Consider the following 115,343-nt stretch of genomic DNA (forward strand, 5'->3'; position numbering starts at 1 on the left):
ATATGAACGGCGGCGTGAACGGCGTCATGCTGACGTGGCAGGAATGCGAGACCGAATACAACGCGGTCAAGACGGTCGAGTGTTATCAGCGCCTGCTCGAAAAGGACGGCCAGCAGATTGTCGTGTTCGACACTCTGGGTACGCCCGGCGCCTACGCGGTCATCAACCGCATGGCCGAAGACGAGGTGGTTCTCGCCCAGTACGGATATGGACGGACCGACGCCGCCGACGGCCGCGTGTGGCCCTGGGTCTTCAATGCCGCCAGCCACTACTGGTCGCAAATCGCGGTGAAGATGAAGTTCATGGCCGAACAGGAAGGCGGTATCGACCAAATGAACGGAAAGAAAATCGTTCATCTTCATATTGATTCCGCCTACGGGCGCGAGCCTCTGCCCGCGATGAGAAAGATCGCCAACGACTGGGGCGTCGAATTGGTGGAGATTTCGATTCCGCCGCCCGGTCTGGAGCAGCAGTCTCAGTGGCTGCAGATCCGCAAGGAAAGGCCTGACTGGGTTACCTTCTGGGGCGCCGGTTCGGGCATGAACTCGACCGCGATGACGAATGCCGCGCGTGTCGGTTTCCCCCGCGACCGCATGATCTACGTAACCTTCGGCGCTGCCGAGGAAGACATGTACCCGGCCGGCGACTCAGCCAAGGGCACCTATGCGATGGCCAATGCATTGCCGGGTGATCATTTCCCGCTGGTGAAACGGATCAAGGAACAGGTCTACGGTGCCGGCAAGGGCAATCTCGCTGAGGAAAGCCGCGTCGGATCCGTGTACTGGAACCGGGGCCTTGGTGCCGCTGTCATGTGGATCGAGGCAATGAGAATCGCGCAGGAGAAGCACAACAAGGTCGGCAAGGCCGTCACGGGTGCCGAATTCAGGGACGGTTACGAAGCGCTGAACATGACCGAGGCGCGCCTTGAGGAAATCGGGATCAAGGGCATGGTCGCACCGTTCTCCATCTCGTGTCAAAACCACGAGGGCGCCGGCAAGTTCGCGATGATGCAATGGGATGGGCAAAAGTTCGTCCAGGTCACGGATTGGGATGCCCCGCTGGATCCCAGTTTCATCCGCCAACTGGTGGAGGATTCCGCGGCCAAGTTCGCCAGAGAGAACAACATCACGCCCAAACAGTGCTGATCACAAACGGCAGCTAGACCAGATGGGGGGATCGAAAGCGGTGAAGGCAACCGAATCGATTTCGATCCCCTCTTTAGCCGTTGTTGGTCAGTTCGATGCTGACCGACTGTGCAGACCCGAGAAGGTGGGGTGGTAGCAATTCGATGAGTGAGATTTCAGATAACATATTGGAGATCGATACGATCGAGGTGGTGTACGACAACGTGATCGCCGCACTGCATGATGTATCGCTAACCGTACCGCGAAGGAAAATTGTCGCGCTGCTCGGCGGCAACGGCGCCGGCAAGAGCACGACCCTTAAGTCCGTGTCCACGATGCTGGCGGCGGAACGGGGCAAGGTAACCCGGGGCACGATTACCTACGACGGAACCCCGGTGAAGAACCAAGGCCCCGCCGAAATGGTCGGGCTTGGCATGGTCCAGGTGCTCGAAGGCAGGCGCTGCTTCGGACACTTGACAGTCGAAGAGAACATCATCGCCGGCGCCTATTCGAGAAAGTTGTCCAAGGCTGAAATAAGAAACGAACTCGACAAAGTCTACGGCTACTTCAAGCGACTCAAAGAGAGGCGGAAAAGCCAGGCGGGTTTCACCTCAGGCGGCGAACAGCAAATGATCGCGGTCGCCAGAGCGATGATGGCCAAACCGAAAATGCTGCTGCTCGACGAGCCCTCAATGGGCCTCGCTCCCCAACTGGTGGCCGAGATCTTCAACATCGTCCGAGAGCTGAACGAAAAGGAAGGCGTGAGCATCTTGCTCGCCGAGCAGAACACCAACGTGGCGCTGCGGAACGCCGACTACGGTTACATCGTAGAAACCGGCCACGTGATGCTTCACGGGACTGCCGACAGCCTCTTGAACGATGAAAAGGTGAAAGAGCTGTACCTCGGCATTTCAAAGGAAGGCCGGAAGAACTTCCGCGACGTGCTCAGGGCAGAGAGTTCGTGACCGACAGGCAGGGTTTTGACAGGGCCGAACTACCGCCGCGGGCCAATCAGAGGACAGACATGCAAGAGACCAGAAGCTTCCCCATAGGCGCCCCGATTTTGGAGTTGAGCAACATTTCGCTGAGTTTCGGCGGCGTCAGGGCCATCACCGATACGTCTTTCAAGGTCCTGGCGCACGAGATCCGCGCCATCATCGGCCCCAACGGCGCTGGCAAGAGCTCGATGCTGAACTGCATCAACGGGATCTACAAGCCACAGGAAGGCACCGTCGCCTTCAAGGGAGAAGTGCTGGCGAAGATCAATCCCAATTCCATCGCGCGAAAAGGTATTTCGAGAACGTTCCAGAACCTGGCGCTGTTCAAGAGAATGTCGGTTCTCGACAACATTTTGGTGGGCCGAAGGCTGCACATGAACGCCAACGTACTCGAGGTCGCTCTTCAGCTTCCGAGGGCGAGGCGCGAGGAAAAGGAAAATCGCGTGAAGAGCGAAGAAATCGTCGAGTTCTTGGAGATCGAGGACATCCGGGATACGCCCGTCGGCAAGCTGCCGTACGGGTTGCAAAAGAAGGTGGAGCTGGGCCGCGCTCTCGCTACGGAGGCCGAGGTGCTTCTGCTCGACGAGCCAATGGCAGGCATGAACGTCGAGGAAAAGCGGGAGATGTGCCGCTTCATTCTAAAGGTCAACGACGAGCTCGGCACCACGATGGTTCTTATCGAACACGATATGGGCGTGGTGATGGATATCTCCGACAGCGTGGTCGTGCTCGATTACGGCAAAGTCATCGCCGACGGCCCACCCGAAGAAGTCAGATCCAATCAAGATGTCATCGACGCGTATCTGGGAGTGGCCCATGATTGAAGTCCTGTTCTTTATCGAAGTTGTGGTCGGTGGACTTCTGGCCGGGACTATGTACTCGCTGGTCGCGCTGGGATTCGTGCTGATCTATAAGGCGTCCTCGACGTTCAACTTCGCGCAGGGCGCGATGGTGTTTTTCGCCGTGCTCGCGTTCGTCGGCCTGATGGAACTCGGCCTCTCATTTCCGCTGGGCTTCATCGCCACTGTCTTCCTGATGTTCGTGGTCGGATTTTGCACAGAGCGCTTGGTGCTGCAGCCGCTGATGAACCAGAGCGAAGACACGCTGCTGATGGCCACCATCGGGCTCGGCTTTGTGCTCGAGGGACTGGCTCAGGCGGCCTGGGGTGTCGAGGTTCGGCGACTGGACCTTGGTATAGGCGACTTCCCGATCCCCTGGATCGTCGACAACCTCGGACTCTTCATCAGCGCACTCGATCTTACGGCGGGTTTCGTCGCCATGACGATGATCGTGGGCCTCGCGCTTCTGTTCAAATACACCAAAATGGGTCTGGGCTTGCGCGCGGTTGCCGACGATCCGGGCGCGGCGAGTTCGATCGGGATTCCCCTGAAGAACATTATGCTGATGGTGTGGACGGCGGCCGGTGTCGTCGCGCTTATCGCCGGCATGATGTGGGGCGCCCGGGCCGGCGTGCAGTTCGCCCTTGTCGATCTTGCACTCAAGGCGTTGCCCGTCCTGATCATCGGCGGCTTTTCCTCGATCCCGGGCGCGATCGTCGGCGGCCTGCTTATCGGCGCGACAGAGAAGGTTCTCGAGGTCTACATCGGTCCATTCTTCGGCGGCGCCATCGAAGGCTGGGCGCCGTATGTTCTGGCGATCTTCTTCCTGCTGTACAGGCCCGAAGGCCTGTTCGGTGAAAAAATCATTCGACGGGTCTAGGTCAGGAGCATCATGTGAACGCGAAACCCCTCTTCATGTCTTATACGAAAGGCGATGTCATCAATCTCGCCATGTTGATGGTGCTGGCTTTCGTCATCATTCCGATGACGGTTGAGACTGACTATTGGTACAGCTCGATCCTGATACCCTGGTTGTGCCTGGCACTTGCCGCGATCGGCCAGCAAATCGTCATGGGCTACACGGGTCAGCTGTCTCTCGGCGCGGCCGGCTTCATGGCTGCTGGCGCTTTTGCGTGCTTCAACCTCATTCTCCGCGTGCCGGATATTCCCTTTTTCGTGGCGCTGGGTTTGTCTGGACTGATTGCCGCCGCTTTCGGCATCCTATTCGGCTTGCCGAGCTTGAGGGTCAGGGGCATCTACCTGATGGTGGCGACCCTCGCGTCGCAGTTTTTTATCATTTGGATGATCGACAAGTTCGGCTGGTTCAAGAACTACGATTCTTCGGGCATCATCACGGCGCAGGACATCGTCATCATGGGCAAGTCTTTCACCTCGCCGATGGAGATGTTCTTCGTCATCGTCGTTGTCGTGACCGTGCTGACGCTGATAGCAATGAATATGGCGCGAGGCAGCACCGGGCGGAACTGGATGGCGGTGCGCGACATGGACATCGCCGCCGAATCGATGGGCATATCGCTGCTGAAAACCAAACTGCAGGCATTTGCGATCAGCGCGTTCTACTGCGGTATTGCGGGAGCGCTGTTCGCGTTTACCTATCTGAAGTCGCTGGAGCCAGTCGCCTTCGATATCAAGCTTTCGTTCAAGATCCTCTTCATGGTCATTCTGGGCGGGCTCGGCACCATAAACGGCGCCTTTATCGGCGCGGCGTTCATCCTGCTTTTCCCGGTTTTGCTCAACAGTCTGGGCAACAACGTCTTTCACGGTGCGATCGACGCGACCATCATCTCCTCGATTGAGCAGGTGGTGTTTGGCGTTCTGATCATCGTTTTCATGATCTACGAGCCGCTCGGAATGGCCAAGCTCTGGGAAAACCTCAAACAGCGACTTCAGGGATCACGGTCGCTTAGAGGTGGGGCGACAGGACGCCAAGAGAGCTTGGGTAAACAAGTGAGCTGAGCATGAGCAGACAAACGAAGTTGCTGTTGGCACTGATCTTTGGAATCTGCATTGGTCTGATGTTCGAGAAGAATTTCGTTCTTTTCTAGAATCACCAATGACAGCGCAAATCAAATGCTGGGGCAAAACTTCGTACGGCAACGTAGCACTGCGCGAATACCCGGATGCTACGACCGTGAAATCAGCAATGTGCTTTGGCGCAACGGTATCTTGATCAGTAGCGAGCGACACTATGCGGTTCAAAAACATTCTAGTTTATCTGGACCAGGGCGAGTCGAACGAAGAACGTGTCGGCAGCGCCCTTGCAATTGCCAAGGCTCATGACGCCACGCTGACCGGTGTCGTGGTCGACGCCCTGCCTTCCTCAGGCATCCTGCAGAAGCTTGGCGTCTCAGGGAACGATGCGGTGGTGGAAAAGGCCCGCGCCGACGCGCAATCAACGATCGATGAATTCCGCAAGCGGGCAGAGACCGCTGGCATCGCCACCGAGACCAGTATCATCGAATGCGATGAAGGCAAGGCATCCGAAAAACTGTCCCGCTTAGCCCGTGTTCACGACCTGAGCATCCTACGTCAGGCCAACCCTGACCGCGATCATGCCGCGTTTGTTGCCGTGCTTTCCGAACAGGTGATGTTCTCGTCTGGCCGCCCGGTCATATTCATGCCCTATGTCGGCGCAAAAAGGGTTCCGTTCAGCAATGGGCTGATCGCTTGGGACGGAAGCAGAGCGGCCACGCGCGCGGTGCACGATTCCCTGCCGCTTCTGGAAACAATGGAAGAAGCATTGATCCTCGTCGTCGATCCGGAAAACATCGAGCACTATCAGAAAACCAAACCCGGAGAGAAGTTGTCCCGCCATTTGACGGCGCACGGCATCAGCAACACCGTGAAGCGCGTGCCCAGGGGCGATATCAGCACGTCGAGCGTGATCATGAACGAACTCGCGAATACGGGCGCCGACTTGTTGATCATGGGCGCTTACGGCACACCAAAGCTGCGCGAAGTCATCCTCGGTGGCGTCACCAGAACCGTGTTGGAAAGCATGATCGTTCCGGTGTTCATGTCGCACTAGAGAGCAATGCAGATGCCGACCGCCGTGGCCATTCTTGTTCAGTCCCTCAAGATGCGGGTTCTTTCTTGTTTGGCACCAGTAGGTCGAGTTGACGCAGAACGACGATGTACAGGAATTCAATCTCAGTGCTTCAGCCGGGGGTGGGGAGAGCGCCCGCGATCGGAGACCCAACCAGCAACGCAAGTCTTGATTTTGTTGGGTTTTACAATAGAAAGTCGTAGTTTCTGTGAATGAGACGCATTCGCATAACCTTGCAATGGCAACGCTAACCGCCTTACCCTGTTTGGCCAAGGACCAGCAGGACGTTTGGCCGGAGACAAGCAGGATAGTGCGTGATGCCGCGCGTGGCGGAAAAGCAAGTGGAGCCTGAAGACAGAAACCGGGAACACAGTGTCGGCCCCGAGTTCGGTCCCTGGCTGGCCAAAGCGTCGATCTTGGTCGTCGACGACGAACCTGGTATGCGCAACTTCCTCCTCCGCACCCTGGGACCGCAGTGCAAGCGTCTCGAAACCGCATCGAACACGGAAGAGGCGACGGCGAAGCTCGATGAAAATCACTTCGATGTTCTGATCCTGGACAACATCATGTCCGGCAAAAATGGCGTCGAGTGGCTGGCGGAGCAGCGCTCGGTCGGCTTCTTCGCCGATGCCATCCTCATGACGGCCTACGCCGATCTCGAAACCGCGATTCAGGCGCTCCGCGCCGGTGCGGCCGACTTTGTTCTGAAACCTTTTCGCTCGAACCAGATTCTAAACGCGGTGGCGCGTTGTCTGGATCGGGTCAGGCTGCAACGAGAAAATTACGTTCTGCGACATCAGCTGGAGTCGACCTCCGATGTGCGGCTGAGCGACCGGCTGATCGGCGAGTCGAAGGTTGTCCGGCAGGTCCGCGATACCATCGCCCGGGTCGCACCGCTGCCGACGACGGTCCTTATCACCGGTCAGTCCGGCACGGGCAAGGAGATTGCGGCCCGCTCGCTGCATGCGCTCTCAGACCGCAACGATAAGCCCTTCGTTCCGGTCAACTGTGCCGCCATTCCGCCGGAGATGATCGAGAGCGAACTCTTCGGCCACGTCAAAGGTGCGTTTACCGGCGCTCAAGCAAGCCGGGACGGTCTCCTGTTGCATGCGCGGGGCGGAACGCTTTTCCTGGACGAAATCGGGGAATTGCCGCACGCCTTACAGGGCAAGCTGCTGCGTGTTCTTGAGGATAAAAGGGTACGCCCCGTTGGCGCCGAACGCGAAGTTCCGGTCGACGTACGTTTCGTCTTCGCAACCAACGCGGATCTCGGCGAACAGGTTAGTGACGGCCGGTTCCGAGCTGAACTTTACTTCCGCATCAATGTCATGCAACTCCATCTCCCTCCGCTCAAGGATCGCGGCGACGACGTCCACGAGCTGGCGGAACTTCTAATGCGGCGTTTATCGCAGCAGTTGGGCATGCCGCCGGTGGAGATGTGCGAACGCACGAAGGAACGCCTGTCACATTATGACTGGCCCGGAAACGTTCGCGAGCTGCGCAACGTGATCGAGCGGTCTCTCATCCTCGGGCGTTTCCCCGATCAGTTCGGCACCGAGGCCACATCGAACCGTGGCCCCGAAATCAGCCTCGCCAGCGTCGAACGGCGGCACATCCTCGCCGTTCTCCAGTCGGTCGGCGGCAACCGAGAAGAGGCTGCGCGCCAACTGGGCATATCCAGGAAGACAATCGACCGCAAATGCGCCACCTGGAATGCATGAAACGGCGCCTCGGCCGATGTCCAAACCGCGCGGCCGCTCGGTCCGCTTCCGGCTGCTGGCCATCGCCCTGCTGCCGACACTGGTCATCCTGCCGGTGCTTTTAGGCATCACGATCGTCCGCTGGAGCGACCGTTTCGACGCGACCCTGATCTCAAAAGTCAACGCCGACCTGACGATCGCGCACCAGTATCTGTCTCGGATCTTGGAAGCGACCCAAGATCGCCTTCAGGCACTCGGCGCGTCGGCCCGATTCGAGGAGGTTGTTGAGCGCGAGAATGGGATCGGGAAGTTTCTCGAGTCTTCCCGCGAGTCGCAGAAACTCGATTTCCTCTACATCAGCGACGAGGCCGGCAGAATCCTATTCGCGGCGCCGACCACCACAAAAGACCACGGTCGGAGAACCTGGCCAATTATTGCATCGGCAATCGCGGGCGAACCGCGTACCGAGATCGACCTGTACTCGAACGGAGAGCTGGCGCTGATCTCCCAGTCCTTGGCCGAGCGCTCGCGATTGGAACTGGTCCCGACAGCCAATGCCGTCAAGACAGATCGGACGTCCGAAACCCGCGGTATGGTCATTCATTCCGCTGTCCCGGTGACCATTTCAAACAGCCGTCCAGGCGTTCTGGTCGGCGGCATATTGCTAAACAGAAACCTGGTTTTCATCGATACGATCAACGACCTCGTCTATCAGGAAGCGAGCCTGCCCGAGGGCAGTCAGGGTACGGCAACGCTGTTCCTCGAAGACGTTCGCGTCAGCACGAACGTCCGGCTGTTCGAGGGCCAGCGCGCGCTCGGCACGCGGGTCTCGGCAATCGTCCGTTCGACGGTGCTCGACGAAGGCAAGACTTGGCTGGACAGCGCCTTCGTCGTAAACGACTGGTACATGTCCGCTTACGAGCCGATCATCGACAGCTTCGGTCAACGGATCGGCATGCTCTATGTCGGCTTCCTCGAAGCGCCGTTCAAAGAGGCGAAGTACGAGACACTCTGGACGATTGTCCTTGCGTTTCTCGCCATTACCGTAGCCAGTATTCCGATCTTTCTGCGATGGGCTCGTGGCATCTTCCGGCCGCTCGAACGGATGACGGCGACGATCGGCCATGTCGAAGGCGGCGATTTGAGCGCGCGTACGGGCATCGTCGACGCCAGTGATGAGATCGGACGCGTGGCCGCTCACTTGGACGATCTCCTGGATCGAATTCAGACCAGGGATCGGCAACTTCGCAACTGGAACGAAGAGTTGAATGAGCGGGTGGACGAGCGAACACGCGAACTCCAACTGGCCAATCGTCAACTTGAAGCAACAACGAAGCAATTGATCATGTCCGAGAAGCTGGCCGCGATCGGTGAGATTACCGCCGGCGTCGCCCATGAGATCAACAACCCCATTGCAGTGATGCAGGGAAACCTGGATGTGCTGCGCAGCATTATGGGCGACAAAGCTGCCTTGGCGACTACGGAGCTGAAGCTGCTTGATGAGCAGATCCATCGGATCAATGTCATCGTAACGAAACTCCTGCAGTTCGCGAAGCCCGAGGAATACGCGGACTACGTGGAAAGCCACAAGCCGCAGGACGTCGTCTCAGACTGCCTGCCGTTGGTGAAGCACCTCTTGCACAAGGCGAAGATCGCGGTCAGGCGCGAGGACGCTGCAACCCTTCAGGTCGTCATGAACCGGACCGAGTTGCAGCAGGTCCTGGTTAATCTCATGGTCAATGCAATTCACGCAATGCCGGACGGAGGCAGCCTCGCCGTGCGGACGTTCGACCGCGATGTCGACAAACGAAGTGGTGTTGTGATCGAGGTTGCCGACACGGGCGTAGGTATGGCAGCCGATATTCTACAGAAAGTGTTCGATCCATTTTTTACGACTAAACGCGATCAGGGAACGGGCCTCGGCCTCTCGATCACGCACACGCTGATCGAACGCCAGGGTGGTACGATCTCCGTCGACAGTGAACTGGGTGTCGGTACGACATTCTCGGTTTGGCTGCCGGAGGCAGCGTAGGTGTCCCGCCGAGACGCTCTGCACATCAGTGAGATCGAATTGCTTGTCCAAGCGCAACGGCCACTGACAGCGATCATGACCACCCTCGGTATCCGCTCAATGATATCGACGGCCCGTGCCGCAGCCATCCGGCCGAGTGAGGCTTTTGATCGTGGGCAGGATCCGAACCTGCGACACTCAGGTTATGGGCCTGTGAGTCTGGACGTTCGTGGACCTCCTTGGCCCTCTTGGTGCACAGGATTTCCACATGCGGCCCTCTAACTGCCTATAATGTTTGAACTCTTTGTCCAATCCATCATGGGCGCGACGGAGAGTTTGCGGTCCATCCCAGTCAAGGTTTTTCAGTCAAGGTTTCACCAACTCTTTCCAATGCCGCTGCCCGAGCCGCTGCGCTTAACGCCAGAATTCTGCTGCCGCGGCCCCGATGTCATGCCTGAGAGGCCAGCGATGACAATAGCGGGTCGCGCTCCGCACGCAAGGTATCAGCAGAATGACGAACAATCTCGGAAATCCGCAGAAGCTGTTTCGTCAGAGGGTTCTTTTTGCGCCAGACCATGCCCACCGTTCGCGAGGGCTGAGGACTCTTGAAACGCGCGACGGAAACCGATGCCGAGCGCGTCTCCACCGCCACGGCCATTTCCGGAATGAAGGTAACGCCGACGCCGGCGCCGACCATCTGGACTAGCGTGGACAGAGAGGTTCCGTCCAATCCCTCTCTCGGCAGTCCGGACTGTATGTTGCAGAAAGACAAAGCCTGATCGCGAAAGCAATGCCCTTCTTCCAGAAGAAGCAACCGCATCTCGCGCAGCATCTCCCGAGTCGGCACGGGCTTGCCCTCATCGGCGCCTGGCCGCACCAGCAGGAGTTCCTCGGTGAACAAGGGAAGCTCGGTAAACGACGGCTCGGACACCGGCAAGGCCAGAATGGCCGCATCGAGTTGGCCTTCCGACAGCTCCCGGATCAACCGCGACGTCATCGTCTCCCGCACGTGAATATCGAGCTCGCCGTACATTCGGGTCAGATTTCCGATCATTGTCGGAAGCAGATAGGGCGCTATCGTCGGGATCACCCCGATCCGCAACCGCCCCACCAGGCGGTCATGGGAGGCCCGCGCCAAATCGCCCAGTTCGTCGACCGACCGCAGGATGTCGCGGACACGCAGCGCGAATTCCTCGCCGAAGCTGGTCAGCCGGACATGCCGGGCACTGCGCTCAAACAGCGCGGTGCCGAGCGATTCCTCCAACTCCTTGATCTGCATGGACAAGGCGGGCTGAGAGATGGCGGAGGCCTCGGCCGCCCGTCCGAAGTGCCCATGCTGCGCTAAAGCCATGAAATAGCGCAGCTGTTTGAGGGTTAGATTTATCATAAGAATATCTTATCAATAAGATCAGTATATACAACTTAAATTGATGATCAGCGGGCGCTATATTTTCTTTGTCGAAGATTGAGGGCCAGCCAGTGCCGCAACCTTAACCTTCACCCCCGTAACCCAGTATCAACACAGCCAACACCGGAGAGAACGATGGACGGAAATGATTTGGGAGCCGTAAGCAAGTGCCCCGTTATGCACACGAACTCCGGGGTCCGGTCAAACCGGGACTGGTGGCCGAACCAGTTGAACCTCAGGATTCTTCATCAGAACTCGTCCTTGTCCAACCCCATGGACAAGGCGTTCAACTATGCTGAGGAGTTCAAGAAGCTCGACCTGGATGCCCTGAAGAAAGACATTTTCGAGCTTATGACCACCTCTCAGGACTGGTGGCCGGCGGACTACGGGCACTATGGACCGCTCTTCATCCGCATGGCCTGGCACAGCGCCGGCACCTACCGCACCGGCGACGGCCGTGGCGGCGGTTCCTCGGGCTCGCAGCGCTTCGCGCCGCTCAACAGCTGGCCCGACAACGGCAACCTCGACAAGGCGCGGATGCTGCTGTGGCCGATCAAACAGAAATACGGCAAGCAGATTTCCTGGGCCGATCTGCTGATCCTCGCCGGGAACTGCGCCATCGAGTCCATGGGGCTGAAGACCTTCGGCTTCGCCGGCGGCCGCCCCGATATCTGGGAGCCGGAAGAAGACATCTACTGGGGCTCGGAAGATACCTGGCTCGGCGACAACCGCTATTCCGGCGACCGGCAGCTCGACAATCCCCTCGCCGCCGTCCAGATGGGCCTGATCTATGTGAATCCGGAAGGGCCGAATGGCAATCCGGACCCGGTCGCTTCCGGACGCGACATTCGCGAGACCTTTGCCCGCATGGCAATGAACGACGAGGAGACTGTCGCGCTCGTCGCCGGTGGCCATACCTTCGGCAAGGCGCACGGGGCCGGCGATGCCGCGCTTGTCGGCCCTGAGCCGGAGGGCGCGCCGATCGAAGCGCAAGGCCTCGGCTGGCTCAGCACCCACGGCAGCGGCAAGGGTGTCGACGCCATCACCAGTGGCATCGAAGGCGCCTGGACGCCGACCCCGATCACCTGGGACAACACCTATTTCGATGTGCTGTTCGGCTACGAGTGGGAGCTGACGAAAAGCCCCGCAGGCGCGAATCAGTGGGCCCCGAAAGATCTGGCGGAAAAGGATCACGCGCCGCAGGTGGACGGGTCCGGCAAGCGGGTTCCGATCATGATGACCACGGCCGATATGGCCATGCGCATGGATCCGATTTACGAGCCGATTTCGCGGCGTTTCCATGAGAACCCGGACGCCTTCGCGGAAGCCTTCAAACGGGCTTGGTTCAAGTTGACCCACCGCGACATGGGCCCGCGCTCGCTCTATCTGGGCAAGGAAGTGCCGGAAGAGGAACTGCTGTGGCAGGACCCTGTCCCCACGGCAACCCATACCTTGATCGACGACAAGGATATCGCTGCCCTTAAGGAAAAGATCCTTGCCGCAGGACCGACCGTTTCCGAACTGGTCTCGACCGCCTGGGCATCGGCTTCGACCTTCCGCGGGTCGGACAAACGCGGCGGCGCAAACGGCGCGCGTATCCGTCTTGCACCGCAGAAGGACTGGGAGGTGAACCAACCGGCCCAGTTGGCGAGGGTGATCGAGAGCCTCGAAGGAATCCAAAAAGCCTTCAACGAGTCGCAGGCCAACGGCAAGGCCGTTTCGCTGGCCGACATCATCGTCCTCGGCGGCTGCGCCGCGGTGGAACAAGCTGCCAGGAAGGCCGGCCAGAACGTGACCGTTCCCTTCACCCCGGGGCGCACGGATGCCTCGCAGGAGCAGACCGACGTCGAGTCCTTCGCCGTCCTTGAGCCCGCGGCAGACGGTTTCCGCAACTACCTGAAAGCCAAGTACACGGTTTCGGCGGAGGAGCTTCTGGTCGATCGGGCACAACTGCTGACCCTGACGGCGCCTGAGATGACGGCACTGGTCGGTGGTCTGCGGGTCCTCGGCGCCAACTTCGACGGATCGCAGCACGGCGTCTTCACCAAGCAGCCGGAAACCTTGACCAACGATTTCTTCGTCAACCTACTCGACATGGGCACGACGTGGAAGGCAACCTCGGATGCAGACGACGTGTTCGAAGGCCGGGACCGCGCAACGGGTGAACTGAGGTGGACCGGCAGCCGCGCCGACCTCATCTTCGGTTCAAATTCGCAGCTTCGCGCCCTCGCCGAGGTTTACGGTTGCGAAGATTCCCGCGAGACCTTCGTGCGTGACTTCGTGGATGCCTGGACCAAGGTCATGAACCTCGATCGCTTTGATCTTGCGTGATCGCGGTTCACAGACGCTCGGGCGCCGGCCTCCCGGCTGTGCCCGAGCGTCACCCCTCCTTCTTTACAAGTCTGCTGTCATCGACGGCACAGACGGCAGGCAAAAAACCAGGTGGCGTTTCAATTGAATTGGAACGCCGCTTTGCCGTGGCGCCGGGATGCTCCCATGGCAGCCTGCACCAAACCATTGGACCCGGCACCCTCCACACAGGTCATAATCAAGAATACTAGGGTTCGGCATGAACGGCGCCCTGGGCAACCAAAGGACAGAGTGTCCCGCGGAGCCCGCGAAGCTTGATCTAGGTCATCCATACAGCCGGCGGAGTGTGAGACAACTGACCTTGAAGCCCACGCCCTGACCCAGGGCGCGGATTTGGCTGTGTGACTTGCGCGTTGATCACGCGACGAGGCGCGTGTTCCGTGGGGTCAGGTAGCGCGTTTTACACGGGCTGTCTCTAGCATGGATCTTCTTGAACTTGAGCGCAGCAGCCACACCTGTCCTAACGGTGACGATCTGCTCGGAGCGTCGAAGTCTACCGCATTGGCCTGAGAGTTGACGATGAAGCATGTTCGAACGATCCTCGTTGTTCTGTTGCTCGGTTTCGCCGCGGCAGCCGGTGCCTACTACTGGTGGCAGCAGCAGCGCAGTCAACTGCCGGAGGGTATCGCCACCGGCAATGGGCGTATCGAGGCGGAAGAGGTGCATGTCGCCGCCAAATATGCCGGCCGTGTCATGGAGGTTCTCGTCAACGAAGGGGAGATGGTCGAAAGCGGCCAGATCCTGGCACGCATGGATACAGCCGAACTGGACGCAAGCCTTGCCAGGGCGGAAGCGGATATCGCACAAGCCCAGGAGGCCGTCGCCGAAGCACAGGCCCAGATCGCCCAGCGCAAAAGCGAACTCAGTTTTGCGCAACAGGAACTGGACCGCGCGCTTTTTCTTGTCCAAAAAGGCCATGTCTCCAAAGAACACCTCGAACGGCGCCAAACGGAGAGAGACACCGCAAAGGCGGTACTCGACGCCGCGGGCGCCCGCCTTTTCAGCACCCAGCGCGCCGTGGATTCGGCAGCGGCGGAAGCACGGCGCATAGAGGCCCAGGTCGATGATTCGGTTCTGAAAGCACCGCGCGAGGGCCGGATTCAATACCGGCTTGCAGAACCGGGGGAGGTTCTGGCCGACGGTGGCAAGGTCGTGACGTTGTTGGACCTGAGTGACGTCTATATGACGATTTTCCTTCCCACCGCCCAGGTCGGCCGCGTGTTTGTCGGCTCGCAGGCGCGTATCGTTCTGGACGCGGTCCCTGAATTCGTCATTCCGGCCAAGGTCTCCTTCGTCGCCGCCAACGCGCAGTTCACACCCAGAGAGGTAGAGACCCGCAGCGAACGCGAGAAGCTGATGTTCCGCGTCAAAGTCAAGATCGATCCCGCGCTTCTGCGCGCCCACGTCGAGAAGGTAAAAACCGGGTTGCCCGGCGAGGCTTATGTTCTGCTCGGTTCCGATATCGAGTGGCCGGAGAATCTCGGCGTAAGGCTGCCCCCGGCGCCGGGGCAATGACCGCAGGGGCGATCGCCGCGGGCGCAGGGCCGGCGCCGGCAGTGCGGTTGGAAAGCCTCACGCATGTCTATGGAGATACCCTGGCTCTCGATGATGTCACACTCGACCTGCCGGCGGGCCGGACGGTGGGTTTCATCGGCCCGGACGGCGTCGGGAAGTCCACCCTGCTGGCGCTGGTGGCCGGGGCGCGAAAAATACAAGGCGGCAGGGTAACGGCCCTGGACGGCGACATGGCCGACCCGCGGCATCGGCGCCGCGTTTGCCCGCGGATTGCCTATATGCCTCAGGGATTGGGCAAGAATCTCTACATGGATCTGACGGTGTTCGAGAACCTGGAGTTCTTCGGGCGCCTGTTCGGACAAGACAGGAAAGAACGCCATGATCGCATTGCAGACCTGCTGAAAAGCACCGGTCTCGACCCTTTCCCCGACAGGCCGGCGGGCAAACTGTCCGGCGGCATGAAACAGAAGCTCGGCCTTTGCTGCGCTCTGATCCACGACCCGGATCTCCTGATCCTCGATGAACCGACCACCGGCGTCGATCCGCTGTCGCGCCGCCAGTTCTGGGACCTGATAGACCGCATTCGGCTGGAGAGGCCCGGCATGGGCGTGCTTGTCGCCACTGCCTACATGGACGAAGCCGAGCGCTTCGACTTCCTGGTCGCCATGAACGACGGCGCAGTCCTTGCAACCGGCAGCCCGGCGCAGATCAAGGACGAGGTGGGCGCAGAAACGCTCGAAGAGGCCTTCATCGCCCTCCTGCCGGAGGACGAGCGGCGCGGACATCGGAACCTGACGATCCAGTTGCGCCAGCAGCACGACGGGCCGCCCGCCATCGTTGCCAAAAAACTGACGCGCCGCTTCGGCGACTTCACCGCCGTCGACCAGGTCAGCTTCGAGATCGAACGGGGAGAGATCTTCGGCTTCCTCGGCTCCAACGGCTGCGGCAAAACCACGACCATGAAAGTCCTGACCGGGTTGCTGCCGGCGTCCGAAGGTGGGGCCTGGTTGTTCGGTGAGGAAACCAAAGCCCATGACCTGGAAACCCGCAAGCGGGTCGGCTACATGTCCCAGGCATTCTCGCTCTATGCCGAACTCACGGTACGCCAGAACCTCGATCTGCACGCCAGGCTGTTCCACCTGCCGCGCCAGCGCATCGCAGGGCGGATTGAGGAACTGATAGAACGTTTCGGACTCACCAGCTATGCCGAGGTGCTGGCGGCAACACTGCCTCTGGGGGTTCGCCAGCGCCTGTCCCTTGCCGTCGCCACGATTCACGAACCGGAGATGCTCATCCTGGATGAACCGACCTCCGGCGTCGATCCGATCGCCCGGGACAGCTTTTGGGAACTCCTGATTGACCTTTCCCGCAATCAGGGCGTCACGATTTTCATCTCCACCCATTTCATGAACGAAGCAACGCGCTGCGACAGGATCTCTCTGATGCACGCGGGACAGGTTCTGGCCAGCGGCACACCGGCGGCGCTGGTCGAGCAGCGCGGTGCCGACACGCTGGAAGAAGCCTTTATCGACTACCTCCAAGAAGCCACCGGGCAAAGCGATACCGGGGACAGCCCTGTGGTTGCGCAACCACCCAAAATCTCGTCATCCAAAACCGAGGCTACACGGACAAGCTCCGCGCTGGGTTTCAGCCCACGCCGCCTTTTCGCCTACAGCCTGCGGGAGTCCATGGAACTCCTGCGCGATCCGATCCGGCTGGCGGTTGCGCTGGTCGGGACCGCCTTTCTGATGCTCGTCTTTGGTTATGGAATCAGCTTCGATGTCGAAGATCTGACTTACGCCGTGCTTGATCGCGACCAGACGCCCGAGAGCCGCAGCTACCTCGAAGGACTTGCCGGTTCCCGGTACTTCCTGGAGCGCCCGGCCCTGTCAACCCACCGCGAGATGGACCAGCGTCTCAAAAGCGGCGACATCACACTGGCGGTCGAGATACCGCCCGGCTTCGGCAAAGACCTGCTTCAAGGCCGGACCCCGGAAGTCGCCGCCTGGATCGACGGCTCCATGCCCTTCGCGGCGGAGACGACACTGGGGTACCTGGAAGGCCTGCACCGACACTATCTGACAGAGCTTTCGCGGCGCAGCACCGGCAGCGATCCGGTTTTTTTGCCGGCGGAGATCGAATCCCGCTACCGCTACAACCAGGACTTCAAGAGCATCTTCGCCATGGTCCCCACGGTGATCGCCCTGATGCTGGTCTTTATTCCGGCGATCCTGATGGCCCTGGGCGTGGTGCGGGAGAAGGAGCTTGGATCGATCACCAACCTCTATGTGACTCCGGTGACCCGGCTTGAGTTCCTGTTCGGCAAGCAACTGCCTTACATTGTCCTGGGAATGGCCAACTTCCTGCTGATGTGCGCGCTTGCGGTCTTCCTGTTCGGCGTCCCGGTGAACGGCAGTTTCCTGGCGCTCAGCGTCGGCGCCCTCCTCTATGTGACGGCGACCACCGGCTTCGGCCTGCTCATCTCCTCCTTCACCAAGACCCAGATCGCCGCTTTGTTCGCGACAGCCATCGCAACCACGGTCCCCGCGGTCATGTTTTCCGGCATGATGCAGCCGGTGGCCTCGCTCGACGGCAACGCCGCCCTTATAGGGCAAGGTTTTCCGACCGGTTATTTCATGACCATCAGCGTCGGAGCCTTCACCAAGGCGCTCGGCTTTGCCGATCTTTATCGAGACTTCCTGGCGTTGGCCGCGTTCATCCCCATCCTGACGGTCCTCAGCATGCTGTTGCTGAACAAGCAGGAGCGCTGATCATGCGGCGTCTTGAGAACATCTACCGCCTGGGCGTCAAGGAACTGTTCAGCCTGCGGCGCGATACAGTTCTGCTCGCGCTCATCGTCTGGGCCTTCTCCTTCGCCATCTACACTGCCGCTACCGGGATGTCGCATGAGCTGAAAAACGGCTCCATTGCCATCGTCGACGAGGACCGCTCTCAACTCTCGGCGCGCATTCGAGAGGCCTTCCTGCCGCCCTACTTCAAGGAACCGACGTTGATTTCCTTCAGGGAGATCGACCCCGGCATGGATTCCGGGCGTTACACTTTCGCACTGGTCATCCCTCATGGCTTCCAGGCCGATGTCCTGGCGGATCGCCGCCCAGCGCTGCAAGTCAACATTGATGCCACCGCCATGATGCAGGCGGGCATCGGCGACGGCTACATCGCCAACATCCTGACGCAGGAAATCAACACCTTCCTGGGAGCGCCCGCTACGGCTCATCCTGTTGAACTGAAGGCGCGCTATGCCTTCAACCCCAACATCACGAGCGCCTGGTTCACCAGTGTGACGGAGATCATCAACAACGTCACCATGCTGGCCATTGTTCTGACCGGCGCCGCTTTGATCCGGGAGCGTGAGCACGGCACCATCGAACACCTGCTGGTCATGCCATTGACTCCGATCGAAATCATGGTGGCGAAGGTCTGGGCAAACGGCCTGGTCATCCTCGGCGCCGCCGGGCTGTCGCTGTGGCTTATGGTCGAGATGCTGCTGCAGGTGCCGATCGCCGGTTCAAAAGCGCTGTTCCTCACGGGAACCGCGCTCTATCTGTTCTTTGCAACAGCGCTGGGTATCTTCCTTGCCACCATAGCCCGCTCAATGCCTCAGTTCGGTCTTCTTTTCATGATGGTCTTCCTGCCGATGAACCTGCTGTCGGGCGGAGAGACGCCAGTCGAAAGCCAGCCGGAGTTGTTGCAGGCCATAATGCAGGCTGTGCCTTCGACCCACTTCGTCAGCTTCGCGCAAGCCATTCTCTACCGTGGCGCCGGCATCGACATCGTGTGGCCGCAGTTTGCACTTGTGACGGTCATCGGCAGCCTTTTCTTCGCTTTCGCTGTGGTCCGCTTCAGAAAGAGTATCGCTGTCATGCGATCCTGAAGTGCTTGTTTCTCAGGACTCACAGACACAGAATACAGCTTAACGGCCTGCGGGCAGAATTGGGGCGCCGAAGTTACGCGCTGGATCGACTTCCGGCTCGAGACGCCCAAGAGGAGCGGCAAAGCGCGACAGCTCGCGCGGCAGGAATTTGCCCGAGCCCGGCGCCACCTGCAGGCTGTTGTCTTCGACAACGATGCGGCCGCGGTTGATCACCATCACCGGCCAGCCGGTAAGGGTCATGCCTTCATAAGGCGTATAGCCGGCCCGGTCGTGCAGATCGTCGTACCGGACCGTGCGCTCCAGATCCGGATCCCAAAGAACAAGATCCGCGTCGGCCCCAACCGCAATCGTGCCCTTACGCGGAAACAGGCCGTAGAGCCGGGCCACATTGGTCGCGGTAAGCTCGACGAACTTGTGGATATCGATCCGCCCCTTGCGCACACCCTCCGAAAACAGCAAAGGCAGGCGCAACTCGATCCCCGGCACGCCATTGGCGATCTTGGTAAAGGGCGGATTCGGCCCGGCACTCAGCTTGCCGGTCTCATCGAAGCGGTAGGGGGCGTGATCGGAGGAAAACACTTGAAAGGTGCCGTTCTGCAGGCCGCGCCAGACCGCCTCCTGGGCATCGGCATCGCGCGGCGGCGGACTGCAACAGAACTTCGCGCCTTCCATCCCTTGCTTGTCGAGGTCTTCCGCCGTCAAAAACAGGTATTGCGGACAGGTTTCCCCATAGACCTTCAGGCCATTGTCCTGGGCGCGGCGGATCTCCGAGGTCGCTTCCTCGCTGGAGACATGCACGATCAGGATCGGCGTGTCGACCAGTTGCGACAGCGTAATCGCGCGGTGTGTCGCCTCGCTTTCGCCCAGCCGGCTGTGACTGACCGCATGATACTTGGGCGCTGTGTTGCTGCCGTCGACCAGTTTCTCGGTCAGCCAGCGGATCATCTCGTGGTTTTCTGCATGGATCATCACCAGCGCGCCTTCGCGTCTGGCCGTGGAGAGCACGTCCAGCATCTGGCGGTCGTCGAGACGCAGCGCATCATAGGTCATGTAGACCTTGAACGATGTGAAGCCGGCCTTGATCAGCGCCGGCAGTTCCTGGCCCAGCACTTCCGGCGTCGGGTCGGACACAATCAGATGATATCCGTAGTCGATCACCGATTTGGGGCCGGCACAGGCGTGATAGTCTTCCACCGTCTGGCGCAGCGAGTCTCCGCGGTGCTGGGCGGCAAAGGGAATAACCGTGGTGTTGCCGCCGAAGGCTGCCGAGATGGTCGCACTTTCGAAGTCGTCAGAAGTCATCAGCCCGGTGGACGACACCTGTTCGATGTGACAGTGCCCTTCGATACCGCCAGGCAGAATCAGCTTTCCGGAAGCATCGATGTCACGGGCAGCCGGACCAAGTTCTTTGTCAAGTGCGACGACCTCACCATCCTTGACGCCGATGTCGCAGCTCATTGCCGATGACGCCGTGATCACAGTGCCGCCACGGATGGCCAGATCGTAGTCACTCATCCTGCTTGTCTCCGTTTGATAGTCACCAACTGGCGGCGCGCTGTTGTTCTTCTCTGCGCCTCTTTGAACCAAACCTCTGTGTTGCTGTCATCGCCTCGCAGCGCTGTCATCCCAGCGCCGCCAAGCGGGCTGTCTGGCGGTCGATCAAGGCCTCGAGCTCTGCAATATCCGCAGCGCTGAGGTTGGGCCCGGGCCGGCGAAGTTTCGCTTCCGCGATGATACCACGTTTGGCCAGCGTGTACTTGCGCAAGGCAAGGCCCAGTCCCGGCTGCTGCTCATAACGGGCGAGCGGCAGGTAGGCATCGAAGACGTCCCGGGCGCGCTTCGTCTCTCCCTCAGCATGCAGACGGCAGACATCGATCATCATCTCCGGATAGGCGAAACCGGTCATGGCGCCATCGGCTCCGCGCAGCATCTCTTCCGGCAGGAAAAGACCGCCATTGCCGCAAAGGATAGAGATGCGCCGTGCCCCGGCCGCAGAGGCATCGCGCAGCGCGGCGATCTTGCTAAGCCCCGGCCAGTCCTCGTGTTTGAGGCAGACACAGCTCGGCAGTTCCTCGACGATCTTCAGGATCACCGAAACCGGTATGATCACGTTGGTGACCAGCGGAAAGTCCTGAAGCACGAAGGGTGTGGACTCGCCGATCGTTTCCACGACCTGACGGTAATACCCCAGGATCTGTTCGTCGGAGCGCAGCGCCGCTGCCGGCGCGACCATCACACCCGAGGCGCCGTCCCCCATAACTCTGTCGCTAAGGGCGCCCATCTGGGCAAAACCGGGGGCGGAAACGCCGACAATCACAGGAACCCGGCCCTTCACCCGGGCCAGCACGCGCCGGACAAAGGTGAAGGATTCCTCAAGGGTGAGCTTCGGCGCCTCACCCATCATGCCGAGAATGGTCAGCCCGTTGGCCCCGCGCTCCAGAAAGAAATCGACCATGCGGTCCGTGCTCTCCAGATCCACCGCCCCTTCGCTTGTGAAGGGCGTTGGCGCGATGACATAGACGCCCCGGGCGGACTCCGTAAACTCCATCATTCGATCTTTCCCTGTTTAACGTCGGTGCGGCTGGCCGAAAAAGTCGTCGGGCATGGCGAGCAAGCCGGCCGAACCCGTCCGCGCGATCATGCGCTCGCATTCAATCTGTGCCGCTTCCAGCACAGCGGTTTCATCGACCTTAACCGCACGCCGCTCTTCCAAAACCACCTCACCGTTGACGATGACGCTGTGTACGTCATTGCCGTTGGCAAAGCAGACGGCGCGATAGGCCGGCATGTTGAGTGGATAGAGGTGCGGGCGGGCCAGATCGAGCAGCAGAAGGTCCGCCTTCTTCCCCGGTTCCAGCGAGCCGATTTCATTTTCCATGCCCAAGGCGCGGGCGCCATCGATGGTGGCCATCGCCAGCACCTGGCCCGGCGGCAGGATGTCGGGATCGCGGAAATGGGTGCGGTGGTAGTGCATGCACTGCTGCATATGACGGAACATATCCCCCGAACGGTCGGGCGCCGTGGCGTCGGAGCCCAGCGCGACCGTCACACCTGCGTCCATCAATTCCGTTACCGGACAGCGGCCCATGACCGAGGCGATGGCGCTGGGGTTATGGGCGATCTTGGTGTCGGTCTCGGCACAAAGCGCGATCTCCGCCTCGCTGAGATCGATGGCATGGCTCAACAGGGCATCCGGGCCGAGAATTCCCATGGCCTGCGCCCGCTCCACCGAGCCGCGCCAATGGCCGTCCTGAGTGAAGATCGTCCCAGTGTCGCGGGACAGACGGCGGACACGCCGGGTCTGCTCCATCGCCTCTTCCATCAGCGTCGGGCCGAGTTCGCCGACATGTTCGTTGCGCAGCACCGGGGTCAAAAGAGCAACGGAAATGCGCCGGTCATGGCTGTCGTGCCAGTCCGCAACCACCTGTGCCATCGTGGCGAACTGGGTTTCGAAATCCACCGGCTTGTCTTTCCGTTGGTCGCCCTTCCAGTCGGCGTAGGTCCTGGGGTGCGGCGGGCGCGTGGACCCGATCGCCAGAACGTCACGGGTGCCTACGGCGAGCACGCCCTCGCAGTGCGCAGCCGCATGGGCCGGATCGTCGGAGCGCATGACCGTGTCGCCGCCGCCCAACAGCGATACGCCGGTGGTGACGCCGAAGCGCAGACGCTCCAGCGCGGCCAGTTCGGCCTCGGCGCGCCAGAAGGCGGGCGTCGAGCCGGTGGTGTAGACCTCTCCGCAGAGCGCTTCCCAGGCACCGGGCTGCGCCGCGCCCATGGACTTGATGAGTCCGTGGCCGGCATGGGCGTGGACGTCGATCAGCCCGGGCAGCACCAGTTTGCGCGCGGCATCGATGGTGCGCGGCGCTTGATGCGCGGCCAGAACCTCGGCGGTTGAACCCACGGCAACGATACGGTCGCCGGCGATCGCCACCGCTCCGTCCTCGATGACACGGCGTGCCGGGTCCATAGGGATAACGACGCCGCCCGAAATGATCAGATCAGCCATCGCCAGCCCCCTCGATACGAGGCAGCCTGCGCACGTCCAACACGCCGTCGCGGCGCATCCGCCAGTCCGGGTGCCGGCCGCGAAGCGCCACCCGTCGCAAATTGTTATAGACGAACAGCCAGGGCGGGTCCTCGCGGAGCAAACCGTGACACTCGCGAAAGATCTTTTCTCTGGCTGTGTCGCCGGTCGTGACCCGGGCCCTGTCGATCAGCTTCTCGACCGCCGGATTGGCATAGCCGAGCCACCAGGACCCTTGAACGCGCGAGTCGATCTTTTCGCAGAGGACCCGGAAGGTGCTGAGAGGGCTGGAATCGAACACACAGAGATCGGCGATCTCGCTGCGCCTGACCCGATGGGCATAAGCCTCCCGGCCTTCATGGATCTTCACGTTCAGGGTCACGCCAAAAGGCGCGAGCTGCGCCGCAATGGCGGCGGTCAAGGCTTCCGCTTCGTTGGGCAGGCTGGTCGGGCAATCGACATCGAGCGTAAGGCCGCCTTCGACTCCAGCCTCCCGCAGCAGGGCGCGGGCTTCCTCGGGGCGCGGCGCTGGATGATCCTCAGCTCGATAGCCCACATGAGCCGGACTGAGAAACCCGTAGAGCGGCGCGCCGGCGCCGCCCAGCACATCGTCGACCAGGGCCGCGCGATCCAAAGCCAGATTGAGCGCGCGGCGTATCCGGCCGTCTCGAAGCGGGCCCGAGGCCGCGTTGAACAGATAGATGATGGTCGTGGGCGACAGATAGGTCTGCGCCGTCGCCCCTGCCGGGTCGACGCCAGAAGGCAGGGTATTCGCCACCTCGGCCTTCCCATTCTCCAAGGCAGCGAGCCGATCCTCGGCCGACGTGATCTTGCGCCACTCGATTCCCTCATGAGAGGGCGGACCATCGAAATGATCGGCGTTGGCGCGCGCCCGGAAAAAGTCCTCGCCGGCACGCTCAAAGATGTAAGGTCCGGTCCCGCAGGGCCGGGCCAGCGGGTTGTCCAGCACCGAGGGGGCAACGATGTAGCCGTAGACCAGCAGATCGAGCAGATCCGCCATGGGTTCGGCCAGTACGATGCGGACGCTGCTGGGTGTCGGGGCCTCGAAGGCCGCCCCGGTCAGATACTGCGAGTAGACGCCCGGCGCGCCGAGCGTCACCCCCATGTCGGGCCGCGCCATGCGGGTCAGGGAGGCGATGACCGCCCCGGCATCCAAGGGCGCGCCGTCATGAAAACGCACGCCGTCGCGCAGATGAAAAAGCCAGACCCGCCCCTCCGCCGACACCTCCCAGCCGGTCGCCAGGGCCGGCGCGAAACCAGCGGTTTCATCGCGCCGCACTAATGCGTCATAGAGCGCTTCCAGCACCGTCAGGGTGTCATTCACATCGGTACAGTTGTGGGGATCATCCAGTCGCAGCCTTGCCTGCAGGATTCTCGTATGGGCCATCAGCTTTCCCCGTCCATCAGGTGACAGGCGACCTGGTGTCCGCTCGCCGCCTCTTTCAGCACCGGGCGCTCCTGCGCACAGCGATCGAAAGCGAAGGGACAGCGGGTGCGAAAGCAGCAGCCGCTCGGCAGTTCGAAGGCATTGGGCACCTCACCCGTCAGCTCGATCTCCTCTTCAGCCTCCGGGTCCGGATCGATGGCCGGGGCTGCCGACAGCAAGGCGCGGGTATAGGGATGCTGCGGCGATTCGAACAGCGCATCGCGGGGCGCGGTTTCCACCATGAAGCCGAGATACATGACGCCGATCCGGTCGCTGATATGGCGCACGACCGAGAGGTCGTGGGTGATGAAGAGGTAAGACAGGCCGAACTCGTCGCGCAGGTCCATCATCAGATTGAGGATCTGCGCCTGGATCGAGACATCCAGGGCCGAGACCGGCTCGTCGGCGATCACCAGTTGCGGGTTCACTGAGAGCGCGCGGGCGATGCCGATGCGCTGGCGTTGCCCGCCGGAAAACTGGTGCGGATAGCGGTCTCCATGCTCCGGACGCAGCCCGACACGGGCCAGCAGCTCGATCGCCCGCTGCGCCACCGAGCTGTCACCGGGATCGGCGTGCTGCAGCATCGGCTCCATGATGATGTTGCGCACCCGCTGGCGCGGATTGAGGGAAGCGAAGGGGTCCTGAAAGATCATCTGCAGCTTGCGCCTTACCGGCAGCATGCGGCGATAGTCATGCTGGGAGATGTCTTCACCCTCGATGCGGATGGCACCACCCGTCGGTTTGTAGATGCGTGCGATGGTCTTGGCGACGGTGGACTTGCCGCAGCCGCTTTCACCGACCAGGCCCAGAACCTCGCCGCGTTCGATCTGGAAGCTCACGCCGTTGACCGCATGGACGATGCGTCGCGCGAGTGTCGGCAGGCCGTTTTCAAAGCGCAGCCTGTCAAGCGGCCCGCCGCTGACATCGAAACGCTGTTCCAGATTCTCGACCTCCAGGAAAGCGGTCACGGCTTGCTCCCCTCTTCCAGCGGAAAATGACAGGCGACCGAACGCTCCCCGGTCAGGGGATGCGGCAGCGGTTCCTCCTCCGCGCAGCGGGCCTGGGCGAAGGGGCAGCGTTCCCGGAAGTTGCAACCCTTGGGCAGGTTGCGCACATCGGGCACCGCGCCGGGGATCTGCGTCAGCCGCGGCTGGCGGCCGTGCAGCTTGGGAATCGAGCCGAGCAGGCCTTGGGTATAGGGATGGGCGGGCTTGCGGATCAGGGCCTCCTTCGGGCCCTGTTCCACTACCCTTCCGCAATAGAGCACAACGATCTGGTCGGCCATCTGCGAGACGACCGCGAGATCGTGGGTAATGAGGATCATCGAGGCATCGCGCTCCCGCACCTGGCGGCGCATCAGCTTGAGGATCTGCGACTGGATGGTCACGTCCAGGGCCGTTGTCGGCTCGTCGGCAATGATGAGGCGCGGCCCCGCAATCATCGCAATGGCGATGACCACCCGCTGGCGCATACCGCCGGAGAACTGGTGCGGATAGTTCTTAAGACGGCGCTCGGCTTCCGAAATGCCGACGTCGTTCAACATCTCGATGCAGCGCGCGCGGCGGGCCCGGGCATCGAGCTTGCTGTGCAGCCGCAGCATCTCGTCCATCTGCTGCCCTATGGTCTGCAGAGGATTGAGCGAGGTCATGGGGTCCTGGAACACCATCGCAATATCGCGCCCTCGAATACCCTGCAGCTCACTCTCTGACTTACGGGCCAGATCGTCACCATCGAAGAGTATCTGGCCGCCGTCGACCTTGCCGGGACTGTCGATCAGGCCGAGGATCGAAAAGCCGATCACTGACTTGCCGCCGCCGCTTTCGCCGACCAGACCCAGGATTTCGCCGCGCCCGACCGTGAAGCTGACGCCGTCGACGGCATTCACCACACCGGCGAAGGTATAAAAGCGGGTCTCGAGTCCGCGCACATCCAGCAGGGCTGTCTTTTCCGCGCTCACTTCAGCCTCGGATTCAGTTCGTCGCGCAGGAAGTCGCCGAAGAGGTTGATGCCGAAGACCAGCATCATGATCGCCAGACCGGGAAAAGCCGAGGTCCACCAGAGGCCGCTGAACAGTACGTCGAAACCGTTCTTCACCAGCAGGCCGAGCGAAGGCTGGGTGATCGGCACGCCAACACCGAGAAAGCTGAGCGACGCCTCGATCAGAACAAAGGTGCCCACCTGTATAGTGGCGATGACGATCAGCGGTGTGAGGACGTTCGGCAAAACGTGCTTCAGGATGATCTTGCGGTCTGGAAGACCGGCGACCCTCGCCGCCTGGACGTACTCCTTCTCGATCTCACTCAAGGTCGAGCCCCGCACGGTTCGGGCATAAACCACCCAGCCCACCGCCGTCAGGGCGATCAGCACCTTGTCGATGCCGGTGCCGACGGCCGACATCAGGAAAAGCGCAATCAGAATCGAGGGGAAGGAAAGCTGGATATCGGCGACCCGCATGATGAAGGAGTCGATGGCCCCGCGATAGAACCCGGCGAGCAGGCCCAGCGCCGTACCGATGAAACAGGAACACAGCATCGCTACCACGCCGATCATCACCGAGATGCGCGCACCGTAAACGATGCTTGCCAGCATATCGCGGCCCTGCCCGTCGGTACCCAAGGGATAACGCGGGTCGCCGCCCGGCAACCAGACCGGCGGCTTGAAGCTGTCCAGCAGCTCCAAAGATGCAATGTCGTGCGGATTCTGCGCCACCAGCCAGGGCCCAAAGGCGACATAGACGGCGAAGATCAGCATCAGCGCGCTGCCGATGATCGCCGAGGCGCTGCGGCGGTAGTTGAAGAAAAATTCCGATCTCAGAAATCCCTGCATCCGGCGCCTCATTTCAACGTGATGCGGGGGTCGATCAGCGTATAGAGCAGATCGACCAGGAAGTTGATGACGACGAAGATCAGCGCCACCAGCATCAGGTAAACGACGATGACCGGCCGGTCGGCGCGATAGATCGAGTCAATCAGCAGTTTGCCCATTCCCGGCCAGGAGAAGATCGTCTCGGTGATGGTCGCAAAGGCGATCAGATCGCCGAGCTGCAACCCAAAGATCGTCACCACGGGGATCAATGCGTTTTTCAAGCCGTAGCGGTAGAGCACGTCGCGCGGTGTGGCCCCCTTGGCGCGGGCGAACTTCATGTAATCCTGACGGCCCACCTCCATCATTCCAGCGCGTGTAATGCGCAGGATAATCGCCATGGTCGCCAAAGATAAGGTGAATGCCGGCAGAATGATGTGCTGCCAGCCGTCGGCAGTCAGCAGACTGATGCGCATGCCGAGGAATTCGACCGTGTCGCCACGCCCGGACGATGGAAAGAAGCCCCACTGCACCGCCAGCAGATAGATCAGCATCATGCCGACCCAGAAGCCGGGCAGCGATATACCGAGCAGCGATCCGGCCATGATGACCTTGCTGACCCGGCTTTGCGGATTGGCGCCGGCATAGACCCCCAGCGGGATCGAGACGAGAATGGCGAAGACCATCGCCACCACCACCATTTCGATGGTGGCCGGCATACGCTCCAGAATCAGATCGAGCGCCGGCTGGCGAAAGACGTAGGAACGTCCGAAGTCGCCCTCGACAAGGCTGGCCAGAAACCTGGCGTATTGCACGAAGAGCGACTGATCGAGACCGAGGATCCGCCGCGCCTGGGCGATCTCGGCATCGGTGGCATCGATGGGCACCACCATGAAGACAGGATCACCGGTGAAGCTCATCATCAGGAAGACAATGACCGAGACGACCCAGAGAACGATGGTCATCTGGATCAGCCGTTTCAGCAGATAACCGATCATCCGGACAACACGACGCTAAGGAATGGGGGGTTAGGGTAGAGCGGCACGGCGCTCCCGTGAAGCGCCGTGCCGCACTGAACGTCGGACGCGGTCAGTCGACGTCCATCTCGTAGGCCCAAAGGAACTTGTCCACCCGCGGCTCCAGGGTCACACCGTTGCGCACGGCGTAGATATCCTGCTCGTAGTGTACGGGAATCATCGGAATGTCCTGCATCAGTATCTTCGTTGCTTCCTGAAGATAGCCGTCGCGCTCCTCGATTTTCGACGTGCTGTCCGCCTTGTCGACCAAAGCATCGACCGCCGGGTTCGAGTAGCTGCCACGGTTGACCTGACCGTAGCCCTCTTTCTTGTCGCGCGTATAGAACAGGGCGCCGTACATCGAGCCGGCGTCACCCGAAGGCACGTCCCAGCCGCTCATGATGAAACTGGATTGCTCCGTCGGGACCCGGATATAACCCCAGAAATTGGATTTCGGCATGATGTTGAGCTGCAGATCGACATTGATCTTGGCGAGCATCGAAGCCAGAGCCTGGGCGATCTGGGCGTCGTTCACATAGCGGTTATTGGTGGCATCCAGCGTCATGGTGAAGCCGTCGGCATGGCCGGCGTCGGCCATCAGCGCCTTGGCTTTCTCAATGTCGTGGGGATACATCTCCCGGAAGTTCATCCCCTCGACATAACCGAGGTGGGACGACGGCACGTATTGGGTGCTCGGGCTGGCCAGGCCGTTCATGACGATCTTGTTGATCGCATCGGTGTCGATAGAGCGCGCAATGGCTTCCCGCACCCGCTGATCGGTCATCGGATTCTTGTCGAGATCGATGGTCGGTGATTTCTCGCGGGTGTCCATTGCCAGAACCACGTTCAACAGGCTTGGGCGCGTCAGAACCTTGAAGTTGCCGTCGCGCTTTACCCGTTCCACGTCGCGCACCGCGAGATCCTGAATGACGTCGACTTCCCCGGTCAGCAAGGCGGCCGTGCGGGTCGCCGGGTTGGTGATCGGGCGGAAAGTCACCGTGTCGATGCCCGCCTTGCCGGCCCAGTAGTCGTCGAAAGCCTCCAGAATCAGCTTTTCTTCCTTGATCCACTCACCCAGCTTGTAGGGGCCGGTGCCGACCGGTTTCAGGTCCATCTGCTCGTCGCCGGTGGCCGTGGTGTACTCCCGGTCCAGGATCAGCAGCTCGGCCAGATCCATGGCCAGCACGGCGTATGGCTGAGGCGTCTTGATCTCGACCGTCAGGTCATCGACGGCGCTGACAGCGGCGATATTCGCAACCAGATCCGGCCGGATCGACTTTCTGGCATGTTCCACCGTGAAGACCACGTCGTCGGCGGTAAAGGCATTGCCGTTGTGGAAGGTCACGCCCTCACGCAGCTTGAAGCGCCAGGTGGTGTCGTCCACGACCTCCCAGCTTTCCGCTAGGCCGGGGCCGAACGACAGGTCGGCACTCCGCTTCACCAGCGGATCGTAGAGATGGTAGTACATGATGTTCGAGGACAGCTCCTCACCCGCCAGCGGATAGAGGTGGCTGGGGTCGGCGGTCAGTCCGATGGTGACCGATTTGCCCTCTGCCATAACCGCAGCGGGCAGGAGCGCCGCCACGGCGCAGGCACTGGCGAGGAGACGCCGGCTCGACCGGCTTCTGAACGATACAGTCATCTGTCTTTTCTCCCTGTTATCGACGTTCTCTTGGCGCAAGCTCATGCTCTTGGCGCAGGCTCATGGCAGCGCGGACTGCACTTCTATCTGGTAGCCTTCGGGATCCTCGAGGACGAAAGCCCGGATGCCGAGCTGCTCGCTGCTGGAGACCTTGCCCAGGCTTTCGATGTTCAAGGTCGCGAGGTAGGCGTGCCAGGCATCGACATCAGGCACGCGGATGCAAAGCTGAACCGGCTTCACGTCATGTGCGCGATGCATGCCTCGTGTTTCGTCGACCAGACCGACATGGGCCTGCCCGACCATCCGATAGATTTTCGACCAGCCCTGGTCAATGGCCAGGGTGAAACCCATCACGTCTTCATAGAAACGCATCGCCGCCGGAAGGTCGCGGTAGTAGAGAAACGTGATCGCCAGTTCCAGCCGTCCGCCGTCAGGACGTTTGTGATCTGCCGCAGCAGCGTTCATCTACACCTGCCCCCAAAAGCCGCTTCGCTGTGAAATCTCAAAAGTAGGAACAGCGATACTCCAGTGTATACAGACTGTATGTCAAATGGATTCGCCTCGGAAACGCGAAATCGCGACCGTCCTCATTCCCCTCCGCTCATCTCCGCCAGAGAAGGCATGAGCTCGAAAGCCAAGGCAAACAGGGCACTTCCAGTTGCAAATCCCGGACCCTGGCACGACAGGTCGACCCGCCCTAAACCCGCAACGGGAGGGAGCGGCTTGGCAATTGGCGTTGGCGATCTCATTCGTTTAGGTATAGATTGCGCAGATGGCTCAGCAGCGTATACAGAGAATATGCGGATGATCAGCGTTCCATTGACGACAGTTGGACGCCCGGCATGACGGCGAAACTGCCCCGTGCGAGCCTCGGCGATACGGCCTATCAAAGGTTGCGGCAGATGATCCTGAGCGGCGAACTCTCGGCCGGCGCCCGCGTCCTTGAGAACGATTGCGCCGCCCGCCTTGGCATTTCGCGGACCCCGGTGCGTGAGGCGATCAGCCGGCTTACCGGCGAGGGGCTCGTGCGGCGCCCGGAGGGCGGGGCGCCGGTGGTGCATCGCATTTCGACTGACGAAATCGTGGAGATCCTCCATGTCCGCCGTCTGCTGGAAGTAGAGGCCGCGAGACAGGCCGCCGGGGCGCCGGGCCGCGATGCGTTACTGAAACTGCGCGGGGTCTTCGAGGGTTTTCTGTCGGGTGAACGGCCCGATGCAGAGGCGCATCTGGCCGCCGACGACGAACTCCACGAAAGGGTGGTTCTGATGTCAGGCTCCCGGCTTTTGGAGACGCTGATCTCGGACCTGAAGTTGAAAACGCGAATCTTCGACAAGGGCAGCATTCCCGAGCGCTTTGAACCCGGGTGCCACGAGCACATCGCCATCATCGATGGCATCGTTTCCGGCGACCCCGAACGCGCGCAAGCGGCCATGAAGGTTCACATGGACAATGTCCGCGAGAGCATTCTGAACCATCTGACGCGCCTGTTCTGACCCTGAATTCTGTACATCAGATCTGCCCGGGGTCATCAAGGCCAAAGTCCGGCGCCCCAGAATCCTCGGCTTGTCTCGTGGCGGCCTGATTCGCCAGGCGGATCGGCCAGGAACGGCCTATCTCAAGAGAAGCAAGAAACTTCGGTACCGAACAGGGCATTGGGACTGCAACCCGGTTACAGGTTAATGCTGCAGTCGCGGCTGCCGCACCTCTTTTCGAGACGGACTCTGGCCATTCGACGGGGTATGCTCGTCACCTGGGCCACCCGGACCCTCAATCGGCCGGGTTGGGAGATGGGTCGTCACGCTTTCATATGAGTATTTGCAAGTGAATATAGAAAACCAAATGGATTTACGCCTCGGGCTGGCATGAGCATCCGGGACCGTCCGCCCGACGGCAGCGGTTCTGACAAAGGGAAAGAATCAGTACTCTTGGGGATCAACACGACGGCGCGAAAGCAACTTCGCCGACCGTGCGCCATTGCGCTCGGCGCCTTTTTTTGCGCGGCCGTTGCCGGCCTACCGGCTGTCGCGCAGCAGGCAGAAGAGATCCACGGCGATACAGCCCCTCCGGCGGTTGAAGCTGAGGAGACCGGCATTGACTACACGGTGGAATTGACCGGCGTCGAGGATAGCAACCTTCTTTCGGTCTTGGAGGCTTCGTCCCAACTGATCAGCCTTGCCGGGAAGCCGCCGGCCACTGTGATCGGGCTGAGGCGGCGCGGCGAAGCGGATGTCGAGCGTCTCCAGACCGCTCTGCGGTCGGAGGGGTATTACGCCGCCGAAATTGTCCTGGACATCGAAACCGACGATCGGCCTGCCAAGGCCATTCTCAATATCACCTCGGGCACACGCTACAGCCTGGGGGCCTATGACATCAACTATGTGGAAAGCACGCCTCCGACGGACAGCGTGCAGCCGCGTCTTGAGGCCATCGACATCCAGATCGGCATGCCGGCCAGGGCACCCGACATCGTCGCCGCCGAACGGCGGTTGATCACGCTGTTGCAGGAGCGTGGCCATCCCTTCGCCCGCGTGGCTGAGCGCAGAACCTTCGTGGACCGCGAGAAAACCGACATGCGGGTGGACCTCTCCGTGGATGCCGGCCCCCAAGCGACGTTTGGCGCCTTGAGCTTCAAGGGCCAGGAAGGGGTCGCGGCGGACTACCTCCAGCGCATCGCCGAGTGGCCGGAAGGCAGCCTTTTCGACCGGCGCGTACTGCGGGATGTTCAACGCAGCCTCTCGGCAACCGGCCTCTTTTCAACAGTGAATGCCGAGACGGCCGCCATGCCGGAGACCGATGGCTCGCTGCCGGTCATGGTAACCCTGGTTGAGCGCGAACACCGCTCCATCGGCGCCGGCGCCTCGTTTTCGACTGATGTCGGACCCGGCGGCGAGCTGTTCTGGGAACATCGCAATCTCTTGGGTGAGAACGAGCAACTGCGGGCCAGCGCCACCGGTTCCCTGATCGAACAAAGCGGCAGACTGGGCTTCCGTAAACCGGCGTTCCTCAGGCCCGACCAAGCCCTGCTCGCGGACCTGACCGGCGGTTTCGAGGACAACGATGCCTTTGAGCGCCAGTTCGTTGAGGGCCTGGTTGGGCTGGAACGGTCTTTCTTCGAAAACTGGCGGGGATCCGCCGGCGTTTCCGCCGGCTACGAGATCATCGAGGACGAAGGCGACGCGCAGACCGGTGAACGCCAGTTCACGCTCTTCGGCCTGCCCTTGACCGCGGCCCGGGATACCACCGACGACCCCCTCGATCCCGCCAGCGGGTCGCGCTTGCAATTCTCCCTCACACCGACGACCGGCGTCGGTGATGAGACGCTGCTGTTTCTGACCGCCGTGGCCGGCGGGTCAGCCTACTATGCAGTCGACGAAGCGGAACGTTTCGTTATCGCCGGCCGCGCCAGGGTCGGCTCAATCGTCGGTGCGGACACCGAGACGCTGCCGGCAAACCGGCGGTTTTATGCAGGCGGCGGCGGGTCGATCCGGGGTTACGAATTCCAGCTGGTGGGGCCCCTGGACGATGACGACGACCCGCTCGGCGGCACATCGCTGGTCGAACTGGGGGGAGAGATTCGTGTGCGGGTCACCGAAGAGATTGGCGTGGTGCCTTTCGTCGACGGCGGCACGGTTTTCGATGATCCCTGGCCCAACGGCGACGAAACGCTGCGCTGGGCCGCCGGATTGGGTGTACGCTATTTCACCGGGTTCGGCCCGCTGCGCCTGGACGTCGCTTTCCCCCTCAACCCCCGCGACGATGTGGATGACGCGTTCCAGTTTTATGTGAGTTTCGGGCAGGCCTTCTGACATGCCGCAGGCGAAGAAGATTCTCAAGCGACTGGCCATCGGCTTCGGCGGCCTGCTACTTCTCGTCTCTACCGCGGCCGGGCTGGGATACGGCTGGCTGCAGAGCGATGGCGGCCGCGACTGGCTGGCCCGCCAAATCGAAGCCGCAGCCACGACACCGGGTGAAATGGAACTCTCCATCGGTCGGCTGGAGGGCAACGTATTGGAGAGCCTGCGGGCCAGCGACATCGTGGTGCGTGACGCCGAAGGCTTCTGGCTGAGCATCGCCGCCCTGGAAGTCTCCTGGCAACCCTGGAGTCTGCTGAACAGAACACTCGAGATCGACTCTCTGAAATTCAGCGAGGTCGCGCTCACCCGCCTGCCTTCCGGCGAAGCGGAAGCGAAGGAGGAAAACGGTGGCGATCCGCTCGCTGCGCTGAGCTCTCCGGTTAAGGTGCGGGTCGGCAGCCTCAACGCCGACCGGATCTCTCTGGGCCAGCCGGTGCTGGGGCAAGCGGCGGAACTGGCGTTGGACGGATCGGCAAAAAGCGAAGCAGACGGCGCGCTCGCAACCAGCCTTCAACTGCACCGTCTCGACGGCCCGGAGGCGCGGCTCGACGTCGAGCTGATCTACAATCCGGCCGACGATGTCCTGACGGCCGACCTGGAGGCAGCAGAAGCCCCCGGCGGACTCCTGGCCGCCCTTCTGGAGATGCCGGACCTGCCCCGCGCGGCGCTGCGCCTGAAGGGCAGCGGCCCCCTCTCCCTGTGGGAGGGCGATGCTATGCTTTCACTCGGCGATCTTATCGAAGCGGCGGCGGACATCACCCTGGAACGCCGCGGCGGCGATGACCTCGCTTTCTCCATGACCGGGCGCAGCGCCGTCTCCGCGCCGGAACCGGAGGGCGCCTTTGCTCTTATCGACGGCCGCACGGACTTCGCGCTGAAAGGCGGTTGGCAGGAAGCGCGGCGCGTCAGGCTGGACAGCTTCACCGCGGCCAGCGATATCCTCAACCTCTCCATCGACGGCGTGTTCGACGTCGAGACGCGGGCGCTTGACCTGAATCTGGCCGCTACGGCCGGAGACAGCCCGGCGCCTGCCAGTCTGCTGGGTCTCGAACGGCTGGAGGAAGCCTCGGCCGAGATAGCGCTCAGCGGAACGCTCGAAAAACCGCAGGCGGATATCGCGTTTGCGGCCAAAGCTGTCGCCGGTCCGGGCTTCACCGCCGACACGGCGAGCGCTGTCGGCAAGCTGAATGCAGAAAGCAATATCCTGGAAGGTGCGCCGGTCTTCGCTTTTGATCTAAACGGCAACGTGACGGCACCGCGGCTGCCGGGGCAAGACAATCTCGACCCGCTCCTCGGCCCAACGCTCACCTGGTCGCTGAACGGCAGTATCGATACGGGCCCGGCGATCCTCGACCTTGCCGACCTGAAGCTTACCACCGAGGCCGCAACGATCACCGCCACCGGTCAGGCCGGACTCAGCGATGGCGCGGCAGGTCTCGATGTTGCGATGACGGTGCCTGAACTGGCCGCGCTGCAACCGCTGACAGGCATCGCCCTGGGCGGAGCCGCCCGTCTTGCCGGACCCGTTACAGTCAAAAGCTTCGGCCAGCGCCTGGCCGCCGAGCTGGCGGGGCGTTGGGACCAGCCGTCCAGCGAGATTGCCCTGGTCGCCGCCGCCGCGGGCGACGGCATGGATCTCGCGACCCGCCTCGCCTTCGACAACGGCGAACTGCGCATCGAGGAGGTCACAGGCCGGTCGGACATCGCCAACATCGACGCAAGCCTGGCGATCTCGCCGGCAGGCGAACTGAGCGACGCAGGCTACAGTCTTCGCCTGCCCGAGGCCGCTGTGCTGGCCGATGCGTTGGGTGTCGAGGTTACGGGAACGGCAACGGTCGAAGGTGAAGCCGCCGGTCCCTTCGATGCGCTGGCCGTCAGCGGCGCAGCGAAGCTGGCCGGCCTCACTATCGAAGACCAGGAACTGAGAGACCTGACCGCCGGCTATCAACTGCGTATCGCCGGTTCCGATGTCGACGGCCCGGTCACTCTCGCCCTGACAAGCCCTTTCGGCCCGCTGGAAGCAAGCAGCGAGCTGCAGTTGCGCGCGGATACCCTCGGCCTGACAGACCTAGAGGCAGGACTGCCGGACACAAGGATAACCGGCGATGTCATCCTGCCGTTCGACGGCAGCGAACCCACCGCCGGGCTGCAGGCCGATCTCGACGATCTCGGCCCCTGGCTGGCGGTTGCCGGACTCTCAGGCAACGGCAAGGGACGGATCGATGTCAGACTGAATCAGAGCGGGGAGGATGCGCCGGTCGTCGCCACGGCGGATCTCACCGCCATCGCGCTGCGGTCCGACGGCCAGACCGCACCGCTGACGATGGAGAACCTGACAGCCGCCCTGCAGGCGCAAGACCTTGCCTTGACGGGAGACGCGACCTTTGAGATTACGGCCGAACAACTGCGCTGGCAGGATCTTGAAGCGGAAAGCCTTGGCCTTTCAGGAAAAGGCAATCCGGGTGATCTCACATTTAGCCTGACCAGCAGCGGCGCCTGGGTCGAACCTCTTGAGGTCTCCGCGACAGGACGGATGACCCGGGAAGGCGAAAGGCTGACCCTGGCCCTGACACAGGCCGAAGGACAGTTGTTCGGTGAAGCGCTTACGCTGCGCGAAACCGCAACCTTGACCCTTGCGCCCGAAGAAATGCGCCTCACCGGTCTTGACCTTGCCTCCGGCGAGGCCCGTTTGACCGCCGATGCCGCTTTCGCGGCACGCGAAATCGCCGTAGACGCGACGCTGGACGGGCTGCCTCTGCAAACCGTCGATCGGTTTTGGGCAACCGGCGTCGATGGTCGGATTTCCGCTAAGGCCAACCTGCAGGGGTCTTTTGACGCCCCCCGCGGCAGCGCCACCTTGTCGGCCACCGGGTTACAGCCCAGCGGCAGCACGGATCTGCCGCCACTCGAATTGGCGGCAGAGGCCGATTGGCGCGGCGGCCGGCTGAACCTGGAGGGCCAACTCGGTGGTACCGATCTTGCTGCTGCCGATTTCCAGGCCGAGCTTCCCCTAACCCTGACGGCCGAAGGCGCGGCAGTCTTTGCCACGACTGCGCCGATCACCGGAAACCTGAACTGGTCGGGTGACATCACCACAGTACTGCTCTTCGTCCCCTTGCCGCAGCACAGGCTGAAGGGTGCCGCCGCGATCAGCCTCGACGCGAGCGGCAGCCTGGAAACGCCGAAAGTAAACGGCAGCGTCACCCTCGACAACGGCCGCTACGAGAATCTGGATACCGGAACCATCCTGAACGATATTGCGCTGCGGGCCGAGATCGCGGATGACCGCATGACCCTCGCCGGCCTCACCGCCAACGACGGAGCCGGTGGCAGCATAACCGGCGAAGGCCAGGCCTCTATCGATCCGGCGCAGGGTTTTCCTTTCGACATCGCCATCCAACTCGACAAGCTCCATGCACTGCGCCGGGACGATGTAACGGCGGTGACCGGCGGCAGCGTCGAGATCAACGGCACCGCAGATGCCCCCCGGGTGACTGCCAGACTGACCACCGAGACCGTGGAAGTCAGTCTGCTCAACAACCTGCCGCCCAATGTCGTCAGTCTCGACGTCATCGAGGCGAAGGGCGGTGTCGTTCAGGATTCGGCGGAAGACCGGAAGAAGGCGCCGGCTGTCGACGCGGTGCTCGACATTTTCATCGACATGCCGCGGCGGATTTTCGTGCGCGGACGCGGTCTCGATTCCGAGTGGGCGGGCCGCATCTCGGTCCGGGGCAGCGCCGCCGATCCGCTGGTGACCGGCAGCCTGGATCTGGTACGCGGGCGTCTGGCGGTCGTCGGCAAACCCTTCGAACTTCGTTCCGGCAAGGTCACGCTGCCGGAGTCACAAACCGCCGAACCGAGCCTGGATGTGATCGCGGTCTACGAAGGCCCGGAACTGGAGGTGACCGCCCGGCTCAGCGGCCCGCTGACGCAACCCGAACTGGCACTGACCTCCACGCCCGAGGTGCCGCGCGACGAGATCATCTCCCGCGTTCTTTTCAACAAGTCCGCCGCCGGGCTGACCGCCGCAGAGGCTGCGCAGCTCGCCATCGCACTGCGCGACCTGGCCGGCAACGGCGGCGGGGCCGACATTCTGGGTTTTGCCCGCCGCACACTGGGCGTCGACGTGCTGCGCATAGAGGCAGCAGACGACCAGGGGCCCGCCCTGGAAGCGGGGAAATACCTGACCGACGAAGTCTACGTGGGGGTCAAGCAAGGCGCCTCATCCCAATCCAGCGCCGCGACGGTCGAGGTCGAGTTGACCCCCAACATCACGGTCGAGAGTGAAGTGACCGGCTCCGGCGCCAACAAGTCCGGTGTCCGTTTCCAATGGGATTACTGACCCGGCCCTCTCACCCTATGCGACTTATCCCTCGGGCGATGATGCGCCACCTGCAATCTGAACAGGTTCCTTCACGATGACCTGGCGGTGGGGATAAGGAATCTCGATGCCGTTCTCCTTGAAGGCGTCCCAGACCGCCAGCAGGACCTCGCCCTTGATGTTGGCGACGCCGCCCTGCGGATCGAGGATCCAGAAGCGCAGCACGAAGTCGAGCGAGCTGTCGCCAAAGCCCGTCAGGTGACAGACCGGGGGCGTCTGCTGCGAAACGCGCTTGGGCTTGGCGGCCGCTTCCCGGGCGATACGCCTGACCTCATGCGGATCGCAGTCATAGGAGACACCAAAGGTGATCTCCATGCGAACGAGCTCGTCGCTGAAGGACCAGTTCACCACCCGCTGGGTGATCAGGTCCTCGTTAGGGATCAGATATTCCTTGCCGTCACGGGTGACCACCGAGACGTAGCGGGCACCAAGAGAGGATATCCAACCGAAGGTCTCTTCCAGTTCGATGACGTCGCCCGGCTTGATCGACTTGTCGAGCAGCAGGATGACGCCGCTGATGAGGTTGGAAACCACTTTCTGCAGCCCAAAGCCGATACCCACGCCGATCGCGCCGGAGAACAGCGCCAGCGCCGTCAGGTCGATACCGACACTGTTGAGGGCAATGACCACCGCCAGGGCGATGAGCGTGATCTTCAGCAGCTTGCCGAGCAGCACCTGGACCGAGGGTGTCAGGTCGGGAACCCGGCTGATGCGCCCTTCGAGGAAACGCGACAGGGCGGAGGCGGCCCAGAGCAGCAGGGCCAGGGTCAACATGCCCTTGACCACGGTCAGCAGCGAGATGCGCAGGTCGCCAAAGCTGATCGCCAGGGAATCGAGCAAGGCGACCGTGGGGTCCAGCAACTCGGTGATGTTGAGCGCCGCAATCGTCCAGGCGCAGAAAGCCAGAGTCTTGGCCAGCGCCGGGTTGCGCACGAAGGTCGTCACCAGCCGGATCACCACCCAGGCCGTCAGCAGGCTGGCGACCACGCCCAGCAGGTAGCTGCGGCTGGGCCAGGTGCTTTGCTGTATGGCAGCGATGGCCAGCCAGAGCAGGAGCAGGTAGATCAGCGGTGTGAGCACCTGGGGCAAAGCCCGCGCCAAGGCGGAAAACCGCGGCGGCACCTTGGTTTTCTCGATGCGCGCTGCCAAAGCGGGACGCAGACGCCGGGCGGCCAGCACAGACAGGCCGAACAGAAGAACCAGCAGAACGACCTGCAGCAGGGTCCAGGGATTGGCGACGTTTTGCAGCAACCAATCGGCAGCGACCTGGAGCTCGGCGGTAATCCGGCCCGGTTCGAGAATCTGCTCCATCCCTAAGGCTTACCCCGACTGGCGTATCGACATCAACAGGGTGGCCATGACCAGGGGGACGCAAAACCCGCCGCACTGACGGGATGCACCGCGAAAAAGGAGCGTCCGATCTAGGACAGCAGTGCCCGTGCCGTCGCTTCGTCGGAGATGAAAACGGTCGGCTCCAGCAACTGGATCGCCCCGCGCAGAACCGGAACCTTGTCGGCACCGCCGGAGACGAGAACACGTCGCGGTGTCCGCTTCAGGCGGTCGATACCGACGGAGATCGCCCGGTCGTTCACCGGATGGTCGACGAGATTGCCGTCCTCGTCGATGAAGTTGTAGAGGATGTCCCCCACCGCGCCGGCCTTGATGAGCGATTGCCGCTCCGCTTCGGAGAGGTGCCCGACACGATACGACGTGGTCAGGGTGGAGATGCCGCCGACACTGAGAAGGGCGATGTCGAGACTGTCGGCCATCTCGAAAACCTGGGCAATGCCGCAACGCTCCAGCAGGGCATGTTTGGTTTCCGGACTGTCAACCAGCGCCGGCGCGGGAACCAGAAAACCCTCGCCCTGAAACAGTTCGTTGAATTGCCAGGCGAACTCTGCCGGGTTGAACCGGCGCGCCTGAGAGATGCCGCCGAGCAGCGACACCACCCGAAAGTTCTCCAGGGTGCGTCCGACAATATAGGGCAGAGCGGAGTAGAGCGTGCGCCCCCAGCCGACGCCGACGGTGATACCGGAGCGCATGGCCTGCGAAACAAAGGCGCCGGCCGCCGCGGCGATCACCTGGGCCGGATCCTGTTCCGGACCCGAAACGGGCGCGACGATGGCCTGTTCGATCCCGAAGCGGCTTTCAAGCATCCGCTCGACCTCCGTCACCTCGGCCAAAGGCGCGGTGATGGTGATCTGCACCTCGCGGCGGCGGCGCGCGTCGGCCAGCAGCCGGACCACGGTGACCCGTCCGACGCCGAGCATTTCGGCAATCTCGCTCTGGGTGCGCCCCTCGATAAAATACATCCAGGTCGCCCGAACGCGCAGGCGATGGCTGGCATCCGGCAGATTGACCTGCTGTGCGCCTGCTTTCTTGCGGCCCTGGGGCTTCTCTTCTCGGGGCAAGCGATAGGACTCCTAGAGACAAGACTGCAAAATCAAGGACTGAGGTGTTCTAGCTGCCGCTTGCAGTTCCTTCAACCTCAAGCCGTGGTTCCGTGCCGCGCAGCATCGCCGAGAGCAAGGCGGCAATCTCCTCCGGCGCCTCGTTCTGCGGCATATGCCCGGTTTCCTGAAGCAGATGAAGCGCCACCCGGCCCGGCGCCCGCAAGGCCTGGCGCCAGGGGAACACCTTGTCCGCCCTTCCCCAGATAATCTTTGCCGGCGCCTGAAGGCGCGACAGCGCCGGCCCCAGATCAAAGCTTTGCACCGAATCCGGAAAGAGCGTCTCGGCAAGGTCGCGCTGATAGGCGCGCAAGGCCGGGTCCCTGCGCGCCGCCATGGCAGCGGCGATGAACCCATCACCCGGCGGTTCCGCCCCGGCGGTCAACTGGGAAAGCCAGGGGCCGAGGCTCTCGCGCCGGCTGGCACGGGCGATGCCGGCAAGAATACCGCCTTCGACTTCGGGCCCCAGCCCTGCCGGCGCGATCAGTGTGGCCGAGGCGATGCGCCGCGGACGAACATCGGCAAGGGCCAGGGCCAGGGACGCGCCCAGGGAATGGCCGACAAGATGGACAGCCGGAAGGTCTTCCAGATCAAAGGCTTCGACCACGGCCCGCGCAAGCTGGCGAAAGGAATCGATCTTTCGGCGCGGCGACTTGCCATGCCCCGGCAGGTCGAGCCTCAGAACCGGATGCCCCGCCGGCAGGTGCGGCTCCAGATCCTTCCAGGTCGAGGAGTCGCCGGCAAAGCCGTGAATCATAAAGATGGGAACACTGCCGCCTTCACCAGCACGATGGACCTTCAAGGCCCCGGCCTCGGCCTGCCATCCGTCCGGCCTGCCGCTCTGCTGCGGGTCGAGGGTCCTGCCCTGGATCCTGGCCTCGACATCGGCGGCGGAGACGCGCCCGCGCGGTCCCGACCCATCGATGCCGGCAAGATCGAGGGCATGCTCCCGCGCCAGACGCCGCGCCTTTGGCGTCGCGCGTGCCTTGTCCTGCCGGCCCGGGCCGTCGGAAATCTCGAATGCATCCGGCTTGGCCGGCGGCGAAGCCTCCGCCGCCACGCTTGCAGCAGATACCGCTTCGTCGCTTCCGCCTGCCGGGGCCGGGCCGACTGCCTCGCCGGCGGTATAAACCCAGGCGACCGGTTTGCCGATGGCAACCTCGGCCCCGACCTCGGCCAGAATGTGATGCAGCGTTCCGCTGGCCGGGCTTTCCACCTCCATCGCCGCCTTGTCGGTTTCGATGTCGAACAGGGGGTCGCCGGCCTTCACCGCCGCCCCTTCTTCGACGTGCCAGACCGCGATCTTCCCGCTGGACATGTCCATGTCCACCTTGGGCATGATCACCTCAACAGGCATGTCAGATCGCGCCGCGGACGAGGTTCCGCACGGCGTCGAGGATGTCCGGCACCTGGGGAACCGCTGCTTTTTCAAGTTCGGGGTTATAGGGGATCGGCACCTCGGCGCCGCCAAGGCGAACGATCGGGGCGTCGAGGTAGTCGAAGGCTTCGCTCTCGGCAATGGCGGCGCTCACCTCGGCGCCGATGCCCAGGGTGGTGACGCCCTCGTAGACGCAAACCAGCCGCGAGGTCTTGGCGACGCTCTCGATGACCGTCGCGCGATCCATCGGCCGGATCGTGCGCAGGTCGATCACTTCAGCCTCTATCCCCTCATCCACCAAGGTCTCGGCTGCCGCAAGCGCGCGCTGCACCATGATCGAGGTCGCTACGATGGTGACATCCCTGCCGGGACGGCAGACATGGGCCTTGCCGATGGGAACGGTGTAGTAGCCCTCCGGCACCGGGCCCTTCATCTTGTAGAGCAGCTTGTGCTCGAACAACAGGACCGGGTCCGGGTCTTCCAAAGCGGCCAACAGCAAACCCTTGGCGTCGTGGGGCGTCGCCGCCTGCGCCACCTTCAAGCCCGGCACATGCCCGAACCAGGCCTCCAGGCTCTGGCTGTGCTGGGCCGCCGCGCCGGTGCCCGAACCGGCGGGAAAGCGCATGACCAGAGGCACCGAAACGGTGCCGCCGAGCATGAAGCGCAGCTTTGCCGCCTGATTGACGATCTGGTCCATGGCCAGGGTGGCGAAGTCGGAGAACTGGAACTCGTAGATCGGCCGCATGCCGGTGAGCGCCGCACCGACCGCCACCCCGGCGCCACCGAGTTCGGAGATCGGGGTGTCCATCACCCGGTCCTCCCCGAAACGCTGCACAAGATCGCCGGTAACCTGGAAGGCGCCGCCGTAGATGCCGATATCCTCGCCCATCAAGATCACCCGGTCATCGGATTCCAGCGCCAGCGCCAAAGCGTCGCGGATCGCCTCGGCATAGCTCAGCTCGCGCTGACCTGCGTCGAGGGCGGGCGCCGGGGCATTCATGCCGACACTCCTTCCCCTTCACCGGGTGTGTAGACATCCCGCGTCAAAGCGGCCGGGTCAGGCGCGGCACTGGTCTTGGCGAAGTCGATGGCCGCGGCGATTTCTTCTGCCGCCTCCTGCTCCAGCGCCGCCAGGCCTTGCGCATCGACGACCCCGTGTTCTTCCAACAGCTCGGCGAAGCGGACGATCGGGTCGCGGGCGACCCAGGACTCGATTTCTTCTTTCGTGCGGTAACGGTTCCGGTCCGACTTGGAATGCCCGCGCCAGCGATAGGTCACCGATTCGATAAGGCTGGGTCCTTCACCCGCCCGGGCGCGCTCGATGGCGATATAGCCCGCTTCGGCAACGGCGGAGAAGTCATTGCCGTCGACAGTGACGCCGGGCATCGCGTAAGCGGCGGCGCGCTCTGCCACGCGGGGCTGCGCGCTCGACCTCTCGGTCGATGTCGACATGCCGTAGTGATTGTTCTCGCAGGCGAAGATGACCGGCAGCTTCCAGACCGACGCCATGTTGAGCGCCTCGTGAAAGGCGCCTTCGTTGACGGCACCGTCGCCGAAGAAACTCATCACGACAGAGCCGGGATTGAGCCGCTTGGCGGAAAGCGCCGCACCCACCGCGATGGGGATGCCGCCGGCGACGATACCGTTGGCGCCCAAGTTACCCTTGGCAACGTCGGCAATATGCATGGAACCGCCCCGCCCGCCGCAATAGCCGCTCTCCTTGCCGAAGAACTCGGCGTACATGCGCCCGACATCGGCGCCCTTGGCGATACAATGCCCGTGGCCGCGGTGGGTCGAGGTGATCTTGTCCTCATCCGTGAGCGCCATACAGAGGCCGACTGCAGAGGCTTCCTGGCCGATGGAAAGATGCATGGTGCCGTGGATCAGTCCGCGGACGTAACAGTCCTCGGCGCCCTCTTCAAACTGCCGCACCAGATACATCTTGCGCAGCGCGTCGCGCAGCACCTCCGGTTTGTATTGCCGGATCGCAAAGGGGGCGTTGGCAGGCGGGTGAGCCAGCATCAGATATAGCGTTTCCTAATTTAGTGAAAGAAGTTGATCCTGCCGCGCCCTCAACGCCACGATCTTGGCGTCCTGGGGCGGCAGCGCGTTTTCATAAGTGATTAACTCGCCCTTGCGGATCGGCGCGGTTACCTCACCATCGGCCAATAAACCGCAGGGAATAGCACCTTCAACGCGGGCTTCTTCGCTCCGCATGATCCAGGCGCGGTAGCAGTATTCACCGATGGCATCCAGGCGTTCGCCCGGCGCAAGGTCCCTCTTGGCCACCGCACAAACCTCTGCAACCGGCCGGTCCAGCGGGACCATGTCGGCCTTGCCGTAAAGAACGGCGCGCGCGCAAGTCAGCGGGACCTCCAGGGAGGTAAGGTGGTAAGGTCTCAGGAAAGTGAAGTAGGGGCCTTTGCCCAGCTTCAGGTCGGTCATGCGTTCGGAGAGACGGGGATGGGACATCTCGACGACGACGAAAACGCCCGGCGCCAGGCCGGCGCCGATGGAATAGTCGACACGGCCGACATCGGACAGCACGCCGCCGTCTTTCTCGGGTACCAGCACCTCGGCAAGCTGTTCCTTGGTCGCCGCCGGTCCGTGCAGTCCGGGCTTGTCGGGGAGCAGGCCGGTGGCATTGGCGATCGCCGCCATCTCCACCATGGTCTTCGAACCGTCGATGAACTCGACCAGCATCCGCGCGCTCATGTTGCGGCGCTCCGCCTCTTCGACATAGGCGTCGGGCGTCGCTTCGATGTTGAGGGGATTGTTCTTGCCCTTGCCGGCACAGACGATGGGATGCCCCATGGCCGAGACGAATTCGATCAGCTCGATACAGGAGGACGGCTCGTCACCGGCGCCGAGGGAGTAAACGACTCCCAGGCGGTCGGCCTCAGCCTTCAGGTAAGCGCCGATGGTGACGTCGGCCTCGACGTTCATCATCACCAGATGTTTACCCTGCTCCATGGCGGCAAGACCGATCTCGGCCCCGACCGCCGGCACCCCGGTCGCATCGACCACCACGTCGATCAACCCGCTTTCGACCATCGCCGCTGCATCCGGCGTGACAGCGATCTGATCCGCCTCCATGGCCGCGTTCAACGCCGACGGGGTCGCCGCTTCCCTGGCGCCGCCCGCACCATTAAAGGCGATATCGACCGCTTGCATTGCCGCCGGCACGTTCAGCTCGGCAATCGCGCCGATGCGGATTCCCGGCATGTGGGCGACCTGGGTGACGATGTCCGTGCCCATTTCCCCCGCGCCCACCAGGCCGATCCGCAGCGGCCGGCCCGCATCGGCGCGAGCCGCAAGATCCTTGGCAAGGCCGGTCAGTTCAACATTGGTGGCCAAGAGAGAAACTCCATCATCAGACCTGATGCGGACCCTAATGAACATCTGTTTTATCGTCAATACGCATGTTCTGGCCCTAATGCGAGCCCGGCCCACAAATGCCTTGACAAGACTGAAAGACAAATGAACATTTGAATGAATAGAAATAACATTGTTCAACGATAAATGGGAGGATTCATGAAAACGGCGCTGCCGACCCCCTCCCGCGAAGCACCCTGTAAAGCCTCCCGCTTGCCGGACGCAGCCGCACGCCGACAGTGACGTGCGCCCGGCATCCCGAGGTTCCGCAGTGCCTTCAGACGTAAGAACGATCAAAAAGGGAGGTTTTTTCCATGCGCGTTAACAGTTACGGCACGACCCGCCGATCATTCCTGAAATCAAGCGTTGCGGCCGGCCTTGCAGCCGGTGCCGGAACCTCGCTGGCGGCGCCCGCCTTTGCCCAGTCGTCACTGCCCGATCCCGCTGCCGTCCTGGCGGACATTTCGGTACCGAAATATGTGCGTGAGGACTACCGTAAGCTCTACAGCATGTCCGACGAACCACTTTGGGATCCTCAGAAGGATTGGATCCGGACCGTGGACTGGGAAGCTGTGCGGGCCGAACAGGCCGGCAAGACGGTGCGTTTCGCCATCGGCGCGGCGGACCAGGAATCAGCGGCCGAAGGCCTCGTACCATTCGAAAAGCTTTCCGGCATCAAGGTCGAACTGGTTCCCATCCCGGACGACAGCTTCTACGACAAGGCGATTGCCGAGTTCATCTCCGGCAACGCCAGCTTCGACGCATTGCAATTCTTCTCGCCCTGGCTGGGCGACTTCGCCGCGCCGGGCTTCCTGGCGCGCCTCGACGACTACGCCGAGAAATGGAACCTGCCGCTCGACGATTTCTACGACACCTACCGCCTCAATTACGGCCAGTTCGGCGACAAGGGCCTCTACGGAATCCCCTTTGACTGCGACATCCAGATGGTGCACCTGCGCAAAGGTTATGTGGAGCAGGTCACCGGCGGACCGATCGACAAATGGAAGACGGTCGAGACCTACGACGACCTGATCCGCCTCTCCGGCGAGTTGAACAAGATCGAGCCGGGTGTCGCCGGCGTGGGTCTAATGGCCGCCCGCGGCTTCTGGTCGACCTATACCTGGGAGCACATTGCGGCCCAATGCGGCGTCGACCTCTTCGACGGCGAGTGGAACCCGATCTTCAACAACGATGCCGGCATCAAGGCGCTGGAGATCATCCTGGATCTTCAGAAGAATGCCGCCCAGGGCGTTGCCGGTTGGGGCTGGCCGGAAAACCGGGCGGCCTGGCTCGGCGGACAGCTTGCCACCAACATCTCCTGGCAGGACAGCGGCACCCAGGCCATGCGGCCGGACCAGAGCCAGATCGTCGACGACTTCGTCACCATCTACGAGCCGCGGGTGAACATCGAGGGCGCCCGTTTTGCGCCGCCGAACATCGCCGGTTCGACCTCCTGCGTCGCCTCGACCTCGCAGAACCCGGAAGGCGCGTTCTTGATGCTCGCCTTCCTGACCACGGCGTCGATCATGGCGATGAACGAAGCCAACGCCAACGGCGTGGCGCCGGGCTACAAGTCGGTGCTGAACAACGAGCGTCTGCGGGCCGTTTCCCAACCGGCCGAAGTCTGGGCGGAGAGTCTCGACTATGCCTGGTGCGCGCCGCGCATTCCCGGCATGTTCGAGATGGAGCAGGCCCTCGGCAACGAGATCAACCGTGCTGTCGTCGGACAGATTCCCGCCAAGGAAGCACTGGACAACGGCGTCAATGCCTGGCGCTCGATCATGAAGAAAAACGGCTTCTTCAGCAGCCGCGAGCCTTTTGCCTATTCCGCGGTGGAGGCCGGCACCTGGGCCGGCCGTGGCAAGCCGTCACCGATCTGAGTTCGGCGTGCTGTCCTCAGGGAAGCGGGTAAGAGCCCGACATCGATGACGCAATCCGCAGCAACAAGCGAGGGGACGGCGATATCCGCCGTCCCTTCTCTGCGGCGGCGCCGGCGCAGTCCCTTCCGGCGCAAGCTCTTTCCCTACCTGCTGGTTGCGCCGGCGGTGATCTATCTGTTGATGATCACCCTCTATCCCGGCGTTTACGCGATCTATCAGTCCTTCTTCTTCGTCACCTTCACCGGCTGGGTGCCGGCCGGTTTCGAGAACTACACCAATCTGTTGCAGGACCGGGAATTCTGGGCGGCGCTCTGGAATACCCTGGTCATCGGCGGCATTTCCCTGGCCCTCGAATGCGTGATCGCGATGACTCTGGCGTTCTACACCTACCGCGATCCCTTCATCCGCGGCTGGCGCATCATCTTCCTGATGCCCATGCTCTTCATGCCCTCTGCGGTGGCCTTCATCTGGAAGTTGGCCTTCAACGACGGGCGGGTGGTCTCCGACCTCCTGATGCAGCTCGGCCTGATCTCCGAAAACATCGACTTTCTGGGCGACGTCTGGAATGCCCGGCTGACGCTTATCGTCGCCGACGTCTGGCAGTGGACGCCCTTCCTGTTCATCATTTTCGTTGCCGGACTCCAGGCCCAGGACAAGGAGATCGAAGAAGCCGCCCGCCTCGACGGCGCCAGCTGGCCGGCGATCTTCTGGAACATCTCCCTTCCACTGATGCGCCCGGTGATCGCGGTGGCCGTCATCCTGCGGGGCATCGACATCACGACGATGTTCGCCAATGTCTTCATCATCACCCAAGGCACGCCCGGCGGTGCGACCGAGACCATCAGCTATTTCATCTACCGCATGGGCTTTCGCACCTTTAACTTCGGCTACGCCTCCGCGGCCTCCGCCTTGATGCTGATCTTCACCATCATCGTCGCCCAACTGCTGTTGAAGCGGTTCTTCCGCTCGGGAAGGGCGTGATGGCCGCGACCGGAAGAATGCGCCGCCGCTCAGGCGAAAGCCGCGTGCTCCGCTATGTCATCCTGGCTGGTTGGGCACTCTGCTGCCTGCTGCCGATCCTCTGGTTTCTTTCCATCGGCTTCAGGCCGCGCACAGAGATCATCACGCCGCAGCCGATTTACTGGCCGACCTTCTCCCTCGACGCCTGGCATATGATCTGGGACGACTGGCCGATGGCCAATTACCTGATCAACTCCCTGCTGGCCATTGTCGGCTCGGTGGTCATCGACCTGGTGCTCGCAATCCCCGCCGCCTATTCCCTGGCGCGCTATAACTACAAGGGCCGCGAGGACATCGGTTTCTACATCCTCTCGACCCGGATGATGGCCCCGGCCATCGTGGCGATACCGATCTTTTTCCTGTTCAAGGGTCTTGGCCTGCTCGACACGGTCTGGGGCCTGATGCTGGTCTATGCCGCGATCAACCTCAGCCTCGTCACCTGGATCATCCGCTCCTACATGCAGGATATTCCCCACGAGCTGGAGGATGCAGCGCGCACCGACGGCGCCTCGGACCTACGCATTCTCTGGGAGATCGTGATTCCGATCTGCCTGCCGGGAATCATCACCGCTGCGGTGATCGCGGCGATCTTTGCGATCAACGAGTTCCTCTTTACGCTGTTGATCGCCTCGACCAAGAACGCCTACACCATGTCGGTGGCTCTGGCGAACTTCACCGGTGGCTCGGACGGCAAGATATACAATGCGATTGCGCTTGTTTCCTTCCTGGCCTTTGTGCCGGTATTTCTGCTTGTCATAGCGATCCAGAAACATCTGTCGCGCGGACTGACGTTGGGGGCTTTAAAAGGATGAGTCGTGGCAGAGATTGAGTTGCGTAAGGTCAGGAAGCACTGGGGTGACTTCGTCGGCGTCGATGACGTCAATCTGAAGATCGCCGACGAGGAGTTCGTGGTCTTTCTCGGTCCGTCGGGCTGCGGCAAGACGACGACCATGCGCATGATCGCCGGCCTGGAGGACCCGAGCGGCGGCGAGGTGATCATCGACGGTGAAGTCGTCAACGACGTCGATGCCCGTGACCGGGATGTCGCCATGGTCTTCCAGAGCTATGCGCTCTATCCCAATATGACGATCTTCGAGAACATCCGCTTTCCCCTGCGCATGCGCGGGGTGCCCAAGGCCCAGCATGTCGAGCTGGTGAAGCGGGCGGCGGAGATGGTGGAGCTCGGCGACTACCTCGACCGCAAGCCGGGCGCGCTTTCCGGCGGTCAGCGCCAGCGCGCGGCGCTCGCCCGCGCGGTGGTCCGTCAACCCGATGTGTTCCTGATGGACGAACCACTGTCGAATCTCGACGCCAAGCTGCGCTCGGCGATGCGGGTGCAGATCAAGCACCTGCAACGCCGCCTGAAGATCACCACCGTCTATGTAACTCATGACCAGGTCGAGGCCATGACCCTGGCCGACCGTATCGTCATCATGAACGGCGGCGCGATCCAGCAGATCGGCACGCCGGATGAAATCTACAGCAATCCGGCGAATACCTTTATCGCCGGTTTCATCGGCTCACCCCCCATGAATCTCATAAGAGGACGCGTCGAGGGGGGCACCTTCATCGCGCCCGGCGTGAAGGTCGAAGGTATCGACGCCGAGAGCGGCCGTGCGGTGACCCTGGGCGTGCGGCCAGAGGACTGTCATCTGAACAGCGCCCCGGCCGAGATGACCGGTATTGTCTTCGGAATCGAGCCAACCGGCGACCAGACCCTGGTGAGCCTGCGCACCGATGACGACCTGTTCGAGATCCGCGCCGACCGCGACTTTCGGGCACCGCTGGACACCACGGCGCATATCAGCTTTGATCGCGATCGCCTCTACCTCTTCGACGGGGTGTCCGGCGAGCGTCTGCGCCAGCCCGGATGAGAAGCCAACACGAAAAACAACGGACGCGATCGGTAAAATGACGTTCGACTATACCTCCCTCGGGTTTTACACCTTCGACTGCCTGGGCCGCCCGGTGAGAGACATTCCGCAGGGCGATGATACTTATTTCATCGACGAGCTGACCATCGCTGTCTCCGGCGCCGCGGGCAGCGCCGCCATCGTCGCCGCCAAACACGGGCTCTCAGTGCAGGCCGTAGGCGGCGTCGGCGATGACGACATGGGCCAATGGGTGCTGCAGAAGCTTCGAAGCTTCGACATCGACACCGCCAACATGGCGGTCTGTCCGGGTGTCGCAACCTCCTCCTCCATCGTCGCCACCCGCCCCGACGGAGCCCGCTCGGTTCTGCACAAAAAGGGCGCCACCGGAGCCTTCTTCGTCACAGAAAACCAGATCGACCGGGTGCTCGATACCCGTATCCTCCACATTGGCGGCATCGGCCTGATGGACCGGATGGATGGCGCCCCCAGCGTTGCCCTCATCCGCCAGGCAAAGGAACGCGGGTGCATCACCACCCTCGACGTTTTTGCCAGTACCCAGGACGATATGCCTCTGGTGGAGGGGTTGCTTCCCTATGCTGATTACTTCCTGCCGTCCGAAGAGGAAGCGATGGCGCTTTCCGGCCTCACCGACTATGACGATGTCGCCAGTTACCTCCTGGACAAGGGGGCCGGCTGCGTCGTCCTCACTCTCGGCGCGGGAGGTGCCCTCTACCGGCACAGCGACGGAACGCGCTTTCATCTTCCGGCTTTCGACATCGACGTCCGATGCACCTGCGGTTGCGGGGATTGCTTTAACGCGGGCTTCGCAACCGGTCTTCACCTAGGATTGGACCCGGAAACCTGTGTGCGCCTGGGACAGGCGTCTTCGGCACAAAACGCCATGGGCCTCGGCTCTCAGGCCGTCGTCACATCGCTCGCGGCAACGCAAGCCTTCATGGAACAGACGGCAGTCAGGAACTGATTCCAGCACTGGTAGGCGCCGCGCACGAAGACTATATAACTGAGGGGAGATTTGGTTCAGGCAATGCCCGGCAGTCAGCGGAGTCTCAGTACATCGGCAGCCACGCTGCCCCTCAAAGACGCCTTGCGGATGCTGCGTTTCACGGTGAAACGCGGGCGCAGCCTGCTGGACAAGCCGCTAGCGCCGGTTCCCTCGCCGATCAGCACGGTCGCAAGGGCGGCGCTGCGGGACTTCGACCAGTTTGCCGACCGCGTCAACGATGTCGCCGCCGGCCTTTCCCATCGTTTCCTCGATTCAGGCGATCCGGGGCGCCTGCGGGCCGCCACGCTGGAGGACATCGAAAACATCGGTGAGGCGGAGATCGTTTTCGCTCAAGCCGCTTACCGGGGCCTGACCTGTGCGCTGCGCCACCTCGGCGCCAACGAAGGACTGGTCAGCGAGGTTCGCATCGCCGAAGCCTACAAAACGGTCATTCAGTCCGGCGCTACAGAAGGAGATCGCTTCTCCATCGCCGCGGCGCTGATGCAGGAATTGGTGCAGCGCAAGGTCGTTCGCGATCTGCTCTCCGGACCGGACCAGGAAGCCGCAAGCCTGACCGAGGCCGAGCTTGCCAAGGTATCGATTTTCGCGCTCATCCTCTGGTTCCTGGTCGAACGCGAGGGTGACCAGGACGATGTCGAGGCCCTGTTGCTGACCTGCTGCGATATCGCCCGGGCGCTGGAATCCGATCTGGCCGAGCGCTGCGGCGATGTCGAGCGCCTGCGCGACCTATTCGCCGCCTATGTAGACAAGATCTGAGGCGGTCATGGGGTTCCCGGTTCCCGACGCCCTCAGCGAAACCGACCGCCCGATCCGCCGGGCGATGCGGCGGATGCGCTGGTTCAAACAGTCCTTTGCCGAGCAGGTCAAAGCCATCTCCGACGCCAGCGGCGTCGAATACAGCATCAACAACGAGAAGCTGGCCCGGGTCTTCGTCGCCTGGCTGCGCGATTTCGAAGCGCAGAAGCCGACACAGCCGGCCGCACGGCGCGCCTTCACGAACTTTGCCTCCGGGCTGATGCTGCAACAGCTGATCTGCGATGCCCCGCTGGAGGTGGTGAGCGTTCCCGTCGGCTCCGATGCCTCCAACCCGGCCTACTACTGGCCCGAAGGTTATGTCTATGTCGCTTACTGCCTGAACGTGCGCGCCGCTGTTCTGGCCCAGGATCTCGACGAAGCGCTGACCCTGACCCCGGATCTGTCGAATATCCGTACCTGGTGGTCCTTCAAGGAGAACGTCACCGAGGATCCGGCCCTGGCCATCGCATTCCTTGATCTTTTCTCCGGCGAAAATCCGAACTGGTCCACGCCTTCGCTGTTCTACGAACAGGTAACGCAGTTGCCCAAACAGCCGGCGAACGGCAACCAAAGCAAAGACTGATCACGGCCTGTCCAGCGGAAGAGTCTCAGCTCCGCTTCGGCCCCTTCCAACCGAGCAGCGTAATCATCCTCTCGGCCTCGGCCTGAACCGCCGGCATGGCCGCCCTCATCAAGTCAAGACGGTCATAGATCTTGGGGTCTTCCGCAAAGGTCCGGCGCAGCCTGTTACCGAAGGCCTGCCGCAGCACGGTCCCGATGTTGAACTTGCAAACCCGCGTCGCGGCCAACCTGCGGACATCTTCTTCGTAGAGGCCCGAGGTGCCGTGGATGACGAGCGGTAACTTGACCAGATTTTCGATCTCCGACAGGCGGTCGTAAGCAACCGTCGCAGCGGGCGCGCTCAGCCGATGCACGTTGCCGACGGAAACGGCCAGGGCGTCCAGACCGCCCTCCTCTGCCAGGCGCCGTGCCTCTGCGGGATCGGTAAGCTCGGACTTGATGTGATCGCGGCCCTCCGCATAGGGAACGGAGCCGATCTCCGCTTCCACCGAGGTTCCCGCCGCATGGGCATGCGCCACGACACGCTGCACTGCCGCGATGTTCTCCTCCAGCGGCAACTGGGAGCCATCGATCATCACCGACGAAAATCCCAGGTCGACCGCATCCAGCACGTCGTCGATTTCATAGGTGTGGTCGAGATGGGCACAAACCGGCACAGTGGCGTCCTCGGCAAGCCCCCGGAACAAGGCCGCCACCATCTTCACCGGCATGAACTGACGCAGGTCCAGGTTGGCGGAAAGAATGACCGGGGCGCCGAGCGCCTCCGCCGCCGCGACTACGGCGCGCGCGTCCTCATAGCCGAAAACGTTGAAGCAGCCGACCGCATAGTCGCTTTCAAGGGCCGGCTGCAGGATTTCCGAGAGGTTGACCAGCATCTATTTGAACCCAGCATCTACTTGAATTTGGCGATCATGTCCTTGATGCCCGGGATCGTCTCGACCTGATAAGCATGCTCCGGCTGGAAGTTCTGCACCAGCGGGCGCTGCGACAGGCCGCCGAGGATGGTGAAGTAATACATCTCATAGCCCGGCGCCGCGACGGAGGGGTGATAGCCGCCGTCGATGACGAAGGTCGAGCCGTTCTTCACATGATAGCACTCACCGAACTCCTCGTCCTCGCGCTGATGAAACTGCGCGCCGAAACCCCAATCCGGGTTGAAACGGAAGTTATAGACCTCGTCATGGCGGGTTTCCCCGGGCAGGTCGTCGGTATCGTGTTTGTGGGAGGGAAAACCCGACCAGCCGCCAGCACCGACGGTGAAAAGCTCACTGACCAGCAGACGCCCGACCTTGCCGGCCTGTTTCTGGCCCAGGATATGCTTGATCTTGCGGTGGGTCTTGGTGTCGTCGGAGCCGTACTGTACCGGATCGATTTCATCCGGCCTGACGACAAAGGGCTCCAGCACCTCGTCGAACTTGGCCCCGGCCACGAAGACCTCGGTGTCTTCGGAAACACAGGTGAAGGACGCCAACCTGCCGCTCGGCACATAGACACCGGAAGGATTTCCCTCCCAGAGCGACGGGCGGTCGCCCACGGCCTCGAAGATCTGATTGCCGACCGCCACATCGATGGTGCCGTGGGCAGGCACGCAACAGGTCTCGTAGCCCTCTTCGGCGTAGCTGAAGGTCTCGCCCTTCTGAAGCTTGACGATGTTCATATAGACCAGCGGCACCCGCGCATCATTGGCGCCGACAATCGGTTCGTTCTTGTTGTCATAAGGCTGAATGTGCATGGCTCAAGTCCTCGTCGGGTTTGAGGTCATCTGCTGCGATGACAGGAAAGTGGTGAGTTCGGCACTGTCCGGCATGGCTGAAGCGCAGCCGCGGCGGGAGACAACCATGGCGGCGGCGGCGGAACCGCAGCGGACGGCCTCTTCCAGCGTTTCACGCTTCAAAAGGGCTGCCATCAGCCCGCCCATGAATGCATCGCCGGCGCCATAGGGCTTCAAGGCCGTCACCGGGAAAACACCGCTGTCGATCCGCCAGCCGGCACCGAGAACCGTTGCGCCGCTGCCGCCACGTTTCACGATGGCAAGGCGGCCATCGGTCTCCGTCAGACTTGCCGCGGCCGCCTCGCCGTTGCCATCGGCGGAGAAAACCGAAAACTCCTCGCTGTTGCCGACGATGAGGTCGCACAGCCCGGCGGCCCGGTCGTAGACCGCAGCCGTTTCTTCCCGGGACGACCAGGCATAGGCGCGATAGTCCAGGTCAAAGACCGTCACGGTCCCCGCAGCCCGCGCCGCCGCCAGAAGAACCATCGTCGCAGCGCGCGAGGGATCGGCCACCAGGGCAGTGCCGGTAATGATAAGCACGCCGGCCTCGGCCACGGCGGCCACGAGCGCGTCATCCGCTGTTAGCTGCAGATCGGCGGCGTTGTTCCGGTAGATGGTAACCTCACAGTCCGCCGCCCGGACTTCGGCCAGAGCCAGACTGGTGCGCGGATCGCCGGAAACCGTCTGCAGAAAGCGGGTATCGACACCGAAGCTCTCCAGCCGGCTGCTTACGAAGCGACCGACCGGATCATCCGACACGGCAGAGAGCAGACCTACCGACACCCCCTGGCGTGCCAGAGCAACCGCTATGTTGCCGGCTGAACCTCCGAGATCGCTGGTGAAGCCGGCCGCCTCGGCGATTTTGCCGCCGTCTTCCAGCGGATAAAGATCCAGGCCGGCGCGCCCCAGGGCCAGCGCACCGAAAGGGCGGTCCCGCTTCAGACGGTCTATGGCAAGGGTCTGCGCCAATTCAGACACCACGCCGCTGGTGCCGGCGGCCTTCGTCCCATTTGCGGGCTGCTGCGCGAACCCCTTCACGCTTAGAGACTTCAGGAATACCGACCTCCCACCAGGCATCCCCTTCGGTCCAGACGTACCTGTCGACCTTGACGGTGATGACATAGGTGCCGGCCGCCGCCTTCGCGCGTTCCAGGGCCGCGTCCAGTTCGCTGATCGAGGACACCGCCTCGGCCGCCGCGCCCATCGCCCGGGCATGGCCGGCGAAGTCGACGTTCACGAAGCTGTCGATGCGGCAGTCCTCCAGCAGGTTGTTGAAGGATTCGTTGCCGCTGTTGTTCTGCAGCTTGTTGATCACGGCAAAACCCTGGTTGTCGCAGATGATCACGATCATTTTGTGCCCGGTCAGAACCGAGGAGTAGATATCGGAATTCATGATCAGGTAGGACCCGTCGCCGACCAGCACGTAGGTGTTGCCGGGCTCGCCGGCATCCGCCTTGGCCATGGCTGCGCCCCAGCCGCCGGCCACTTCATAGCCCATGCAGGAAAACCCGAACTCGATGTCGACCGAGGCGATGCCCTTGGCTTTCCAGTTGGTGTTGAGTTCCGCCGGCATGCCGCCGGCGGCGGTCAGAACCCGATCCTCCGGCCCGCTTGTCCGGTTCACCGCACCGATGACCTGAGCGTAAGACGGAAGGCTGTTGGTGGCCCCGGAGGACTCTTCTGCCGTGCGTTCGTCCAGCGCTGTGTTCCATTGCCCGTAGAGCTTCTGCGCCTTTGCCGCCCAGTTTGCCGGCGCCGTCCAATCACCAAGCCGGGAATCGATCTCGGCAAGCGCCACCTTGGCATCGCCGATCACCGCCTGGGCGCGGTGCTTCGCCGCATCGAAGCGGGCGGTGTTTACCGAAACCAGGCGCATCTCGGGGTTCTGAAAGGCCGACCAGGAGGCCGTCACGAAGTCCTGCAGCCGGGTGCCGAGCGCCAGCACAAGGTCCGTCTCTCTGGCCAGGGCATTGGCCGACTGCGACCCGGTCGGGCCGATCGGCCCGGCATTCATCGGATGGTCGTGGGGCAGCAGGGCCCGGCCCGCCAGGGTTTCGACCACCGGAACGCCGTGCCGCTCGGCGAAGGCCGCCAGATCTGCGGAAGCGCCGGAATAGTGCAAACCCCCGCCGGCGATGATCAGCGGCCGGTGGGCGGCTGCAATCATCCGGGCCGCGCCGGTCAGATCATCGCTGTCCGGCCTTGGACGGCGGATACGATGAACCTGGGGCTCGAAGAAGACAGCCGGATAGTCATAGGCCCTGGCCTGGGTATCCTGCGGCAGGCCCAGAAAGGCAGGACCACAGTCGGCCGGATCGAGTAGGGTTTCGACCATCTGCGGCAAGGACTGCAGCAGTTGTTCCGGTGCCGTAATGCGATCCCAATAGCGGGTCACGGCGCGGAAGGCGTCGTTAACCGATATCGCGGGATTGTGGAAGTGTTCGACCTGTTGCAGCACCGGGTCCGGCAGGCGGCTGGTGAAGGTGTCCCCGGAGAGGATCAGCAACGGCAGACGGTTGGCATGGGCCAAGGCCGCCGCCGTCACCATGTTGGTCGCACCCGGCCCCGCCGAAGAGGTGGCGACACAGATCTGCCGGCGCAGCCGCGCCTTGGCATAGGCCACCCCGGCGAGCGCCATGGACTGTTCGTTCTGCCCGCGCCAGGTCGGCAGGCTGTCGCGCTGCTCGTAAAGGGCCTCACCCAGGCAGGTGACGTTGCCGTGACCGAAGATGGCAAAGACGGCGGCAAAAAGCGGCCACTCCTCGCCGTCGATGTCGATGCGCTGGGCGACGAGATAGCGCACCAGCGCCTGGGCCATCGTCAGGGTCTCATCGCCTCTCGCCATCGCCGCGGAACCTCCATCGCATGCAACGATTTCCCCCTCCTTTCCCGGAGGCGGGGTGCCCCTTTCCCGGGGACGGGATGAAGGACCATACTTGACGGGCGATCCTATATATCCGATAGAGGGTTTGCAACCGGTTGCAGTCATAGAACGGTGCAGGAAGCGAGTTGCCATGAAGAGCATCGGCGTCGGGGTCATAGGAACCGGCTACATGGGAAAGGCGCACAGCGTCGCGCTGAAAGCCGTGGGGACCGTCTTCAAGACGGGTCTGCGGCCGGTCTGCGAGATGATCTGCGCCACAACGGCGGCGGGAGCAGCCGAGAAAGCCGCCGCCTACGGCTTCGCGCGCGCCACCGACGACTGGCGGATCTTGGTCGCCGACCCGGCGGTGGAGGCGGTGGTCATCGCCTCACCCCAACGCACCCACCGCGAAATCGCCCTGGCCGCCATCGCCGCGGGAAAGCCGGTGTTCTGTGAAAAGCCGCTGGGCGAGACGCTTGAGGACTCGGAAGTCATGACCGCTGCCGCAGAGGCGGCGGGCATCGTCAACATGGTGGGCTTCAACTACATCCGCACGCCCGCCAGCCAATTGGCGCTGCAGATCATCCAGGCGGGCGAGATCGGCCGCCTGGTCCACATCCGCGCCGAACACACCGAGGACTTTCTGGCCGACCCCGAAACACCAGCCAACTGGCGCACCCGCGAAGCTTCTTCCGGTGCGCTGGGCGACCTCTCGCCGCACATCATCAACGCGGCCCTGCGCCTTGCCGGACCCATCGAATCCCTGGTCGCCGATATCCAGACCGTCCATGCAACGCGGCCCGGGCCAGAGGGACCGGAACCGGTGGCGAATGACGACCAGGGTCACTTTCTCTGCCGCTTTGCGAGCGGCGCCATGGGCTCCCTCAGCTTCAGCCGCGTCGCCAGCGGGCGCAAGATGGGCTACGCCTACGAGATCTACGGCACCAAGGGCGCTCTGCGCTTCGATCAGGAAGATCAGAATGCGCTCTGGCTCTACGAGAACGAGGCAGCGCCGGGGCGCGAAGGCTACCGCAAGATCCTGACCGGACCGGCGCATCCGGACTATGAGGCCTTTTGCCTCGGTCCCGGCCACGGCACGGGATACAACGACCAAATCATTATCGAGGCACGCGACTTTCTGCGGGCTATAGAAACGGGTAAAGCGGTCTGGCCGACTTTTCGCGATGGCTGTGAGGTCAATCGTGTCGTTGCCGCCGCAGCGCTCTCCAACCGAACTCGCGGCTGGGTGACGGTCAGCCAAGTGTAAGCCTGAACACAACTTTCAGTCATCAACAAGGAACTCACCATGCCTCTTTCGATCGGCAATGCTCCCTGCTCCTGGGGTGTCGAATTTGCAGACGATCCGCGGAACCCGGGCTGGCAAGAGGTTCTCGACGAGGCCGCAGCGGCAGGCTACGGCGGCCTGGAACTCGGCCCCATCGGCTATATGCCGGAAGACCCGGCGGTGCTGGGCAAGAGCCTGGCCGAGCGCCGGCTGTCGCTGATCGGCGGGGTGATCTTCCGCCCCTTCCACGATCCGCAGAAGTGGAATGAAGTTCAGGGCGCCAGCCGGCGGACCTGCGAAGCCTTGAAGGCCCATGGGGCGAAACACCTGGTACTGATCGATTCCATCGCCGCCAGCCGGGCCCCGACGGCAGGGCGTCCGCACGAAGCCGAACGCATGAACGACGCCGAGTGGCGCGGCTTTATCGAGCGCATCCACAGTATCGCCCGCATGGGCACGGAGGACTACGGCTTGACCGTCGCCCTGCATGCCCATGCCGCAGGTTTCATGGAGTTCGAAGACGAACTGGAGCGCGCCCTGGCGGAAATCGATGCGGCGCTGTTGTCGGTCTGCCTCGACACCGGGCATTGCCTCTATGCCGGCTTCGATCCGGTCGCCTTTTACCGCCGCCACGCCGCCCGGGTGAGCTATATCCATTTCAAGGACGTCGATCCCAGGGTGAAGGCCCAGGTGGTTGAAGAGCGTATCGGCTTCTACGATGCCTGCGCCCGGGGGCTGTTCTGCAATCTGGGCCGGGGCGCCGTCGACTTCGAAGCCATGCGCGATGCTCTGGCGGAGAACGGCTTCGACGGCTGGGCGACGGTGGAGCAGGACTGCGATCCCGCCGGCAACACCAAACCGCTGGAAGATGCCAGGGCGAACCTGGACTACCTGCGCAGCATCGGCCTTGCCGCCTGAACCTTGGAGAAGTCCATGAACAAGCTTACCTGGGGCATGATCGGCGGCGGCGAGGGCAGCCAGATCGGGGGCGCCCATCGCGTCGCGGCGGGGCTCGACGGCGCCTTCAGCTTCAGCGCCGGCGCCTTGGACATCGACGCGGCGAAAGGGCGGGACTTCGCCATCCGTCTCGGCGCCGCAGCAGATCGCGCTTACGGCGACTGGCGGGAGATGCTGGAGGGTGAATCGAACCGGCCCGACCCCGTCGACCTGATCACCGTCGCAACCCCGAACAACACCCACTTCGAGATTACCAAAGCCTTCCTGCAGGCCGGATTCAACGTGCTCTGCGAAAAGCCCATGACGACAACCGTCGCCGAGGCCGAGGAGATCGTCGCCGTCGCACGCCAGGCCGGGCGCCTCTGCGCCGTCAACTACGGCTACTCCGGCTATCCCCTGGTGCGCCAGATGCGGGCCATGATCGCGAAAGGCGAGCTCGGCGCCGTCAGACTGGTGGTCGCGGAATTCGCCCACGGGTTTCACGCCGATGCCGCCGATGCCGACAATCCGCGCGTCCGTTGGCGCTATGACCCGGCCCAGGCCGGCGTTTCTTCGGTAGTGGCCGACTGCGGCAGCCACGCCCTCCACATGGCCTGCTTCGTCACCGGCCAGACGGTCACGAAACTCTCCGCCGACTTCGCATCCTGCCTTGAGGGCCGCGCCCTGGAAGACGACGCCCTGATCGCCTTTCGCATGCACGGCGGCACCGTCGGGCGGCTCTGGACCAGCGCCGTTGCCATCGGCCGCATGCACGGCCTGACCCTGCAAGTCTTCGGCGAGAAAGGCGGCCTGCGCTGGGCGCAGGAACAGCCGAACCAGTTGATCTGGACGCCATTGAATGAATCCAGCCGGATCCTGGAGCGCGGCGCCGCGGGCCTGTCACCGGCAGCACAGAGCGCCTCGCGCCTTGCCATCGGCCATACCGAGGGAATGTTTGCCGCCTTCGCCAACCTCTACGCCGATCTCGCCGAGGCCATTCGGGCCCAAAAGGAAGGCAGGAGCATGGCGGCGGATGCGTTTGCCTGTCCAACGGCGGAGGACGGCCTTCACAGTGTTGCAGCCATTCACGCCGCCGCCGCCTCGGCCAAGTCCGGAGGGGCCTGGGTCGAGCTAGAGGGCTAGAGCGAGCGCAGCGTCTTGCGTACCACGGCCTGACAGGGGAAGAGGCGCGCCTCGGCGCTGCGGCCCGGCTCTTCGACCAGCCGAACCACAAGTTCCACCGCGGAGATGATGATATCGCGGATCGGCTGGCGGATCGTCGTCAGCTCGTAAGCCGTCCAATCCGCCATGGCAATATCGTTGAAGCCGATCAGGCCGATCTCCTCGGGCACCGTCACACCCCGTTCGCGGCAGATGTCGCGCGCGCCCATGCAGAGAATATCATCGCCGCAAAAAACCGCTTCAACCGGCCCCTGGTCGAGCAGCGCCGCCATTTCCTTACGCCCGGCGGCGTAACTGTAAGTCTCGGCAAAGCGGGTTTGCGCAATGCCGATTCCCGCCAAGCCCAGCCGCCGCTCGAACCCGGCCAGCCGATCCTCCGTCGAGGTCGCCTTGCGCGGGCCGCCCAGGAAAGCGACCGAGCGGTGGTTCCGCTCAATAAGAAGCTCCGCCGCCAACTCGCCGCCGTGGACATTGTCCACGCCCACCACATTCACCTTGAAAGGCGCCGCCGGTTTGCCGAAGGCATGCACCACCGGCAGGCGGGTTTCGGCCAAAACCTTGGAGAACTGTGGCGGCAGCGTCGACGAGGCGACGATGAGCCCATCGACGCTGTACTGCATCAACATCTCGAGCGAGGCTTCGGCCTGGTCGAGATCTGACTGGTTCACCAGCAACGGCCTCAAACCGCGCTCCTGCAGACCGGCGGTGAAAAGATCGAAGACCTCCATGAAGGCCGGATTCTGGAAGTTGTTGGAGAGCAGACCGATCAGCGCCGTGCGCTTGGTCGTCAGACTGCGCGCCAGAAAATTGGGACGGTAGCCCAGATCGCGGGCTGCCTTTTCAACCTTCTTGCGGGTCCGGGGCGAGACACTGGCCCCCTCGGTGAAGGTACGCGATACGGCAGAGCGCGACACCCCCGCCGCCTCTGCGACCTCTTTCAAAGTCACCTTGGCGTCGCCCTGACCGCTGCGATCCCCGCTTCGCTCCAAACCCCGATTTCCCTCTTCGCTGGCCCTGCCGAATCCCCGCAGCGGCGCCGTTGTTTACCTATCTTCGGCGATACCGCAGGTGCCGACAACTCTGTGCCTCAGCACCCTATATTGCAACCGGTTGCATTTTCCTCATCCCCGGTCTAGTCTCCATTAGACTCAGGTCATATGCCTGAAAAGACCATGAAAGCGCCCAGACCGACCTTGTGGGGAAACCCGCAAAGAGAAAACCTCTTCGGAAACCCAGGGCGCGCAGAGGGAGGATGGAATGAAGTCATTGATGAGGGCCGTCTTCGCGGCCGTCGCGCTGGTCGGCGCAATCGCCACCGGCACCCCGGGTGCCTTGTCCGCCGCCGAAATCAAGATCATCGCCGTTGTCCACGGCCAGGCCTCCGATCCCTGGTGGTCGGTGGTGAAGAACGGGATTTCCGAGGCGGCAGAGGCCAACGGCGTGACCGTCGAATATCGTGCCCCTGAGACTTTTGACATGGTCGCCATGGCGCAGTTGATCGACGCGGCCGTCAATCAGGAGCCCGATGGGATCATGGTATCGATTCCCGATGCCGATGCCCTTGGCCCGTCGATCGAAAAAGCCGTCGCCGCCGGTATCCCGGTAATCTCCATGAACTCTGGCTCTGACGTCTACGAAAAGCTGGGCGCCCTGCTGCATGTCGGCCAGGAGGAATATGCCGCCGGCCTCGCTGCCGGAAAGGCCCTGAAGGCCGCCGGAGGAACCAAGGGCCTCTGCATCAACCACGAAGTCGGCAACGTGGCCCTGGACACACGTTGTCAGGGTTTTGCCGACGGTTTTGAAGGCGCCATCGTGGTCCTGCCGACCACCAACGATCCCTCGGAGATCAAAGCAAAGATAAAGGCCTCTCTGGAATCCGATGCGGATCTCGACACCGCCCTGGGGCTGAGCGCCTCTCTGGCCGGTGAGCAGATCGTCGCGGCGGTGGCGGAACTCGGCCGGGCCGGCGAAATCAAGATCGGCTCCTTCGATCTTTCCGGCGGTTATCTGGAATCGGTGCGCGACGGTGAAGCGCTCTTCGCCATCGATCAGCAGCCGTACCTGCAGGGCTTCCTGCCGGTGCAGCTTCTCGCCCTCAATGCCAGATATGGCGTTATGCCCGCCACGGCCATCGGCTCCGGCCCGAACCTGATCACCAAGGACAAAGCCGCCCAGGTTATCGATCTGGCTTCCAAGGGTATCCGCTAAAACCCCTGGTGCACTTCGGGTGGTGCAACCGCGTTTGCACCACCCGTCTCTTTCCATCTCTTCGAAACCATAACGCGCCGCTAAGCCGGGCGAATCAGGATCTTGCCCCGCTCTTCGCCTTCGGCGACTCCCAGGATGGAGCGTTCAAGGTCGTCAAGTCCCCTGACATCAGCCACCAGCCGATCGAAGGCAATGTCCCCTGCCTCGACGGCCTGGGACAGCAGATCAATCGTCTCGCAGAATTCCTCGCGCGGATAGACGCGGCTGCCGACAAAGCTCAATTCCTTCATGATGCCGAAGGTGACGTTGTAGCGGGCAAACCGCTCTGACGGAAACCCGAGCGAGACGATGCGGGCACGCGGCGCCGCCGCCTCCACAGCCATGGCGATCCCGGCATCGACGCCGGAGGTCTCGATAATCACATCGTAACCCTCACCGCTGCTGCGCGCTGCGAGATCGGCAAGGCAGGAAGATGCGAGAGGATCGAAGGCGTTGACGCCGTGGCTTTCGGCAAAGTCTCGCCGGGCGGCCAGGGGCTCGGAGACCGCGACGTCGGCAGCACCGAGGCGCCGCGCCACCATCGCGGCAAAGAGCCCGATCGGACCGCCGCCGATCACCAGTACCCGCTCTCCGGGGCTGAGCGCCGCCCGCCGGCAGGCGTGATAACCCACGGCAAAAGGCTCGGCCAGCGCTGCCACCTCATCCGGCAGATCGTCCGGCAGGGGAATCAGGCGTTCCGCCGGAACGCCGACGTACTCGGCAAAGGCGCCATCGCGATTGACGCCGATGACCACGAGGTTCGCACAGACGTGGGGCACCCCCCTCCTACAGGCAACGCAGGTACCGCAGGAGACCAGGGGGTGAACGGCAACCCTTTGTCCCACCGCCAGCGTCTCCGTTCCACCGTCAGGCAATCCGGCGATGGTACCCATGAACTCATGGCCTGGAATCACCGGCGTCTTGGCGATCGGTATATCGCCGTTGAAGATGTGGTAGTCGGACCCGCAGACCCCGGTCAATCCGACCCGGACCAGCGCTTCTCCCGCAGCGGGTTCGGGATCACCGACCTGGCGCACGGCGATGCTCTTCCATCGCTCAAGAACCGCTGCTTTCATATCGATCCGTCCTTTGTTTCCGGCCCGGCGGCCCTGATCTCATCGATCAAGGCCCTAACCGCCAACCATTCGTCCGAGAGAGATCGTTTCATGGGATGGTATCGCCAAGGCAGCCGCCAACGGCCGCTGTAAGTCTTCAGAATCTGCTCCTGTACAAAACCCTCATCCCAGCCGGCCCATTCGCCGGCCACCGAGTAGAGATTCATCGAAAATGCCGGCCAGACCTCATTGAACATAATGCGATCCAGATCGGGACCTGAATAGGGGGAGGATGCACAAATCCGCGCGATGCTGCGAAGACCGATCTCTCCAGGTTCATTATCCAGATACAGATCACTGCAAGCCACCCATACCGGCAGCCGGTTTTCGATATCGTCTCTCGGGTGAGAAAGCATCGTCTATCCGTCAAGTCCGTCGAGGCGGTCGTAGAGCCTGCCGGACTCTTCACAAATCGCATCGAAGACCGGCGCCATGCGGTCATAGCGGTCACGCCATGCCGGATCGGGTTGAACTTCCCGGTCATAGCGAACCATCCGGGTAACGGCAGCCTTCAAGTCCGGTGCGTCGCCGGAGGCCACGGCCATCATGCAGGCGGCCCCCACGACGCCGCATTCAAGCTCTGCCGGAATCAGATAGGGGGCATCGAACATGCTGGCTTTGATGGCAACCCAGAGGTCTGACTTGGCGCCGCCGCCGGCAGCAACGAACCGCTCCGGCGCATCCCCCAGGCCCTGCAGACCCGACAGCTCGCGGCGCATGGAGAAGGCGACACCTTCGAGAACGGCGCGGTGCAGCTCCGGCAAGCCGTGCGCCGCCGTGAGCCCAAAAAATTGCGCGCGGGCGTTGGCGGCCTCCCCGAAACGCTGACCGGAGAGATAGGGCAGGAAAAAGAGCGACCTGGCGCCGCAGTCCGCTTTCTCCGCCGCCGCGGTCAAGGCGGCATAACTCAGCTGGTTGTCGTGAAAGGCGCGGCGCGCCCAACGCACAGCATCCCCGCCGGCGTCGAGCAGCGTAAAGCTTCCCCAGTTTCCCTCAACCGTTGCGACGTTGGAGACAGCCTGGTCGATAACCGGCGCGTCATGTATCACCGTCACGATGGCAGAGGTTCCGGTGACGTCGGATGCCCAGCCCGGCTGGGTGAGGCCGGAGCCCAGCAGCGCAACCGGATAGTCTCCCCCGCCGACCAGAACCGGGGTGCCAGGCGACAGGCCGATTTCTGCCGGGGCATCTTCTTTCAGGCTGCCGAGGAGGTCCCAGGGCGCGCGAATGTCCGGCAGCAGATCGCGGCGCAGGCCGGTGGCCCGGAACAATTCCGCCGACCAATCGCGGCTGCCGACATCCATCAGAAAACTCATGGAAGCCTCGGTCCAGTCCCAGGCCCGCTCTCCCGTCAGGCAGAAGCCGATATAGTCCTTGGGCATCAGCAAGGTGGCGGCCCTGTCGTAGGCCTGCGGGTCGTTGTCCGCGATCCAGCGCAGCTTGAAGGCAGGCCAGGCCGGCGCGGCGAGATTTGCCGTGGCCGTCAGGTAGCTTTCGGGGGGATGGGCCGCAGCAAAGTCGGCGACCTGGGGCGCCGTACGCTTGTCGTTCCACAGCAGCGCCGTTTCACGGGTCAATGCCCCGTCTGCATCGATCAAGACCGAACCGTGCATCTGACCGCAGGCGCAGATCGCCGCAACCCGGCCTGCTGCGCCTTCCACCTTGGCAGCCACACTGCGGATGGTCGCCTTGACCCCTGACCACCAGTCCGCCGGACGCTGCTCCGACCAGCCGTATTGCGGCACGATCTGTTCGTGCTCCTGAAGGCTGAAGGCCAGCATCTTGCCGTCGCGGTCAACCAGGGCCGAACGGATGCCGCCGGTCCCCACGTCAATCGCCAGATAGAGATCCCGCGGCATTTAGATCACTCCCGCCCTGCATAGGATCTTGTGAATGCGATCATTCCTCATCGGTCAAGAATCGTCCTGAGCTCTCTTTGAAGCTTCGAATATAGCCTCTCGGCATCGTAGAGTATCGGCTGAGAAAACGAATGCCAGCAAGTTGAGGAACGCGGTGTGATTTTTGAAGCGGCCGGCCGGCCAACACTCCACTTCATCGGCGTGACGACGGGGCGGAGCTCGATCATGCGGGTGTTTCCGGCCTGGGCCGACTATCTTGGGCTGAAAGACGCCCAAATCAGCGGCATGGACTTCGCCCCCCATTCCGCCGCCGAGCGCTACCGCGAAGCGGTGGACTTCATCAAAAACGATCCGCTCTCACTGGGCGCGCTGGTCACAACGCACAAGCTCGATCTCTTTGCGGCCTGCCGTGATCGCTTCGACGACATTGACCCGTTTGCGGCGCTCCTCGGCGAAACCTCCTGCCTGTCCAAGAAAGGAGATCGCCTCGTCTGCCACGCCAAGGACCCGATTTCCTCAGGCCTTGCCATCGATGGCTTCCTCGCAGCGGGCCACTTTGCAGACAGCAAGGCGGCGCTCTTCGCCATGGGCGCCGGCGGATCGACCATCGCCATTTCCTGGCACCTGCTGCAAAAAACACGGGGGCCCGACCGGCCGTCACGCATCGTCATCTCCGACCCCTCCGCCGCAAGGCTGGATCACGTCCGGGAAATCCACCGGCAAATGGCTCCCGACATCCCGATAGACTACGTCGAAGTCGCTACAGTTGCAGACAATGATGCGGTCCTTACAGGCCTTCCGGCGCGATCCCTGGTGATCAACGCCACCGGCCTCGGCAAGGACGCGCCGGGTTCGCCCCTCGGCAGCGCGGCGTGCTTCCCCGAGGCGGCCGTGGTCTGGGAGCTCAACTACCGTGGCGACCTGGTTTTTCTGGAACAGGCCCGCGCTCAGGCGGCCGGCGCGGGCCTGCAGGTCGAAGACGGCTGGACCTACTTCCTGCACGGCTGGACCCAGGTTATCGCCGAGGTCTTCGACATCCAGGTACCGACGTCAGGCGAGGGCTTTCAGGCCATCGGCCGCATCGCCGCCGAGGCCGCAAAGGCGGCAAGCTGATTCTCTCAGGCGCTACTTGGTCTCCGCAGTGTAGACACCGTCCCAATCCGGTCCCGGGGGCGCCTGGCGAAAGGCCGCGGCGCGGGCGCGGTAGAGCCCGGCAAGAACCGCCAAGTCCAGGTGCGGCAGCTCTTGGGTGGACAGCACGTCAGCAGCCCGGATCACACCCTCCCAATCCTGCGCGCGGTAGGCCGAGAGCATTGCGGCTATCTCACCGATTGTTTGGCGTATCGGCTCTTCCGCGGTGAGGCCGCGCTCACCCAGCAGCGCAAAAATCCGCTGCGGCTCGCGCTTGCCTTTGACCCGGATCATGTCGAGCGGTACCACCGCACCGCCATCTTCCAGGATCGCCGCCGTCGACTCGCCGAGGATGATATCCGCGCCGTAGGTCTTGCATTGACCTTCAAGGCGCGAAGCGAGATTGACCGCATCGCCAAGCACCGAATAGTCGAAACGCTGTTCGGAGCCCATGTTTCCCACGACGCAGATCCCGGTATTGATGCCGATGCCGACCCTCATCGGGATCGCCTCTTTCCCCGCCTCTGCGGCCTCTCGCTCCAGCGTCCGGTTCAGGCGTTCGAGAGCCTCCAGCATCGCGAGGGCCGCTTTGCAGGCGTTGGCAACGTGCTCGACATCAGGCAGGGGGGCATTCCAGAAGGCCATGATGGCATCGCCCATGTACTTGTCGATAGTGCCGTTGTTGTCCATGACCTCGGCAGTCAATGGCGTCAACAGCCGGTTCATCAGGCGGGTGAGTTCCTGTGGTCTGTCCTGCAGGTGTTCCGAGATAGAGGTGAAGCCGCGAACGTCGCTGAAGAGGACTGTCATCTCCCGGCTTTCACCGCCCAGCACCAGACGGTCGGGCTCGTTGGCCAGTTGGTCAACCAGGGTGGGCGACAGGTACTGCCGGAAGGCGCTGCGCACCCGCTGGCGGCGCCCCTCCTCTCGCAGGTAGTTGGTGAAGACCAGCAGGGTAAAGACCGCGAAGGACCCGATCAGCGGATAGGCGACGTCGATCAGAAGCCCTTCGCTGGTGAAGAAGAACCATGAGGCCATCGACAGAGCCGCCGCAGCGACGGCGCCGAACAACATGGTAGGGATCGCACCGAATACCGGCACCAGTGCAATCATGGTCAGCGCCACAACCGCCAGCACCATAAGTTCCGCCCCCAGGGCATAGTTCGGACGCAGTAGAAGCTGGCCGGAAAGGATCATCTCGAGGACCTGGGCGTGCACCTCGACGCCGGGCACCCGGTCCTGCAGCGGTGTTGCCTTGATATCGAACAGGCCCGCCGCCGAGGTGCCGATCAGCACCAGCTTTCCGGCCAGACGCTCCGGCGGCACCGCGCCGTTCAACAGATCCTTGGCCGAAACATAGAGATTGGGGCGGGACAGACTGTAGTGGACCCAGATGCGCCCATGCCGGTCCGTCGGCACCTCGACGCCACCAACCACAAAGGAACGGACGCCCGCCTCATCGGTCTTGATGGCAAAAGCGTTGCCGCCGGTCGCCTGCCGCAAGAGTTCGATGCTGAGGCTCGGCAGGATCCGGTCTTCCGCCACCACGAAGGCCGGCACCCGACGCACGATCCCGTCCCGCCCCGGCACCAGATTGAAGACCGCCCGGCCGGGAGCGGCCGCATCCAGGACGGGCGTGTTGCGCACCAGGCCCGGAAACCGGAAGAGGTAGGGCTTGGGGTCCCCGCCGATGACCGCCAGGGGAACACTGGGCTTGGGAGCTTCCGATTCCGAAGGACGGTCCGCACTGCCCAAGCGGCGATGATAGCCGGACTGGCCAAGAACCAGACGGTTTTGCCGCAGTTCGCGCGCCAGAATCTCGTCGTTGCTCGGCAGGCTCCGCAGGGCCGTTGCGACTTCCGGCTCCAAACCCTCAAGGGTCTCGGCATAGAGCCCCGGCGAGGTCCGGTCCGGCTCGGCGAAAACCACATCGAAAGCAATAGCAACCGCGCCGGCCTCCCGCAGCCGCGCGACCATCCGGGCCACGTCATTGCGCGGCCAGGGCCATTGACCGACGGCGGCCAGGCTTTCCTCGTCGATGTCGATGATCACCGCCGGCTCCATCTGAGGCACACGCGGTTGGGCGATCTGATAAAGATCGAAGATCTTGACGCGCAGGATTTCCAGCGGCGCCGGGTCCCAAACCCTGAGCGCCAGGAGCGGCAGCAGCAGAGACAACCCCAGCACACGGCTGAACCCGAAACGGCGCAACAGCGCCCGCAGGCGCCGATTGCCGAACAAACCGAAGAGCTTCGACAGCAACACGGCGAAGGGACGCCTGTTCGCCGCCGGCAGGGCTTCCCCAGTCACTTCAGGCTCTCTCCCCTTTCCTTCCGCGCTGCCCGCATCAGGGCATCGCCCTCAGGATACCATAGGCGTGATATCGTCGGCGCCGATATCTGCCGCGGCAACGCCCTGCACGACGGCGAGAATGGCACCGCTGGACTGCAGGGCGATCACGGCATCACCCGTATCGGTTTCCGTAATCGAGAGATCCTCGGCGGCCAGACCATCGGCAAGGGCGAGACTGTCGATACCACTGTCGAAGTCCTGAATCACGTCCGCCAGATCGAGGCTTTCGGCGGCATCCGCCGCCCGCAGAACAAAAAGATCCGCGCCACCGCCCCCGAAGAGACTGTCGCTGCCGGCCCCGCCGTCGAGTGTGTCATCACCCTCTCCCCCCTGCAGGACATTATCGCCATCGCCCCCCAGTAACACCTGGCCAGTCAACGGGTCTCCCGCATCATCAAGGGCGTCGTTATCCTGAATTGCGGTCGTGGCGAAGCTGCTGAACTGACCAGACTGAAAAACGGTAATAGTTACCGATCCTGTAGCAAAACCACCGTTGCCGTCCGAGAGCGTGTATTCGAATGTATCCTCTTCGGTTGGATTGTCTGAATTGAGTTCGAACTGCCCGTTTTCATCATAGACGAAAGTGCCATTCTCGCCCATCGTCAGCAATGCACCCGACGGCAAAACAATCGCCACGCCAACGACAAAGGGTTCTCCATTTATCTGGGTGACAGTCAGATTTTCCAAATCGCCGTCGTCGATATCGTCGACAGGAATTTCGTTGTTTGGACTCAGGATATCTCCCTCGACCGTGCTACCGACGGACACGCTGAGAAAAGCCTGGCCGCCTTCCGGGGGGTCATTCACGCCGTTGACGATAACCGTCGCGGTCGCCGTCGCCGTATCCCCGTTGCCGTTGGAGATGGTGTAGGTAAAACTGTCCATCGTGCTCTGGCCGACGCCCAGATTCTCGAAAGCGCCGTTCGGGTTGTAGGTGAAGGTACCGTCTTCGTCGAGCAGAAGCTGCGCGCCGGACGGCAACGCGAATTCGTCATCAAAGAACGCTTGTTGACCATTTATCTCGGTTAATACCAAGTTGGCGGCATCGGGATCTTCATCCGGCCCATTGCCGTTGTCACCAAAGAGATCCCCTTCAAAGCTGGACTCCTCATCGGTGGTGAAGCCGTCGTCCTGGGCGACCAGTGGGTCGTTCACGCCAGTAAGGCTGATTCTCACCTCTGCGGTACTCGTGCCGCCATTGCCATCGGCGATAGTGTAGGAGAAACTGTCATTTCCGCTCTCGCCACCGCCCAGGCTGTCGAAGGCCGTGCCGGGGTCATAGCTGAAGGTCCCGTTCTCGTTCATCAACAGCAGCGCGCCGGATGCGAGAGTCACCGGGCTCCCGACGTTGGCAGGAACGCCGTTCACCTCGATGACCGTCAGAACATCATTGTCGTCTGCGTCGGAGTCGCCGCCGTAGACGGAATCGAAATCATCGATCGCATTGCCGGCCAGCGTGTCGTTCTCGCCGATGAAGTAAAGATTGTCGAAGGCGAAGGGGTCGTCGTTCTCGCCCACTATGGTGACGGTTACCGTTGCCGTGTCGGTGCCGCCGTTACCGTCGGAAATCGTGTAGGTGAAGCTGTCCTCGGCAGCCTCACCAGCACCCAAGCCCAGAAACTGCTCGTTGGTCTCGTAGTCGAAAGTTCCGTCCTCATTGAGGATCAGAACAGCACCGGAACTCAGTCCGATCTGGCTACCCGGTTCACCGAGCTCGCTTTCGCCATCTATGGCGATAATCGTCAGGTCGTCACCCTCGGCATCGCTGTCCGGCCCGTTGCCGTTGTCGGCCAAAAGATCGAGAGTCAAGCGACCGTTTTCGCCGACGATCGTGAAGGCGTCGTTCTCAGCGACCGGCGCATCATTGACCGGCGTGAAATCGATCGCCGCCGCGGCCGGCGCCGTCGGCAGATCGCCGTCGCTCACCGAGACGTTATAGCTTGGCGCCGATTCGCCGCCATCATGGATGAAGACGATCTCTCCCTCGGCGATCTGCTGCTGGGTGAAGCTGGTGATGGGTCCCTCGACATCGGCCGCCAGCGCAAAACGCCCGCCGACAACACTGCTGACGGTGAACGTCAGGCTCGCATCGTCATCATCGATGTCCCCCGCACTGAGGTTCTGGCTGCCGAGCACCACGATGTCGCCCTCGGCAAGGCTCAGGCTGTTGTTTCCCAACAGCGGGCCGTCGTTCACCGGGGTGAAGTCGATCTCCGCCGCCACCGGATCGGTTGCAAGATCGCCATCGCTTACCGAGACGTCATAGCTCGGGGCCGCTTCACCACCGTTATGGATGAAGACGATCTCTCCCTCGGCGATCTGTTGCTGGGTGAAGCTGTCGACGGTTTCTTCTATATTGTCCGTCAGCGCAAAGCGCCCGCCGGTAACGTCGCTGACGGTGAAAACCAGTTCACCATTCTCGTTGTCGACATCATCAGCGCTAAAGTTCGCACCGCTCAAGACAATGGTCTCGCCTTCGGAAAGGCTTAGGCTATTGTTGAGCAGCTCCGGCGCATCGTTCAGGCCGGTCAGGTTTATGGTGACCGTTGCCGTATCTGCCCCGCCATTGCCGTCATCGATAGTGTAGGTGAAGCTGTCGCTGCCGCTCTCACCACCGCCCAGACTGTCGAAGGCCGTGCCGGGGTTGTAGCTGAAGGTGCCGTTGGCGTTAAGCAGCAGCAGCGCGCCTGATGCCAGCGTCACCTGGCTACCGACATTGGCCGGAACGCCGTTTACTTCGGTAACCGTCAGAACATCATTGTCATCCGGATCGGAGTCCCCGCCGTAAATCGAATCGACATCCTCTATCACATTACCGGTAAGCGGGTCATTCTCCCCGATGAAATAGAGGTTGTCCTCGGCAAGAGGATCGTCGTTCTCGCCCACTATGGTAATGGTGACTGTTGCCGTGTCGGTGCCGCCGTTGCCGTCGGAAATCGTGTAGGTGAAGCTGTCCTGTGCCGTTTCACCGGCCCCAAGCCCCAGAAACTGCTCGTTGGTCTCGTAATCGAAGGTGCCATCTTCATTGACGATCAGCAACGCACCAGAGTCCAGTTCGATCTGGTTGCCCTGGTCCCCGCCGCCGCCGAAGGCTTCGCCGTTGACTTCAATCACTGAAAGGCTGTCACCCTCGGCATCGCTGTCCGGCCCGTTGCCGTTGTCCGCCAGAAGGTCGAGGGTCAGGCTGCCGTTCTCACCGATAATCGTGAAGGCATCATCCTCCGCAACCGGCGCATCATTCACCGGCGTGAAGCCCGCCGTCACCGCTTCCGTCGGGCTGGAATTTGTGCCGTCACTGACCGAGACGCTGTAGCGCGGCGGGTTTTCGCTACCATCATGCACAAATTCGACTTCGCCGTTGTCGATCTGTTGTTGGGTGAATGAAGTCACAGCCGCTTGCTGAACTGCAAGCGATGCAAAGCCGGAAATCGGGCCTGGAGGGGGGAGGGCCATCAGTTGGAATTGTCCCCCGGTTACATTGCTGACAGTGAAAATCAGGTCAGCGTCATTCGTATCGGCATCGCTGGCGCTGAAGTTGGCATTGGTCAGTACCACCGTTTCACCCTCGGTCACGGTGAAGCTGCTGTTGAGCAGAATCGGCACAAGGTCGTCGACCGGATCCACCGCAATGGGCACCACCGTCGGTCCTGAGACACCGCCGTTAGGATCAGCAACCGTGACCGTGAAAGACCCCTGGGTCGTCTCGCTGTCGTCATGAGCAAAAAACACGAGACCGTTGTCGATATCCGCCTGAGTGAAACTGAACACGACCTGAACACCGTCACCGACCGCCAAAACCACGAGGCCGTTGGACACGGCGGTCACCGTATAGAAAAGCAGCGCCGGATCGCTGGTTTCGGCATCGCTGGCGCTCAAGGCCGCCGGGCCGATCTGCACCACGGCACCTTCCGGCGCCGCAGTACCCGGCGCTGAGATGGTCGGCGCCGAGTTCGTCGGCGAGTCGTCATCGCCGCCGCCCGGTGTTCCCAATCCTGGGGGTTCGGTGTTGCCGTCGGAGGGGCTCGGCGCCGGGCTGGAGGTCTCGATACCGGTATCGCCGCCGGGGCCCGTCGGGCCGCCGCCGGAGCCCGGCGGCGTAAGGCCGCCGGCGAAACTGCTGCCTTCGCCCAGCGGCTGCTGGGGCGCTGGACCCGCAGCGGTCTCGATCGGCGGCTCGTTCAGCAGGGCGTCGATCTGTTCCGGGGTCAGGCCCGCTTCCTGCAGCGCCTGAAGCTGATCGACCTCCCCCTCCTGTTCCTCGGTCGGGTCCGTCGGTTCGTCTTCCTGATCCTGACCCAGGCTGCGCTGAATCTCGACCGCCCGATTCAAAGCACGGCCGAAGGCGTTGAAGATCGCTTCACCGGAAACCACCGTCGGCACACCGGGATCGACGTTGGCACTTCGGATGTCGAGAAAGTGGTTCGACAGCGTAAACAGGGCATCACCGGCCGCATTGCTGAAGACGAAGCTGCCGAGTTCGCCGGTCTCCGGATTGATAAGGTTGGCGATGCGGGTCGCTCCGCCGAGAGCGGAAACCTGCACGCCCACGGTGGTGCCGCGGATACCGATGGTGCCGACCGGGGTTTCAACATCCATGCCGCCGTTCGGCGCCACCTTTCCGGTGACGAAGACGAAAGTCCCCTGGATCAGGGAAACCCCCATGGAGTTACTGGTGCTGCCCGGGCTGTAGATCAGCTCGTCAATGAGCATCCGCGAACCGGCGGAAAGCGAGAAGATGGTGTCGTCGATGAAAAGGATGCCGAGGTCCGACCCGACACCGGTGGAGACCACATCACCCTGGAAGATCGGGTCGCCTTCCCTGAGGTCGTCGCGGCTGCCGTCGGCACGCTGGACCCGGGCGATGCCGTCCAGACTGCTGACCGCGCCGATCGGCTGGCCCAATTGAACGTTGCCGGCCTGGGCAAAGGCTGTCGGCAGTTCCGGCACCGCCAGCCCCTCAATGGCCTCCGGCGTCAGTCTTGCGCCTTCGGCCGTCTCAAGCGGCGGCGGCATCTCCTGGAGAAAGTAATCGCGAAGCAAAATCTCTTCGCCATCGGGACTCCGCAAAAGCAGATCGTCGCCGAGCCGCAAATAGTCTGCGTCGAAAAGGATCTCTGCGTTAAGGACGATACCGGATTGATCAGAGACCTCAATAACGCTGAGGTTGCTGTCCGTAACGTCATGATTCGAACCGGCCGCCTTAGTCATAAGGCACTCCCCGAAAAAGGAAAATTCTCCGGGGCGGCAGATTCAGTCCGACTTCACAGGACTACAAAATTTAATAAATTCAATAAGGTGCTCTCCCAGACCCCTGCCGCAAACTATCAGTTGGCAAGCTGAAACGGGAGTCAAAAAAGGGGGAGTGGGGGTGATAATCTGGCAATTATGTATGAGTCTCCTGAGGCCCGCCGCATCGCAGCTTTTTCTAACGCCAATCCGGAATACACGTTTTAGTAGAGCAATAGCGTTAAGCTGATCATTGCTGAAACCATGAGCTGCATGGGCAGCGGCAAATCCGTCGGAATTGATCGGATCCCGCCGTTTTCCTCGCCAAAACAACTAGGCAGCAAGCGACGTTGCAGAGGCCATCAATTCACGCGGTGGTGGTGGCAAGATGGAGGATCAAAAAGTCGTGAGTCGAGAGGCCGCCCCTTTTGCCCGCTACCGTCCGGCGCAGCGCGGCCGCGGATCGCAGCCGCGTATCAATCGTCTCGACGTCGCGGATCGGCGGCAGTAGGCTCAGAGAAAGCTCTGCGCAGGGAAAGAAGATCGGGTTTTGATCATCCCGCGCGCAGGCTGCCTAAAATGTGGACGCTGTCCGTGGAACCTTGCAGCGCAACCACAAGCCCAGCGGCACCTGCACAATGGCATGGGAATTGCCTCTCACCGCTTCTGCAGGTTCGCTCGATAAAAACGGGGAGATATCAAAGGCATGTTCAACGTCAAAACCTTGCGCTGCGCCACCCTGGCGGTGGTTTTCTCATTGGCCGGCGGTCAGGCTTGGGCCGAGACCGACATCAAGTTCACCCTGGACTGGAAGTTCCAGGGTCCGACAGCCGCCTTCCTGGTCGCCGCCGACAAAGGCTTTTATGCCGAAGAAGGCCTGGATGTTTCCATCGACAGCGGTAACGGTTCGGCCGGCGCGGTCACCCGGGTCGCGGGCGGCGCCTATCAGATGGGATTCGCCGACATCAACGCGCTGGTGGACTTCAACGTCCAGAACCCCGGCCAGTCGGTGAAAGCGGTGATGATGGCCTATGACGCTCCGCCCTTCTCACTCTTCACCTTGAAGAAGAACAACATCGAAAAGGCTGAGGACCTGGTCGGCCGCAAGTTGGGGGCACCGGTCTTCGATGCCTCCTACAAGCTCTTCCCGGCCTTCGCCCACGAGACCGGGATCGACGAAGGGGCGGTGGAACGGGTCAACATGGACCCGGCCCTGCGCGAGACCATGCTGGTCCAGGGGCAGGTCGACTTCATCTCCGGCCATTATTTCTCCTCCATGCTTGATCTGAAGTCGAAGGGTGTGGCGGAGGAAGACATCCAGTTCTTTCTCTATGCCGACTACGGCATGGACTTCTACGGCAATGCGGTGATCGCCTCGGGCGACTTCATCAAGGAGCACCCGGAGGCCGTCGCCGGTTTCATCCGTGCCACGGTGCGGGGCTGGAAGGACATCATCGCCGATCCCGAAGGTGCTATCGACATCGTCGCCAAAAGCGATCCGCTGATCGACAAGGGCTTGGAACTGGAGCGGCTTCAGCTTGCCCTCGACGTGAATGTGCTGACCGATCACGTGAAGGCTAACGGCATCGGGGACGTCGACGAGGCGCGGCTGCGCAGTGCGATTGCCCAGTTGGCGATTGCCTATGACCTGAAGTCGACGCCTGAGCCGGAAGCCGTCTGGACGTCGGAATTTCTGCCGCCGGCGGAAAGCCGGATGCTGAAGCGCTGATCCTGCCGCAAATCCCAACAAGAGATCGCTGATACAGTTGTGACAAGCTTTGTTGAGCTCGACCGGGTCACCATGACCTATGGTGGCCCGGGCAAGGGCACGCCGGCCGTGGCCGAGGCATCACTGAAGATCGACTCTGGCGAATTCGTCGCCATGGTCGGTCCTTCAGGCTGCGGCAAGTCCTCCATCCTGAAGATCGTCTCCGGCCTGATGCCGGTCGATTCCGGCACCGCCCGGGTCGAGGGGGAAACCGTTTCCGGCCCCCTCACCATGGTCGGCATGGCGTTTCAGAACGCTACCCTGCTGCCCTGGCGCACGACGCTGGAAAACGTGCTGCTACCCCTGGAGGTTAGCAAGACTCACCGCGGCAGCTTCCGCCGCAAGAAGGCCGAACACATTGCCGCCGCCCACGATCTGCTGAAAATTGTGGGGCTTGAAGGCTATGAAGACCACGCACCGCATGAACTTTCCGGCGGCATGCAGCAACGGGCATCGCTCTGCCGCGCCCTCATCCATGCACCTGATCTGCTGCTGCTCGATGAACCCTTCGCCGCTCTGGATGCCTTCACCCGCGAAGAGCTTTGGGGCGTGCTGCAGGAACTCTGGATGAAGAAGAGGTTCACCGTCATCCTGGTCACCCACGACCTGAGGGAGGCGGTGTATCTCGCCGACCGTGTCTATGTGGTGAGCAAGCGGCCCGGCCGCATCGTCTACGAACGGCCGATCGGCCTCGCCCGGCCGCGGACCTTGGACTCCACCTTCAATCAGGACTTTGTCGATCTCGTCCACGGCCTGCGCGATCATATCGGCGAGGTGCGCGCGGCATGATCTCCCCCCTGAAACTCGCACCCTGGATCGCCACCATCGGACTCTTCGTCGTCTGGGAACTGGCCTGCCGGCTGTTTGCGATCCCCGAATTCATTCTCCCCGCGCCCAGCCAGGCCATCGCCGCCCTGATTCAATACTGGCCGGCGATCTGGCAGAACGCTTTCTATACTTTCTGGGTGACCCTGGTCGGATTCGGGCTGGCCGTGGTCTTCGGTCTGGCCCTGGGCCTCGTCACCGGCGCCTCGGCCCTGGTCTACGCGGCCGTCTATCCGATGCTGGTCGGCTTCAACTCCATCCCCAAGGTCGCCATCGTGCCGGTTCTGGTGGTCTGGTTCGGTATCGGCACCATCCCGGCAATCCTGACCGCCTTCACCATCTCCTTCTTTCCGATCGTGGTGAATGTCGCGACCGGCCTCGCGACCCTGGAGCCGGAGTTGCGGGACGTGCTGCGCTCGCTCGGCGCCCGCAAGATCGACATTCTGCTAAAGGTCGGCCTGCCCCGTTCCATGCCGTACTTCTTTGCCTCATTGAAGGTCGCGGTAACCCTGGCCTTTGTCGGCACCGTCATCTCCGAAACCGTCGCCGGCAATGCCGGCATGGGGCACCTGATGCTGACGGCCTCGTCCAGCTTCCGCGTGCCTCTGGTCTTCGCCGGCCTGCTGGTCATTGCTATCATGGGAGTCGGCATGTACGCGATCTTTGCCGTGATCGAGCGCCGATTTGTTGGTTGGGCCTTCCGAGGTGCCGAGGCGGCATAAACTGCAAAGCGGACAGATATCGCAAAGCCGCACCGCATGGCGGCAGGTCTTCTGGCCCAACCGCTTCATGCGCTGGTGATGGTCATCGAAATCAGCGGCACTCCAAGCCGGCGGCAGGTACGGCACGATCCGGTCGTAAACCTCAGGCGTCGTGGCCCGCTTGCCGGCCAGGCCGATGCGCCGCAGCACCCGCAGATGATGGGTGTCGATCACCAGGGCCTTCATTCTGAGAGTGCTGAAATTCAGGGTCGCCGCCGCGGTCTTTCGGCCGACCCCGGGCAGCCGCTCAAGCCAGGCCAGAGCTTCCTCGACAGGCCAGCATCCAAGAAAGTCGAGGGAGAGGTTGCCACGTAGCGTTGTGATCTTATGCAGAGCCGCTTTCAACCGCCGTGCCTTCACCTCGGCGAAGGTCACGGCATGGATCATCTCATGGATCTCAGGCGCGGGCGCCTCGCGCAGCCGCTCCCAGGTTCGGTAGCGCTGTTTCAGAGCGACCGTGGCGCGCAGTGAAACCGTACTCCGGGTCCGGCCACCGACCAGACCCAGCACCAACTGGCTGACAGGATCCGGATGCAGCCAGGGGCCGGGCGGATCGAACTGCCGGCGCAGCCGTCTGTCGATCTCCGCGAGTCTCTTCTGCCGGTCGTCGAGCCGTAGCGCAAGTTGCATTGCACGATATATATCGCGCAATTCTAGGAACAAAACAAGAACAATGAGTCAACCAGAACTGGGAAGGCAGAGGCGGCTGCCGCGCCAGCAGCAGCCGCGAAACTCAGATGGCCTGCAGGATCCGGCTCTCCTCGCGCGTGGTGCGCATTGCCTCCAGCAAACGCTGAATGCCTTCCAGCTCGTCCTTGACCGAAAGCTTGCGGCGCTTGAGCCGGCGCAAAACGGCGGTATCCGGGAGGGGCCGTTTCATCTCCGCCTCCAGCTTCTCTTCCAGACTGCGATGCGTCATGAGAAGCGCGCGAAACCGGCTGGCAACACCAGATCCGGGATAGGTTTTCCGCCGTTTAATGGAACCTTGGGGCATTATCGCTTGTCTCCTTTTCCGCTGGCCAATTCGGCTCTCTGCAGAAGGGAGATGGGGATCGTCCAACAGTCAATCCAATCGCCGATCAGCGCCCTGCTGATAGAGATCAACGATCAAGGACGTCCAAGCGGTCGGTTGTGCGCTGCATCACACCCGGTCGCCTGCTACAGCATAACCGGCCGCCCTTCGGCCATGGACCGCTCCGCCGCCGCCCCCATGGCGACAGCTTTCAGGCCATCGCTCAGGGTGACCTCGACCGCCCCCCGGCCAAGCACCGCTTCCCGGAATCGCAGATGCTGATAGTAGGTGGAGCCGTGATGCTCACCAGCCCGCAGAACTGCGGCATCGACGGGAACCGGGCGGCGTTGCGGGTTCACGGGATTGCGCGGCGAAACCTCGATCATCGCCTCGCGTTCGGCACCGCCGATCCGCCGGGCCGGGCCGGGAATAAAGCAGGCGACCCTGCCCTGCTCGCCGGTCGCCGTGATCTCCTCCTGAAACCAGCCGCCTTCGGCAAACATGCAAAGCTCCAGCATGGCCCGGGCGCCGCCCGCAAAGTCGACCATCACATAGGCGTTGTCGACGATGTCCGGTTGCCGGCCGTCATAGCGCTCCGCGCGGTGATTCACCTCGGCGCCGCCGGAGGCGAAGATCCGCTGCGGTTCATCCTGCAGGATGAGGCGCATCAGGTCGAAGAAGTGACAGCACTTTTCGACCATGGTGCCGCCGGTGTTGGCGTTAAAGCGGTTCCAGTCGCCGACTTTCTCGAGAAAGGGGTAGCGGTGTTCGCGGATGGTGAGCATGCGCAGCGGGCCGGTGACGCCGCCGCGCAGTTCTTCCAACAGCACGGCCACCGGCGGCATGTAGCGATACTCCATCGCCACCCAGAACGGGGCCGGCCAGGCCGCCGCCTGCTCGGCCAACTGCGTGCCGAGATCCGGCGTGGTCACTACCGGCTTTTCCACCAGCAGCGGCCGCGGCCGGCCGGCAAAGACCCGCTGCAGCACGTCGAAGTGGGTGTGATTCGGGGTTGCGACGATCACGGCATCGACGTCGTCGCGGGCGATCAGGCTGTCGGCATCGCTGAGCAGCGCTGCTCCGGGTGCGGCCTCGGCGTTCAAGGCCTGTTGGCCGGAATCGGGGTCGGCGACGGCGGTGACCACCGATCCCGGGATCAGCGCCAGGTTGGCCATGTGTTCGCGCGCCATCATGCCGCCGCCGATGACGCCGTAACGCAGAGTCGCCGCCATCACCGGGCCGCGTCGAGATCGAGGACGGGCAGATCCACCGCCGCCGCCGCCGCCTCAACCCCGTCCTTCACGTCGCCGTAAACCACGGATACATGGTGTTCCAACTGGCCGTCGATCAAGGCGCGGCGCGCCGCCCCGGCGCCGCAGTCGAAACGGATGACGCCGGAAGTGCCGGTGAAGGACATCGGCCGCTGCAGGATTTCGCCGCGGCCGACGACCATCTTCAATTCCGAGCGGGACTGGCTGATCCGCGCCACCGTGACGCGCCCGGGTTTCAGCGGAAACTCGTGCAGCAGCGGCATGCGGCGGTTGGTATGGATGGTCGCCCGCGGCGCAAAGGCCGGATCGCAGAAGTCCAGCGGCGCCAGCCCGCAGTGCCAGAGCACGGCGGTATCGTCCGCCGTGTCGAAGTCGACGATATCGGTCAGCATGGCCGGGCTGTCCGCCAGGTCCTGCAGAAGGTGCGAGCCCACGGTCCCCAGCATGTCGGCCTCGCAGGAAGCCGGAATGCGCTCGCCGTTCAGGGTCGCCATGGCGCCGCAGACCGCGCAGCCGTATTCGGTGAAGGTCTCCGGCCAGCAGCGTACAGCAAATCCGTCCAGGCTCTTGCTCTCAGCCATGTCGCGCAGCGCGGTGTAGCAGCGCAGCGACCGTGCGACCTGTTCACTATCCAGCGCGTCGACGCCCTCGAGCCGTTCGGCCGCTTCGGCCTGCAAGCGGCCGATGCGCCCGTCATCGGCAGCTTTTGCAGCGTCAAAGAGAGCCGTCAGATCGATGCGTTCGACATCGACGCCGAAGCGCGTCTTCAAAGCCGCCTCGTCGAAGGCGCAGGTATCGAAACCGGCGGGATGCTCACCGACCAGGCCGACTCGGCAGGCAAGACTGGCGGCTGTGCCCGGCTTGGCCGGACGGCTGGCCGGCGACCGGTCTTCCGTGCCCAGAAGCGCCGCGAGGTCCGGCGTCTCCTCCGCCGGACCGTGCAGCCAACCGCAGCGCCGGCCGATTTTTCCCAGGGCATGGGCGGCGAGGCTGAGACCGCAGAAGGAGTTAAGCCGCAGCCGCCCGCCATCGCGTGGTTCCGGGAAGGCCCAGATGGCGAGCGGCGCGGTGATCGCCTTGCCGATAGCGGCGGTCATCGCGGCATCGCAGAAGGTCGCCTGAACAATGATGACGCCGTCGAGATCTTGACCGGCCAGGTCGGCCAGGCGTTCCTCGACCATGGCGGCTTCCAGCAGCAGCATTGCATCTCCAAGCACCTCGGCCCCGCCGCGCGCCAGGGAATCGACGGCACTGCGGGCAGTTTCCGCCGCCAACTCGACATCAAAGGTCGGACGCGCCAGGCAAAATACGGCAAGCTTCATCGCAGGTTTCCTTCCAGATCGGCGTATCCGCCCTGCATCCATTCGCTGTCCCAACCCTCGGGGCGCGGCCCCCCCACATCCTCGAACCACTCGATCCATGACGTGGCCTTCGCATCGGCCAAGGCATTCAGTTCCGCCATGTAGTCGGCGGCCTGCCCCTGCAAATCGGCGTTCATGCTCGTCATATCCGGAAAATGCTGAAAGGCATCCCACCAGATCGCCCGGCCAGCCAGAAAACCACTCGCCCCGGCATCAAAGGCGTAGTGGAGCACATTGCGGAAAGCTTCCTGCGTGGCGCCGGCAGACAGCATCACCCAGGGCCGGTTGGCGAGACGCCCCATCTCGGCGAAGAGCGCAGCAGTCGCGCTGTCGCCCGGCGGCGGCACCTGCTTTGCCGGAAGGGGACTCTCAAGTTTGAACACATCGACGCCGAAGTCCGGCGCGGCCATGATCTCGACCGTCTTCAGCACATGATCGGCGCGCTTGCCCGACTGTTCCACATAGTCCTTCGTCTGTTCGGCATCCCCGGCCAAAGGATAGAGCAGCATCTCCAGCAGAAAAGCGATGTCGTAGCGCGCACAGGCTTCGCCCACCTGCTTGGTGAAGTCCAGTTGCGCCTGACGCGAGGCGGCATCCTGTTCCGGGTGAAACCAGGTCAGGACCTTCACCGCATCGCCGCCGATCCGTTTGATCTTCGAAACCGACCAGTCGTCGATGGCTTTGGAGAGACGGCCGTCCGTGCCTTCACCGAAGACCGAATCCTCTAGAGTGACGACAAGGCCCTGACCAGGCGAAAGGATGGAGAGCGCATCGCTCAAGGCATAGGTCGGATCGGCCAGCACGGCCGTCGACCGCGGCGCCAGAGCTTCCATCAGGGCCCGCTTCACCGCCCGTACGTCGTCGTAGCGCGGCGCATCCTCGCCGCGTGCCGCCATCACCTTGTTCTTGATCGGTGGACGCTGATCCACCGCCAGCATCTTAAAGCGGCCGCCCGCGTCCGCCATGCGTCTCAGGCCCCAGAACTTGCCGGGCGTCATACTCTGCACTCCATCAGTTTCTCCACGTCTTGTCGGGTCGGAAAGGCCGCCGCGCCGCTCGGCTGCGAGACCTTGTGGGCGGCCGCCGCACTGGCAAAACGCAAGGCGTCCGGGAAGGCGCTGCCCTCGGCCAAGGCCAGGGCCGCCGCGCCGTGAAAGACATCGCCCGCCCCCAGCGTATCGACCGCCAGCACCGGCAGCGCCGGTACATGGCCACTGCGATCCGCCGCGATCCAGAAAGCGCCCTCGGCCCCCGCGGTCACCGCAAAGGCAATCTCCGGAAAGCGCCGCGCGACCGTCTCAAGGGCGGCGGAACGATGCCCGCCGCCGGCCAGTTCAAAGAGCGCCCCCTCGCTGAAAATCACATGGCTGGCCAGGGGAATCAGGTCAGCCCCGTCTTCCGGCGCCAGGTCATAGTCCAGCACCGCCGGTATGCCGGCCTGAACGGCCGTCGTCAGGGCAAGCCGGGCGGCTTCCGGCCAACGCAGGTCGCTCATCACCGCATCAGCCCCGGCGAAACTCTCGACCGGCGGCTCCCCGGCAAAGAGAACCGGGTCCTTGTGGTTAACCAGCATCCGCTCACCCTGGGGATCGACGAAGACCGCCGAGGTCGAGGTGCTGCCTTTCGCTGGGCTATGCAGAGCGGCGCAGTCGACACCTGCGCTTTCGAGCACGGCGCGCAAGCGTTGGCCGGCGGAATCCTCTGCAACACGGCTGACCAGGCGTGCACCGCCGCCGAGGCGGGCGACCGCCATCGCCGCATTGGCCGCGATCCCGCCGGCGACTTCGCGGCGCGCCGTGGCAGGATACTTGCTCGCCGCAAGCGGCAGGGCCGGAACCTCGAATATCTCGTCCAGAACGGCAATGCCGACGCAGGCAACAGAGGCCGTCACGACAGAACCTCCAGCACCGCATCAGCGATCATCTCGCTCACCCGTTCGTTGGACTCCTCGGTCACGCCGGCGATGTGCGGCGTAAGGATCAGGTTGGGCACATCCTTAAAGACCGCAGCCGCCCCGGCATCCAGCGGCTCCACCGCAAAAACATCCAGCGCGGCACCGCCCAAGCGCTCCGCCCGCAGGGCTTCCCCCAGAGCGGTTTCGTCGACGATGCCGCCGCGCGCCGTGTTGATCAGGATCGCATCGTCCTTCATCCGCGCCAGGGTCCCGCTATCGAGGAGCCCGCGGGTTCCATCGGTCAGGGGCACGTGGAGGCTGAGGACATCGGCGGCCTCCAAAAGCCCGTCGAACGACAGGAGCCTCGCCTGGGCAGCCTCGGCTTCCGCCGCTGAAACGGCGGGATCGTGGGTTACCACAGTCATGCCCAGCGCCAAGGCACGCCTTGCCACCCGCCGGGCGATATCGCCGAAGCCCAACAGACCGAGACAGCGGCCCGCCATTTCTCCGCCCTGGCAGGCGGCGCGCGGCCAGTCCCCGGCCCGAACGGCCTCGGTTGCGAAAAAGGCACGCCCCCGAAGCAACTGCAGGGCCGCGCTTATGACATATTCGGCGACCGCATCGGCGTTTGCACCCGTGGCCGGACGCACCGCCACGCCCTGCGCTTCGCAGGCCGCAAGGTCGATGTTGTCGAGGCCCACGCCGAGTCTGCCGACCACCTTCAATGCGGCCGCCGCCTTCAGCAGGGTTGCGGTTACCTGGGTGCGGTTGCGCACGATCAACGCCTGCGCCCCGGCCACAGCAGCCTGCAAGTCAGCGTCACGGTCGACGAGGCCGGGATCGTAAGTGGTCGGAAAGACAGTTGACAGGCGGTCTACAGCCGCCTCGCTCATAAACTCGGAAACAATGATAATCGGCTGTGCCATGCCGACTCCCGGACAGTGAAAAGGGTCTGAAGAAAGGTCATGGCGGCGGTCCGGGCCCCAGAGGCGCCCGGACCTTTCGCCAGGACAGCTCTACTCACACGACTCGAACAGTTACGCTACTTGGATACATAGTTCTCATTTCAATTGGCACCGCAATCGCGCGGTCAGGCTTTACTGAGCCGCCGCGGCGAACTCCGCATCCAGCGAGGCCTCGCAAGCCGTGACGGCGGCTTGTGCGGCATCGATCCACTCGTTTCCGAAGTTATCCGCATACCAATCCCAGACCGGTTTAGCGGCGGCCTGGAAGGCGGCTTTCTGCTCGGCGGTCGGCGTATAGATCGTACCGCCCGCATCGGTGAACGCCTTGAAGGCATCGACCGCCTTGCGCTTCGGCAGCACGCGGGCCGTCATTTTCAGTTCCTGGAAACCGTCATAGACGATGCGCTTCTGATCGTCCGGCAGCCCTTGGAAGACATCCTCGTTCATCCACCACAGCGCGCCCATGTAGGCGTGCCCGTCGAGAGAGATGTACTTCAGGTGGTCCTGGAATTGCATGTTGACGATGTCGGTAATGCCGTTTTTGGTGCCTTCGACGACACCGGTGCCGAGTGAGGTGTAGACCTCCGGCCAGGCGATCGGGGTCGGCGAACCGCCCATGGCCTTCACCAGTTCGATCTGGATGTCGGCACCGATGGTGCGGAGCTTCAGACCCTTCACGTCATCCGGACTCTTCACCTGCTTGCTGGTGGTAGCGATGTTGCGCCAGCCGCCGGTGTTGGAAACCGCCATCAGCCGCGCCGCCCCGACATCCTCCAGGACTGCCGTGCGCAGCTTCGCGGTCAGCGGGCCGTCGAAAACACACTCGGCCACACGGTCGTTGGGGAAGAGATAGGGCAGATCGAGGAACTGAGCTTCGGGGTACCATCCGGCCAGACCCCCGTTGGTGGTGATATAGATATCGAGCCGGCCATCGAGCAGCGCCTCGGAACACTCGTCGGCGTTGGAACAGAAGCGCCCGTTCGGATAGATCTCAACCGCCAGGGCGCCGTTTGATGCCGCCTCGACATAGTTCTTAAGTACCAGGGAACCGTCGAAGTCTTCATCGTCCTCCGACCCAAGGAAGGCGATCTTCAGCGTCGTGTCGGCGGCCATGACGGCCGACGCCCCGGCGGTCACGGCTAAGGCGGCGGCCCCTGCCGTCAGGGTTTTCCAAATGCTCATCTTCTTTTCCTCCTAGTCGTTTCTTGTTGTTGGCTTGAACCGCGCCCTAATAAAGGCCCAGGGCGCGGGGCATGAAGAGGACCAAATCCTCAAAAAAGGTAATCAGGAAGATCACGCCGGCTTCCACGGCGAGAAAGGGCAGAATCGCCTTAGCGATCACTTCCACCCGTTCTCGTGAAATGGATGATGCAACGAAGAGAACAAGCCCCATGGGCGGTGTTGCCAATCCAACGGTCACGTTGACACACATGATGATGGCGAAGTGAACCGGGTCGAGCCCGAGGTGCCCGACAAAAACCTCTGAGAGGATCGGCCCGAGAATGAGGATCGCGGGGCCGGCATCCAGGAACATCCCGACGACGAAAAGCATCAGGTTGACCAGGAGCAGCAGCAGGTAGTGGTTGTCGGTCAACGAAAGCACGAAGTCCGCCAGCATCTGCGCCGCACCGACCTGATCGGCGACCCAGGAGAATGACTTGGAAGCGCCGATCAGCATCAAAATAATGCCGGATGCGACAGCCGCCCGGTAAAAGGTCGCCGGCAGATCGCCGAACTTGAGGGCGCGGATGACGAAGACCGAGACGATCAGGGCATAGAATGCCGCGACCCCGGCGGCCTCCGTCGGCGTGAAGAAACCCGAGAGAATGCCGCCCAAGAGGATGATCGGTGTCAGCAGGGGCCAGAAGGTCTCCCGCCCGGCCGCCACCACTTCCTTCGCCGAGGCGCGCTTGTTGGCCACCGGGAAGTCGTACTTGATCGCCAAGCGCCACGTCACGAACATCAAACCGCCGCCGATCAGCAGGCCCGGCACGATGCCGCCGGCAAAAAGTGCGGCTGGGCTGACACCCATGATAAAGGCATAGATGATCATGATGCCCGAAGGCGGAATGATCGGTCCGATGACAGAGGAAGCCGCCGTTACCGCCGCGGCGAAACGCCGGGTGTAACCCTGCTTTTCCATCGCCGGGATCAGCATCGAGCCCAAGGCGGAGGTGTCGGCAACAGCGGAACCGGAGAGGCCGGCAAAGAGGATCGAGCTCAGGATGTTCACATGGGCGAGGCCGCCGCGCAGGTGGCCGATCAGGGACTGGCTGAAGCGGACCAGCCGCGCCGTGATGCCGCCGGCGTTCATCAGCTCGCCGGCGAGGATGAACATCGGCAGCGCCATCAACGGCACCGAAGACATGCCGGAGAAGACCTGGCTGAGCAGAGAGTTCAGGTCACGGGTATCAAAGTCGCGGCCCAGGTCATTGGCAACGACGATGCCAGAGGCGCCAAGCAGGCCGAAAACGACCGGAACCGACAAGGCCAGGGCGGCGAGGAAGAGCCAGAGAAAAGCGCTTTGCATCGGCTCACTCGCTCACGTTTGCGGAAACGTCTTCGAAAGACCGCACCGGACGCACCAGGCGATTGTCCGGATCGAAGAGACCGATGATGTAGCGCAGCAGGAGTTCGAAATTGACGATGATCATCAAGGTCACGCAGACCGGCAGCACCATGAAGACATGGCGCCACTGGATGCCGATGACCGGGATGCGCATCTTGGCCTTGAACGGACGGATCGAATTCAGATCGAGACCAAAGATGCTGTCCAGCATCAGCGTCATCCCGTCCCACTTCAGGCCGACCTTGCGCAGGGAAAGATCCAGCGCAATCAGCAGGATTCCCAGGATGATGATGTGAAGCAGCAGGGAGTGGACGCTCTTCAACGCCTTCGGCAAGGCATCGTGCAGCATGTCCAGCGCCACGTTGGCGGCGCGGCGATAGGCGATGGGCGCAACGAGAAAAGCCAAGCTGGGCAGCAGGATCAGCATGACCTTTTCCGTCCAGGGCGCGCTGAAACCGGTCAACCTGGCAACCACGGTCCAGACCACGGTCGCCAGCATGGCAACAACGACGACGATGATCACCGGGCGCAGAACGAACTCGACAGAGCGGTTTATCCCGCGCAGCAGCGCGACGCCCTGAGACAACAGTTGAACCATTCCATTCCTCCCACAGAGCGCGCGCTTCTTCGGCACGTCACCTGGAACCGATCAGGTCATCACCTGCCCGCCATCGACATTGATGCATTGGCCGGTGATGTAGCTGGAATCCTCACTCAAAAGAAAACGAATGACCGTCGCGACTTCCCGCGGATCGCCGAAGCGGCCGAGCGGAATCTCTCTTAACAGGCGCTCGCCGCGCCTCTCGATCACCCGTTCCGGCATCCGGGTCAGGATGATGCCCGGCGCCAGAGCATTCACCGTTGCCTGCTCTTTGAAGCGGCGGGCGAGGGCCCGGGTAAGGCCGACAAGACCACCCTTGGCGGCGGAATAGGCGACGGCGTCGACGGCACCGCGGCGAAAGGCCAACGAGGAAGTAAAAACCAAGCGGCCCATGGTCCCTTCGGGCAGGCGCTCGCCCACGGCGGTGGCGAAATCGTAGGCATTGCGCAGGTTGTCCGCCATGCAGCGGTCCCATACCGCCGGATCGTCGCCAAGCTCCGGGTCGTCCTCCATGGTGCCGGCCAAATGCACGAAGCCATGAATCGGACCGTCAACCGGCGCCAGGGCCGATCGTGCCCCGGCTGCATCCGCCACCGGATGATCGCTGGCGCTGGCCCCGATTTCCCCAGCAAAAGCAAGAACGTCGCTTTCCGCGCGGTCGATCAGATGGAGACGGCAGCCCGCCTCGGCCAGAAGCGTGCAAAGCGCCCGCCCAATGCCGCCGGCGGCACCGGTTATCGCGACGGTTCCCTGCAGCGCTGTCATCGATCAGTCGTTCCCCTGCACGCGCCGAGGCAGCACCGATGATCGGTTTCTGCCAATATGTAAAGGTTTACATATCTCAGTTCTTGCCGCAAGCCGGAATCCGGCTGTATCATTGATGTTCTTCCTGTGTTTCCCTGAACCCGTGAACAGACATCGTCGGAATGCGTAAGCGATTACAGAATGCCAGCGGTCGAACGGCCGGTCGCGCCAGCGTGGCGGACGTGGCCGCCGCGGCGCGGGTCTCAACGGCCACGGTATCGCGGGTCCTGAACAATGCCGACTATGTGAAACCGCAGACACGCAAGGCGGTTGAGCAGGCGATCGCCAACCTCGGCTACATCCCGAGCGGCGCGGCACGCTCGCTGTCGAGCCGGTCCAGCCGGATCATCGGCGCCATCATTCCTTCCATCGACAATTCGATCTTCGCCGCCGGTGTGGAAGCCCTGCAGGGTCATCTGAGCGAGCGCGGCTATCACCTGCTTATCGGCTCCAGCAACTATGACCCTGAAGAGGAATACCAGGTCTGCCGCAGCTTTCTGGAGCAGCATGCCGCCGGGGTGATCATGATGGGGGAAACCCACACGCCGGCCTGTCTGGACCTTCTCGACCGCCACGGCATGCCCTTCGTCAACACGGGGGTGTACACTCCGGACCAGCCCTACTACTGCGTCGGCTTCGACAATGCCGGGGTCGCCGCCACCGCCGTGCGTTATCTGGTGCAGCTCGGTCACCGGCGTTTCGCCATGATCGCCGGCATCACCGCCCACAACGACCGGGCCGTCGGCCGGGTCAAGGGGGTGCGGGCGGAGCTGGCGCGCAGCGGTCTGTCACTGCCGGACGATAGGGTTCTGGAACGGCGTTATGACATCGCCGAGGGACGCGCCGCCTTTCGCGAACTGATGGCGCGCGCCGAGCCGCCGACCGCCATTCTCTGCGGCAACGATGTCCAGGGCTTCGGGGCGATCCTGGAGGCCCAGCACTCGGGCATCCGCATACCCGAAGAGGTCTCGGTGGTCGGTTTCGACGACCTGGTGCTGTCACGGCATTTGAAGCCCGCGCTCACCACCATCAGGGTCCCGACCCAGGAGATGTGGTGCCGGGCCGCCGACATGCTCTTCGCAAGGTTGAAGGGTGACGACACACCGCGCGCCGTGGAGATCGAGACCTCACTCATCGTCCGCGATTCAACCGGACCGGCGCCGGCCTAAGCCGGCATCAATTCCTCACCGCCATGGCATCGGCCAGGTAAATCTCGCTGCGTGCGATACGGCGGGCAATCTTGAAAACGCCGTCAAGGATCTCCAGCAGTTCAACCTCGCGCACATAGCCATGAACGTCCGTGCTCTTCTGGTCCGGGAGTTGGAGAAAGCTGTCCCGCTCTATCGCCCGGGCGATCTGCGAAACACCGCGCTTCATCCCGCGAACCCCCTCTGCAGCATCGCGATCATGGGTCATGACAGCGTCCAGCGCGCCTGAAAGCGCCCGCGCCACCTCGTTATAGAACGTATCAATATGTTCAGCAGAGTCCGCACTGATCGACGCATGCTCTTCTATGCGCTTACGCGCCGAAGTCACGATATCCGAGGCGACGCGGTCGGCGATGTGCTCCAGGTCATTGGCGATCTCCACCAACTGCATGAGAACGCGCGCCTGCTCTGCGGAAAGCGAGGCATGAGAAACACGGCGGAGATAGGCGATGATCGCCCGATGCAATTTGTCCACGGGGCGATCCAGCGCCTCCAAGGCGTCCAGCTCCCCGCGGCTGTCGCCCAGGGCCGCAACCTGAGAACGCACCAGCATGTCGTGAACGTATTCGCCCATACGGCCGATTTCATGACGAGCGTTCTCAAGCGCGATTGCCGGTGTCGAAAGCAGATTGTCGTCCAGGAACTTGGGGGCCAGCGGCTCCTCATCGGAAAGCGGCCGGTCCGGCACCAGCCATTCCACCAGGCGGGCGATCTGCGGCGTAAAGCCGATAAAGATCAGGGTATTCGCGACATTGAAGATGGTATGCGCATTGGCAATCTGACGCGGTGCCCCCGCGTTGGCGCCAGTGGCTGTCCCGACAATCCCATCACCGGGCGAAATCGCGCGCGCCAAATCCGCCAGTTCGCCAATCAGGCCGATCCAAATCAGAACCCCGGCAACGTTGAACAGCACGTGAACCAGCGCCGCGCGAACCGCTTCGCGGGGCTTGCCGATGACCGCCAGACCGGCGGTGGCGCAGGTGCCGATGTTGGCCCCGAGGGCCACGGCAATCGCCGTTTCCAGGCCGATAAGGCCCTGCCCGGCCAGGACAATGACAATGCCGGTGGTCGCGGCTGAAGACTGGATCACCGCGGTAAAGGCCGCCCCCACAAGCGCGGCAGCCAAGGGGTGCGATAGGGTCGCAATGAAGTCGATGAAAGGTTCGTAAGAACGCAGGGGCGCCATGGCTGTACTCATGACACCCATGCCGAAGAACACCAACCCCATGCCGAGGATAATGCGTCCATACTCCCGCCAAGGTTCGCTCCGGGAAAGGAAAGAGAGCAGGAATCCCAAGGTGATCATCGGCAGCGCGAAACGCGTCACATTGAAGGCGAGGATCTGGGCGGTCACGGTGCTGCCGATGTTGGCCCCCATGATGACGCTGACGCTCTGAGCCATCGACATCAGACCGGCCGAAATGAAGCCAACGAGGATCACTGTCGTAACCGACGAGGAATTGACCATGCCGGTCACCAGCGCGCCCATGCCGACGCCGACAATGCGGTTGCGTGTGAACTTACCCAACAGCTCTTTCATACGATCGCCGGCCGCCCGCTTCAGCGCCCGGGTCATTAGATCCATACCGAAAAGAAAGAGTGCCAGCCCCCCAAACAATCCAGTCCAGAGATCGAACTGATTGAACTCGCCTGCCATCAGGCCACCCCCTTTCGCGGCGGCTTGACCACGACGACCGGCATTGGCGCGGTCTGCACGATCCTTTCAGCAACCGAGCCAAGCAGGATATGGGGCAGTCCACTACGTCCACAGCTGCCGATCACGATCATCGAGGCGCCCAGGGAATCGGCCACCTCGACGGTGCGCCCCGCCGGCAGGCCGGCGACCATACGCCGTTCGGCGGTCTCCAGCCTGGCTTGATCGGGACTCGCCGCCATCGCCTCTGCCAGAAACTCCTCCATCATCTGTTCCGCCATCGCCGCCATGGGACGCAGCCAATCCTCTTCGACTGTGCGGTAGAAGCCGGGAGAGGCGGCCGGATCGTGCACCACGTGCAGCACGACAAGCGACAAGTCGGCCAACCCGGCCTGACCAACGGCCCAATCCAGCGCCGCACGCGAATCCGCCGAGAAGTCGACGGCACAGAGAATAGGTCCTGTCATAGAGCCCTTTGGATCGGGAGGGGGCGTCTGGTCATGGCAGCATGACGCCCCTGATCATGAAGAAAATCATGGCGCCCAGCAGGCCGGCGACCGGTACCGTTATCAGCCATGCACTGGCGATCCGCAGGAGCAGCGAGCGTTTCACAAGCTCCAGGTTATGAATTCTGCCCAGCGCCTTCCGTTCTTTTTTGTGCAGCAGCGCTGGACTCGCCTGCCGCTTCAGCTCGCGCAGCATGGTGTCCTTTTCCTCGACCGTCGCCGCCTCAAAGCGCGCCAGGAAATCGTTCACCGCTTCCGGGGCGTTTGCCTGATGGTGCGCTTTGATCTCCTCGATCTTGCGGGAATAGCTGACCTTCAGATACTCGCGCAGGAAGCCGACGCCAAAGACACCGCCCACGGCGATGTGTGTCGAGCTGACCGGCAAGCCGAGTTGGGAGGCAATGATGACGGTGATCGCCGCGGCCAGCGCAATGCAGAAGGCACGGGTCTTATCGAGTTCGGTAATCTCGGAGCCGACCGTGCGGATCAGCTTCGGACCGTAGAGCGCAAGCCCCAGGGCAATGCCGAGGGCGCCGACCAGCATGACCCAGACGGGAATCTGTGCCTTCTGCACGATTCCGCCGGACATCACCGCATCGTTGATGCCGGCCAGCGGGCCCACCGCATTGGCAACGTCATTGGCGCCATGGGCAAAACTGAGGAGGGCGGCGGCGAAAATCAGCGGGATCGTGAACATGTCGTTTACCCCGTCTTTGCTGTCGGGCAGCGCCGGGACAAGACGGGCGACATGGGTTCGCATCAGAAAGTAGAAGAGGCTGGCGACGACGAGGCCAAGCGCCGCCGCGCTGACGAAGTCGAACTTCCAGACCTGTTTCAGGCCCTTGAGCACCAGGTAGGTGGTGAACGACCAGGCCATGATTCCGATCAGCAGAGGTACCACGCGCTTTGCGGCGACCAGGATTTCGCTCTGGTAGGTGATGCTGCGCTTGATGACATAGAGAAAGGCGGCGGCGATGATCCCACCGAGAACCGGCGAAATCACCCAAGAGGCGGCAATCTTGCCGACCTCCGCCCAATCGGCGATACCCCAGCCGCCGGCCGCGATTCCCGCCCCCAGCACACCGCCGACGATGGAATGGGTGGTGGAAACCGGAGCGCCGACCGCAGTTGCGACGTTCAGCCATAGCGCCGCTGCAAGCAGGCCGCCCATCATCAGCCAAATGAAGGTGTCGGTATCCTGGATGAGGGCCGGATCGATGATGCCCTTCTTGATGGTCCCCACCACGTCACCGCCGGCGATCAGCGCGCCGCAGGCTTCAAAGATCCCTGCAATGAGAATGGCGCCGCCGAGGGTTATGGCTTTGGAGCCGACGGCAGGACCGACGTTGTTGGCGACATCGTTGGCGCCGATGTTGAGCGCCATGTACCCACCGATCATGGCCGCAATGACAAGCAGCGTGCCGTGAGGACCGCCGGCGTCCCGCGACACCGTGAACAGCATGACCCCGACAATGAAAAGCAGCGCCGAGCCGAAGCGGAACAGCTCTCCACGGTTTACGAGAAGCGCTTTCTCGAGCTTTTGGACATTCATGATGCTCATGGACGACGTCTCCTCCGCGGACTTCCGGCTGCTGCGGCGCCGTGAAGGGAATGGCAGGAACGGCGGAGACCGTAATATTTTCGTCATAAAACTGAAATGAGGTGGATCAATCGCCGGCTGTGGCTGCTTCCGAGCCGGCAGTTGACGGGCGGCTCGCTGTATCCGCGCCCGCCAGCGCCCACATCGGGCCGGGCAAGCCGCCCGCACCTCTCCGCCGATCCAATGTCGAGACTTGATCGTCGGCAAACTTTCCTTCAATCTGTCTGGCAGCCTGACTACCTGCTATTAGGACCAAGCTTGATGGAAAAGCAGATACCGCCGGCCGCCGGCCCTACCGGCTCCGGGCGCAACGCCCAGGCCGACGATGCCGCCGGGCATCTGCGCCCGCTGGAAAGCCGCACCCGCGACATGGACGTGCTGGATGCCCTGGCGGACATGATCGCCAAGGCGGGGCTGAAAGTCGGCGACCGCCTGCCCTCCGAACTGGTACTGGCGCAGCGCCTCGCGGTCGGGCGCTCAACCATCCGCGAGGCACTGAAGTCCTGGCAGAGCCTGGGGGTGGTCACAAAGCGCACCGGCTCGGGCAGTTACCTCGCCGCCGACGTCTCGCCCGGCTCTTTCCATATCCCCCTGACCATAAAATTGGAGGGCGAGAGCCTGCTGCGGACGCATCAGGTGCGCCGTGCCCTGGAAGTCTCAGTGACACGGGAGGCCGCCTGCAACGCGACGAAGGCTCAGCGCGCCGAAATTCGCGCCCGCTACGACCATCTGATGAAGGTCTTCCACAGCGGCGAGCACTGGTATGCGGCCGATCATGCTTTCCATCGCGCGATCTACGATGCCTCCAGCAATCCGCTGTTCGGCGAAGTCATCCAGCAGGTGCAGTCGGCGTTCCACCGGATCTATCCCGAACCCTTCGGCACCACCGCCATCGGCGCAGCATCCTTGGCACTGCATGGTGCGCTCTGCGACGCGGTTTGCGACGGTGACGCCGAGCGCGCCGTCGAACAGATCAACCTGATTCTCGATGAGACCGAGAAGGACGTCCGCAGGATTCTGAGTACCGGGGCCCTTGGAGCGGACAGACCCAAGTGAAACAAGATTCCCCCAACAATCCGGCGGGCCGGCCCGCAAATCTGGCGCGCGAAACCATGCTCGCCGAACCCTACGGCGGCGTATTCGCCTCGGCACCGCCGCCGATCGCGCAAGCCTCCCTCTTCATGTTCGACAGCTATGAACAGCTCGAAGCGCGTTTCACCGGCGAGTCGGATCGCGCGGTCTACAGCCGGGTCGACAATCCGACGGTGCGCGAGTTCGAGCGTCTGATGGCGCAGATCGAAGGGGCTGACGTCTCCGCGGCCTTTGCCTCCGGCATGGCCGCGGTTACCGCGGCGGTATTCTCTCAGGTCCGCCCGGGCGACCGGATCGCCTGTGTGCGTGGCGTCTATCCCGACACCTACCGCCTCTTCGAGAGAGTCATGAAACCCTTTGGGGTTACGGTGAGTTATCATACGGCCGAGGCCTTCGGCAGCGATCCGGATTTGCTGCGTGGCGTCCGGCTCGCTTACCTGGAAAGCCCGGTTTCAATCACCTTCGACCTGCTCGATCTCGACAAGACGGTTGCCCATGCGCGTCACCACGGCGCCGTCACGGTGATCGACAACTCCTGGGCCACGCCGATCCATCAACAGCCCGTCGCCCATGGCGTGGACTTGGTGATCCACTCGGCCTCGAAATACATTTCCGGACACTCCGATGTCGTTGCCGGTGTGGTCTCCGGCAACGCCGCAGCGATGCAACCAGTCATCGAAACCCAGGTGCCGCTGTTCGGCGCCAAGATGGCGCCCCTCGATGCCTGGCTGCTGATCCGCGGCCTGCGTACCTTGGATGCAAGAATGGAGCGTCATGCGCGCAATGCCGAGACCCTGGTGGCACGGCTCGAAGACCACCCGCTGGTCGAGCGGGTTCATTTCGCCCGCGCCGGCGCCGTGCCCTCGCTGAAGGGCAACTCCGGACTGTTCTCTATTGAACTGAGTGAAACGGTTTCGGTACGGGCTTTCTGCAATGCCCTGACGCTGTTCCGCTTGAGCGTCAGTTGGGGCGGCTTTGAGAGCCTCGTCTTCCCGGCGGCAATCGGCAAGGTCCAGAAGGCGGAAGGCAATTCAATGGCCGAGTTCGGCATTCCCGACAATCTCGTGCGGCTGAGCATCGGGCTTGAGAACGCTGAGGATCTGTGGAGCGACCTTGTGTCGGCCCTGCAGCAAGGAGCCGCGGCATAGCGGCATTCATCAAGGGAGGTGAAACATGAAAAAACTTCTTATGGCCGCAACCTTTGGCGCGCTCTGCGCCACCGGGCCGGCAATGGCCGAAACTAAACTGAAGCTGGTCGAGGTAATCACCAGCCCGGAGCGGACCGAAACACTAAAGGGAATCGTCGCCGATTATGAGGCGGCCCATCCCGGCGTTTCGGTCGAGATCGTCTCCCTGCCCTGGGGACAGGCCTTCGAGAAACTGGCGACCATGGTCTCGGGCGGCGACATTCCCGATGTCGTGGAGATGCCGGACCGCTGGATGGCGCTCTATGCGGGTTCCGATCAACTTGTGAACCTGGAATCCCGCCTCGCCGGCTGGCAGGGAACCGCGGCCCTGACCGACAAGACCCTGGCCATGGGGCGCCTGGTCGACGGCAATGCCTACATGATCCCCTACGGCTTCTATCTGCGCGCCATGTTCTACAACAAGAAGCTGTTCGCCGAGGCCGGCGTCTCCGCGCCGCCGAAGACCATGGATGAGTTCATGGAGGTCTCGCGCAAGGTCTCCGCACTGGACGGCAAGTATGGCTACTGCCTGCGCGGCGGGCCGGGCGGCCTGAACGGCTGGGTTATGATGGCCGCAGCGATGAACGGCACCAACCAGTTCTTCACCGAGGACGGCAAGAGCCGGATCAACGAGCCGGGCTCGGTCGCCGGCATACAGTTCCTGCTTGATATCTATCAAAAAGGCTACGCACCGAAGGACTCGGTGAACTGGGGCTTCAACGAGATCGTCGCCGGCTTCTACTCCGGCACCTGCGCCATGCTGGACCAGGACCCCGATGCGCTGATCGCCATTGCCGAGCGGATGGACGCCGCCGACTTCGCCGTCGCGCCAATGCCCACCGGCCCCAGCGGCAAGGCCTTTCCGACCATCGGCTATGCCGGCTGGTCGATCTTCAAGGCGACCGAACATGAGGACGAGGCCTGGGATCTGGTCGCGCAGCTGTCCAGCCCCGAAGCAAATATCGCCTGGGCCAAGCGGGTCGGCGTCATTCCGATCCACAAGGGCGCCGATCAGGACCCCTACTTCAGCAGCGAGCAGTTCTCCGGCTGGTTCACCGAACTCAACAATGCGGAGTACGAACCGACGGTCATGCCGACTTATCTGACCAAGTTCGCATACTTCGCCGATGTCAAAGTGCTCGAAACCAGCCAGGAGGCTTTGCTCGGTCAACGCTCGGCTCAGGACATCGCCGATGAATGGGCCGCGTTTCTGAACGACGAATACAGCAAGTGGAAAGGGAAGTGACAACGGCCGGCGGCCGCACCGCCCCGGGAACGCCTCTGAAGGATTCCCGGCGGCGGCGCTTCATCTGGCTGAAGGCAGCAGCGGAACCCTATCTCTACCTGAGCCCGGCGTTGACGCTGCTCTCGCTGGTCATGTTCGTGCCCCTGGTGATCGGCATCGGCTACGCCTTTCAGAAGCTGTCACTGACCGACCCCTTCGACCGCGGCTGGGTCGGCTTCGACAACTTTCGCAGCCTCGCCGGCGATCGCCACTTCTGGCGCGCCCTGACCAACACCCTCTGGTGGACCTTGGGTTCGCTCTTCTTCCAGTTCTTTCTGGGTCTCGGGCTGGCGCTGCTGCTGAACCGCCACTTTGCCGGTCGCCGCTTGGTGCAGGCACTGGTTTTCCTGCCCTGGGCGGTGCCGACTTTTCTCTCCGGGCTGACCTGGGCCTGGCTGTTCAACCCGGTTATCGGGCCGCTGCCGCACTGGATGGCCGCCTTGGGTGTTCTTTCAGAGCCCTACAACATCCTGGCCGACCCCGACATCGCCATGTGGGGACCCATCGCCGCCAATGTGTGGTTCGGCATTCCCTTCTTCGCCATCACCTTGCTGGCGGCCTTGCAGTCCATCCCCAAGGAGCTTTACGAAGCGGCGGCGATAGACGGCGCGACCGCCTGGCAGATGTTCACCAAGATAACCCTGTCGTTTCTGGCGCCGATGATTGCGATTACGGTGCTGCTACGCACGATCTGGATCGCCAACTTCGCCGACCTGATCTTCGTCATGACCGGTGGCGGCCCGGCGAACTCCACCCAGATCATTGCCTCTTACATTTTCACCACCGCCTTCCGGCGCCTCGATTTCGGCTATGCCTCGGCCATCGCCATTGTGCTTTTGGCGCTGCTGCTGGCCTATGCGCTGGTGCTGCTGTCGATGCGCGCCAGACTGGTCAGGGTCTGAGGGGCCGGCGATGAACCACGCTCTCTACCGACGCGCCGCCGGCGCCGGGCGCTGCCTCGCCCTCGCCGGCTATGTTCTCTTCGCCCTGTTCCCGTTGTTCTGGCTGCTGAAGATCGCCGTGACGCCCGGACAGTTGCTCTATACCGAAGGCACCGCTTTATGGCCCAGCCGGATGACCTGGGAAAACTTCGAGGCCGTACTGTTCTTCTCGGACTTCATCGCCTACTTCGCCAACAGCCTGCTTGTCTCCCTGGGCACAGCGGTTGCGGTCACGCTGATCGCCGCTGGAACGGGATACGCCTTCTCGCGCTTTAACTTCCGCGGCAAGCGGCTGGTCATGTTCGTCATGCTGCTGACCCAGATGTTTCCGCTGCTGATGATTATTGCGCCGATCTACCGGATCATGGGCGTCTTCGGCCTGCTCAACACGCTTGAGAGCCTGATCATCGTCTATACCGCTTTCAACATCCCTTTCGCGGCCTTTTTGATGCAATCCTTCTTCGACGGCATCCCCAAAGACCTGGAGGCCGCCGCCATGATCGACGGCTGCACCCGCTTCCAGGCCCTGCGCCGTGTCGTCGCGCCTTTGACGCTGCCCGGCCTGGCCGCGACGCTTGGCTTTGTGTTCACCGCCGCCTGGTCGGAGCTTCTCTTCGCGCTGATGCTGATCAATTCCAACGACGCCATGACCTTCCCGGTGGGACTGCTTACCTTCGTCTCCAAGTTCTCAGTGGATTGGGGTCAGATGATGGCCGCCGGCGTTCTGGCGCTGATCCCGAGCTGTCTGTTCTTTATCTTCATCCAACGCTTCCTGGTGCAGGGGCTGACCGCCGGCGCCGTAAAGGGCTGACCGGCAGAACGGGGAGGAATCTCGTGGCCAAAATCGACCTGCGAAACGTTGCGAAAAGCTACGGCGATGTGGAGGTCCTGCGCAACGTGGATCTGACTTTCGAGGACGGCGAGTTCGTCGTTCTGGTCGGGCCTTCAGGCTGCGGCAAGTCGACCTTGTTGCGCATGATCGCCGGACTGGAGCCTATCACCGAGGGCGAAATCGCCATCGGCGGCAAAGTGGTCAACGACGAGCCGCCGCGCGACCGCGATATCGCCATGGTGTTCCAGTCCTACGCCCTCTATCCGCACATGAATGTCGCCCGCAACATGGGTTTCAGTCTGGAGATTCGTAAAGAGAACAAGGCATTGATCCGGGAGCGTGTGGACACGGCCGCACGAACCCTGGGGCTCTCCGACCTGCTGGAGCGCCTGCCCAAGGAGCTTTCAGGCGGCCAGCGCCAGCGTGTCGCCATGGGCCGGGCCATCGTGCGCGATCCGAAGGCGTTCCTTTTTGACGAGCCCCTGTCCAATCTGGATGCCGCCCTGCGGGTGGAGATGCGTATCGAGATTGCCCGGTTACACCAGGAACTGCGGGCAACCATGGTCTATGTCACCCATGATCAGGTCGAAGCGCTGACCCTGGCGGACCGCATCGTCGTCATGAACCAAGGTCGCATCGAACAGGTCGGAACGCCGCTCGAGCTCTATGAAAGCCCGGCGAACCTCTTCGTCGCGACCTTTATCGGCTCGCCGAAAATGAACATCGTGGACTGCACCTCCGATGAACGGGGCGTTCACCTGCCCGGCGGCGGGACCTTTTGCCCCAATGCCTGGTCACCCGACTTCCGTCCCGCCCGCCTGGGTATTCGGCCGGAGCATATCGACCTGACCGCCGGGGGTCAGGGGGACTGCTGCGGCTGGGCGGAGGTGGTCGAGCGTCTCGGTTCCGACACTTTCGTCTATGTGAAGGTGGACGACTGGGGCGGCATGGTCGCCCGCCAGTCCGGCAATGCACCGATAAACCCGGGCGACCGCGTCGGCCTGCATTTCGACCCGGCGCAGGCGCGTCTCTTCGACATCTCCGGCACAGCCCTCTATGGAGCAGAGCGAAATCCAGGTTGATGTCACGCCGGAGTGTTGGCCTCCGACCTTCTCGCTTAAGTAGTGAGAGCTAAACGAAGTTGCAGAGTCATATAGTCAATACAATTAGCACTTGTTTAGCGAATTTCTTGTAGTTGGAGAGACTAGGTTAAAGAGGTCTCGTCCAGATTATGATCCAAGCAGTGCCCAAATCCGCAGCCATCGGCCTTGTCGCGCTCGCTCAGCTTGCCATCTTCGCGTTTATCGGATTTATTTCCTATGAGCGAACGCTGGCAGAAGAAAAGGCGCATCTAGCCTTGGAAGCCCGGGCCTCGGCCGAGCAAATCGCTCAGGCAATGCGGCAAGTGGAAATCGAACTGGAGCACCTGGTCCGCCAAGTCGAGCGCCACGGCCTGCGCATGGACGAATACAACAACGCTGCGCATCAGTCCCTTGTCGGCGTCACCACTTCTGCGCCATATGTCGGCGGGGCAGGTTTTGTCGATGCCGGCGGCACAGCCAAGAACCTAGTCATTGCCAACCCCCAAAAGGTGGTGAGCGGCCTTCAAGTCGCGGACCGATCCTACTTTAAGATTCACCGGGACCATGCAGCAGCGGGAACCTATCTGAGCGAGCCGATCCTGAGCCGGGTCGGAAACAGGTGGATCTTTGTCGCCTCCCGCAGGCTTTCAGCGCCGGACGGCACCTTCCTCGGGGTCGCCGTGGTATCGATCAACCCGAACTACTTCGCCGAAACATTTGCGCTTAGCCACGAGACTCCGGTCCAGCGGCAGATAATCACGAAAGATGGGGCTGTCGTTGCGACGGCAAACCATCTACTGCGCGATCCCCTTGAGCAGTCATCCGATCAAGTGCCTGGCCGGCTATCACGGGTCCCGGCCGAACAAGTCTCCAAAGAGGGCTTCTTCTGGAGTAGTCCGGTGGGTGGCGGCGACGTCCTGACGGCGGTCGCTCCGGTGCCCGGCTGGCCCCTGGTCGCGACGGCCAGCATGAGCAGCGGCGATGTTTTCGCCGACCTCTGGACGGATCTTGTCGGTCTCGGCCTGGTGCTGATTGCTTCTCTCGGCGCTCTGACAGCACTGCTTCTGAATTTTTACCGTCACCAGGAAAAAGATAACGAGCTTCAGCGCCGCTTTCGCGGCTTGATCGAAGATGCCAGCGACGGCGTTGTCATCCACGACACCGGCCTTGTTCTTTTTGCCAATGACGCAACGGCACAGATGTGGGGATTGCATCATGGCACCGAGCTGCGCGGGCGTTCGCTGATCGACTTCATTCCGGAAGAGCTGCACAACCAGACAAGGGCGGAGTGGCGCAAGATCAAGGAAAGCGGCCAACCATCGACACAAAGGCGCACACCCGGCCGCAGGGTCGACGACGAAACCATCTTCGTCGACATCGCTTCGCAACGGATCGACTGGGGCAACAAGCTGGCCATCCGCTCCTCACTGATCGAGGTCACGGAACAGGTACGGCTGGCCAAGCGCGATCAGCGCCGCACCGCGATCTTGTCCGCCGTCAACGACGCCCATTCGATCTATCTCAATCAGACTCGCAATAGGGACTCTTTCGAAAAGCTCCTGGAGAAGATCCTGGACCTCAGCGGGTCCGCCTACGGCCTGATCGCGGAGAAGCTGGAGGACGAGGAAGGCCGCCCCTACCTGCTCAGCCTGGCGATATCGGATATCTCCTGGGACGATGAAACGCGCCGTTGGTACGACAGCGTCAGCAGGGGCGGTATGGAGTTCCGCAACATCGACAACCTGCGCGGTGTGCCCCTTCGCGAAGGCAAGACCCTGATTGCCAACAATCCGAAAAGCCACCCGGCATCCACCGGCGTGCCCTGCGGGCATCTGGCGATGGACAATGTCATGATCCTGCCCTTGGCCCAGGATTACGAGATTCTCGGCGAGGTCGCCCTGGCGAACCGCGAGGGTGGCTATGATGAGGCCCTGGCAGAAGAACTCGGCCCCATCGTCCAGGCGATCACACGGATCGTCTCGGACTACCGCTCGACCCGGCTGCGCGAGGCGGCTGAACAGGCATCCCGGTCGAAATCTGCCTTCCTGGCGCACATGAGCCATGAGCTGCGCACGCCTCTTTCCGGCGTCATCGCCAATCTTGAGCTTCTGGGCGACACGCCGCTGGAGCATGAGCAGTCGGAACTCGTGGATGCCTCCATGAGCGCCGGCAGGGCCCTGCTCGGGGTCATCGGCAATACTCTGGATTTTTCCAAGATCGAAGCCGACGAACTGGTTCTCGACATGGTCGAGTTCGACCCCGGCGCAATGATCGAAAACATCCAGTCGATTTTCCTGGCCGCGGCCAAGGACAAAGGCGTCGATCTCTACACCGTCGTCGACACCAATGTGCCGCAGATCGTCGTGGCGGATGAAATGCGCCTGCGGCAGGTCTTCGCGAACCTCGTCGGCAATGCCATCAAGTTCACCGGGAATGGGCGCATCGGCATCTATCTCTCGGCCGAGAAGACCGGCAAAAGTCAGGCCCGTCTGCGCTTCTCGGTGGACGATACCGGCACCGGCTTCGACCCTGAAAAGGCGGCAGACCTGTTCAAACCCTTTGGCCAGGAGAAAGACTCGACCAGCCGCAGCTTCGGCGGCACCGGTCTCGGCTTGACCATCGCGCAGCGGCTGCTTGAGCTTCACGAAGGTGAAATCTCCTGCTACGCGCAGCCCGGCGAAGGCAGCAGTTTCGTGGCCTCCCTCCCCGTCGAAGTTGTGGAGTGGAGCATTGACGCCGTACAGGACCTGAACGGCGACCGTATCGTTCTGCTCTTTCCGACCGGCGATTTTCCCGACGATCTCGCGAATGGCCTCACGGCGGCCGGTGCGGAGGTTTTGCAGACCACCGACCCTGCAGCGATTGCCGATGTGAACCAAGCGAGTGACGGCAGGCAAATGACCCTTGTTATCGATTGGGACTCAGCGCAGTTCGGCATGAACGCGTTTCTTAGACAACACGGCAAAACCTTCGACCAGATCCTGGTCGCGGCCTCGCGCTATGACCCAGACCGCCGCCGCGCAGCTCTTTTCTTCAAAGATCTGGACCTCGTCACCAAGCCGCTCACCGCATCAAACCTCTCCCACGCGATCCGCGGTGAGGAACGGGTGACGCCACCGGCAGCCGTGGTGCAGAACATCAGCGCTCCAGTCGAAAGCCGTCTGTTTGAAGATGGTGAAGCACCCAGGATCCTGGTTGCAGAAGACCAGCCGATGAACCAGATGGTTCTGCGCCGCCAACTTCGCCGGATGGGCATCGACTGCGACATCGCTGAACATGGCCAGGAGGCGCTGGAGTTCATGGAACGCAGCAGCTATGACATGGTCATCACCGACTGCTCGATGCCGATCATGGACGGTTTCGACTTGAGCCGTGCCATCCGCGAAAGGGAATCTGGCGGCGGCAAGCCCTGCGCCATCATTGCCCTGACGGCCAACGCCGTAAGCGGCGATGCACAGCGCTGTTACGACGCCGGTATGAACGCCTACCTCTCGAAGCCAGCAAGCCTTTCCGAACTCTCCGCCACGATACAGAAATGGTGGAAGGCATCAGAGAAGGATCTGGAGGAAGCCCCCTCCGAGGCGGAGGAATGTGCATTGCCGGAAGAGGCCGCACAGGAGCCTTCAAGCGAGGCCGCACCGCCGATCAACCGGGAAGCCCTGGCAGAACTGCTGGGCGAAGACGATCCCGAGACGCTGGATGCCCTGATATCCGACTTCTTTAGAAGTTGGCAGACCTCTTTCGCCGCCCTTGAGGAACCCTTAGAGAATAAAGACACGACAGCCCTTCGCGAAGCGGCCCATGCGGCGAAAGGAACCGCCCGCTACGGTATGGCGAACAGCCTGGCAGATACCTGCGAGACCCTGGAGAAACTCGCAGGCAGCGGCGAGCTGGATGGCGCCGAGGACTTGATCAAATCCCTTGAGACCGAAACCGACCGATTGAAATCCTATCTGGAAGACGCAGGACTGATTTGCGATGAAGAACGCCAAAGCGCATAAGACTGTGCTGGTCGCCGATGACCAGGAATTCGTGCGCAGCCTTGTCATGCGGATGCTGCAGCAACTTGGCTATGAAACGCATTCGGCCAAGGACGGCGACGAAGCCATGCTGGCGCTGAAGTTCGTTGACGGCGCCCTGATTCTGGATCAGCAGATGGACGGAAAGACCGGGCTGGAAGTCCTGAAAGCCGTGCGAAGCGGCAAGACATCCCTGGATCGCGACTTTCCGGTTCTGATCATAACCGGCAACGCGGATAAGGATGTGGTGCAGTATGCCAGTGCCCTCGACGTCAGCGGCTTGCTCGGCAAGCCGGTATCGAAGGCGCAGTTGGGTGAACGCCTGGCCGTGGCGATGCAGCGCAAGATAAAGCTGCGGAGCCCGGAAGAGTACGACATTATCAACGTGGTGAAGAAGCCGGAACCCGAATATGAGGCCATCCCGGCGCCGGCTCCGCCACCGGCAGAGGACAAGATTGGGGACAGCAAGGCCGAAGCGCCGGAAGGCGACGGAGAAGCAAAACTTGCCAATGCCAAGACCCTGAAGACGAAAGACGACCCGAAGGCTTCCTCGGGCAAGAACGGCTCCCAACGCAAGGTGCGAACGAATATCCACTACAAGGATGCCCAGCCGGGCATGACTGTCGCCGAGAACCTTGTCTCTTCCCACGGCAAACTGCTGCTCGGCGCCGGAACCGAGTTGAACGAAAATCTGATTGCCCGGCTGGCCGTGAAATGCGAGACCGATCCATCTCTGAGATTTCTGCCGGTCTTCGTGCCTGATTGATCCGGGAAACTCTGTTGAACCGATCGCCACAAAGGCACGACTGACAAGGTGACCACCGGCTGTGCCCTTGCCGGGGGAAAGCCAATCCAGGTATAGAACGTGCCGTGAAGACACTGCTGACAACCCTCATGCTCGCAACCTCGCTGCCGCTATCGGTCGCGGCGCAGGAAGGCCCACCACCCGGATACTTTGCCGGAACCTACGAGATGGTCGGTCGGGAACCGGGGGCCACGGGCAAGCCCCTGGCTGACTGGCTGCGCATCGAGACAAAGGACGATCATCTGCAACTGAAGACGTGCAGACGCGGTGACGGCCGCCTGGCGATGAATCCCTCCGGGCGCGAAGGCGCGGCGCCTTTGGTCGGCAATCTCGGCGATTGGTCCCTCAGTTGCCACTTCACCAACGACAGCAACAACTACCCGCGCCTCACCTGCTTCGCCGTCGCCGACGACAGCGAGCGCACGCCCGGGCTCCTGGCACTCTGGCCGGCCGATTGGGAGCGCCCAACGCATGCGGCGGACTGCTCATGAGCCGTGCCGTCCCCAAACTTGCTCTTGCAGAACGCGGCACCAGAGCCTGCCTCTGGGCCATGTCCTTCTTCGCAGCGACAACCGGCCGAATATCCTGACGTCCCCCTTTGCGGGCGTCAGCACTGGTTGTGCGGGCGGGGCTTATACCCCTGTAGAGCGCCGGATTAGCGTGCACGGCTGGGTTCGAATCCCAGGGCGCCCACCATTATCTGTTCCGTTACTCAGCCGAAGGTCACCCGCCGGCCGGCTTCACTCGATTCCCGGATCGCCTCGATGACGCGGATGGTATCGCGCGCTTCCTCCGCCAGGACAGGCGGCGGACTGCCGTTTTCGATCGCCTCGCGCAGCAGGCTGTAGAACTGCTGGTGGGCGCCGGGGAGGCTCGGCTCGAAGCGGGCCGAGGCCGCACTGCCATCATAGGTGGTCACTCTTGCCCAACGATCCTGCGGCTCGATGCCGTAACCCTCGTCGAGGGGCGTCATGCCGCTGCGCAACTGGTCCTCCTGGATGTCCATGAAGCGCTTCATATAAGACCCCCGGGTGCCGTGAACGGCATAGCGGGTCGAGTGATCCGGGGCGTAGTAGTTGCCGAAGAGATCGATGCGCAGATCCCCTTTGCCCATGCGGGCATGAAAGCCGTCGGCGATCTCCCCGCCCGCGCGCTGGATGACCAGATCTCCCTCGATCCAGTCCGGCAAGCCGAAGAGTTGCAATGCCTGGTCGATCAGATGGGCGCCGAGATCATAGTGGATACCCACCCCCGGCGCCGGTCGCTCCTGCCAGCGGTCGCCGACCTCGCCTTTGTAGAATTCGAAGTGCGCGCGATAGCTCTTGATCTCGCCCAGTTCGCCGCTCTTGATGAGTGTCCCGAGCGTCAGAAAGTCCGAGTCCCAGCGCCGGTTCTGGAAACAGGTGGCGATGCGCCCGGCCTTCACCGCGGCGGCGATCACCCGATCGGCCTCCGCGGCGCTGGGGGTGAAAGGCTTGTCGGAGACGACATGCTTGCCCGCCGCCAGGGCCTCCAGCATCAACGCCGGATGAGTCGGGCTGGGAGTCGCCAGCACCACCAGGTCGACCGCCGGATCGGCGAAGAGCGCCGCGGGGGTCGGATGCACCGTAACACCGGGATGATCGGCCAGGACCTTTGCACTATCGGAGGAGGCGACCGCCGCCAAGTCAAGTCCAGCGGCCGGAAACAGCGGGGCGTGGAACACTTTTCCGGCCAGTCCGTAACCGACCAGTCCAACCTTCAATGCCATAGCAAGCCCTTATCCAACGCTAGTTGATCCGCATCTCGGTCCGCGGATCGAAGAAGTGCACCTTGTCCATGTTGAAGGCCAGCGGCACCCGGTCGCCGGGGGCAATACGCTCACTGGAGCGCACCCTGGCCGTAACCTCCTTCTCGCCGAGGCGGGTAACGACGAACTTGTCGGCCCCCGTCGGTTCCACCACGTCGATACCGCATTCCAGCGTTTCGACGAAGCGGGCCGAGCGGTCGGCGCTTGAAAGGTCGGTGACGTCCTCCGGGCGCACCCCGAAAACGATATCCCGGCCGGCATGGGAACGCAGTGCCTCCGAGGGCTCGGAAACCGGCAGGCTGACCGCGCCGATCTGTACCGAAGTCGTGCCGTTGGCCTGCTGCAGGCTGGCGGGCATCAGGTTCATGGTCGGCGACCCCATAAAATCAGCGACGAAAATATTGGCCGGGTTGGAGTAGACCTGATCCGGTGTGCCCACCTGCTGCAGGATGCCGTCTTTCAGCACGGCGATCTGGGTTGCCAGGGTCATGGCTTCGATCTGGTCGTGGGTCACGTAGACGATGGTGGTGGCCAGGGTCTGATGCAGTTTCTTGATCTCCGTGCGCATATCCACGCGCAGCTTGGCATCGAGGTTCGACAGCGGCTCGTCGAAGAGAAAAACCTGCGGGTCGCGCACCAGGGCCCGCCCCATGGCGACGCGCTGGCGCTGGCCGCCGGAGAGCTGGCTCGGACGGCGTTTCAGCAACGGTCCGATCTGCAGCATCTCGGCGACCCTGGCCACCGCCGCTTCGCGCTCGGCCTTGGCAACACCGCGCATCTCCAAACCGAAAGCGATGTTCTCGGCCACGTTCATGTTGGGGTAAAGCGCATAGGACTGGAACACCATGGCGATGTCCCGCTGCGAGGGGTGCAGGTCGTTGACGGCGCGGCCGGCAATGCGGATTTCTCCGGAGGTCACCGTCTCCAGCCCGGCGATGCTGTTCAGCAGCGTCGACTTGCCGCAACCCGACGGCCCGACCAGGACGAGAAAACCACCTTCTTCGATGGCGATATCGATTCCCTTGAGGACATCGACCTCGCCGAATGATTTGTGGAGATCGCGGATTTCGAGGAAAGCCATGATTATCCCTTATCCTTTGACCGCGCCGGCCATCAGCCCGCGCACGAAGTAACGCCCCGACACGACATAGACAACCAGGGTCGGCAAAGCGGCCAGGATCGCACCGGCAAAGTGAACGTTGTATTCCTTCACCCCGGTCGAGGAGGAGACCAGGTTGTTCAGCGCCACGGTCATCGGCTGACTGTCGAAGTCGGCGAAGGAGGCGCCGAAGAGGAAATCGTTCCAGACGTTGGTGAACTGCCAGATCACCGTCACCACGATGATCGGGCCGGAGGACGGCAGCAGAATGCGCCGGAAAATCCGGAAAAACCCGGCACCGTCGATGGTGGCGGCGCGGATCAATTCACTCGGGAAGGCATCGTAGTAGTTGCGGAAGAACAGCGTGGTGAAGCCGAGGCCATAGACGACGTGAACCAGAACCAGGCCCCAGGTGGTTCCGGCGATCCCGAGCATGCCAAGAATACGCGCCATGGGGATCAGCACGATCTGAAACGGTATAAAACAGGAAAACAACATCAGCCCGAACACGATGCGATGACCGCGGAACTGCCACTTGGTCAGGACATAGCCGTTGAGCGCGCCGAGAAAGGTGGAGATCGCGACCGCCGGGATCACCATGACCAGGGAGTTTACGAAATACGGCGAAAGCCCCGTGGGCTCGACACCGATCTGCGCCTTGCTCCAGGCCTGTACCCAGGGTGCGAAGGTGAAGACCTCCGGCAGGGCCAGCATGTTGCCGGAGCGGATTTCCTCCAGCGGCTTCACCGAGTTCACCAGCATCACGAAAAGCGGCAGCAGGTAGTAGACCGCAAAGACGATCAGCACCGCATAGATGACCGCGCGGGCGACGGCGCCGCTGCGCAGGGCAACGTCGTTGCCGCCGCCGCTCATGTCCGCTTCTCCCGCAGTTCGCTATAGAGATAGGGAATAATGATGGAGGCGATCATGATCAGCATGATCACCGCCGAGGAGGCACCGACCCCCATCTGGTTGCGGGTGAAGGTGTAGGAATACATGAAGGTCGCCGGCACCTCCGTCGCCCGGCCGGGCCCGCCGTTGGTCAACGCGATGACCAGGTCGTAAGCCTTGATCGCCAGATGGGCGAGCACCACGAAAGCGGAGAGGAAAGCCGGGCGCAGCATCGGAATGACGATGCGGCGGTAGAGTTTCCAGGCCGAGGCGCCGTCAATCTGGGCGGCCTTCAGGATCTCGTTGTCGATGCCGCGCAGGCCGGCCAGGAACATCGCCATGACAAAGCCGGAGGACTGCCAGACCGCGGCGATGACGATGGTGTAGATCGCCATGTCGCGGTCCTTGATCCAGCGGAACTCGAAAGACTCCCAGCCCCAGAGGTGCATTACGTTTTCCAGGCCGATCCCGGGATCGAGAAACCACTTCCAGGCGGTCCCGGTGACGATGAAGGAAAGCGCCATGGGATAGAGGAAGATCGGCCGCAACACGCCCTCGCCACGGATCTTCTGATCCAGCAGGATCGCCAGTCCCAGCCCGATGACCGTGCAGATGACGATGTAGAGTATGCCGAAGATCGCCAGATTGCTGAGGGCGGTCGACCAGTGACGCAGGCTGAAGAGCTTGAAGTAGTTGGCGAAGCCGACCAGATCGAAGGACGGCAGCATGCGCGAATCGGTGAAGGACAGATAGCCGGTAAAGACGATGAAGCCGTATACGAAAATCAGGATCAGCACGAAGCTCGGCGACAGCACAAGTTTCGGCAGCAGGTCCTGGGCGGCATCGCGCAAACGGTTCGACATGGCGAAGACGGCAGCCTTGTGAGGGGGAGTACCGGCAGAATCGGCGCCCGAGCCGAAACCCGGGCGCCGTCCCGTCAATGCAGGGTTACTGCGCGGCGTCCACCGCGTTGACCAGTTCCTCAGCCGCAGTCGCGGCGTCATACTCGCCATTGAAGTGCGCGGTCACGACATCGTAGACCGCATTCTTCACCGAAGCCGGTGCCGCATGCCCGTGGGCCATGGAGCCGAAAAGCTTGCCGGAATCACTGGCCGCCGCCAGTTCCTTCATGCCCTTCTTGCCGCAGGCATCGAAGTCGGCGTCGGAGACATCCGTGCGCGCCGGGACGGAGCCCTTCACCACGTTGAAAGCCGACTGGAAGGAGGGCGCCATGATCGATGAGGCCAGCTTCACCTGGGCGTCACGCCGCTCGTCACCCACCGAGAACATGGCGAACTGATCGGAGTTGAAGGTGACCGTGCCCTGGGTGCCCGGGAAACGGAAGCAGAGGAAGTCCTCATCCGGCTTGAGGCCGGCCTTCAGGAATTCGCCCTTGGCCCAATCGCCCATGAACTGGACGCCGGCCTTGCCCTCGATGACCATGGCGGAGGCCAGGTTCCAGTCACGACCGGAGAAGTTGTCGTCGACGAAGCCGCGCAGGGTCTCCATGCGCTGAAAAGCTTCCTGCATCTGTGCGCCGCCCAGTGCCTCGGGATCGAGATCGACGAAGGCCGCTTTGTAAAGCTCAGGGCCGCCGACACTCATGACCACCGCGTCGAAGATGGTCGCGTCCTGCCAGGCCTGACCGCCATGCGCCACCGCCGTATAACCGGCGTCCTGAATCTTCTTCAGCGCCGCCACCAGGTCTTCCCAGGAAGTCGGCTGGGCGATCCCCAACTCGTCGAAGATCTTCTTGTTGGCCCAGACCCAGTTGGTCGAATGGACGTTCACCGGCGCCGAGATCCACTTGCCGTCGTGCTTGGCGAAGCGCTGCAAGGCGGCGGGGACGACCTGGTCCCAATTCTCATCAGCAGCCAATGCATTCAGATCGGCGAGTGCGCCTTCCTGGGCCCAGTCCTGGATATCGAAGCCCAGCATCTGCACCGCCGTCGGCGCATTGCCGGCGGTCACCCGGGCGCGCAACACGGTCATGGCCTGTTCACCACCGCCGCCGGCAACCGGCATATCCTGCCAGCCGACGCCTTTGCCTTCGAGATCCTTCTTGAGGACGTTCAGGGCGGCGGCTTCACCGCCGGAGGTCCACCAGTGCAGGACCTCCACATCCTCGGCAGCGGAAGCCTGGCTGACGGCCATCCCCCCTGCCAGCAATCCCAGGGCGAGCAGGCTGGTCGACAGCCTGAGGGCGAAGCGGTTCATGGTATTCCTCCCAGTTCTGAGCAAATTCGCCGTGCGGTGAAGTTCCGCATCTGAGATATCTGTAACGTTACAGCTTGCGCCGGTCAACCGTCGCCATTGCTCAGACCATCGCCTTCATTCTATTATATTGATAAATATAATGTTTTCTGGTTGTTATTCATCAGAAAGCACAGCCCAAGCCATGACCTCTCTTGTCATCTGTAACGATACAGGTATATTTGCCGAGATTTCGAAACGGGAGACGGACAGGGATGGCGCCCAAGGACAAGGCCGAATTCTCAGCGGCAGACCGCCCCTCGGCGGCGCTGCGGAGCGGCCTGCCGTCATCGGCGGAGTCAACCAAGCGGCCGACCCTGAAGACCATCGCGGAAATCGCCAATCTCGGGGTTACCACCGTCTCCCGGGCCTTAAAGGACGGACCGGAGATCGGCGAAGACACCAAGAAACGGGTACGCCGCATCGCCAGCGACCTGGGCTACCGGCCCGACCGCGCCGGCGTTCGGCTTCGAACCGGCAAGACCAATGTCATCAGCCTCGTCCTGAACCCCCACGAGGAGGTCATGGGTTACGGCACCTCCATGATCTTCGGTATATCCCAGGCCTTGCGCGACACCGCCTACCATCTGGTGGTCACGCCGCATTTCCTGGGCGGCGACCCCATGGAGCCGATCCGCTACATTATAGAGACCGGTTCGGCCGACGGCATCATCCTGTCGCGCACCCGCCCGCAGGACGAACGCATCCGCTATCTGCTGGAAATGGGCTTTCCCTTCGTCTGCCACGGCCGCAGCGAACTGGCGACGCCGCACCCCTACCACGACTTCGATAACTACGGCTTCGCCTTCGAAGCCGCCAAAAGGCTCTGCGTCAAGGGACGGCGACGGCTCTGCATCATCGCCCCGCCCAGCGGCGTGACCTACCACAACCATATGATCATGGGCTTTGAGCGTGCGGCACACCAGTTCGGCGCCACGATGGTTCCGGCACCGGGAATCGATACCGACAGCGCGCCCGATACGATCCGCGCAGCGATTAGCAACATGATGGGCCAGACCGCTGCGCCGGACGGCTTTATCTGCAGCGGCGATGTCTCCGCCCTCGCCCTTACAGCCGGGCTGCGGGACGCCGGAATGACACCCGGGGACGACATCGATCTGGTCGCCAAACAGACATCGACGGTACTCGACCACACGACGCCGGCCATCGACACCATCTACGAGGATCTTACCGCGACCGGCCAGACCCTGGCGCAAATTCTGGTCGGCTGCATCAACGAAGAGCCGATGGAAAACCTTCAAACGATCCGTGAGCCGGAACTTCGATTCAGAACCGGCAGCCAACAAGAGGCCGCCCCCTAAAAACAAGAAGAAGAAGAACACCGCGGCAGGAAGCGCACAAAGAGAGGACCCGATGGACGACATGATCCGCCCCTTCATCGCCGACGCGAAAAGAGAACTCCGCAGCGGACAGGACGTGGCTGCCGCTTTCGCAAAGGTAAAGGACAGCATGCGCCGGGAGGTGGAAGCGGTGCTGGAAGAAGAAGCCAGAACCGGGTCCGCCGTTCCCCAGATCGACTTCGCGGCGGTCAAGGCCGACAAGGTTTCCGCCGGCCAAATCGACCACATCCGCCGGCGCGGCGCCGTGGTCATCCGCGGTGTCTTTCCTCAGGCCCGCGCGGAGGCCTGGAACGAAGAGATCGGTGCCTACATCGCCGACAACGACTACCTGGAGAAGGCGCAGGAAAAGTCGGGCATGGACAAATACTTCGACAACCTGGAGGCCGGGCGCCCGCAGATCTACGGCCTCTACTGGTCGAAGCCGCAGATCATGGCCCGCCAGGCCGAGGAGATGGCCGAGACCAAGCGCTTTCTCAACCGCCTTTGGGATGTGCGCGGGCCGGTGGGCGATGAGTTCGACCCCGACAACGACTACAGCTATGCAGACCGTACGAGGCGCCGCCAGCCCGGCGACAGCCGCCTCGGCCTGTCGCCGCACATGGATGCCGGCTCCTACGAACGCTGGGTCGATCCCGCTTTTCGGAAAATCTACGAGCCGATCTTCTCGGGCGACTGGACCGCCTACGACCCCTGGAAGGCGACCTACCGCACCCAGACCCGCGAGTATGCCTCGCCCGCAGTCTGCTCCATGTTCCGTTCTTTCCAGGGCTGGACGGCGTTGACCACCCAGGGACCGAACGACGGCACCCTGCAGCTGGTGCCCATTGCCTCCGGGATCGCCCACCTGTTGCTGCGGGCTTTGCAGCCGGACGTGCCCGCCGACGAACTCTGCGGCGCCGAACCCGGCAAGGCGCTCTGCGCCGACCCGGCCTGGCATGCCGATCTGCTGGAAGGTCTGGTCTCGATTCCCAGGGTCGATCCCGGCGACACTGTCTGGTGGCACCCCGACCTGATCCATGCCGTCGAGGACGTGCACAACGGCCAGCAAGAATCCAATGTGATCTATGTCGGCGCCTCGCCGCGCTGCGCCAAGAACGAAGCCTACGCCCGCAAACAGGCAGCCCGCTTCCTGGCCGGCGAGTCCGCGCCGGACTTTGCCGCCGAGAACTACGAAGTCGACTTCAAGGGACGGGCGACTCTGGACGATCTGACCAAACTCGGCCGCGCCCAGATGGCGTTGTAAAGGTTTAGCGGGTGCGGTGTCCGGAGATGATGCTTCGAGACGGTGCTGCGCACCTCCTCAGCATGAGGTCCGATTTACGTTCGGGTTCTCCCTCACCCTGAGGAGGCCTGAAAGGCCGTCTCGAAGGGCGCAACAGGCAGGTTCTTTTATTCGCCAGAGACGAAGTCGGGCTCCGGCAGGTCGACCGCCTGCCCGCCTTCATCGCTGACCGCCTCCAGAAGGTCGAGCCAGTTTTCGAGGTCGAAGTGAATCGGCCCGTCGGTACCGAAGTTTTCCTGCAGCAGTTGCGTGAACAGTCCGTGCGCCTCTTCCAGCCGCCCCGCGCGGCCGTTCCAGGCGGTGCCATCAAGGCGCAGATCTTCCGTCACCACGGACAGCAAGCCAACCAGCGCTCCCTCGTAGGGATGCATCAGCGGCATGACCCGTGGCGCGGCGACCGGCCAGTCGGCGGCGACGGCCGGTTTGTCCTGCTGCCAGGCCCAGATGGCCCTCAACAGACGCCAGTCTCCCTCCGCCGCCGCATAGTCACCGGCGGCGTGGTTCAGGCGTGCGCGCATGTAGTGATAGGGAACCTCCACGATGCGGTCCATGGCCGCCAGTTCGATCGCCGAATCGATGAGGTGCACCGCGCCGGCCAAACCCTCTTTTCTCTCAGCCGCCGTCACCCGGCGGCGCAGCAGATCGCCCTCTGAATCCCTTGGCCGGGTAATCGCCAGCCGGGCCCAGAGGTAGCGCACCAGGGATTCTTCCCAGTTCTTGCGTCCGCCCTCGGCATAGCTCTCCATACGCCGCACCGGATCGTCCGGCAGCGGGCTGATCTCAAAGCCGTCCCAGTCGAGCTGCCAACCGGAATAGCTGCTGTGCGGGCTCGGTTGACGGTCGCCGGTGGTCATCCAGACTTCGTCGCGGCCGGCCCGACGCCCGGGGTCGGCCAGTACGATGCTGCCGAGCTGGCTGTAGACCTTGCGCGGCACCCGCCCATAGGCGCGCTCTGCGGCCAGCGGATCCGGCGGCGTCGGCATGGCGAGACGCATTTTCTCCAGCGCGCCATCGCGGCTGGAGCCGAGCCAGTTCATAGCCCAGGCCAGGTCGATCCTCTCCTGCCCCGCATCGGTCTTCAGGGCCGCCGATACCGAATCGTAACGCGCATGGGTTTCCAGCCATTTGCCGAAGGTCACGGTGAAATGGTTGTCATCCTCGTCGAACAGCCGCTCGGCCATATCGTGGTGCAGGAAATGGTTGGTCTGGGGCACCGCCTCGCCGTCGTGCTTCATCACCCGCACGCGATCGCCGTTCAGTTCGATGCGGCAGACTTGGCCGGTCTTCGCTTCGGAAACCAGGATGGTCCAAGCCGCAAAGTGTTTGGCGTCTTTCACAAGGTCGACGGCCTCGTCGATGCTGCCGGCCTCGCGCAGCATCCGCTGCTGGGTGAAGGGACAGATGTCGCCATGACCGAAGAGGAATCCGCTTTCGAGCTGCGTTGTCGAAAGCTGGTGAAGCGAAACTGAGAGACCGGCGTCGTTCATGCCGGAGATACCACCGGGGTAGATCAGGCCGGCAGTACCGAAGGCAACGTACTTGTGCCAGCTCGCGTTGTCGCCGGTTTCATCCAGCAGGGACAATACCGGTGCCTTGTTCCAGTGAAACAGGTCCGCATCCAGGTTGCGCGCATGCAGAAGCCGCCCGTCGCGGCTGAGCGCGCCGGGTACGGCAAAACCGGTACAGCCGAAGTCGTAGCGGTTGTTCGGGCCGGTCATGGCGGCGAGCGCCGCAGCGATGTCGTGCTGTTTCTCCGGCTCCCGCTTTGCCTCTTCCAGATAGGCCTTGGCGTCGGGATCGGCCAGCGACGGCAGCACCAAGGCCAGAATCGCCGGTGCACGGATTGCCCGCACACCGGGGATCTGGAAGATCCGCGACAGGCCGTCGATGATGTTGCCGACCTCAATCGCGATCAGGGCGTCGCGCACCTCAAGCTGGGAAAACTCGGGATTGGCCAAGCCTGCGCGATAGCCTGCGCCCAGCCCGTCGACGGCCTGCTGAAATTCTTCGCTCGAATTGTTCAGGATACGGTCGCTGTAACAGCGGTAGAGCGCCGAGGCGACATGGCGCAGGGTCTCGTTCTCCAGGTTCACCCCGCGGGCGATGGTGGAAACGATCTCGGGGAAAGCGCCGTCTTCAATTTCCTGTGCCAGCAGGCGGCCATGATCATAGGCCATGTCCGGGAAAC

At 62.5% G+C, this 115,343-nt stretch carries 88 protein-coding genes, 1 tRNA gene and 1 pseudogene (2 of these 90 only partly in view); 43 read left to right on the forward strand and 47 right to left on the reverse strand.

Features of this window, described 5'->3' with window-relative positions; genetic code table 11:
- The 8 genes from ACP146_RS18255 to ACP146_RS18290 form a co-directional block, all read left to right on the forward strand.
- A protein-coding gene (locus tag ACP146_RS18255; RefSeq protein WP_422368180.1) for an ABC transporter substrate-binding protein crosses the window boundary here: on the forward strand, positions 1-1,145 show its 3' portion. Its footprint begins 196 nt before the window's first position; only the last 1,145 of its 1,341 coding nucleotides appear in the window; the start codon falls outside the window, past its left edge; the stop codon is at positions 1,143-1,145.
- A 143-nt stretch (positions 1,146-1,288) separates the two neighbouring features.
- Positions 1,289-2,089 carry an ABC transporter ATP-binding protein gene (locus tag ACP146_RS18260; RefSeq protein ID WP_422368181.1) on the forward strand — a complete coding sequence of 267 codons (801 nt, stop codon included), beginning with the start codon at positions 1,289-1,291 and terminating at the stop codon, positions 2,087-2,089.
- Between the two features lie 59 nt (positions 2,090-2,148).
- Positions 2,149-2,946 carry an ABC transporter ATP-binding protein gene (locus ACP146_RS18265; protein WP_422368182.1) on the forward strand — a complete coding sequence of 266 codons (798 nt, stop codon included), beginning with the start codon at positions 2,149-2,151 and terminating at the stop codon, positions 2,944-2,946.
- Entirely contained in the window at positions 2,939-3,841 is a 903-nt protein-coding gene (locus tag ACP146_RS18270) for a branched-chain amino acid ABC transporter permease (protein ID WP_422368183.1), read from the forward strand. Before ACP146_RS18265 ends, ACP146_RS18270 begins: the two co-directional genes overlap by 8 nt.
- A 14-nt stretch (positions 3,842-3,855) precedes the next feature.
- Positions 3,856-4,938 carry a branched-chain amino acid ABC transporter permease gene (locus tag ACP146_RS18275; protein ID WP_422368184.1) on the forward strand — a complete coding sequence of 361 codons (1,083 nt, stop codon included), beginning with the start codon at positions 3,856-3,858 and terminating at the stop codon, positions 4,936-4,938.
- A gap of 232 nt (positions 4,939-5,170) precedes the next feature.
- A complete protein-coding gene (locus ACP146_RS18280) occupies positions 5,171-6,010 on the forward strand; it encodes a universal stress protein (RefSeq protein ID WP_422368185.1) in 840 nt (279 codons plus the stop codon).
- A gap of 335 nt (positions 6,011-6,345) precedes the next feature.
- A complete protein-coding gene (locus tag ACP146_RS18285; protein ID WP_422368186.1) occupies positions 6,346-7,749 on the forward strand; it encodes a sigma-54-dependent transcriptional regulator in 1,404 nt (467 codons plus the stop codon).
- Positions 7,750-7,765: 16 nt separating this feature from the next.
- The gene (locus ACP146_RS18290) at positions 7,766-9,760 is read left to right on the forward strand and encodes a sensor histidine kinase (RefSeq protein WP_422368187.1); all 1,995 of its coding nucleotides are present in this window, start codon (positions 7,766-7,768) and stop codon (positions 9,758-9,760) included.
- A gap of 427 nt (positions 9,761-10,187) precedes the next feature.
- Here ACP146_RS18290 and ACP146_RS18295 read toward each other — a convergent pair whose 3' ends face one another.
- Positions 10,188-11,126 carry a LysR substrate-binding domain-containing protein gene (locus ACP146_RS18295; protein WP_422368188.1) on the reverse strand — a complete coding sequence of 313 codons (939 nt, stop codon included), beginning with the start codon at positions 11,124-11,126 and terminating at the stop codon, positions 10,188-10,190.
- A 156-nt stretch (positions 11,127-11,282) separates the two neighbouring features.
- On the opposite strand from ACP146_RS18295, the gene katG reads away from it, so the two are divergent.
- The 4 genes from katG (at position 11,283) to ACP146_RS18315 (ending at position 18,927) form a co-directional block, all read left to right on the forward strand.
- Positions 11,283-13,478 (forward strand): catalase/peroxidase HPI, encoded by a 2,196-nt coding sequence (gene katG, locus ACP146_RS18300; protein WP_422368189.1) that lies wholly within the window; start codon positions 11,283-11,285, stop codon positions 13,476-13,478.
- 558 nt (positions 13,479-14,036) lie between these two features.
- Positions 14,037-15,032: an HlyD family secretion protein gene (locus tag ACP146_RS18305; protein WP_422368190.1), complete on the forward strand. Its 996-nt coding sequence runs from the start codon at positions 14,037-14,039 to the stop codon at positions 15,030-15,032.
- A complete protein-coding gene (gene rbbA, locus ACP146_RS18310; protein ID WP_422368191.1) occupies positions 15,029-17,803 on the forward strand; it encodes a ribosome-associated ATPase/putative transporter RbbA in 2,775 nt (924 codons plus the stop codon). Before ACP146_RS18305 ends, rbbA begins: the two co-directional genes overlap by 4 nt.
- Positions 17,804-17,805: 2 nt before the next feature.
- Positions 17,806-18,927 carry an ABC transporter permease gene (locus tag ACP146_RS18315; RefSeq protein WP_422368192.1) on the forward strand — a complete coding sequence of 374 codons (1,122 nt, stop codon included), beginning with the start codon at positions 17,806-17,808 and terminating at the stop codon, positions 18,925-18,927.
- A gap of 39 nt (positions 18,928-18,966) precedes the next feature.
- On the opposite strand, the gene hydA is transcribed toward ACP146_RS18315, so the two are convergent.
- From hydA to ACP146_RS18365, 10 genes are all read right to left on the reverse strand, one after another.
- Positions 18,967-20,442 (reverse strand): dihydropyrimidinase, encoded by a 1,476-nt coding sequence (hydA, locus tag ACP146_RS18320; RefSeq protein WP_422368193.1) that lies wholly within the window; start codon positions 20,440-20,442, stop codon positions 18,967-18,969.
- 106 nt (positions 20,443-20,548) lie between these two features.
- The gene (locus ACP146_RS18325) at positions 20,549-21,478 is read right to left on the reverse strand and encodes a dihydrodipicolinate synthase family protein (RefSeq protein WP_422368194.1); all 930 of its coding nucleotides are present in this window, start codon (positions 21,476-21,478) and stop codon (positions 20,549-20,551) included.
- A gap of 15 nt (positions 21,479-21,493) precedes the next feature.
- A complete protein-coding gene (locus ACP146_RS18330; RefSeq protein ID WP_422368195.1) occupies positions 21,494-22,933 on the reverse strand; it encodes an amidohydrolase family protein in 1,440 nt (479 codons plus the stop codon).
- Positions 22,926-24,359 carry an ABC transporter substrate-binding protein gene (locus ACP146_RS18335; RefSeq protein ID WP_422368196.1) on the reverse strand — a complete coding sequence of 478 codons (1,434 nt, stop codon included), beginning with the start codon at positions 24,357-24,359 and terminating at the stop codon, positions 22,926-22,928. The genes ACP146_RS18330 and ACP146_RS18335 overlap by 8 nt, the downstream gene beginning before the upstream one ends.
- Complete coding sequence (locus ACP146_RS18340) at positions 24,359-25,366, reverse strand: ABC transporter ATP-binding protein (RefSeq protein WP_422368197.1); 1,008 nt, start codon at positions 25,364-25,366, stop codon at positions 24,359-24,361. Before ACP146_RS18340 ends, ACP146_RS18335 begins: the two co-directional genes overlap by 1 nt.
- A complete protein-coding gene (locus ACP146_RS18345) occupies positions 25,363-26,355 on the reverse strand; it encodes an ABC transporter ATP-binding protein (RefSeq protein WP_422368198.1) in 993 nt (330 codons plus the stop codon). Before ACP146_RS18345 ends, ACP146_RS18340 begins: the two co-directional genes overlap by 4 nt.
- Positions 26,352-27,224 carry an ABC transporter permease gene (locus tag ACP146_RS18350; RefSeq protein ID WP_422368199.1) on the reverse strand — a complete coding sequence of 291 codons (873 nt, stop codon included), beginning with the start codon at positions 27,222-27,224 and terminating at the stop codon, positions 26,352-26,354. Before ACP146_RS18350 ends, ACP146_RS18345 begins: the two co-directional genes overlap by 4 nt.
- An 8-nt stretch (positions 27,225-27,232) precedes the next feature.
- Complete coding sequence (locus tag ACP146_RS18355) at positions 27,233-28,198, reverse strand: ABC transporter permease (protein WP_422368200.1); 966 nt, start codon at positions 28,196-28,198, stop codon at positions 27,233-27,235.
- 91 nt (positions 28,199-28,289) lie between these two features.
- Positions 28,290-29,858 (reverse strand): ABC transporter substrate-binding protein, encoded by a 1,569-nt coding sequence (locus ACP146_RS18360; protein WP_422368201.1) that lies wholly within the window; start codon positions 29,856-29,858, stop codon positions 28,290-28,292.
- A gap of 60 nt (positions 29,859-29,918) precedes the next feature.
- Positions 29,919-30,323 (reverse strand): VOC family protein, encoded by a 405-nt coding sequence (locus ACP146_RS18365; RefSeq protein WP_422368202.1) that lies wholly within the window; start codon positions 30,321-30,323, stop codon positions 29,919-29,921.
- A 377-nt stretch (positions 30,324-30,700) separates the two neighbouring features.
- On the opposite strand from ACP146_RS18365, the gene ACP146_RS18370 reads away from it, so the two are divergent.
- The 3 genes from ACP146_RS18370 (at position 30,701) to ACP146_RS18380 (ending at position 38,054) form a co-directional block, all read left to right on the forward strand.
- Positions 30,701-31,351, forward strand: a complete 651-nt coding sequence (locus ACP146_RS18370; RefSeq protein WP_422368203.1) for a GntR family transcriptional regulator — start codon at positions 30,701-30,703, stop codon at positions 31,349-31,351.
- 432 nt (positions 31,352-31,783) lie between these two features.
- Positions 31,784-33,664, forward strand: a complete 1,881-nt coding sequence (locus ACP146_RS18375) for an autotransporter assembly complex protein TamA (RefSeq protein WP_422368204.1) — start codon at positions 31,784-31,786, stop codon at positions 33,662-33,664.
- A gap of 1 nt (position 33,665) precedes the next feature.
- A complete protein-coding gene (locus ACP146_RS18380) occupies positions 33,666-38,054 on the forward strand; it encodes a translocation/assembly module TamB domain-containing protein (RefSeq protein ID WP_422368205.1) in 4,389 nt (1,462 codons plus the stop codon).
- A 24-nt stretch (positions 38,055-38,078) separates the two neighbouring features.
- On the opposite strand, the gene ACP146_RS18385 is transcribed toward ACP146_RS18380, so the two are convergent.
- From ACP146_RS18385 to ACP146_RS18410, 6 genes are all read right to left on the reverse strand, one after another.
- Entirely contained in the window at positions 38,079-39,404 is a 1,326-nt protein-coding gene (locus ACP146_RS18385) for a mechanosensitive ion channel family protein (protein WP_422368206.1), read from the reverse strand.
- 110 nt (positions 39,405-39,514) lie between these two features.
- Positions 39,515-40,504, reverse strand: coding sequence for a sugar-binding transcriptional regulator (locus tag ACP146_RS18390; protein WP_422368207.1), 990 nt, complete (start codon positions 40,502-40,504; stop codon positions 39,515-39,517).
- Between the two features lie 49 nt (positions 40,505-40,553).
- Complete coding sequence (locus tag ACP146_RS18395) at positions 40,554-41,900, reverse strand: acetoin dehydrogenase dihydrolipoyllysine-residue acetyltransferase subunit (protein ID WP_422368208.1); 1,347 nt, start codon at positions 41,898-41,900, stop codon at positions 40,554-40,556.
- Between the two features lies 1 nt (position 41,901).
- On the reverse strand, positions 41,902-42,921 hold the full coding sequence (locus tag ACP146_RS18400) for an alpha-ketoacid dehydrogenase subunit beta (RefSeq protein WP_422368209.1): 1,020 nt from the start codon (positions 42,919-42,921) through the stop codon (positions 41,902-41,904).
- Complete coding sequence (locus ACP146_RS18405) at positions 42,918-43,943, reverse strand: thiamine pyrophosphate-dependent dehydrogenase E1 component subunit alpha (protein WP_422368210.1); 1,026 nt, start codon at positions 43,941-43,943, stop codon at positions 42,918-42,920. The genes ACP146_RS18400 and ACP146_RS18405 overlap by 4 nt, the downstream gene beginning before the upstream one ends.
- 15 nt (positions 43,944-43,958) lie before the next feature.
- Entirely contained in the window at positions 43,959-45,278 is a 1,320-nt protein-coding gene (locus ACP146_RS18410) for an NAD(P)H-dependent oxidoreductase (RefSeq protein ID WP_422368211.1), read from the reverse strand.
- A 332-nt stretch (positions 45,279-45,610) separates the two neighbouring features.
- Here ACP146_RS18410 and ACP146_RS18415 point away from each other — a divergent pair, with 332 nt between their 5' ends.
- The 7 genes from ACP146_RS18415 to ACP146_RS18445 all read left to right on the forward strand — a co-directional run bounded on the left by ACP146_RS18415 (position 45,611) and on the right by ACP146_RS18445 (position 52,472).
- On the forward strand, positions 45,611-47,176 hold the full coding sequence (locus ACP146_RS18415) for an ABC transporter substrate-binding protein (RefSeq protein WP_422368212.1): 1,566 nt from the start codon (positions 45,611-45,613) through the stop codon (positions 47,174-47,176).
- Positions 47,177-47,221: 45 nt separating this feature from the next.
- The gene (locus tag ACP146_RS18420) at positions 47,222-48,157 is read left to right on the forward strand and encodes a carbohydrate ABC transporter permease (protein ID WP_422368213.1); all 936 of its coding nucleotides are present in this window, start codon (positions 47,222-47,224) and stop codon (positions 48,155-48,157) included.
- Complete coding sequence (locus ACP146_RS18425) at positions 48,157-49,008, forward strand: carbohydrate ABC transporter permease (protein WP_422368214.1); 852 nt, start codon at positions 48,157-48,159, stop codon at positions 49,006-49,008. The genes ACP146_RS18420 and ACP146_RS18425 overlap by 1 nt, the downstream gene beginning before the upstream one ends.
- A gap of 3 nt (positions 49,009-49,011) precedes the next feature.
- Positions 49,012-50,070 (forward strand): ABC transporter ATP-binding protein, encoded by a 1,059-nt coding sequence (locus tag ACP146_RS18430; RefSeq protein WP_422368215.1) that lies wholly within the window; start codon positions 49,012-49,014, stop codon positions 50,068-50,070.
- Positions 50,071-50,107: 37 nt separating this feature from the next.
- Positions 50,108-51,052, forward strand: coding sequence for a carbohydrate kinase family protein (locus ACP146_RS18435; RefSeq protein WP_422368216.1), 945 nt, complete (start codon positions 50,108-50,110; stop codon positions 51,050-51,052).
- A 63-nt stretch (positions 51,053-51,115) separates the two neighbouring features.
- Positions 51,116-51,850, forward strand: a complete 735-nt coding sequence (locus tag ACP146_RS18440) for a hypothetical protein (RefSeq protein WP_425032960.1) — start codon at positions 51,116-51,118, stop codon at positions 51,848-51,850.
- 7 nt (positions 51,851-51,857) lie between these two features.
- Positions 51,858-52,472: a hypothetical protein gene (locus tag ACP146_RS18445; RefSeq protein ID WP_422368218.1), complete on the forward strand. Its 615-nt coding sequence runs from the start codon at positions 51,858-51,860 to the stop codon at positions 52,470-52,472.
- Positions 52,473-52,497: 25 nt separating this feature from the next.
- On the opposite strand, the gene ACP146_RS18450 is transcribed toward ACP146_RS18445, so the two are convergent.
- The 4 genes from ACP146_RS18450 to iolD are packed head-to-tail and all read right to left on the reverse strand — an operon-like array spanning position 52,498 to position 57,087.
- Complete coding sequence (locus ACP146_RS18450; RefSeq protein ID WP_422368219.1) at positions 52,498-53,346, reverse strand: class II fructose-bisphosphate aldolase; 849 nt, start codon at positions 53,344-53,346, stop codon at positions 52,498-52,500.
- Between the two features lie 17 nt (positions 53,347-53,363).
- On the reverse strand, positions 53,364-54,203 hold the full coding sequence (locus ACP146_RS18455; protein WP_422368220.1) for a 5-deoxy-glucuronate isomerase: 840 nt from the start codon (positions 54,201-54,203) through the stop codon (positions 53,364-53,366).
- 3 nt (positions 54,204-54,206) lie between these two features.
- Positions 54,207-55,280: a 5-dehydro-2-deoxygluconokinase gene (gene iolC / locus ACP146_RS18460; protein WP_422368221.1), complete on the reverse strand. Its 1,074-nt coding sequence runs from the start codon at positions 55,278-55,280 to the stop codon at positions 54,207-54,209.
- Positions 55,213-57,087, reverse strand: a complete 1,875-nt coding sequence (gene iolD / locus ACP146_RS18465) for a 3D-(3,5/4)-trihydroxycyclohexane-1,2-dione acylhydrolase (decyclizing) (RefSeq protein ID WP_422368222.1) — start codon at positions 57,085-57,087, stop codon at positions 55,213-55,215. The genes iolC and iolD overlap by 68 nt, the downstream gene beginning before the upstream one ends.
- Positions 57,088-57,256: 169 nt before the next feature.
- On the opposite strand from iolD, the gene ACP146_RS18470 reads away from it, so the two are divergent.
- Genes ACP146_RS18470 through ACP146_RS18480 form a run of 3 tightly spaced genes read left to right on the forward strand, consistent with a single transcriptional unit; the run spans position 57,257 to position 60,469 of the window.
- Positions 57,257-58,372: a Gfo/Idh/MocA family protein gene (locus ACP146_RS18470; RefSeq protein ID WP_422368223.1), complete on the forward strand. Its 1,116-nt coding sequence runs from the start codon at positions 57,257-57,259 to the stop codon at positions 58,370-58,372.
- Positions 58,373-58,411: 39 nt separating this feature from the next.
- Positions 58,412-59,308 carry a TIM barrel protein gene (locus tag ACP146_RS18475; RefSeq protein ID WP_422368224.1) on the forward strand — a complete coding sequence of 299 codons (897 nt, stop codon included), beginning with the start codon at positions 58,412-58,414 and terminating at the stop codon, positions 59,306-59,308.
- Positions 59,309-59,323: 15 nt separating this feature from the next.
- Positions 59,324-60,469, forward strand: coding sequence for a Gfo/Idh/MocA family protein (locus ACP146_RS18480; RefSeq protein WP_422368225.1), 1,146 nt, complete (start codon positions 59,324-59,326; stop codon positions 60,467-60,469).
- On the opposite strand, the gene ACP146_RS18485 is transcribed toward ACP146_RS18480, so the two are convergent.
- The gene (locus ACP146_RS18485) at positions 60,466-61,497 is read right to left on the reverse strand and encodes a LacI family DNA-binding transcriptional regulator (RefSeq protein ID WP_422368226.1); all 1,032 of its coding nucleotides are present in this window, start codon (positions 61,495-61,497) and stop codon (positions 60,466-60,468) included. The two genes, ACP146_RS18480 and ACP146_RS18485, sit on opposite strands and share 4 nt — an antisense overlap.
- Before the next feature lie 268 nt (positions 61,498-61,765).
- Between ACP146_RS18485 and ACP146_RS18490 the strand changes: the two genes are divergently transcribed.
- The gene (locus ACP146_RS18490; RefSeq protein ID WP_422368227.1) at positions 61,766-62,716 is read left to right on the forward strand and encodes a sugar ABC transporter substrate-binding protein; all 951 of its coding nucleotides are present in this window, start codon (positions 61,766-61,768) and stop codon (positions 62,714-62,716) included.
- A gap of 80 nt (positions 62,717-62,796) precedes the next feature.
- Here the strand turns inward: ACP146_RS18490 and ACP146_RS18495 are convergent, their stop codons facing one another.
- The 3 genes from ACP146_RS18495 to ACP146_RS18505 are packed head-to-tail and all read right to left on the reverse strand — an operon-like array spanning position 62,797 to position 65,729.
- Positions 62,797-63,831 carry a zinc-dependent alcohol dehydrogenase gene (locus ACP146_RS18495; RefSeq protein ID WP_422368228.1) on the reverse strand — a complete coding sequence of 345 codons (1,035 nt, stop codon included), beginning with the start codon at positions 63,829-63,831 and terminating at the stop codon, positions 62,797-62,799.
- A complete protein-coding gene (locus tag ACP146_RS18500) occupies positions 63,828-64,226 on the reverse strand; it encodes a DUF7079 family protein (protein ID WP_422368229.1) in 399 nt (132 codons plus the stop codon). Before ACP146_RS18500 ends, ACP146_RS18495 begins: the two co-directional genes overlap by 4 nt.
- Before the next feature lie 3 nt (positions 64,227-64,229).
- The gene (locus ACP146_RS18505) at positions 64,230-65,729 is read right to left on the reverse strand and encodes a xylulokinase (protein ID WP_422368230.1); all 1,500 of its coding nucleotides are present in this window, start codon (positions 65,727-65,729) and stop codon (positions 64,230-64,232) included.
- A gap of 156 nt (positions 65,730-65,885) precedes the next feature.
- Between ACP146_RS18505 and ACP146_RS18510 the strand changes: the two genes are divergently transcribed.
- Positions 65,886-66,842, forward strand: a complete 957-nt coding sequence (locus tag ACP146_RS18510; RefSeq protein ID WP_422368231.1) for a hypothetical protein — start codon at positions 65,886-65,888, stop codon at positions 66,840-66,842.
- A 12-nt stretch (positions 66,843-66,854) separates the two neighbouring features.
- Here ACP146_RS18510 and ACP146_RS18515 read toward each other — a convergent pair whose 3' ends face one another.
- Together ACP146_RS18515 and ACP146_RS18520 are read right to left on the reverse strand one after the other, a co-directional pair.
- A complete protein-coding gene (locus ACP146_RS18515; RefSeq protein WP_422368232.1) occupies positions 66,855-69,170 on the reverse strand; it encodes a CHASE2 domain-containing protein in 2,316 nt (771 codons plus the stop codon).
- A gap of 51 nt (positions 69,171-69,221) precedes the next feature.
- A complete protein-coding gene (locus tag ACP146_RS18520) occupies positions 69,222-74,420 on the reverse strand; it encodes an Ig-like domain-containing protein (RefSeq protein ID WP_422368233.1) in 5,199 nt (1,732 codons plus the stop codon).
- 724 nt (positions 74,421-75,144) lie between these two features.
- On the opposite strand from ACP146_RS18520, the gene ACP146_RS18525 reads away from it, so the two are divergent.
- Genes ACP146_RS18525 through ACP146_RS18535 form a run of 3 tightly spaced genes read left to right on the forward strand, consistent with a single transcriptional unit; the run spans position 75,145 to position 77,753 of the window.
- Positions 75,145-76,167, forward strand: coding sequence for an ABC transporter substrate-binding protein (locus tag ACP146_RS18525; protein ID WP_422368234.1), 1,023 nt, complete (start codon positions 75,145-75,147; stop codon positions 76,165-76,167).
- Positions 76,168-76,206: 39 nt separating this feature from the next.
- The gene (locus ACP146_RS18530; RefSeq protein WP_422368235.1) at positions 76,207-76,995 is read left to right on the forward strand and encodes an ABC transporter ATP-binding protein; all 789 of its coding nucleotides are present in this window, start codon (positions 76,207-76,209) and stop codon (positions 76,993-76,995) included.
- Positions 76,992-77,753, forward strand: coding sequence for an ABC transporter permease (locus ACP146_RS18535; RefSeq protein ID WP_422368236.1), 762 nt, complete (start codon positions 76,992-76,994; stop codon positions 77,751-77,753). The genes ACP146_RS18530 and ACP146_RS18535 overlap by 4 nt, the downstream gene beginning before the upstream one ends.
- 189 nt (positions 77,754-77,942) lie before the next feature.
- On the opposite strand, the pseudogene ACP146_RS18540 reads toward ACP146_RS18535, so the two are convergent.
- The 11 genes and pseudogenes from ACP146_RS18540 to ACP146_RS18590 form a co-directional block, all read right to left on the reverse strand.
- Positions 77,943-78,422 (reverse strand): annotated as a pseudogene (locus tag ACP146_RS18540) (endonuclease III domain-containing protein); the annotation flags it as partial.
- Positions 78,423-78,525: 103 nt separating this feature from the next.
- A complete protein-coding gene (locus ACP146_RS18545) occupies positions 78,526-78,786 on the reverse strand; it encodes a YdcH family protein (protein WP_422368237.1) in 261 nt (86 codons plus the stop codon).
- 164 nt (positions 78,787-78,950) lie between these two features.
- Positions 78,951-80,036 (reverse strand): Gfo/Idh/MocA family protein, encoded by a 1,086-nt coding sequence (locus tag ACP146_RS18550; RefSeq protein WP_422368238.1) that lies wholly within the window; start codon positions 80,034-80,036, stop codon positions 78,951-78,953.
- Entirely contained in the window at positions 80,036-81,397 is a 1,362-nt protein-coding gene (locus tag ACP146_RS18555) for an L-fucose/L-arabinose isomerase family protein (protein WP_422368239.1), read from the reverse strand. The genes ACP146_RS18550 and ACP146_RS18555 overlap by 1 nt, the downstream gene beginning before the upstream one ends.
- A complete protein-coding gene (locus tag ACP146_RS18560) occupies positions 81,394-82,434 on the reverse strand; it encodes a tagatose 1,6-diphosphate aldolase (protein WP_422368240.1) in 1,041 nt (346 codons plus the stop codon). The genes ACP146_RS18555 and ACP146_RS18560 overlap by 4 nt, the downstream gene beginning before the upstream one ends.
- Entirely contained in the window at positions 82,431-83,327 is an 897-nt protein-coding gene (locus tag ACP146_RS18565; protein ID WP_422368241.1) for a PfkB family carbohydrate kinase, read from the reverse strand. Before ACP146_RS18565 ends, ACP146_RS18560 begins: the two co-directional genes overlap by 4 nt.
- The gene (locus ACP146_RS18570) at positions 83,324-84,256 is read right to left on the reverse strand and encodes an NAD(P)-dependent oxidoreductase (RefSeq protein ID WP_422368242.1); all 933 of its coding nucleotides are present in this window, start codon (positions 84,254-84,256) and stop codon (positions 83,324-83,326) included. Before ACP146_RS18570 ends, ACP146_RS18565 begins: the two co-directional genes overlap by 4 nt.
- A gap of 171 nt (positions 84,257-84,427) precedes the next feature.
- Positions 84,428-85,477, reverse strand: coding sequence for a TRAP transporter substrate-binding protein DctP (gene dctP / locus ACP146_RS18575; RefSeq protein ID WP_422368243.1), 1,050 nt, complete (start codon positions 85,475-85,477; stop codon positions 84,428-84,430).
- A 46-nt stretch (positions 85,478-85,523) separates the two neighbouring features.
- Entirely contained in the window at positions 85,524-86,825 is a 1,302-nt protein-coding gene (locus tag ACP146_RS18580; RefSeq protein ID WP_422368244.1) for a TRAP transporter large permease, read from the reverse strand.
- Positions 86,826-86,829: 4 nt separating this feature from the next.
- Positions 86,830-87,462, reverse strand: a complete 633-nt coding sequence (locus tag ACP146_RS18585) for a TRAP transporter small permease (protein ID WP_422368245.1) — start codon at positions 87,460-87,462, stop codon at positions 86,830-86,832.
- A 51-nt stretch (positions 87,463-87,513) separates the two neighbouring features.
- Positions 87,514-88,230: an SDR family NAD(P)-dependent oxidoreductase gene (locus ACP146_RS18590; RefSeq protein ID WP_422368246.1), complete on the reverse strand. Its 717-nt coding sequence runs from the start codon at positions 88,228-88,230 to the stop codon at positions 87,514-87,516.
- 161 nt (positions 88,231-88,391) lie between these two features.
- Here ACP146_RS18590 and ACP146_RS18595 point away from each other — a divergent pair, with 161 nt between their 5' ends.
- On the forward strand, positions 88,392-89,438 hold the full coding sequence (locus ACP146_RS18595) for a substrate-binding domain-containing protein (protein WP_422368247.1): 1,047 nt from the start codon (positions 88,392-88,394) through the stop codon (positions 89,436-89,438).
- A 7-nt stretch (positions 89,439-89,445) separates the two neighbouring features.
- Here ACP146_RS18595 and ACP146_RS18600 read toward each other — a convergent pair whose 3' ends face one another.
- The 3 genes from ACP146_RS18600 to ACP146_RS18610 are packed head-to-tail and all read right to left on the reverse strand — an operon-like array spanning position 89,446 to position 93,198.
- Positions 89,446-91,134 carry a Na/Pi cotransporter family protein gene (locus tag ACP146_RS18600; protein WP_422368248.1) on the reverse strand — a complete coding sequence of 563 codons (1,689 nt, stop codon included), beginning with the start codon at positions 91,132-91,134 and terminating at the stop codon, positions 89,446-89,448.
- Entirely contained in the window at positions 91,134-91,598 is a 465-nt protein-coding gene (locus ACP146_RS18605; RefSeq protein ID WP_422368249.1) for a universal stress protein, read from the reverse strand. The genes ACP146_RS18600 and ACP146_RS18605 overlap by 1 nt, the downstream gene beginning before the upstream one ends.
- Before the next feature lie 31 nt (positions 91,599-91,629).
- Complete coding sequence (locus ACP146_RS18610; RefSeq protein ID WP_422368250.1) at positions 91,630-93,198, reverse strand: inorganic phosphate transporter; 1,569 nt, start codon at positions 93,196-93,198, stop codon at positions 91,630-91,632.
- A gap of 300 nt (positions 93,199-93,498) precedes the next feature.
- On the opposite strand from ACP146_RS18610, the gene ACP146_RS18615 reads away from it, so the two are divergent.
- The 10 genes from ACP146_RS18615 to ACP146_RS18660 all read left to right on the forward strand — a co-directional run bounded on the left by ACP146_RS18615 (position 93,499) and on the right by ACP146_RS18660 (position 105,176).
- Complete coding sequence (locus tag ACP146_RS18615) at positions 93,499-94,293, forward strand: FadR/GntR family transcriptional regulator (RefSeq protein ID WP_422368251.1); 795 nt, start codon at positions 93,499-93,501, stop codon at positions 94,291-94,293.
- Positions 94,290-95,477, forward strand: coding sequence for a PLP-dependent transferase (locus ACP146_RS18620; protein WP_422368252.1), 1,188 nt, complete (start codon positions 94,290-94,292; stop codon positions 95,475-95,477). The genes ACP146_RS18615 and ACP146_RS18620 overlap by 4 nt, the downstream gene beginning before the upstream one ends.
- Before the next feature lie 25 nt (positions 95,478-95,502).
- The gene (locus ACP146_RS18625) at positions 95,503-96,762 is read left to right on the forward strand and encodes an ABC transporter substrate-binding protein (RefSeq protein WP_422368253.1); all 1,260 of its coding nucleotides are present in this window, start codon (positions 95,503-95,505) and stop codon (positions 96,760-96,762) included.
- Complete coding sequence (locus ACP146_RS18630; protein ID WP_422368254.1) at positions 96,759-97,703, forward strand: carbohydrate ABC transporter permease; 945 nt, start codon at positions 96,759-96,761, stop codon at positions 97,701-97,703. Before ACP146_RS18625 ends, ACP146_RS18630 begins: the two co-directional genes overlap by 4 nt.
- Positions 97,704-97,713: 10 nt before the next feature.
- Positions 97,714-98,553 (forward strand): carbohydrate ABC transporter permease, encoded by an 840-nt coding sequence (locus ACP146_RS18635; RefSeq protein ID WP_422368255.1) that lies wholly within the window; start codon positions 97,714-97,716, stop codon positions 98,551-98,553.
- A 23-nt stretch (positions 98,554-98,576) separates the two neighbouring features.
- Positions 98,577-99,656 carry an ABC transporter ATP-binding protein gene (locus ACP146_RS18640; RefSeq protein WP_422368256.1) on the forward strand — a complete coding sequence of 360 codons (1,080 nt, stop codon included), beginning with the start codon at positions 98,577-98,579 and terminating at the stop codon, positions 99,654-99,656.
- Between the two features lie 161 nt (positions 99,657-99,817).
- Complete coding sequence (locus ACP146_RS18645; protein ID WP_422368257.1) at positions 99,818-103,657, forward strand: ATP-binding protein; 3,840 nt, start codon at positions 99,818-99,820, stop codon at positions 103,655-103,657.
- Positions 103,635-104,441, forward strand: coding sequence for a response regulator (locus tag ACP146_RS18650; RefSeq protein ID WP_422368258.1), 807 nt, complete (start codon positions 103,635-103,637; stop codon positions 104,439-104,441). The genes ACP146_RS18645 and ACP146_RS18650 overlap by 23 nt, the downstream gene beginning before the upstream one ends.
- A 104-nt stretch (positions 104,442-104,545) precedes the next feature.
- Positions 104,546-104,971, forward strand: a complete 426-nt coding sequence (locus tag ACP146_RS18655) for a hypothetical protein (RefSeq protein WP_422368259.1) — start codon at positions 104,546-104,548, stop codon at positions 104,969-104,971.
- Between the two features lie 111 nt (positions 104,972-105,082).
- Positions 105,083-105,176: transfer RNA gene (locus ACP146_RS18660), tRNA-Ile, on the forward strand.
- A 16-nt stretch (positions 105,177-105,192) separates the two neighbouring features.
- Here ACP146_RS18660 and ACP146_RS18665 read toward each other — a convergent pair.
- From ACP146_RS18665 to ACP146_RS18685, 5 genes are all read right to left on the reverse strand, one after another.
- Positions 105,193-106,230: a Gfo/Idh/MocA family oxidoreductase gene (locus ACP146_RS18665; RefSeq protein WP_422368260.1), complete on the reverse strand. Its 1,038-nt coding sequence runs from the start codon at positions 106,228-106,230 to the stop codon at positions 105,193-105,195.
- A 19-nt stretch (positions 106,231-106,249) separates the two neighbouring features.
- The gene (locus tag ACP146_RS18670; RefSeq protein ID WP_422368261.1) at positions 106,250-107,350 is read right to left on the reverse strand and encodes an ABC transporter ATP-binding protein; all 1,101 of its coding nucleotides are present in this window, start codon (positions 107,348-107,350) and stop codon (positions 106,250-106,252) included.
- A gap of 9 nt (positions 107,351-107,359) precedes the next feature.
- Positions 107,360-108,241 carry a carbohydrate ABC transporter permease gene (locus ACP146_RS18675; RefSeq protein ID WP_422368262.1) on the reverse strand — a complete coding sequence of 294 codons (882 nt, stop codon included), beginning with the start codon at positions 108,239-108,241 and terminating at the stop codon, positions 107,360-107,362.
- Entirely contained in the window at positions 108,238-109,122 is an 885-nt protein-coding gene (locus ACP146_RS18680) for a carbohydrate ABC transporter permease (protein ID WP_422368263.1), read from the reverse strand. Before ACP146_RS18680 ends, ACP146_RS18675 begins: the two co-directional genes overlap by 4 nt.
- A gap of 85 nt (positions 109,123-109,207) precedes the next feature.
- Positions 109,208-110,476 (reverse strand): ABC transporter substrate-binding protein, encoded by a 1,269-nt coding sequence (locus ACP146_RS18685; protein ID WP_422368264.1) that lies wholly within the window; start codon positions 110,474-110,476, stop codon positions 109,208-109,210.
- A gap of 251 nt (positions 110,477-110,727) precedes the next feature.
- Here ACP146_RS18685 and ACP146_RS18690 point away from each other — a divergent pair, with 251 nt between their 5' ends.
- The gene (locus tag ACP146_RS18690; protein WP_422368265.1) at positions 110,728-111,834 is read left to right on the forward strand and encodes a LacI family transcriptional regulator; all 1,107 of its coding nucleotides are present in this window, start codon (positions 110,728-110,730) and stop codon (positions 111,832-111,834) included.
- Positions 111,835-111,886: 52 nt separating this feature from the next.
- Entirely contained in the window at positions 111,887-113,116 is a 1,230-nt protein-coding gene (locus ACP146_RS18695; protein WP_422368266.1) for a YbiU family protein, read from the forward strand.
- 146 nt (positions 113,117-113,262) lie between these two features.
- Here ACP146_RS18695 and ACP146_RS18700 read toward each other — a convergent pair whose 3' ends face one another.
- Positions 113,263-115,343: the 3' portion of a C45 family autoproteolytic acyltransferase/hydolase gene (locus ACP146_RS18700; RefSeq protein ID WP_422368267.1), read on the reverse strand. Its footprint extends 130 nt past the window's final position; the window shows 2,081 of its 2,211 coding nt (coding positions 131-2,211); the start codon falls outside the window, past its right edge; it ends in the stop codon at positions 113,263-113,265.

This window comes from Pelagibius sp. (assembly GCF_965249265.1).
Taxonomy (GTDB): Bacteria; Pseudomonadota; Alphaproteobacteria; order Kiloniellales; family Kiloniellaceae; genus Pelagibius.

Bases quoted from the DNA above. Each gene is read 5' to 3' on its own strand.
- ACP146_RS18260 (WP_422368181.1), top strand. From the start codon at position 1,289: ATGAGTGAGATTTCAGATAACATATTGGAGATCGATACGATCGAGGTG.
- ACP146_RS18265 (WP_422368182.1), top strand. From the start codon at position 2,149: ATGCAAGAGACCAGAAGCTTCCCCATAGGCGCCCCGATTTTGGAGTTG.
- ACP146_RS18270 (WP_422368183.1), top strand. From the start codon at position 2,939: ATGATTGAAGTCCTGTTCTTTATCGAAGTTGTGGTCGGTGGACTTCTG.
- ACP146_RS18280 (WP_422368185.1), top strand. From the start codon at position 5,171: ATGCGGTTCAAAAACATTCTAGTTTATCTGGACCAGGGCGAGTCGAAC.
- ACP146_RS18285 (WP_422368186.1), top strand. From the start codon at position 6,346: ATGCCGCGCGTGGCGGAAAAGCAAGTGGAGCCTGAAGACAGAAACCGG.
- ACP146_RS18290 (WP_422368187.1), top strand. From the start codon at position 7,766: ATGTCCAAACCGCGCGGCCGCTCGGTCCGCTTCCGGCTGCTGGCCATC.
- ACP146_RS18295 (WP_422368188.1), bottom strand. From the start codon at position 11,126: ATGATAAATCTAACCCTCAAACAGCTGCGCTATTTCATGGCTTTAGCG.
- katG (WP_422368189.1), top strand. From the start codon at position 11,283: ATGGACGGAAATGATTTGGGAGCCGTAAGCAAGTGCCCCGTTATGCAC.
- ACP146_RS18305 (WP_422368190.1), top strand. From the start codon at position 14,037: ATGAAGCATGTTCGAACGATCCTCGTTGTTCTGTTGCTCGGTTTCGCC.
- rbbA (WP_422368191.1), top strand. From the start codon at position 15,029: ATGACCGCAGGGGCGATCGCCGCGGGCGCAGGGCCGGCGCCGGCAGTG.
- ACP146_RS18315 (WP_422368192.1), top strand. From the start codon at position 17,806: ATGCGGCGTCTTGAGAACATCTACCGCCTGGGCGTCAAGGAACTGTTC.
- hydA (WP_422368193.1), bottom strand. From the start codon at position 20,442: ATGAGTGACTACGATCTGGCCATCCGTGGCGGCACTGTGATCACGGCG.
- ACP146_RS18325 (WP_422368194.1), bottom strand. From the start codon at position 21,478: ATGATGGAGTTTACGGAGTCCGCCCGGGGCGTCTATGTCATCGCGCCA.
- ACP146_RS18330 (WP_422368195.1), bottom strand. From the start codon at position 22,933: ATGGCTGATCTGATCATTTCGGGCGGCGTCGTTATCCCTATGGACCCG.
- ACP146_RS18335 (WP_422368196.1), bottom strand. From the start codon at position 24,359: ATGGCCCATACGAGAATCCTGCAGGCAAGGCTGCGACTGGATGATCCC.
- ACP146_RS18350 (WP_422368199.1), bottom strand. From the start codon at position 27,224: ATGCAGGGATTTCTGAGATCGGAATTTTTCTTCAACTACCGCCGCAGC.
- ACP146_RS18355 (WP_422368200.1), bottom strand. From the start codon at position 28,198: ATGATCGGTTATCTGCTGAAACGGCTGATCCAGATGACCATCGTTCTC.
- ACP146_RS18360 (WP_422368201.1), bottom strand. From the start codon at position 29,858: ATGACTGTATCGTTCAGAAGCCGGTCGAGCCGGCGTCTCCTCGCCAGT.
- ACP146_RS18365 (WP_422368202.1), bottom strand. From the start codon at position 30,323: ATGAACGCTGCTGCGGCAGATCACAAACGTCCTGACGGCGGACGGCTG.
- ACP146_RS18370 (WP_422368203.1), top strand. From the start codon at position 30,701: ATGACGGCGAAACTGCCCCGTGCGAGCCTCGGCGATACGGCCTATCAA.
- ACP146_RS18380 (WP_422368205.1), top strand. From the start codon at position 33,666: ATGCCGCAGGCGAAGAAGATTCTCAAGCGACTGGCCATCGGCTTCGGC.
- ACP146_RS18385 (WP_422368206.1), bottom strand. From the start codon at position 39,404: ATGGAGCAGATTCTCGAACCGGGCCGGATTACCGCCGAGCTCCAGGTC.
- ACP146_RS18395 (WP_422368208.1), bottom strand. From the start codon at position 41,900: ATGCCTGTTGAGGTGATCATGCCCAAGGTGGACATGGACATGTCCAGC.
- ACP146_RS18400 (WP_422368209.1), bottom strand. From the start codon at position 42,921: ATGAATGCCCCGGCGCCCGCCCTCGACGCAGGTCAGCGCGAGCTGAGC.
- ACP146_RS18405 (WP_422368210.1), bottom strand. From the start codon at position 43,943: ATGCTGGCTCACCCGCCTGCCAACGCCCCCTTTGCGATCCGGCAATAC.
- ACP146_RS18415 (WP_422368212.1), top strand. From the start codon at position 45,611: ATGCGCGTTAACAGTTACGGCACGACCCGCCGATCATTCCTGAAATCA.
- ACP146_RS18420 (WP_422368213.1), top strand. From the start codon at position 47,222: ATGACGCAATCCGCAGCAACAAGCGAGGGGACGGCGATATCCGCCGTC.
- ACP146_RS18425 (WP_422368214.1), top strand. From the start codon at position 48,157: ATGGCCGCGACCGGAAGAATGCGCCGCCGCTCAGGCGAAAGCCGCGTG.
- ACP146_RS18435 (WP_422368216.1), top strand. From the start codon at position 50,108: ATGACGTTCGACTATACCTCCCTCGGGTTTTACACCTTCGACTGCCTG.
- ACP146_RS18440 (WP_425032960.1), top strand. From the start codon at position 51,116: ATGCCCGGCAGTCAGCGGAGTCTCAGTACATCGGCAGCCACGCTGCCC.
- ACP146_RS18445 (WP_422368218.1), top strand. From the start codon at position 51,858: ATGGGGTTCCCGGTTCCCGACGCCCTCAGCGAAACCGACCGCCCGATC.
- ACP146_RS18450 (WP_422368219.1), bottom strand. From the start codon at position 53,346: ATGCTGGTCAACCTCTCGGAAATCCTGCAGCCGGCCCTTGAAAGCGAC.
- ACP146_RS18455 (WP_422368220.1), bottom strand. From the start codon at position 54,203: ATGCACATTCAGCCTTATGACAACAAGAACGAACCGATTGTCGGCGCC.
- iolD (WP_422368222.1), bottom strand. From the start codon at position 57,087: ATGGCGAGAGGCGATGAGACCCTGACGATGGCCCAGGCGCTGGTGCGC.
- ACP146_RS18470 (WP_422368223.1), top strand. From the start codon at position 57,257: ATGAAGAGCATCGGCGTCGGGGTCATAGGAACCGGCTACATGGGAAAG.
- ACP146_RS18475 (WP_422368224.1), top strand. From the start codon at position 58,412: ATGCCTCTTTCGATCGGCAATGCTCCCTGCTCCTGGGGTGTCGAATTT.
- ACP146_RS18480 (WP_422368225.1), top strand. From the start codon at position 59,324: ATGAACAAGCTTACCTGGGGCATGATCGGCGGCGGCGAGGGCAGCCAG.
- ACP146_RS18490 (WP_422368227.1), top strand. From the start codon at position 61,766: ATGAAGTCATTGATGAGGGCCGTCTTCGCGGCCGTCGCGCTGGTCGGC.
- ACP146_RS18495 (WP_422368228.1), bottom strand. From the start codon at position 63,831: ATGAAAGCAGCGGTTCTTGAGCGATGGAAGAGCATCGCCGTGCGCCAG.
- ACP146_RS18500 (WP_422368229.1), bottom strand. From the start codon at position 64,226: ATGCTTTCTCACCCGAGAGACGATATCGAAAACCGGCTGCCGGTATGG.
- ACP146_RS18505 (WP_422368230.1), bottom strand. From the start codon at position 65,729: ATGCCGCGGGATCTCTATCTGGCGATTGACGTGGGGACCGGCGGCATC.
- ACP146_RS18520 (WP_422368233.1), bottom strand. From the start codon at position 74,420: ATGACTAAGGCGGCCGGTTCGAATCATGACGTTACGGACAGCAACCTC.
- ACP146_RS18525 (WP_422368234.1), top strand. From the start codon at position 75,145: ATGTTCAACGTCAAAACCTTGCGCTGCGCCACCCTGGCGGTGGTTTTC.
- ACP146_RS18535 (WP_422368236.1), top strand. From the start codon at position 76,992: ATGATCTCCCCCCTGAAACTCGCACCCTGGATCGCCACCATCGGACTC.
- ACP146_RS18545 (WP_422368237.1), bottom strand. From the start codon at position 78,786: ATGCCCCAAGGTTCCATTAAACGGCGGAAAACCTATCCCGGATCTGGT.
- ACP146_RS18550 (WP_422368238.1), bottom strand. From the start codon at position 80,036: ATGGCGGCGACTCTGCGTTACGGCGTCATCGGCGGCGGCATGATGGCG.
- ACP146_RS18555 (WP_422368239.1), bottom strand. From the start codon at position 81,397: ATGAAGCTTGCCGTATTTTGCCTGGCGCGTCCGACCTTTGATGTCGAG.
- ACP146_RS18560 (WP_422368240.1), bottom strand. From the start codon at position 82,434: ATGACGCCCGGCAAGTTCTGGGGCCTGAGACGCATGGCGGACGCGGGC.
- ACP146_RS18570 (WP_422368242.1), bottom strand. From the start codon at position 84,256: ATGGCACAGCCGATTATCATTGTTTCCGAGTTTATGAGCGAGGCGGCT.
- dctP (WP_422368243.1), bottom strand. From the start codon at position 85,477: ATGAGCATTTGGAAAACCCTGACGGCAGGGGCCGCCGCCTTAGCCGTG.
- ACP146_RS18580 (WP_422368244.1), bottom strand. From the start codon at position 86,825: ATGCAAAGCGCTTTTCTCTGGCTCTTCCTCGCCGCCCTGGCCTTGTCG.
- ACP146_RS18585 (WP_422368245.1), bottom strand. From the start codon at position 87,462: ATGGTTCAACTGTTGTCTCAGGGCGTCGCGCTGCTGCGCGGGATAAAC.
- ACP146_RS18590 (WP_422368246.1), bottom strand. From the start codon at position 88,230: ATGACAGCGCTGCAGGGAACCGTCGCGATAACCGGTGCCGCCGGCGGC.
- ACP146_RS18595 (WP_422368247.1), top strand. From the start codon at position 88,392: ATGCGTAAGCGATTACAGAATGCCAGCGGTCGAACGGCCGGTCGCGCC.
- ACP146_RS18600 (WP_422368248.1), bottom strand. From the start codon at position 91,134: ATGGCAGGCGAGTTCAATCAGTTCGATCTCTGGACTGGATTGTTTGGG.
- ACP146_RS18605 (WP_422368249.1), bottom strand. From the start codon at position 91,598: ATGACAGGACCTATTCTCTGTGCCGTCGACTTCTCGGCGGATTCGCGT.
- ACP146_RS18610 (WP_422368250.1), bottom strand. From the start codon at position 93,198: ATGAGCATCATGAATGTCCAAAAGCTCGAGAAAGCGCTTCTCGTAAAC.
- ACP146_RS18615 (WP_422368251.1), top strand. From the start codon at position 93,499: ATGGAAAAGCAGATACCGCCGGCCGCCGGCCCTACCGGCTCCGGGCGC.
- ACP146_RS18625 (WP_422368253.1), top strand. From the start codon at position 95,503: ATGAAAAAACTTCTTATGGCCGCAACCTTTGGCGCGCTCTGCGCCACC.
- ACP146_RS18635 (WP_422368255.1), top strand. From the start codon at position 97,714: ATGAACCACGCTCTCTACCGACGCGCCGCCGGCGCCGGGCGCTGCCTC.
- ACP146_RS18650 (WP_422368258.1), top strand. From the start codon at position 103,635: ATGAAGAACGCCAAAGCGCATAAGACTGTGCTGGTCGCCGATGACCAG.
- ACP146_RS18665 (WP_422368260.1), bottom strand. From the start codon at position 106,230: ATGGCATTGAAGGTTGGACTGGTCGGTTACGGACTGGCCGGAAAAGTG.
- ACP146_RS18670 (WP_422368261.1), bottom strand. From the start codon at position 107,350: ATGGCTTTCCTCGAAATCCGCGATCTCCACAAATCATTCGGCGAGGTC.
- ACP146_RS18675 (WP_422368262.1), bottom strand. From the start codon at position 108,241: ATGAGCGGCGGCGGCAACGACGTTGCCCTGCGCAGCGGCGCCGTCGCC.
- ACP146_RS18680 (WP_422368263.1), bottom strand. From the start codon at position 109,122: ATGTCGAACCGTTTGCGCGATGCCGCCCAGGACCTGCTGCCGAAACTT.
- ACP146_RS18685 (WP_422368264.1), bottom strand. From the start codon at position 110,476: ATGAACCGCTTCGCCCTCAGGCTGTCGACCAGCCTGCTCGCCCTGGGA.
- ACP146_RS18690 (WP_422368265.1), top strand. From the start codon at position 110,728: ATGGCGCCCAAGGACAAGGCCGAATTCTCAGCGGCAGACCGCCCCTCG.
- ACP146_RS18695 (WP_422368266.1), top strand. From the start codon at position 111,887: ATGGACGACATGATCCGCCCCTTCATCGCCGACGCGAAAAGAGAACTC.